At 68.5% G+C, this 87,815-nt stretch carries 65 protein-coding genes; 31 read left to right on the forward strand and 34 right to left on the reverse strand.

Annotation, left to right across the window (positions count from 1 at the left end; genetic code table 11):
- The first annotated feature begins 49 nt into the window (after nucleotides 1-49).
- Nucleotides 50-685 carry a VTT domain-containing protein gene (locus tag L540_RS08945; RefSeq protein WP_043215598.1) on the forward strand — a complete coding sequence of 212 codons (636 nt, stop codon included), beginning with the start codon at nucleotides 50-52 and terminating at the stop codon, nucleotides 683-685.
- Nucleotides 686-697: 12 nt separating this feature from the next.
- Here L540_RS08945 and L540_RS08950 read toward each other — a convergent pair whose 3' ends face one another.
- From L540_RS08950 to tsaE, 3 genes are all read right to left on the reverse strand, one after another.
- On the reverse strand, nucleotides 698-11,998 hold the full coding sequence (locus L540_RS08950; RefSeq protein WP_048026216.1) for a C80 family cysteine peptidase: 11,301 nt from the start codon (nucleotides 11,996-11,998) through the stop codon (nucleotides 698-700).
- Between the two features lie 164 nt (nucleotides 11,999-12,162).
- Nucleotides 12,163-13,539, reverse strand: coding sequence for an N-acetylmuramoyl-L-alanine amidase (locus tag L540_RS08955; protein WP_043215067.1), 1,377 nt, complete (start codon nucleotides 13,537-13,539; stop codon nucleotides 12,163-12,165).
- The gene (gene tsaE / locus L540_RS08960; protein WP_043215066.1) at nucleotides 13,470-14,003 is read right to left on the reverse strand and encodes a tRNA (adenosine(37)-N6)-threonylcarbamoyltransferase complex ATPase subunit type 1 TsaE; all 534 of its coding nucleotides are present in this window, start codon (nucleotides 14,001-14,003) and stop codon (nucleotides 13,470-13,472) included. The genes L540_RS08955 and tsaE overlap by 70 nt, the downstream gene beginning before the upstream one ends.
- Nucleotides 14,004-14,151: 148 nt before the next feature.
- Here tsaE and fumC point away from each other — a divergent pair, with 148 nt between their 5' ends.
- Complete coding sequence (fumC, locus tag L540_RS08965; RefSeq protein ID WP_043215064.1) at nucleotides 14,152-15,543, forward strand: class II fumarate hydratase; 1,392 nt, start codon at nucleotides 14,152-14,154, stop codon at nucleotides 15,541-15,543.
- Between the two features lie 7 nt (nucleotides 15,544-15,550).
- On the opposite strand, the gene L540_RS08970 is transcribed toward fumC, so the two are convergent.
- A complete protein-coding gene (locus L540_RS08970; protein WP_372432986.1) occupies nucleotides 15,551-16,519 on the reverse strand; it encodes an AEC family transporter in 969 nt (322 codons plus the stop codon).
- 147 nt (nucleotides 16,520-16,666) lie between these two features.
- On the opposite strand from L540_RS08970, the gene L540_RS08975 reads away from it, so the two are divergent.
- Complete coding sequence (locus L540_RS08975) at nucleotides 16,667-17,647, forward strand: tripartite tricarboxylate transporter substrate binding protein BugE (RefSeq protein WP_043215062.1); 981 nt, start codon at nucleotides 16,667-16,669, stop codon at nucleotides 17,645-17,647.
- 57 nt (nucleotides 17,648-17,704) lie between these two features.
- Here L540_RS08975 and L540_RS08980 read toward each other — a convergent pair whose 3' ends face one another.
- Nucleotides 17,705-18,607, reverse strand: coding sequence for a LysR family transcriptional regulator (locus L540_RS08980; protein ID WP_043215060.1), 903 nt, complete (start codon nucleotides 18,605-18,607; stop codon nucleotides 17,705-17,707).
- Between the two features lie 93 nt (nucleotides 18,608-18,700).
- Between L540_RS08980 and ggt the strand changes: the two genes are divergently transcribed.
- Nucleotides 18,701-20,449 carry a gamma-glutamyltransferase gene (ggt, locus tag L540_RS08985; RefSeq protein ID WP_043215596.1) on the forward strand — a complete coding sequence of 583 codons (1,749 nt, stop codon included), beginning with the start codon at nucleotides 18,701-18,703 and terminating at the stop codon, nucleotides 20,447-20,449.
- A 5-nt stretch (nucleotides 20,450-20,454) separates the two neighbouring features.
- On the opposite strand, the gene purU is transcribed toward ggt, so the two are convergent.
- From purU to L540_RS09015, 6 genes are all read right to left on the reverse strand, one after another.
- The gene (gene purU / locus L540_RS08990; protein ID WP_043215058.1) at nucleotides 20,455-21,303 is read right to left on the reverse strand and encodes a formyltetrahydrofolate deformylase; all 849 of its coding nucleotides are present in this window, start codon (nucleotides 21,301-21,303) and stop codon (nucleotides 20,455-20,457) included.
- A 28-nt stretch (nucleotides 21,304-21,331) separates the two neighbouring features.
- Nucleotides 21,332-22,441, reverse strand: a complete 1,110-nt coding sequence (locus L540_RS08995) for an NAD(P)/FAD-dependent oxidoreductase (RefSeq protein ID WP_043215056.1) — start codon at nucleotides 22,439-22,441, stop codon at nucleotides 21,332-21,334.
- A 5-nt stretch (nucleotides 22,442-22,446) separates the two neighbouring features.
- The gene (locus L540_RS09000) at nucleotides 22,447-22,950 is read right to left on the reverse strand and encodes a flavin reductase family protein (protein ID WP_043215055.1); all 504 of its coding nucleotides are present in this window, start codon (nucleotides 22,948-22,950) and stop codon (nucleotides 22,447-22,449) included.
- A 12-nt stretch (nucleotides 22,951-22,962) separates the two neighbouring features.
- Nucleotides 22,963-23,595 carry a pyridoxamine 5'-phosphate oxidase gene (gene pdxH / locus L540_RS09005; RefSeq protein ID WP_043215054.1) on the reverse strand — a complete coding sequence of 211 codons (633 nt, stop codon included), beginning with the start codon at nucleotides 23,593-23,595 and terminating at the stop codon, nucleotides 22,963-22,965.
- A gap of 71 nt (nucleotides 23,596-23,666) precedes the next feature.
- Entirely contained in the window at nucleotides 23,667-24,293 is a 627-nt protein-coding gene (locus L540_RS09010) for a gamma-glutamylcyclotransferase (RefSeq protein WP_109842445.1), read from the reverse strand.
- Between the two features lie 35 nt (nucleotides 24,294-24,328).
- Nucleotides 24,329-25,465, reverse strand: coding sequence for an MFS transporter (locus L540_RS09015; protein ID WP_043215594.1), 1,137 nt, complete (start codon nucleotides 25,463-25,465; stop codon nucleotides 24,329-24,331).
- A 394-nt stretch (nucleotides 25,466-25,859) separates the two neighbouring features.
- Here L540_RS09015 and L540_RS09020 point away from each other — a divergent pair, with 394 nt between their 5' ends.
- Nucleotides 25,860-26,708, forward strand: coding sequence for a tRNA threonylcarbamoyladenosine dehydratase (locus L540_RS09020; protein WP_043215053.1), 849 nt, complete (start codon nucleotides 25,860-25,862; stop codon nucleotides 26,706-26,708).
- Here L540_RS09020 and L540_RS09025 read toward each other — a convergent pair.
- The 3 genes from L540_RS09025 to L540_RS09035 form a co-directional block, all read right to left on the reverse strand.
- The gene (locus tag L540_RS09025) at nucleotides 26,697-27,968 is read right to left on the reverse strand and encodes an APC family permease (RefSeq protein WP_043215050.1); all 1,272 of its coding nucleotides are present in this window, start codon (nucleotides 27,966-27,968) and stop codon (nucleotides 26,697-26,699) included. The two genes, L540_RS09020 and L540_RS09025, sit on opposite strands and share 12 nt — an antisense overlap.
- Nucleotides 27,965-28,690, reverse strand: a complete 726-nt coding sequence (locus tag L540_RS09030; protein WP_043215048.1) for an alanyl-tRNA editing protein — start codon at nucleotides 28,688-28,690, stop codon at nucleotides 27,965-27,967. The genes L540_RS09025 and L540_RS09030 overlap by 4 nt, the downstream gene beginning before the upstream one ends.
- A gap of 71 nt (nucleotides 28,691-28,761) precedes the next feature.
- A complete protein-coding gene (locus L540_RS09035) occupies nucleotides 28,762-29,595 on the reverse strand; it encodes a helix-turn-helix domain-containing protein (RefSeq protein ID WP_043215046.1) in 834 nt (277 codons plus the stop codon).
- 129 nt (nucleotides 29,596-29,724) lie between these two features.
- Here L540_RS09035 and L540_RS09040 point away from each other — a divergent pair, with 129 nt between their 5' ends.
- Nucleotides 29,725-30,171, forward strand: coding sequence for an SRPBCC family protein (locus L540_RS09040; protein ID WP_043215044.1), 447 nt, complete (start codon nucleotides 29,725-29,727; stop codon nucleotides 30,169-30,171).
- Between the two features lie 19 nt (nucleotides 30,172-30,190).
- Here L540_RS09040 and L540_RS09045 read toward each other — a convergent pair whose 3' ends face one another.
- From L540_RS09045 to uvrA, 3 genes are read right to left on the reverse strand one after another with little or no spacing between them, the layout of a single operon-like run.
- On the reverse strand, nucleotides 30,191-30,823 hold the full coding sequence (locus tag L540_RS09045) for an aminotransferase class IV family protein (protein ID WP_043215043.1): 633 nt from the start codon (nucleotides 30,821-30,823) through the stop codon (nucleotides 30,191-30,193).
- 7 nt (nucleotides 30,824-30,830) lie between these two features.
- Nucleotides 30,831-31,961 carry an aminodeoxychorismate synthase component I gene (locus tag L540_RS09050; RefSeq protein WP_043215040.1) on the reverse strand — a complete coding sequence of 377 codons (1,131 nt, stop codon included), beginning with the start codon at nucleotides 31,959-31,961 and terminating at the stop codon, nucleotides 30,831-30,833.
- 6 nt (nucleotides 31,962-31,967) lie between these two features.
- Nucleotides 31,968-37,730, reverse strand: coding sequence for an excinuclease ABC subunit UvrA (gene uvrA / locus L540_RS09055; RefSeq protein ID WP_043215038.1), 5,763 nt, complete (start codon nucleotides 37,728-37,730; stop codon nucleotides 31,968-31,970).
- Between the two features lie 205 nt (nucleotides 37,731-37,935).
- Here uvrA and L540_RS09060 point away from each other — a divergent pair, with 205 nt between their 5' ends.
- The 6 genes from L540_RS09060 to L540_RS09080 all read left to right on the forward strand — a co-directional run bounded on the left by L540_RS09060 (nucleotide 37,936) and on the right by L540_RS09080 (nucleotide 43,175).
- The gene (locus L540_RS09060) at nucleotides 37,936-38,682 is read left to right on the forward strand and encodes an IclR family transcriptional regulator (protein ID WP_043215037.1); all 747 of its coding nucleotides are present in this window, start codon (nucleotides 37,936-37,938) and stop codon (nucleotides 38,680-38,682) included.
- Nucleotides 38,679-39,329, forward strand: a complete 651-nt coding sequence (locus L540_RS09065) for a bifunctional 4-hydroxy-2-oxoglutarate aldolase/2-dehydro-3-deoxy-phosphogluconate aldolase (RefSeq protein WP_043215035.1) — start codon at nucleotides 38,679-38,681, stop codon at nucleotides 39,327-39,329. The genes L540_RS09060 and L540_RS09065 overlap by 4 nt, the downstream gene beginning before the upstream one ends.
- Nucleotides 39,322-40,248 carry a sugar kinase gene (locus tag L540_RS09070; RefSeq protein ID WP_043215033.1) on the forward strand — a complete coding sequence of 309 codons (927 nt, stop codon included), beginning with the start codon at nucleotides 39,322-39,324 and terminating at the stop codon, nucleotides 40,246-40,248. Before L540_RS09065 ends, L540_RS09070 begins: the two co-directional genes overlap by 8 nt.
- Nucleotides 40,249-40,386: 138 nt before the next feature.
- Nucleotides 40,387-40,515 (forward strand): hypothetical protein, encoded by a 129-nt coding sequence (locus L540_RS22065; RefSeq protein WP_005016451.1) that lies wholly within the window; start codon nucleotides 40,387-40,389, stop codon nucleotides 40,513-40,515.
- A 332-nt stretch (nucleotides 40,516-40,847) separates the two neighbouring features.
- Nucleotides 40,848-41,549: an META and DUF4377 domain-containing protein gene (locus L540_RS09075; RefSeq protein ID WP_197085644.1), complete on the forward strand. Its 702-nt coding sequence runs from the start codon at nucleotides 40,848-40,850 to the stop codon at nucleotides 41,547-41,549.
- Nucleotides 41,550-41,624: 75 nt separating this feature from the next.
- Nucleotides 41,625-43,175, forward strand: a complete 1,551-nt coding sequence (locus L540_RS09080; protein WP_043215030.1) for a tetratricopeptide repeat protein — start codon at nucleotides 41,625-41,627, stop codon at nucleotides 43,173-43,175.
- A gap of 13 nt (nucleotides 43,176-43,188) precedes the next feature.
- Here L540_RS09080 and L540_RS09085 read toward each other — a convergent pair whose 3' ends face one another.
- Both L540_RS09085 and L540_RS09090 read right to left on the reverse strand, forming a co-directional pair.
- Nucleotides 43,189-44,154, reverse strand: coding sequence for a TRAP transporter substrate-binding protein (locus L540_RS09085; RefSeq protein WP_043215028.1), 966 nt, complete (start codon nucleotides 44,152-44,154; stop codon nucleotides 43,189-43,191).
- An 81-nt stretch (nucleotides 44,155-44,235) separates the two neighbouring features.
- Entirely contained in the window at nucleotides 44,236-45,312 is a 1,077-nt protein-coding gene (locus tag L540_RS09090) for a tartrate dehydrogenase (RefSeq protein ID WP_043215027.1), read from the reverse strand.
- 88 nt (nucleotides 45,313-45,400) lie between these two features.
- Between L540_RS09090 and L540_RS09095 the strand changes: the two genes are divergently transcribed.
- A complete protein-coding gene (locus L540_RS09095) occupies nucleotides 45,401-46,330 on the forward strand; it encodes a LysR substrate-binding domain-containing protein (protein ID WP_043215024.1) in 930 nt (309 codons plus the stop codon).
- A 71-nt stretch (nucleotides 46,331-46,401) separates the two neighbouring features.
- Nucleotides 46,402-48,147, forward strand: a complete 1,746-nt coding sequence (locus L540_RS09100; RefSeq protein WP_048026220.1) for an ATP-binding response regulator — start codon at nucleotides 46,402-46,404, stop codon at nucleotides 48,145-48,147.
- A 74-nt stretch (nucleotides 48,148-48,221) separates the two neighbouring features.
- Here the strand turns inward: L540_RS09100 and L540_RS09105 are convergent, their stop codons facing one another.
- The 6 genes from L540_RS09105 to L540_RS09130 form a co-directional block, all read right to left on the reverse strand.
- The gene (locus tag L540_RS09105) at nucleotides 48,222-48,932 is read right to left on the reverse strand and encodes an ABC transporter ATP-binding protein (protein ID WP_043215022.1); all 711 of its coding nucleotides are present in this window, start codon (nucleotides 48,930-48,932) and stop codon (nucleotides 48,222-48,224) included.
- Nucleotides 48,929-49,717 carry an ABC transporter ATP-binding protein gene (locus L540_RS09110; RefSeq protein ID WP_043215020.1) on the reverse strand — a complete coding sequence of 263 codons (789 nt, stop codon included), beginning with the start codon at nucleotides 49,715-49,717 and terminating at the stop codon, nucleotides 48,929-48,931. The genes L540_RS09105 and L540_RS09110 overlap by 4 nt, the downstream gene beginning before the upstream one ends.
- Complete coding sequence (locus L540_RS09115) at nucleotides 49,710-50,576, reverse strand: branched-chain amino acid ABC transporter permease (protein ID WP_043215019.1); 867 nt, start codon at nucleotides 50,574-50,576, stop codon at nucleotides 49,710-49,712. The genes L540_RS09110 and L540_RS09115 overlap by 8 nt, the downstream gene beginning before the upstream one ends.
- 3 nt (nucleotides 50,577-50,579) lie before the next feature.
- Nucleotides 50,580-51,461 carry a branched-chain amino acid ABC transporter permease gene (locus L540_RS09120; protein ID WP_043215017.1) on the reverse strand — a complete coding sequence of 294 codons (882 nt, stop codon included), beginning with the start codon at nucleotides 51,459-51,461 and terminating at the stop codon, nucleotides 50,580-50,582.
- A gap of 97 nt (nucleotides 51,462-51,558) precedes the next feature.
- Nucleotides 51,559-52,713, reverse strand: a complete 1,155-nt coding sequence (locus L540_RS09125) for an ABC transporter substrate-binding protein (protein WP_043215016.1) — start codon at nucleotides 52,711-52,713, stop codon at nucleotides 51,559-51,561.
- Between the two features lie 294 nt (nucleotides 52,714-53,007).
- Complete coding sequence (locus tag L540_RS09130) at nucleotides 53,008-53,706, reverse strand: response regulator transcription factor (RefSeq protein ID WP_043215014.1); 699 nt, start codon at nucleotides 53,704-53,706, stop codon at nucleotides 53,008-53,010.
- A 351-nt stretch (nucleotides 53,707-54,057) separates the two neighbouring features.
- On the opposite strand from L540_RS09130, the gene L540_RS09135 reads away from it, so the two are divergent.
- Nucleotides 54,058-59,223, forward strand: a complete 5,166-nt coding sequence (locus L540_RS09135) for a YDG domain-containing protein (RefSeq protein ID WP_053073183.1) — start codon at nucleotides 54,058-54,060, stop codon at nucleotides 59,221-59,223.
- Nucleotides 59,224-59,291: 68 nt separating this feature from the next.
- Complete coding sequence (locus L540_RS09140; RefSeq protein ID WP_043215012.1) at nucleotides 59,292-60,956, forward strand: ShlB/FhaC/HecB family hemolysin secretion/activation protein; 1,665 nt, start codon at nucleotides 59,292-59,294, stop codon at nucleotides 60,954-60,956.
- Nucleotides 60,957-61,035: 79 nt separating this feature from the next.
- Here L540_RS09140 and L540_RS09145 read toward each other — a convergent pair whose 3' ends face one another.
- Genes L540_RS09145 through L540_RS09165 form a run of 5 tightly spaced genes read right to left on the reverse strand, consistent with a single transcriptional unit; the run spans nucleotide 61,036 to nucleotide 67,241 of the window.
- Complete coding sequence (locus tag L540_RS09145) at nucleotides 61,036-63,204, reverse strand: heavy metal translocating P-type ATPase (RefSeq protein WP_043215008.1); 2,169 nt, start codon at nucleotides 63,202-63,204, stop codon at nucleotides 61,036-61,038.
- 8 nt (nucleotides 63,205-63,212) lie between these two features.
- A complete protein-coding gene (locus tag L540_RS09150) occupies nucleotides 63,213-64,283 on the reverse strand; it encodes a c-type cytochrome (RefSeq protein WP_043215006.1) in 1,071 nt (356 codons plus the stop codon).
- A 17-nt stretch (nucleotides 64,284-64,300) separates the two neighbouring features.
- On the reverse strand, nucleotides 64,301-65,059 hold the full coding sequence (locus L540_RS09155; protein ID WP_043215004.1) for a c-type cytochrome: 759 nt from the start codon (nucleotides 65,057-65,059) through the stop codon (nucleotides 64,301-64,303).
- Complete coding sequence (locus L540_RS09160; protein ID WP_043215002.1) at nucleotides 65,056-65,697, reverse strand: cbb3-type cytochrome c oxidase subunit II; 642 nt, start codon at nucleotides 65,695-65,697, stop codon at nucleotides 65,056-65,058. The genes L540_RS09155 and L540_RS09160 overlap by 4 nt, the downstream gene beginning before the upstream one ends.
- Nucleotides 65,694-67,241, reverse strand: coding sequence for a cbb3-type cytochrome c oxidase subunit I (locus L540_RS09165; RefSeq protein ID WP_043214999.1), 1,548 nt, complete (start codon nucleotides 67,239-67,241; stop codon nucleotides 65,694-65,696). Before L540_RS09165 ends, L540_RS09160 begins: the two co-directional genes overlap by 4 nt.
- A gap of 254 nt (nucleotides 67,242-67,495) precedes the next feature.
- On the opposite strand from L540_RS09165, the gene L540_RS09170 reads away from it, so the two are divergent.
- The 8 genes from L540_RS09170 (at nucleotide 67,496) to L540_RS09205 (ending at nucleotide 74,899) form a co-directional block, all read left to right on the forward strand.
- The gene (locus L540_RS09170; protein ID WP_043214997.1) at nucleotides 67,496-68,155 is read left to right on the forward strand and encodes a response regulator; all 660 of its coding nucleotides are present in this window, start codon (nucleotides 67,496-67,498) and stop codon (nucleotides 68,153-68,155) included.
- Entirely contained in the window at nucleotides 68,152-69,468 is a 1,317-nt protein-coding gene (locus tag L540_RS09175; protein WP_043214996.1) for a sensor histidine kinase, read from the forward strand. Before L540_RS09170 ends, L540_RS09175 begins: the two co-directional genes overlap by 4 nt.
- Before the next feature lie 77 nt (nucleotides 69,469-69,545).
- Complete coding sequence (locus tag L540_RS09180; protein ID WP_043214994.1) at nucleotides 69,546-70,502, forward strand: LysR substrate-binding domain-containing protein; 957 nt, start codon at nucleotides 69,546-69,548, stop codon at nucleotides 70,500-70,502.
- Nucleotides 70,503-70,631: 129 nt separating this feature from the next.
- On the forward strand, nucleotides 70,632-71,099 hold the full coding sequence (locus L540_RS09185; protein WP_043214992.1) for a 2,4'-dihydroxyacetophenone dioxygenase family protein: 468 nt from the start codon (nucleotides 70,632-70,634) through the stop codon (nucleotides 71,097-71,099).
- 36 nt (nucleotides 71,100-71,135) lie between these two features.
- On the forward strand, nucleotides 71,136-72,089 hold the full coding sequence (locus L540_RS21520) for a Bug family tripartite tricarboxylate transporter substrate binding protein (protein WP_043214989.1): 954 nt from the start codon (nucleotides 71,136-71,138) through the stop codon (nucleotides 72,087-72,089).
- A 59-nt stretch (nucleotides 72,090-72,148) separates the two neighbouring features.
- Nucleotides 72,149-72,880, forward strand: a complete 732-nt coding sequence (locus tag L540_RS09195; RefSeq protein WP_043214986.1) for an SDR family NAD(P)-dependent oxidoreductase — start codon at nucleotides 72,149-72,151, stop codon at nucleotides 72,878-72,880.
- A 116-nt stretch (nucleotides 72,881-72,996) separates the two neighbouring features.
- A complete protein-coding gene (locus L540_RS09200) occupies nucleotides 72,997-74,199 on the forward strand; it encodes an MFS transporter (RefSeq protein WP_043214984.1) in 1,203 nt (400 codons plus the stop codon).
- 151 nt (nucleotides 74,200-74,350) lie between these two features.
- Nucleotides 74,351-74,899 carry a GNAT family N-acetyltransferase gene (locus L540_RS09205; protein ID WP_043214983.1) on the forward strand — a complete coding sequence of 183 codons (549 nt, stop codon included), beginning with the start codon at nucleotides 74,351-74,353 and terminating at the stop codon, nucleotides 74,897-74,899.
- A gap of 12 nt (nucleotides 74,900-74,911) precedes the next feature.
- Here the strand turns inward: L540_RS09205 and L540_RS09210 are convergent, their stop codons facing one another.
- The 4 genes from L540_RS09210 to L540_RS09225 all read right to left on the reverse strand — a co-directional run bounded on the left by L540_RS09210 (nucleotide 74,912) and on the right by L540_RS09225 (nucleotide 79,045).
- A complete protein-coding gene (locus tag L540_RS09210; RefSeq protein ID WP_043214980.1) occupies nucleotides 74,912-75,898 on the reverse strand; it encodes a Bug family tripartite tricarboxylate transporter substrate binding protein in 987 nt (328 codons plus the stop codon).
- A 50-nt stretch (nucleotides 75,899-75,948) separates the two neighbouring features.
- Entirely contained in the window at nucleotides 75,949-77,124 is a 1,176-nt protein-coding gene (locus tag L540_RS09215) for a mandelate racemase/muconate lactonizing enzyme family protein (RefSeq protein WP_082149592.1), read from the reverse strand.
- Nucleotides 77,125-77,213: 89 nt separating this feature from the next.
- On the reverse strand, nucleotides 77,214-78,122 hold the full coding sequence (locus tag L540_RS09220) for a LysR family transcriptional regulator (RefSeq protein ID WP_043214978.1): 909 nt from the start codon (nucleotides 78,120-78,122) through the stop codon (nucleotides 77,214-77,216).
- A gap of 5 nt (nucleotides 78,123-78,127) precedes the next feature.
- Entirely contained in the window at nucleotides 78,128-79,045 is a 918-nt protein-coding gene (locus tag L540_RS09225) for a LysR family transcriptional regulator (protein ID WP_043215588.1), read from the reverse strand.
- Nucleotides 79,046-79,195: 150 nt separating this feature from the next.
- Here L540_RS09225 and L540_RS09230 point away from each other — a divergent pair, with 150 nt between their 5' ends.
- The 7 genes from L540_RS09230 to L540_RS09260 all read left to right on the forward strand — a co-directional run bounded on the left by L540_RS09230 (nucleotide 79,196) and on the right by L540_RS09260 (nucleotide 87,456).
- Entirely contained in the window at nucleotides 79,196-81,334 is a 2,139-nt protein-coding gene (locus L540_RS09230; protein WP_043214977.1) for a thiamine pyrophosphate-dependent enzyme, read from the forward strand.
- Nucleotides 81,331-82,842 (forward strand): indolepyruvate oxidoreductase subunit beta family protein, encoded by a 1,512-nt coding sequence (locus L540_RS09235; protein WP_043214975.1) that lies wholly within the window; start codon nucleotides 81,331-81,333, stop codon nucleotides 82,840-82,842. Before L540_RS09230 ends, L540_RS09235 begins: the two co-directional genes overlap by 4 nt.
- Nucleotides 82,843-82,923: 81 nt before the next feature.
- Nucleotides 82,924-84,078, forward strand: coding sequence for an ABC transporter substrate-binding protein (locus L540_RS09240; RefSeq protein ID WP_043214973.1), 1,155 nt, complete (start codon nucleotides 82,924-82,926; stop codon nucleotides 84,076-84,078).
- Between the two features lie 109 nt (nucleotides 84,079-84,187).
- On the forward strand, nucleotides 84,188-85,060 hold the full coding sequence (locus L540_RS09245; RefSeq protein ID WP_043214971.1) for a branched-chain amino acid ABC transporter permease: 873 nt from the start codon (nucleotides 84,188-84,190) through the stop codon (nucleotides 85,058-85,060).
- Nucleotides 85,057-85,992: a branched-chain amino acid ABC transporter permease gene (locus L540_RS09250; RefSeq protein WP_043214968.1), complete on the forward strand. Its 936-nt coding sequence runs from the start codon at nucleotides 85,057-85,059 to the stop codon at nucleotides 85,990-85,992. Before L540_RS09245 ends, L540_RS09250 begins: the two co-directional genes overlap by 4 nt.
- The gene (locus tag L540_RS09255) at nucleotides 85,992-86,750 is read left to right on the forward strand and encodes an ABC transporter ATP-binding protein (protein ID WP_043214967.1); all 759 of its coding nucleotides are present in this window, start codon (nucleotides 85,992-85,994) and stop codon (nucleotides 86,748-86,750) included. Before L540_RS09250 ends, L540_RS09255 begins: the two co-directional genes overlap by 1 nt.
- On the forward strand, nucleotides 86,740-87,456 hold the full coding sequence (locus L540_RS09260; RefSeq protein WP_043214966.1) for an ABC transporter ATP-binding protein: 717 nt from the start codon (nucleotides 86,740-86,742) through the stop codon (nucleotides 87,454-87,456). The genes L540_RS09255 and L540_RS09260 overlap by 11 nt, the downstream gene beginning before the upstream one ends.
- The last annotated feature ends 359 nt before the right edge of the window (nucleotides 87,457-87,815 follow it).

The following is an 87,815-nucleotide window of genomic DNA, read 5'->3' on the forward strand; positions in this document are numbered from 1 at the left end:
CTTTTTTGTGGCAGGGCCGGGGCGCGCGCGGACGATGGATTTTCTCAACATGATCCTGCACATCGATCAGACCTTTGGCGTCTGGATCGATCAATATGGCGCGTGGGTCTATCTGGTGCTGTTTTTGATCGTCTTCGCGGAGACGGGGCTGGTCATCCTGCCCTTTTTGCCCGGCGATTCGCTGCTCTTCATCGCGGGCGCTTTCGGCGCCAGCGGGGCCATCGATCCGGTGCTGCTGGCCGTGCTGCTGGTGGTGGCGGCCGTGACCGGCAATTCCCTCAATTACGGGATAGGCCGGGCCCTGGGGCCGCGCGTCTTCACCATGAATGTGCGCTTCCTGGACCGGGGCGCGCTGCTCAAGACGCATCTGTTCTATGAGAAGCACGGCGGCAAGACCATCGTCATGTCGCGCTTCATTCCGGTGGTGCGGACGTTCGCGCCCTTTGTGGCCGGCGTGGCGCAGATGCCGCAAGGCCGGTTCCAGTTCTTCAACATCAGCGGCGCGCTGCTCTGGGTCGTGGGCCTGGTGACGGCCGGCTACTTCTTTGGCAACATCCCCATCATCAAGGACCACCTGAACACCATTGTGCTGGTGGGCCTGGCCGCGGCCATCGTGCCGGTCGCGGCGGCGGCGATTGTGCGTTTCCTGCGCGGCCGGCGCCGCTCCGGCGGCGCCGCGCGCTGAACCCGGGCCCGCTCATTGCCGCGCGGCCGGACGGTGCGATGGCGCCTTGGCGGGCGCGTCCTTGGGCTTGACGGGCGCCGCCTTGGGTTTGGCCGGCGCGTCTTTCGGACGGACGCTGATGATGGCTTGCCGGTCTTCGGGCAGCCATTGCAGGCCCGTCGCATACATGCCCAGGCCGTCCAGGATGCGCTGTGTGTGCTTGCCGTTGGGGGTCTTGGTCAGGAATCCCTGCAGGTCCGGCCGGGCTCCGGCCGTGGCGAAAAACTCTAGGCTCGTCTCGTTGACGATATTGTCGCGCACGATGGTGCTGGGCAGCCGTCCATAGTAGCCATGCGCCTTGGCCGCGATGCTGTACTGCGCCAGGACGACATCGTTGGCGAAGTAGGGGCGTTGCGCATTCTGGCGCCAGTTCTGGTGCATCAGCCAGCGGTCGGGCGAGAAGGAGTTGACGAAGACGTTGATGGGCTGGTCCGGAGGCAGGTCTGACAGGACATAGGTTCCGCCCACGGGTTCAGCCGCCCGGCCCTGGTCCTGCCGCTGCGTGATGAAGGCCTGTTGCAGCAGGTCCATGGCCTGGCGCCGTTCCGGTTGCGCCAGGTGGCGCGACAGAATGTCGGTCGTGCTTGCACCGGGGCGGGCGGAGACCTGCAGGACCAGCCGGTCGATCAGCGGGTCGAACCGGGACTGGTCTATCGTCAGGTCCAGCGCTTCCAGCAGGCGTTGCGCCTGCTTGCCCGCGCGAGTGCCTTCCAGGAATCGGTCGGTATCGACGTCGCCCTCGACGGTGCGAAACGGCGTGGCCCGGTCCCGCGTGTCCAGCATGAAAACCAACTTGTCCGGGCGCCGGTCCTCGAAGCTGCTTTCGCGGGCCGCGGTCAGGTATTGCGCAAGAATGACGTCCGAAGTGTTGTAGCGCTTCTCGTGGCGAGGCCGCTGGCTGGGAGGCAGGAGTGTCCAGGTGTCCGGCGTGAAGGTATTGGCGTAGTAGTGCTCGGGGCCTTTGTCCTGGGTTTTGATCGTATGCATGCCTTCCACCTGGTAATACGGATGGTCGGAGAGATCCAGATTGGACATCTCCTCGCTCAGCACGAAGTCGAAGCGCTGTTTGTTGGACGGGTCCGCGAGATAGCCGGCGAGCACATCGGCGGGCGCCTCGGCCTTGGCCGTCTTGGCGGCTGGTTTGGCGGCCGGCTTGGCCGTCTTGGGCCGGGCGCCGGCGGCGGCCGGGCGGGTGCCGGCCGCGGTGGGCCGGGTGCCCGTGGCGGGCGGTCGAGTTCCCGTGGCGGCGGGTCTGGCGCCGGCGGTCCCGGCGGCGGGGGGGCGCGCCGTTTTCGCCGTGGGCCGGGCGGCAGGGCGCTTAGGCCCCAGGCCGCCTTCGGTCACGGGGACTTTGCGGCCGTCCGGCGTGACATCGATGAGGCCGTCATAGCCCACCGTCCGGTGGCGCAGCGTATAAGGCAGCGCGCGGCGGAATGCCTCGTGCAGGCCGCTTCCGGGGCAGGCGCCGGTGTTGCAGCCCACCAGCGTGATCTTGCCGAACTCCAGCCAACTGCCATAGGCATCATCCAGCGCCCTGACTTGTTCGGCCAGCAAACGGCCGTCGGCGCCGCCGAGATTCGGACCCTGGCCGTCCCTGCGGTGGCCGACCAATTGCAGCTTGGCCAGGCCCGCGGGTTTTTCCGGCGAACGCTGCTCGACCATGAAGTCGCCCGCTTCATCGAAGCGCACCAGCATGGCGTTGCCGGGATGCTTGGCGAACAGTCGGCGCGCCGCCTCGGCGCCGCGCGCGTCGTCTTCCTGGTAGCCCACGATGCGGAAGTCATAGCGGCTTGGCGGTTCGGCGGCCGCGGGCGGCTCCGCCGCTGGCGTGCCAGCCTCGCCGCCCGGCCGCCCGGGCGACGTCCAGGGAACAAGCGGCGTTTCGGCGTGCGGGCTTCGGCCGACCTGGACGGTCAGGTCCGCCGTCTTGGGGTTCCAGTGCATGTCCTGGGCCTGCATGCCCAGCGCGTCCAGGATGCGCTGGGTGTGGCGGCCATTCTGGGTGTCGGCCAGGAAGCCACGCAGGTCGCGCCCGCCGCCGGGGCGGTTCAGGAGGTCGAGCGCCCCCAGGTTGGTGATGTGATGCCGGACGATGCGGTCGGGCAGGGCCCCGTAGAAGCCCTGTCGCTGGCTGACGATGGCATATTGCGCCAGCACGGCGTCGGTGGCGTAGTAGCCCGCATCCTTGACTGGTCGTTCGTTGTGCTGCATGACCCAGGTGTCGGGCGAGAAGCTGTTGCGGAAGCGGTTGAATGCCTCGCCGCCGCCGGGCCGGTGGAAAATCTCATGCGTGCCGGGCAGCTGGTCGGGGTCCCCGGTCCAATCGAAATGCCAAAGATCGCCGCCTGGCTGGCGCAGGCGGTCGAAGCGTTCCCGCTGCGCGGGCCGGGCCAGATAGGCGGCCAAGGGATCGGCCGCCGGCGCGGGCGGCAGCGCCCGCGCGCCGGGCGGCATGGGCGGGGTGGAGGGCCGGCCCACGCCCAGCGTTTCATAGCCGCGCTCGGCCTGCAGCAGGCTTTGTTCATTGATATTGAGTTTCTGGAAATCGATGAACCGTTCTTCCGGCAGCAGGCGCCACAGCCGCGGCGAGAAGTTGCGCTGGCGCAGCGCCGCCGGCGGCAGGTAGTGGCCGCTGTCGTTGTTCCAGCTTTGCAGGCGGCCCGCGTCCAGGGTGAAGGTCCCTGCGTACAGCACGGGTTTGCGCTGGCTGATCGAGGTATGTCCATCGATGCCCAGCTGCGGGTCTTGCAGGGCGGCCCGGGAGCCGCGTGATGCGCCGCAGAGCACGCAGTCCGGCGCGTCGGTGGGGACGACGAACAGAAATGCGCCGTCGGGCGCCGGCGCGGGCAGCGCGCTGCCCGCCCGGGGCCGCAGCCGGTATGTCAGGTCTTCGGCCTGTTCCAGCTGGAAGACCTGGTCCGGCTCGGCGGGCGCCTGAAGCGAGGGGTTGCGCACGGGCAGCGGCGCCGGGCGGGGGTCGCCGGCATTGCCCAGGCCGCCGCTGTCGACGCGCGTCTTGCGTCCCGCTTCATCGACGTCCATTCCGCCGGCATAGCCCTTCACTTGGGCCTGGGGAAGCAGGCGCTCCAGCTGGCTGCGGGCATCCTGCCCCGGGCATGCGCCCGAGTCGCAGGAGACGAGGGTGAGCTTGCTGCCGGGCGGCAGCGGGGCGAGCGCCAGGGCGTCGGCCAGTTGCGCGGGCGTATGGCCGCCGATCGTGGGCATGCCGGCGCGCTGCCCGCCGTGACCGACGATCTGGATCTTCTCGGGCCCGCTGGCGGTCTGCGGCGCGGGCCGCAGGACTTTTCTTTCGCCCGAGAGCAGCCATTGCTGCAGCTCGCTGTTGCCGGGGTGTTTGTCGGCCAGGCGTTCGGCGGCCTGGCGCGCCTGGGCGTCGTCGCCCGCCAGTACGATCGTGCGCTTGCCGTAGCGGTCGGCACGGCCTTCCTTGGGCGCCGGCCCTTCGCCGGGATCGGAGGCCTGCCGCTTGACCGCGGCATGAGGCGCCTGCGCGGCTTGCGGGCTGGCCTGGAGGGATTGCAGCGCCAGCAGGGTGGCCAGGTCGGGGGCGTCGGCGCTGTGGCGCCGCAGCGTCTGGGGCGCAGGCAGGCGAGGACCTTCCGGGCTGCGCAGCGGCCAGTCCAGCAGCGCGTCGACCGCGCCGGAATCGGGCCGCGCCTGGGCCTGCGCGTCTTCGAGCACCGCGCGCAGCACGCCCTGATCATCCACTGCCTTCAGGCGCAGGCGCAGAGGCGTCTGCCGCGGGATGAGCACTTCCTGGATGCTGTCAAAAACGGGATTGTCGAGCCCGGCCAGCGCGGTGATGCGCGCGCCCTGGGCGGCGATGTGCAGCAGGGCCGGCCGGCCTTCTTCCGGCTTGAGGTAGTCCCTGGCCGTGCGCACATTCTCGGACGTGGACATCATGGCGGACTCTTGATAGATGCCGCCTTCTTCGATCTGTTCCAAGGGGGCCGCCCATTGCCCCCGGTGCACCATCCCTGGGTTGGTGAAACCGGCATCGATCAGTTTCTGCGTGGCCGCGTCGATGGTGGCGATGAGGTCGCGCGCCGGCTCGCGCGGCGCCTGGCCGCGCAGCGCCGGATTGACGTCACGGCTGGCGTGCGTGTAGTGCATCAGCGCAATGGTCTCCCGGGTCGAGAGCGCCTGGGCCTGCGGCATGTGCGCGATGCCCAGATAGTTGTCGGTATATTGGCCCGCGATCGCCGGGTCCAGGCCGGGCAGCAGCGCGAGCGTCTGCCGCAGCACTTGCGCGCGCTGCCGCTGTTGCCGCTGGGCCGCCAGCATGGCGTCGAAGGCCTCGTCGCTGTCCGAGGCGCTGCTGGCGTCGTCGCTACCGCTGCTGCTGCTGCTGGAGTCGCTCCGGCCCAGTCCGCCGGCTTCGACCGGGATCTTGCGGCCTTGCGGCGTGACGTCGATGCGGCCTTTGTAGCCTTTGATCGTCAGGCCGGGAGCCTGAGTCTGCTCGTCCGTGGCGGCGGGCGCGCTGACATGGCCGAATTTTCCTCCCTTGAAGTCGGTCGCCAGCGGCCCGTCCAGCCGGCCTTGTTCGCGTCTCTGGCGGGCTTTCTTGCCGCCCGCGTCCAGTTTGGAAATCGTGATGCTGATGTCGTTCTGGGCCCATTGCCGGTCTGTCTGCACCTCGCGGATCTTGTCCGCGTCCTGATTGAGCGCGCCGGTGATGTCCGCGGCCCGCAGGCTGCCCAGGCCACGGGCCTGGCCCACGTCCAGGGTGGCGCGCAGGGTCGAGGCGTGCTGCTCGCCGGCGATACGGCCGCCCGACAGCGAGCCATTGGGCATGCTGGTGCTGGCCGAAATACCGACCGAGCCGCCAGCGTAACCGCCGTCGTGGTCGCGGTAGTCCCGGACTTCGCGGGCGCTGAGTTTGCCGCTGATGTCGACCGCCGATCCTGGCCCGCTGGCCGTGATGGCGCCGCCGATCAGGTCGGCATCGCCCTTGACCGTCATGAACAGCGGGCCGGAGGCCTTGATGCCGGCGATCTGGCTGGACAGCGCGGAATGGTCATGTTCGTGCCGCGCGGTCGCGCCGCTATTGGCCGTGATCGTGCCTATGGTCCGGTTGTTCACCGCCGCGCCCTCGGACACCGTCCAGTCGCCGCCGTTGGTGGTGCTGTGATGGATGTCCTGCAGGGTCTGGACGAATAGCTTGCCGTCCACGGCGACCCGCGCCAGCGCTTCGGCTTCGACGCGGGCGCCCAGCAGGCGCAGGTCTTTGGCGGTCTTGAGGTCGAGCTGGCGCGCGCCGATATGGCTATGGGTATGCGTCAGGCTCTCGCTGTCGGTCACGTTGTGCGAGCCGGACAGCGTCGCATTCAGGCCGGCGCCGCAAGCGCCCTGGAAGGCGTTGCAGCTGGCGGTGGCGTTGCCATAGAGGCTGATGCCGTGCTGCTCGCTGTGCAGGGTTTCGCTGGCTTTGGCCGCCGCCAGCGTCAGATCGCCGGCGGATTGCAGCGCGACATGCTTGCCGCCGCTGAAGTTCGCGCCCACCAGGCGCAGGTCGCCCGCGAGGGTGCGCATACGGATGCTGCCGCCGATTTTCTGGGCGTTTTCGGCTGTCCGCCGCTCGGAGGCCCAGTCGTAGCTGAATTCGGCGCCCAGGCCGCTGGCGGATTCGACGGTGTCGTTGAGCGCCAGGTTGGCGAGGTCGCCTGCCACCTGGGCGGCCGTCAGGGCGGGATCGACCTCGCGGCCCTGCGCGGCCTGCTGCGCGGTGACGCCGGCATGCGTGGCGACATCCAGGAGGGAAGAGCGGGCGGTCGATTTGCTGCCCAGAAAGAGGCTCCAGCCGGTTTCGTCCCGCTCGTAGGTATCGATGTATTTGTGGCTCTCGATGCGGCCCGCGGTGATGTCCAGCCCGCCATCGTAGGCCGCCGAGGCCAGGGCGCGATCGGCGTTGATATCGGCGCCGCCCAGGTCGAAGATGCCGCCGACCGCCAGTTTGCCGTCGCCCAGGTTGAGTTGGGTGTTGCGATGCGTCGTGGCGCTTTCCCGCAGCGCGCGCTGCGCGATCTGGAACCCCGCCTTGAGTTCGGCGCCGGACATCTGTCCATCGCCGGCCTGGGTCTGCAGCGGCGACTCGGTGCCCACGCTGAAGCTGGCCTCCTGGCCGCCGGCGCCGGCCCGGCCGCTGGCGACGAACTGCATGCTGTCGTGCGTCTGCCAGGCGACGCGGCGGCTGGCCGAGGCCGCCGCCAGCAGATGGCCGCCGATCTTGCCCGCCGTTTGCCCGGCCTGGATGTCGCCGCCCATGATGGCCATGTCGGTCTCGACGTCGATGAGCAGTTGCGCGGCGCGCAGCGCCGTGCCCTTGCCTTGGTCCTGGGTGCTGGCCTGCGTGTCGAGGGAATAGGTCAGGGAGCCGATCTTTGCGTCCTGGGCGAACTGGCCGCTGAGTTCGCGGATCTCTCCCAGTTGGACACGCTTGGCGGTCAGCGCCACGAGGTCGCCTGACAGGGATGCGCCCAGGGTGCGCAGCTTGTCGCCGGCGCGCAGCACCAGGCTGCGGGCGCCGCGGATGGCGCTGTTCTCGTCCCGCTGATAGCCCGCGTTCGTGGTCTTGGCGCCCGTGATGATGTCCAGATCGCGGCGGGCGTCCAGCACGACGTCCTGCCCGGATAGCAGGCCGCCCTTGATGTAGAGGTCCCGCCCTTGCGCGAACAACTGGCCGTCGGCCTGGACGCCGCCCAGCACGCCGTCGTCGTTGACGACGGTGGCGTCGAGCTCGGCCCGCAGATAGACCTTGCCGCCCTGGATCAGGGCGTTTTTCTGCGCGATCGTGTCGGCATCCAACACGATGTCGCCTGCCGAGACAATGGCCGCGCCGCCGGCAGCCCGTTGCGCGGCGGAGGCCTGCAGCGTCGTTTCGCTGAGGTAGACCTTGGGCATGAGGACATGCTGGCCGTCGATCACCTGCCACACGTACCAGACGATATCGTCCCGCAGCCGGGCCTGTTGCTCGGCGGTCGGGGGCTGGCCGACCACCAGGCCCAGTTCCCGATGCGCCGAGGCGGCCTGGTCCATGAGCTGCCGGACCAGGCCGCCATCCTGGTAGATCCGGCGCAGGCGTTGCGCGCCCATCAGGCGTTCGGCTTCGCGCCGGATCAGCGTGCTGTCGAAATAGTTGTCGCCGCTGACATAGATGCCCTTGTCCGGGGTGTAGCCGATCTGGGCGAAGAAATAGGCCGAGCCGTAGAAGCGCGCCTGATCCACGAACGCCACGCGGGTCTCGTAGTAGGGGGTGGGCAGGGTGCCCCGGGCCGCGCCGCGGTCGAAGACCCGCGGATTGGACAGGGTGGCGCGCAAGGCTTCCAGGACGTCGCGCTCGTGGTTGTCGGCATAGGTCTGGCGGCGCTGGGCGGCCTGGCGCCGCGCGGCTGCTTCGGCCTTTTTCTTGGCGTCGGCCTCGGCCTGTTTGCGGGCCTCATGCGCTTTGAGAAAGGCCTGGTGTTGCGCCTCGTCCTCGAAGTGATGGGTCACCCCGTCGATGGTGACCACGATCTTCGGCGCGGGCGGCGGCGCCGCGGCCGTCTCTGGCGCGGCGGCATCGGCCGGCGCATCTGCCGGCGCATCGGGCGCCGCGGGCGGGGCAGGCGGCGGGCGGTCCCAGTGTTTCCGGGCGTCTTCCAGCGCCTGCTGCAAGGCCGTGTCCACGGCCGGGGGCAGGGTTTTGTCGACGTTCTCGCCGTTGTCGACGCGGCCCTGGAGCTGCGTGCCCAGCCGGCCGCCCATGACGGTCTGCAGGGCGGGGTAGAAGGGCAGGTCCTGGACGCCCTGGCCGGCCTTGAACGCGGCCCAGCGTTGCGAGCGTTGGGCTTCTGTCTGGCCGCGCCAATCTCCTCCCAGCACCAGTCCCAGCGCCCGGGCCAGGTCCGGGACATCGTCCAGGTCGGCCTGGGCCAGCGCATTGCCCAGCCAGCTGTGCTTGTAGTAGTAGAGGCCGAAGATGCGGCTCCAGCCGCTGGCATCGTCGTGATGGCTGAACATATGGTCCAGCAGCGCATAGAGCGTGGGGAAATCCTGCCGCAGCGGGCTCAAGGCGGCCAGACTGTCGACCGCCCACAGCTGGGTGCCGCGCACCTGCCTGAAGTAATCCGCCAAGGGCATCCGGTAGGCTTGCGAGCGATTGCTTACCTTGGCGCGGAGGCGCTGCATGCCGTCGGCGGTCAGGCTGCCCTGGTTGAGCACCGTCCCGTTGGCGTCGGCGGTTTCGCCAAGATTGATGTTCATGTCCTGCCCGGCGTGGATAACGCCTTGCTCGACGCTTAGCGAGGAAACCGCCACGCCCGGACGGAAACCGGGCAGGGTCAGGGTCACGCTGCGGCCGGCGTGCGCCTGCGCATACTGCATATTGGAGGTATGGGAGCCTTGGTTCGGGTCCATGCGCACCGTTCCCGAGAAGCGGGACAAATTCTCCAGCCGCGGGGTGTCGATGAACATCGTCAGGCCGCTTTCAATGCGGCCGCCATCGTTGCGCAGCTGTTGGCTGGCCTGGATGGCCATGGCCGCTTCGGCATGGATCAGGCTGCGGTGGCCGTTGAAGAGGGACCGGCTCTTCAGACCCAGGTGGGCGCCGGCCCACATGAGCGCGCCGTCATGATTGCGGATATCGCCTTGCGCCAGCAGGGTGATGCTGCCTGCCGAGGTGAGCGATGCATGGTTTTCGATGGTGTCGGCCTGCAGGAACAGGCTGGCCGATGAGTTCAGCGCCGAATGCAGATGGATGTCGGGCGCGATCAGGGTGAGTTGCTGGGCGGCCCTGGGCGCATTGCCGTTGATCCGCAGGCCGGCGCCGGACTTGATCCACACCGCCTGGGCGGCAATGCCGCCATCATTGCGGTAGTCGGCCGTTTCGATGGACAGGTTTTCAGTCGCCGTCATGGCGCCGGTGTTGGCGAGTTTTTCCGTGGCGGCCAGGCTGAGGTCCTGGCCTTGGAGCGTGCCCGAATTGACGACGGCCTCGCTCTTGACGAAGAGCCGTGCACCCGCGGCGGCGTTGCCGGTATTGCGCAGGCCTTCCGTGGCCGCCAGGAAGACATCATCCCGGGCTTGCATGGCGCCGGCATTGTGCAACTGGCCGGACGTGATGGTGAGTGTGCCGGCCGACAGGCTGGCCGCGGCCTGGTTGTCGACGGTTTGCGCCTGCAGCTGCAAAACCTCGCCGGCCTGCAGGGCGCCGGCGTTGTCGATCGTCTTGCCTTCGACGACGAGGTGGGTGCCGGCCGTGATCGTGCCGGTATTGGCGAGCATGGCGCTTTGGAGGATGGCCCTGCCGCCGGCGGCGATGTCGCCGCCGTTGACGAGGTCGGCCGTCAGGAACAGGTCCGCGCCAGTGCGCATGCCGCCGGTGTTGCGCAGCTGTTTCGCATCGAGGACCAGTGTGCCGGCGGTCAGCTGGCCCGAGTTGCCCACGGTTTGGGCTTGCAGCTGCAAAACCTCGCCGGCCTGCAGGGCGCCGGCGTTGTCGATCGTCTTGCCTTCGACGACGAGGTGGGTGCCGGCCGTGATCGCGCCGGTATTGGCGAGCATGGCGCTTTGGAGGATGGCCCTGCCGCCGGCGGCGATGTCGCCGCCGTTGACGAGGTCGGCCGACAAGGCCAGGCCGGCGCGAGCTTGTATGCGCCCGGCGTTGTGCAGGTTTTGCAGGTCCACCGTGAGTGTGTGCGCGGACAACAGGCCCTGGGCCGCGTTGCGGGCGGACCGGGCGCGCAGATCCAGCGCGCCTGCGGCCGCGATCTCACCCTCGTTGTCCAGGGACAGGCGCAGATCGATGCCGAGCGATTGCCGGGCGGCCAGCAGCAGACCGCTGTTGCGCAGGCCATCGGCCTTGACGGTCAAGGCATCGCCTTGCAGGGCGCCTCGGTTATGCACCGCACCGTGCGCGGTCACGCTCAACGCGCCCATGGCGTCGATGAGACCCTGGTTGCGCAAGTCCGCCCCTGCGCTGAGCGCCAGCCCTCCGGCGCTTGTCGCGATCAGGCCTTGGTTGTCGATCGTGGCGGCCTGGATCTGGGCATCGCCCTGCCGCAGGCGCAAGCCACCGCTGGCCGTGGCCCGATAGTCGCCGGCCAGGGTGATCGCTGCCGCCGGCTGTCCGGAGGCATGGCCCTGCACATCGACCAGGGCGGACAGGGACAGCGAGGCTGCCCGCAGGTCCAGCGTGTTGGCCAGGGCGTCCCCGGCGATGTCGAGATGGCCCCGCGTCCGCAGCGTCAGCGCCGCGCCGGTGAGCACGGCCCCGGACCCTGCGCCCAGCCGCATCTCCGATCCCGAGGTGATGAGGGTGTTGCCCCGGGCGGCGCTGTCGGCCAGCGCGACGCTGCCGTCGGCGCCGATGCGGATGTCGCCAGGCGTGCGCAGCGCGCCCTGCAAGCGCACGCCCGCGCCGCTGTCGGTGGCCTGCAGCGTGATGCTGGCGCCGTACATCGCGCCCAGCGCGCCGGCGCTGATGGCGACTCCCGGGGAGGCGGCGGCCTCGGGGCGGATGCGGCCGTCGTTCAGCCGATGCTGGCTCCTGCCGGCATGCAGGCCGATGACGGCGGGGACCCCCGTGTTTACCGGCCCGATCGGACCGTTGATCTGCATGGCCTGGGCGACGAGATCGAAGGATTGCAGGCCATCGGTATTGACGCCGCCCGCCTCCACGGTGATGCGCCCTTGCCGCGTGTAGAGAGTAGGGCCGTCCCGCATCGCGCCCGTGGACAGTGTGAGGGCGCTGGTGTTGAGGGTGGACAGGCCATCGACGCTGATGCCATTGGGATTGGCGATGATGAGCGCGGCGCGCTGGCCGGCGACTTCCAGCGTGCCGGCCAGCCGGGAGGCGGGGCCCGCCGAGGTGACTTCGGCCAGGATGCTGGTGGCCTGGGCGTCCAGGCCGGGGTTGCGGAGGATGTGGCCGGCCAGCTGCGAGCGGCCGTCGCTGCTGCGGTTGTTCAGGACGGCGCCGGGCCGGCTGACATCGAAGGACTGGAAGCGGTTGTGGGACAGGCCGCGGCTGTCGGGCGGGGCGATGTTGACGATGGGCACGCCGTTGGCGGCGGCGATGACCGACACCTGGGGATCGGCGGGCCGGATGTCCGCCAGCGCGGGCAGCGCCGTCAGCATGCCAGCCAGGCGCAGCAGGCGCCGCGCGGCGCGGCGCGGCGGCTTGTCCCGGGTCGTGCCGCGATGGATGTCGGCAACAGGAATCAACTGGCCGGTGCGCCGGTGCCGGCGCAGGCGATAGCAATGCTGGTTCATCGCGGCGGGGGTGTTGGACTCGAGGGAGGGCGCCCATGGCGCGCCATCACCCTAGCGCCAGTGCCCGGCGGATGGCCGCGGGCCACGCCCGAAATCGTCCTGGTTCACCGTGCGGCGGCGAAAAAAATCCACCCCGAAGGGTGGATGCCGGGATGATGCGCGCCTCAGCTGACGTCGCCCACGCGGGCCAGCGGCGGGTTGGCCGTGAAGTAGCGGTCGATGCCGGTCAGCATGGCCTGCGCCAGCTTGTCCAGGTGCGCGCTGCTGCGCAGCTTGGCTTCTTCTTCGGGGTTGCTGATAAAGGCCGTCTCGACCAGGATGGAGGGGATATCCGGCGCCTTGAGCACCGCGAAGCCGGCCTGCTCGACGCGGTTTTTATGCAGGCGGTTGATCTTCTTGATCTCGTCCAGGAAGGCCGTGCCGACCTTGAGCGAATCATTGATCTGCGCCGTGGTGGACAGGTCCAGCAGCACCTTGGCGACCTGGCGGTCGTGGCTGCCGAGATTGACGCCGCCGATCAGGTCGGCGGCGTTTTCTTTGTCGGCCAGCCAGCGCGCCTGGGTGCTGGATGCGCCGCGCTCGGAGAGCGCGAACACCGAGGAGCCGTTGGCCGTGGGCTTGACCCAGGCATCGGCATGGATGGAGACGAACAGGTCGGCGCGCACGCGACGGGCTTTCTGCACGCGCACATGCAGCGGCACGAAATAATCGTCGTCGCGCGTCAGGTAGGCGCGCATGGCCGGCTGCGCGTCGATCAGGGTCTTGAGGCGGCGCGCGATGCGCAGCACCACGTCTTTTTCGCGCAGGCCCGAGGCGCCGATGGCGCCCGGATCCTCGCCACCGTGGCCGGGATCGAGCGCGATGGTGAGCATGCGGCGCCGCGCGCGCCCGGGCGCCGGCGTGGGCGCGGCGGGCTTGGGCACGGGCAGCGCGGGGGCGGGCTCCTGGCCGCGCGCCAGCGGCGCGGGGGCCGGCGCGGGCTGGTTGCGCGCGATCTCGTCCAGCACGCGCGCCAGCGGATCATCGACGTCGGGGGCGGACGATTTATTCAGGATGGCGACCAGCGGGTCCTGGGCGATCTTGGGATAGAGATCGAGCACCAGGCGGTACTGGTAGTCGCCCACCGGCTTGAGGGTGAAGACCTGCGGCGCGACGGCCTGCTTGAGGTCGAAGACCAGGCGCACGACATTGGGGCGGTTCTGCGCCACGCGCAGGCCCTGGATATACGGATCGTCGGGCCTGACCTTGGCGATGAGGTCGTTCAAGGCCGCGTTGGTCGTGAGGCCTTCGATATCGACCACCAGGCGATGGGGATTTTCGAGGGTGAACTGTTCGGCCTTGAGCTCGCGGTCGAGTTCGAGCGTGACGCGGGTGTATTCCTCGGCGGGCCAGGTGCGCACCGCGAGAATGGTGGCGGCCCGCGCCAGCCGCGGCACGACGGGCAATACGAGCAGGGTCGCCGCGACGCTGATCAGGCGTCGGCGCGTGGCGGCGCGTGGCGGGAGTGCGCCGCTGTCGGAGGGACAATCGCGTTCAACCATGTTTGTCCTCGGGCGGTGTAGGCGGTCAAGGTGGCGTCGCGTCCTGGCTCGCCGTGGAGCAGGGCGATCTCCAGATCCGGCACCGGTAAAAAGCCCCCGGCACGCTCGGGCCATTCGATCAGGACTACCGCATCGTCACGCAATAAATCGCGGAATCCAGCGTCCAACCATTCGCGCGTATCACTAAGTCTATAAAAATCAAAGTGATAGAAGTATAAGTTAGAAACTTTATAGGATTCAAGCAGGGCATAGGTCGGACTTTTGATCCGGCCCTTGATGCCGCTTGCGCGCAACAGTGCCCGGGTGAAGGCGGTTTTGCCCGCGCCGAGATCGCCGCGCAGGTGTATCCGTCCCCCGGCCGGGCCATGGCTGCCGTTGACCAGCGGCGCCAGTTGTCCGGCCAGCGCGTCGGTGGCGTGTTCGTCGGGCAGGTGCAGTTCGAGGCGGGCGAGAGGAACGGACATGGGAAGGGCCAGGTGGTAAAAACGGAATGGTGAGTCGGATTATAGGAAGGGCGGCCTTTCTGCTACGCTTTCGATTTGATAGTGATTCTCATTGTCCTTTCCGGGGCAAGCCCGGCAGGACACTTTCGTTGTTACGGAGCTGTGATCCATGAAGACCCGCACCGAAAAAGACACTTTCGGCCCCATCGAAGTCCCCGACGACCATCTCTGGGGCGCCCAGACGCAGCGCTCGCTGCATTTTTTCGCGATCTCGACCGAAAGAATGCCGGTGCCGCTGGTGACGGCCATGGCCCAGCTCAAACGCGCCGCCGCCCAGGTCAATGCCGATCTGGGCGAGCTGGATCCCGCCATCGCCAAGGCCATCATCGCCGCCGCCGACGAGGTCATCGCCGGCAAGTGGCCGAATGAGTTTCCGCTGTCGGTTTGGCAGACGGGTTCGGGCACGCAGAGCAATATGAATATGAACGAGGTGCTCGCCAACCGCGCCTCGGAGATCCTGGGCGGCGTGCGCGGCGAGGGCCGCAAGGTGCATCCCAACGACCACGTCAATCGCGGCCAATCGTCCAACGACACCTTCCCGACGGCCATGCACGTGGCCGCGGCGGTGCAGATCGAGCGCCATCTGCTGCCCGCGCTGAAGGCGCTGCGGGCCACGCTGGCCCGCAAAAGCGCGGCCTTCTATGACATCGTCAAGATCGGGCGCACCCACTTGCAGGATGCCACGCCGCTGACGCTGGGCCAGGAGATCTCGGGCTGGGTCGCCCAGCTCGACCTGGCCGAGGCGCAGATCCGCGCGACCCTGCCTGGCCTGCACCAGCTGGCCATCGGCGGCACGGCGGTGGGCACCGGCCTGAACGCCCATCCCGAATTCAGCGCCAAGGTCTCGGCCGCGCTGGCGCATGACACGGGCGTGGCCTTTGTGTCGGCGCCCAATAAATTCCAGGCCCTGGCCTCGCACGAGGCGCTGCTGTTCGCGCACGGCGCGCTCAAGACCCTGGCCGCCGGCGCGATGAAGATCGCCAACGATGTGCGCTGGCTGGCCAGCGGCCCGCGCTCGGGCCTGGGCGAAATCAGCATTCCCGAGAACGAGCCGGGCAGCTCCATCATGCCGGGCAAGGTCAATCCCACGCAGTGCGAGGCCCTGACCATGCTGTCGGCACAGGTGCTGGGCAATGACGTCGCCATCAATATCGGCGGGGCCAGCGGCAACTTCGAGCTCAATGTCTACAAGCCCCTGGTCATCCACAACTTCCTGCAGTCGGTGCGCCTGCTGGCCGACGGCATGGCCAGCTTCGATGCGCATTGCGCGCAGGGCATCGAGCCCAACCGCGAGCGCATCGCCGAACTGGTCGAGCGCTCGCTGATGCTGGTGACCGCCCTGAATCCCCATATCGGCTACGACAAGGCCGCGCAGATCGCCAAGAAGGCGCACAAGGAAGGCCTGTCGCTCAAACAGGCGGCGCTGGCGCTGGGTCATGTGACGGAAGCGCAGTTCGCCGAGTGGGTGGTCCCGGCCAACATGACCAACGCAAAAGGCTAGCGGCCGGCTAGCCCAGCATCAGCCATAGCGGGATGGTGATGGCCGAGAACAGGGTGCCCAGCGAGAGCAGCACGGCCACCATGCGGCCGTCGCCGCCCATGCGCATGGCCAGCACATAGCTGGCCGAAGCCGTGGGCAGGGCGGCGAAAAGCAGCAGCATGCGGGCCTCCAGGGCGGGCAGCGGCAGCAGCCGCGCCACGCCCATGGCGACCAGGGGCATGGCCAGCAGCTTGACGGCCAGCATCCAGCCGATCAGGCGGCCATGGCCCCGGCCTCCCTCCCACGACAGGCTGGCGCCCACGCAGAGGATGCCCAGCGCGATCGCGGCCGCGCCCAGGCGCGCCAGCACGGTATCCACCGGGCCCGGCAGGGACAGCCCCGCCAGATTGCAGGCCAGGGCCAGCAGCGTGGAGACGACCAGGGGATTGCGCGCCAGCTCGCCCAGCAGCCTGTTGCCATTGTGGCGGGCCAGGCCGTAGACCGCGGCGATATTGGCCATGGGAACCGCGAAGCCGATGATGAGAGCCATGACGGTCTGGCCCGCCGCGCCGTTCAGGCTGGCCGCCAGGGCCAGGCCGATATAGGTATTGAAGCGATAGCCGCATTGCGCCGCCGAGGCCAGGGCGATGGGCGCGGGCTTGAGCAGGGGCGCGGCCAGCCAGGACAGCGCCACGCCGGCGGTGATCATGGCAAAGGCGGCCTGCAGCAGCAGCACCGCATTGCCGGCGCTGATGGGGGTGCGCAGGATGGACTGGAAGAGCAGGGCGGGGAAGAGAACGAAATACACCAGCCGCTCGCAGCCGGCGAAGAACTCGCGCGTGAAGGCCAGTCTATGGCGCAGGGCCCAGCCCAGGGCGACGAGCAGAAAATCAGGCAATACAAGCAGGGCGACCGACATGACGCAGCGCAACATATTATGTATTTGAGAAGGCTGAATCCTACCTCGGCCCCGCCATTTGCTGCTATTCTCCGAAATCGAGCGCACGCCGCCCGGCCCCGGGCGGTGACAGACGCAGATCGCGTTCGCCAATAAATCACACAGACACAGGCCGTCTACAGGCGGCCGATCCCGCACATCGGCGCTGCTCACGCGCGGCGCCGCCTATCAGGAGGAAACACACCGATGATCAAAGTACGCACTCTCGTTCAGGCGATGGCCGTGGCCGTGGGCTTTGCCGCTGCCGCCGGCGCTCAGGCGGCCAACTATCCCGACAAGCCCATCCGCGTGATCGTTCCGTTCGCGCCCGGCGGCTCGACCGACATCATCGCCCGCATCGTGACCCAGCGTATGGCCCAGGAACTCGGCCAGCCCATGGTGGTCGAGAACAAGGGTGGCGCCGGCGGCGCCATCGGCGCGGCCGAAGCCGCCCGCGCCGCGCCGGACGGCTACACGCTGTCCATCGCCACGGTGTCGACCATGGCCGTGAACCCGGCCTGCCGTCCCAATGATCTGCCCTACGATCCGATCAAGGACTTCCAGCCCGTCACCAACTTCGCCAACACGGCCAACGTGGTGGCGGTCAACCCGAAGTTCCCGGCCAAGGACTTCAAGGGCTTCATCGAAGAGCTGAAGAAGAACCCCGGCAAGTATTCCTATGGCAGCTCGGGCACCTGCGGCGTGCTGCACCTGATGGGCGAGTCGTTCAAGATGGCGACCGGCACCGACATCGTGCACGTGCCCTACAAGGGTTCGGGCCCGGCCGTGGCCGATGCCGTGGGCGGCCAGATCGAACTGATCTTCGACAACCTGCCGTCCTCCATGGGCCAGATCCAGGCCGGCAAGCTGCGCGCCATGGCGATCGCCTGGCCCAAGCGCATCGACGCCATCAAGGACGTCCCGACCTTCGCCGAAGCCGGTTTCCCCGTGCTGAACCAGCCCGTGTGGTACGGCCTGCTGGCGCCCAAGGGCACGCCGATGGAAGTCGTCAACAAGCTGCGTGACGCGGCCGTGATCGCCCTGAAGGACCCCAAGGTCCTGAAGACGCTGGATGACCAGGGCTCGGCGCCTTCGGGCAACACGCCGGAAGAATTCGCCAAGGAAATCAAGGAACAGTACGACTGGGCCGCCGACGTGGTGAAGAAGCAGAACATCAAGCTGGACTGATCCCGCCTGATTCGCCACGAAAAAGCGCCGTATGCGAATACGGCGCTTTTTTTTCGCTCAGGCCGGGGCGGCGGGCAGGCCGGCGCGGTCCAGGGCCTGGCATTGCCGGCGCAGGCGGTCGACGAAGTCGTGATAGAGCGCGGGCAGGGGGTCGCGGCTGCGCGTCATGACGCAGATGGGCACCCGCAGCGGCGGCTCCAGCGCGCGCACCGTCATGCCGGGCCGCAGCATGGCGCGCGCGGTGATGGCGTCCACGATGGCGTGGCCGCAGCCGGCATCGGCCAGGGCGCAGGCCACATAGTGGGTCTGCACCTGGATGGCGACCGGCGGCGCCAGGCCCTGGGCGTCGAGCGCCATCTGCAGCATCGAGCCGGAGGCGTCGCGCGCATCGAGCACGATGAGCGTGTCCTCGGCCAGGTCGGCCAGGCGCGCGGGCCCCTCTCCGGGCTGGCGGCTCAGGTGCACCAGCGAGGTGTGGCCCAGCTCGCTGCGCGTCAGGCCCGGATGCTCGTTGGTGTCGAAGGTGACGGCCAGGTCCAGTTCGCGGGCCAGCAGGCCCTGCACCAGTTCGGCGCTGTGATGGGTGTGGATGTCGAAGGTCAGGCCGGGATGGGCATCCCGGCTGGCGCGCACCACCGCGGGCAGCAGGCCCAGGCCCAGCGCGGGCGCGCAGCCCAGGCGCAGATGGCCGTAGGGGCTCTCCCGCAGCGAGGCCGCCAGCCGGCGCACGCTGTTGAGGTCTTTGTTGAGCCGGGCGATCTCGGGGGTCAGGATGTCGGCTTCGCGCGTGGCGACCAGCCGGCCCTTGACGCGCTCGAACAGCTTGAAGCCGAGCTGCGCCTCGGCGTGGGCGAGCAGTTTGCTGGCCGCGGGCTGCGAGATGTGCAGCGCGGCGGCCGCCTCGGTGAGCGAGCCGGTGCGTCGGATGGCTTCGAATATCTCGATGTGGCGCAGGCGCATGGCGGTACGGGGAAGGGAAAAGGCCGATTCTATGCCGGAAGCGCGGAGCGCACTTTAAGATGGGCGCCTAGCCATCAAGCCGAGGTCGCCATGATGTCCCGTCTTTTCGCGCCACGCTTTGTCCTTGCCCGCCTGCTGCCGGGCGCCCTCCTGGCCTTGCTGGCCGCGGCGCCGGCCTGGGCGCTGGACGTCAATCCGGAGGCCGCCAGCGGCTACCAGGCCAAGACCCTGGCGACGGCGCGCCAATACATGATCGCCACCGCCAATCCCCTGGCCAGCCAGGCCGGCGAGGCCGTGCTGGCCCGCGGCGGCAGCGCGGTCGACGCGGTGATCGCCGCCCAGCTCGTGCTCAACCTCACCGAGCCGCAGTCCTCGGGCATAGGCGGGGGCGCCTTCATGCTGCATTACGACGCGGCCACGCATGAGCTGGTCGCCTACGACAGCCGCGAAACCGCGCCGGCCGCCGCCCGCCCGGACCGCTTTCTGCGCGACGGCAAGCCCATCCCCTTTGCCGAGGCGGTCAACAATGGGCGCGCCGTGGCCACGCCGGGCCTGCTGCGCGGCCTGGCGCTGGCGCATGCCGATCAGGGCCGGCTGCCCTGGGCGGATCTGTTCGCGCCGGCCATCGCGCTGGCCGAGCAGGGGTTCGCCGTCTCGCCGCGGCTGCATGCCCTCATCAAGGAGAGCCCGGAACTGGCCGCCCAGCCCGCCGCGGCGCGTTATTTCCTGGACGGCGCGGGCCAGCCCTGGCCGGTGGGGCATGTGCTGCGCAATCCCGAGTTCGCGCGTCTGCTGCGGCGTATCGCCCAGGAAGGCCCGGACGCCTTCTACCAGGGCCAGGTCGCGCGCGATATCGTGGCGGCGGTGCGGGCCCATCCCCAGCCCGGCGACCTGAGCGAGGCCGACCTGGCCGGCTATCGGGCCATCCGGCGCGAGCCGATCTGCGGGCGCTATCGCGGCTACCGGCTGTGCGGGCCGCCGCCGCCCAGCAGCGGCCCGCTGGCGGTGCTGCAGATACTGGGCCAGCTGGAGCCCTACCGGCTGCAGGGCGCGCAATCCCTGCGGACCGTGCATTATTTCGCCGAGAGCGGCAGGCTGGCCTTCGCCGACCGCAATTTCTATGTGGCCGATCCGCAGTTCGTGGACGTGCCGGTGGCCGCCATGCTGGAGCCGGCCTATCTGCGCAAGCGCGCCGCGCTCATCCATCCCGAGCGCAGCATGAAGCAGGCGCTGCCCGGCGACCCGGCCGGCCTGCTGCTGGCGCGGGCGCGCGATGATGCGTTCGAGGTGCCCTCGACCTCGCATCTGGTGGCGGTGGACGCGCGGGGCAATGTGGTCTCCATGACGTCCACCATCGAATCCGCCTTCGGCAGCAAGATCTTCGTGCATGGCTTTCTGCTCAATAACGAGATGACGGATTTTTCTTCTTCCTGGCGCGATCCGGAGGGACGCCTGGTCGCCAATCGCATCGAGGGGGGCAAGCGGCCGCGCAGCTCCATGGCGCCGATGATCGTGTTCCGCGCGGGCAAGCCCTGGCTGGCGCTGGGCTCCCCGGGCGGCAGCGCCATCATCAACTACGTGGCCAAGACGCTGGTGGGCGTCATCGATGGCGGCCTCGATATCCAGGCCGCCATCGACCTGCCCAATATGGGCAGCCGCAACCAGGCCACCGAGCTGGAGCGCGGCAGCGCGCTGCAGGCCCTGGCGCCCGGGCTGCGCGCCATGGGCCATGAGGTCAAGCTGGTGGATTTTCCGAGCGGAGTGCAGGGCATCATGCTGCGGGCCGGCCTGCTGGAGGGCGGCGCCGACCCGCGCCGCGAGGGGATGGCGCTGGGCCGCTGAGGCGGTCAGCGGAAGACGACGGTCTTGTTGCGGTTGAGCAGGATGCGGTGCTCCACATGGCTGCGCACGGCGCGCGAGAGCACCAGGGACTCGATGTCGCTGCCCACCTGGGTCAGGGCCTGCGCCGTCATGGTGTGGTCCACGCGCTCGATGTCCTGCTCGATGATGGGGCCTTCGTCCAGGTCGGAGGTCACGTAGTGCGCGGTGGCGCCGATGAGCTTCACGCCCCGGGCGTGGGCCTGGTGATAGGGGCGCGCGCCCTTGAAGCTGGGCAGGAAGCTGTGATGGATATTGATGGCGCGGCCGGCCAGGGCGCGGCAGAGGTCGGCCGACAGGATCTGCATATAGCGGGCCAGCACCACCAGGTCGATGCGTTCGCGCTCGACCAGGGCCAGCACCTGCTGCTCCTGCGCGGCCTTGGTCTCGGGCGTGACCGGCAGGTGATGGAAGGGGATGCCATAAGAGGCCGCCAGGCCGGCGTAGTCATTGTGGTTGGACACGATGGCCGCGATCTCGGCATGCAGCTGGCCGCTGCCCACGCGGAACAGCAGATCGTTCAGGCAGTGGCCTTGCTTGCTCACCATGATGAGCAGGCGCGGCTTCTGGCGCGCGTCGTGGATCTGCCAGTCCATGCCGTAGTCGGCGGCCAGGGAGGCGAATTTCGCGCGCAGCGCTTCGGCGTCGCCCGGGAGGTCGAAGTGCACGCGCAGGAAGAAGCGGCCCGTCTCTTCGTCGCCGAACTGCTGCGAGTCGAGGATGTTGCAACCGAGTTCGAACAGCAGGCCGCTGACGCGATAGACGATGCCCGTGCGGTCAGGGCAAGACAGGGTCAGGATGTAGTCGTTGTGCTGCATGTTCTTGGGGATAGGTAAACGGTAGCAATCAGGAGGCCAGTCGGGCCAGGGTTTCTTCGGCCAGCGCCAGGCTGGAGGTCAGGCCGGGGGATTCGATGCCATATAGGCCCACGAATCCGGCCACCCCGTGCTGGGCCGGCGCGGAAATCATGAAATCGGCGGCCGGTTCTTTGGGGCCGGAAATTTTTGGGCGTATGCCAGTGTAGCCGGGCGCCAGGGCGCGGTCCGGCAGTTGCGGCCAGTAGCGCCGCACGGCGTCGTAGAAGACGTCCGCGCGCTCGGGATGCAGGGTGTAGTCTTCGGCCGGGATCCACTCGGTGTCCGGGCCGAACTTGGCCTGCCCGCCCATGTCCAGCGTCAGGTGCACGCCCAGGCCGGCATGCTGCGGCACCGGGTAGATCAGGCGGCTGAAGGGCGCGCGGCCCGATAGCGTGAAATAGCTGCCCTTGCAGAGGTATTCGGCCGGGATGCTGCCGGCGGGCAGCCCTTCGATGCGGCGCGACAGGGTGGGGGCATGCAGGCCGGCGCTGTTGATCAGCACATTACAGCTCAGGGTCATGGCTTCGGGGCCGCCGAAGTCCACCTCGAAGCCGCCCGCCGGGCGCACGCGGGCGCCCAGCATGGGCGTATGGAAGACGCATTGCGCGCCGGCGTTCTCGGCCTCGCCTTGATAGGAGAGCATCAAGGCGTGGCTGTCGACGATGCCGGTCGAGGGCGAGAGCAGGGCGGCGGTGCAGCTCAGGGCCGGTTCGAGCGCCCGCGCCTGACGGGCCGTCAGGGCTTGCAGATCGTCCACGCCATTGGCGGCCGCGCGGGCCGCGATGCCTTCGAGGCTGGCGGCTTCGTCGTCCGAGGTGGCGACGATGAGCTTGCCCAGGCGTTTGTGGCCGATGCCGCGCGCCGCGCAGTATTCATAGAGCAGGTGCTTGCCGCGCACGCACAGGCGGGCCTTCAGGCTGCCGGCCGGATAGTAGATGCCGGCATGGATGACTTCGGAGTTGCGCGAACTCGTGCCGGTGCCGATGGCTTCGGTGGCTTCGGCCACCAGCACTTCGCGGCCCGACAGGGCCAGCGCGCGGGCGACGGCCAGGCCGACGACGCCGGCACCGATGACGATGCAATCGATATCCGTATTCATAGGGTTCAGGTCTGGCGGGCGGGGGTGAGGTCGAAGCCGCCGGCATGAAAGACCAGCGGGTCTTCCGTGCTCCAGCCGCAGGCCAGCACTTCGCCGACCATGATGACATGGTCGCCTTCTTCGTATTGGCTGCGGTTGCGGCACTCGAACCAGGCGGCATTGCGGTCGTCCAGGCGCGGCGTGCCGAAGGGCGCGCGCACGTCGGGCAGGCCGTTGAAGCGCTCGCGCGTGATGCCGGTGGCGAAATGGCGCGCCAGGGCGATCTGCTCGGCCGACAGGACGTTGACGACATAGCGTTCGCAGCGCAGGAAGGCCTCCAGCGAGGAGGAGGCGCGCGACAGGCTCCAGAGCACCAGCGGCGGGTCCAGCGACACCGAGTTGAAGGAGCTGACGGTCAGCCCGATGCGTTCACCGGCCAGGCCGGCGGTGCTGACGACCGTCACGCCCGTGGCGAAGCGGCCCAGGGCGGTGCGGAAAAACGCGGCATCAAATGCGGGTAAGAGGGACATGCGTTGGCGGCGTCAGGGCGAAAGACGGTCCATCGCCCAGCCCTGCTTGCCGTCGGCGCGATAGCGCAGGCGGTCGTGCAGGCGCGAAGGCCGGCCTTGCCAGAATTCGAAATAGCTCGGAACCAGGCGATAGCCGCCCCAATGCGGCGGGCGCGGCGGATCGTCGCCGTAGCGAGCCTTGAACTCGCGCTCGCGGGCCTCCAGGGCGTCGCGGGTGATGGGCTGGCTCTGGTTGGAGGCCCAGGCGCCGATGCGCGAGCCGACCGGGCGGCTCTTGAAATAGGCCTCGGATTCTTCGGGGCTGACACGCTCGACCACCCCCTCGATACGCACCTGGCGCTCCAGCGGCTGCCAGAAGAACAGCAGGGCGGCGCGCGGGTTGGCCAGCAGGTCGTGGCCTTTGCGCGAGTCGTAGTTGGTGAAGAAGGTGAAGCCGCGGGCGTCGAAGCCCTTGATCAGGACCGTGCGCGCCGAGGGCTGGCCCGAAGCGTCGACCGTGGCCAGCGTCATGGCGTTGGGCTCGGGGACCTGGGCGGCGATGGCCTCGTCGAACCAGAGCGCAAACTGGTCGATGGGCGATATGGCGGCCTGGTTCTCCAGCAGGACGCCTCTTTCATAGCTTTGACGCAGATCGGAAACGGACATGACGGTCGGCAGTGGCAAGGGGAAGCCTTCAGTTTACCGCCATCCGCCCCGGGTTTCCCCGTAGGCGCGGTTCAGCTCCCGGGCAGCTGCCAGGGATCCTGTTCGAGGCGGCGGGCGAGGGCGTCCAGCCGGGCGTCGCGGATGCCGGCGGCACGCAGCGCGCGGGCGGTCTCGACGACGTAATCGGTGCAGGGCCCATAACGGCCCGCGGCGCGGCGCACGATGGCCAGCATCTCGTCCTCGGGCAGGGCGCGGATATAGGCGGGGTTGGCGCGGTTCATGATGAAGACCAGGGCCTGCACGGGGCCGGTCTCGGTCTGGCAGTTCAGCCAGCGCGGGAGATAGGCGCCGGTGGACATTTCGCGGTCCCAGAGGGCCGGGAAATACTCGGGCACCTGGGCGCCCGAGAGGCGGTAGACCACGCCGCGGCAGGAGCCGCCGCGATCCAGGCCGAACACCAGGCCGGGGCATTCCGGGGTGCCGCGGTTGACGCGCGACCAGAGGCAGAGGGCGCGGTGATGGCCGCGCAGCATGGCCAGGCGGCGCTCTTCAAACGCGAAGTCCGGGCGCCAGATCAGCGAGCCATAGCCATAGACCCACAGGTCCTGGCCGTCGCGCCAGTGCGCCAGGGCGTTGTCGAGCGAGGCGCGGCGCTCTTCGGGGGTCCAGAGGCGGAAAGGGGTGGACGCGCCCGACATGGCGGGCGCCTCGGCAGGAGGGAAAAGCGGCGAACTCACGACGAGGTTTCGGTGTCTTGCGGCGGATGGCGATTGAACCAGCCCCCGGCCGTCAGGGCCAGGGCATAGGCCCAGAACAGGGGCGCCACACCAATGATCGCTCCCAGCGCGCCGAAAGTCAGCGGCAGTGTCACCTGCGACGCATTGATCAAGGCCATGCGGACCCCGACCGCCTCGGCTGCCCGCCCGTGAGGCGAATAGTGATGCAGCAGCGACAGCATACTCGGTTGGCAGCAACCCAGGGCCAGGCCGAGGATGAAAGACAACACGATCAGGACGCTAACGTCGGTGAAAAAGGGATAAAGCAGGAAGTCGATGGCCGCCGTCACCATGGCCACGCGCACCAGGGTCCAGGAGCGCACCCGGTTCTGGATGAAGGGCAGCAGCAGGCGGATGACGAAAGTTGCCGCCGCGAAGGCGGCCAATATGAGGCCGATGGTGGTGGCCGACAGCCCGATGGCCACGCCGAAAATAGGGACGACGAAGAGGTGGGTATCCCAGGCGCCCGACAGAATGGTGTTGACCATGAGAATGCGGCGCAGCGGCGGCACGGCCAGCAGCTCGGTCACCCGGCGTTTTTCCTTGGCGCGCTGGCTGCTTGTGCCGGCCAGGGTCTGGTCGGCCCTCTTGAGCCGCCGGCGCAGCAGGTAGAGGCCGCCGATGGACAGCAAGGGCCCCAGGGTCAGCAGGCCGAAGGCCAGGCGGTTGCCGAGGTGATCGATGGCCAACCCGGCGATCAGCGGTCCGGAAAACCCCGAGCCCGCCAGCGCCAGCGACATCCAGGAGAAATTGCGCAGCCGCCGCTGGGGCTCGGCGTGGCCCAGCAGGTCCTGGGTGGCGACCTGGTGCAGCATGAAGCCGATACCGATGCAACAGGAGGCAATGAGCAGGGCGATCTGCGTCTGCGACAGAAAGGGCAGCGCGGTGCCGACGGTGACCAGACCGGTGCCGATGACCAGGGGTTTGCGGATGCCGACCTTGTCCACCCAGCGTCCGGCATGGACGGAAAACAGCATGGGCAGGACGGCGAAGACGGCCACCAGGGTGCCCACCTTGAAGGTGGACAGGCCGATCTGTAGGGCCGTGAGCGAGACGGTAATCCGTCCCCCTGTCAGCGCCACATGGTTCAGCATGGCCAGCAGGCACAGCCAGCCCGCCCCTTGGAATTCGGAGTCGGAAGCGTTGTGCGAGGGGGGATGGGGTGGCTTGGACACGGCGTAACTGTAAGGATTCTGTGCCTATCTTCCGTCAATGTCGAGGCAAGCGCCGGCGGCGCCCCGGGCTGGCGGGCCGGCGCCGCCGCGGCAGGAATCGGTGCCGTATGCCGCCGGTCGGCGGCGGTTGGCGGCGAGTTAGCCGCAATTACGCCCGCGAGGCCGCGGACCGCCGCGCCGGAGCGTGGGCTGGCGAGGGCCAAGTTGTGTCTTGTACGCAACGGTTTGGACGGATAAACCGGGCATGGCCGCAGCGCGCCGACCAGGTCTATCAGGCGCTGGGCGGCGATGCCGCCGTGGGACAATATGGCCCATGAACCTGCCCGTTTCCTGTGATATTGATGCCGAGCGCCGTTTTGGCGGTCTGGCCCGTCTGTATGGCCCCCGGGCGCCGGAGCGGCTGCGCGCCGCGCATGTGGCGGTGGCCGGCCTGGGCGGCGTGGGCTCCTGGACGGCCGAGGCGCTGGCGCGCTGCGGGGTCGGGGCGCTGACCCTGATCGATCTGGACAATATCGCCGAATCCAACGTCAACCGGCAGATCCATGCCCTGAGCGCCACGCTGGGCCAGGCCAAGGTGGACGCCATGGCCGAGCGCATCGCGGCCATCAATCCGGATTGCCGCCTGGTCCGGGTGGAGGACTTTGTCGAGCCAGGCAATGTGGCGCGGGTCCTGGCGGACGACTACGCCATGATTGTCGATTGCACCGACCAGGCCGCCGCCAAGATCGCCATGGTGCTGCATGCGCGGGCGCGCGGTTTGCCCATGCTGCTTTGCGGCGGCGCGGGCGGCAAGACGGATCCGCTCGCGCTGCGCGCCGGCGACCTGTCCCAGGCCGTCAATGATGCGCTGCTATCCAAGCTGCGCAACAAGCTGCGCCGCGAGCATGGCTATCCGCGCGCCAGCGACGCCCAGGGCCGGGCGCTCAAGCGCGTGCCGCGCATGGGCGTGCGCGCCCTGTGGTTCGACCAGCCGGCCATCCTGCCGGCGGCCTGGCGGCGCGAGGATGACGACGATGTGGCCTTGCTGGCCGAGCCCCTGGCGCCGCAGGGCCTGTCCTGCGCCGGCTATGGTTCGGTGGTGATGGTGACGGCGGCCATGGGCATGGCGGCCGCCAACGAGGCCGTCCAGGCCATCCTGGCCGGCGCCGCCTCAGGCGGTTGAGCGCCGCAGCGCCAGTCCCAAGGCCATCCAGCCCAGGCCGCCAGCCAGGCCCAGCCATCCGCTGGAGGCCAGCAGCAGCAGCGACCAGCCCAGCGCCAGCGGCAGCAGCAGCCTGGGCCAGGGCATCTGGAAAGCCGGCGCCGGGCCGCCGGCGCGGCGCAGCTTCATCAGCACGATAAGCGGCGGAATGAAGTGCGCCACATACAGAAAACCGCCGATGGCCGTGGTGAGCGGCAGGCTGTTCAGCCAGGCCACCAGCATCAGGATGGCGGCGCTGGTCAGCACCGCCGTCCGGGGCACGCCGGCGGCCGGGTGGACGCGGGCCAGCGCGGCGGGCAGCAGGCCGTCGCGCGCCATGGCGAAGCTGATGCGCGACGCCACCACCAGCACCGCGTTGGCCGTGGCCGCCGTGGTCAGGACGGCCACCCCGGCCAGGGCCCGGCCGCCGGCCGGCCCGAGGAATTGCCGCGCGGCGGCGGCCAGCGGGGCGTCGGAGGCGCCCAGCGCCTGCCAGCCCAGCGTGCCCAGGGCCACGAACACCACCATGAGATAGACAAAGAGCACCACGGCCAGCGTCAACAGAATGGCCAGGGGGAGATTGCGTTCGGGCCGTTCGATCTCCTCGCCGGCGGCCGCCACCATGTCGAAGCCGCCGAAGGCCAGGAAGGCCAGCAGCGAGGCCGAGAACAGGCCGGCCAGGCCATGCGGCATCAGCGGGGTGAAGCGCGCCAGGTCGACGGCGGGCATGCCCAGCAGCGAGAAGGCAAGCAGACCGGCCACGGCCAGCGACATGACCAGGGCCTGCACCAGGCCCGACAGCCTGACATCGGCCACGTTGACCAGGGCGCACAGGGCCACCAGGCCCATGGCGCCCCATTGCGCCGGCCAGCCGGTCAGCACCTGGAGATAGCCGCCAAAGCCCAGCGTGACATAGCCGCTGACCAGCAGGTAGGCGCCCCAGAAAATCCAACCCATGAGAAAGCCCCAGCCCGGGCCCAGCACCTGGCGCACAAAGGCGTAGCCGCCGCCGGCCTCGGGATAGCGGCAGGCAAGCTCGGCATAGGGCAGGGCGATGAGCAGGGAGGCCAGGAAAGCCAGGGCGAAAGCCAGCAGGGCCGCCGGACCGGCCTGGGCCGCGCTGTGGCCCACCAGCACGAAGATGCCGCCGCCTATGGTGCCGCCCACGCCCAGCGCCACGGCGCTGCGCAGTCCCAGCGCGCGGCGCAGCTGCGGGCGCGCCCGCGAGGAGGAGGCGCTCATAGATCCGCCAGCGCCAGGCGCACGCGCCGGTTGTGGCGCCCCTTGTTGTCGATCTTGAGGATGCGCAGGGGCCGGCTGGCGCCGGTGCGCGCCAGATGCGTGCCGCCGCAAGCCTGGCGGTCGAGGCCGACGATGTCCACGATGCGGATCAGATTGTCCGCCGTGGGCGGCGGGGCGACCGATTTGGAGCGGATCAGGCCATGCGACTGCTGGGCCTCGGTCATGGGCAGGTAGACGTCGCGCACGGGCAGATCCTGGCCGATGGCGTCATTGATGGCCCCTTCCAGGGCGCGGATCCTCTCGTTGTCCGCATCGGGCAGGTCGAAGTCCATGCGGGCCGTGCCGTCCTCGTTCATCTGCACGCCCGTGACCAAGGCGCCGTCGAAGGCCTGGAAGACCAGGGCGTTGAGGATGTGGGTGCCGGTATGCAGCTCGCGCATCATCTGGCGGAAATCCGCGTCCACGCTGGCGCGGACCGTGTCGCGCAGTTCGGCGCCGGGGTCGGCCAGCAGGATCCAGGTCCGCCCCGCGAGGGTCTCGAAGCCGCTGACCGCCAGCGGCCCGTCCCGCCCCTGGAGGCTGCCCCGGTCGGCCGGCTGGCCGCCGCCGCCCGGATAAAAGGGCGATTCGGCCAGCAGGACGCGGCCCGGGCGGGCGTCCACGACCTGGGTGTCCAGGGTCAGGGTTTCCGGATGGGCATGATAGAAAGCCGGCGAGGGCATAGCGACTCCATGAGAAAGTTTCTCCCAGTATGGCCGCCGCGCCGGCCGCCGTATTGGCAGAAATTGCGCGCTCAGGCGAGCCGCGCGGCGCGGGCGAATTGCAGCGGGGTGATGCCGTAGTAGCGCTTGAAGTATTTGTTCAGGGCGCTTTGGTCATAGAAGCCGGTGGCCGCGGCGATCTGCGCCAGCGGCATGCCGCGCCGCAGATAGTGGCAGGCCCGGTGCAGCCGCGTCTGGATCAGGTAGGCGTGCGGCGTCAGGCCCAGGCCGCGCTTGAACAGGCCGATCAGCTGGAAGGGGGTCAGCCCGGCGGCCGCGCTCAGGGTTTCCAGCCGCAGGTCCTGGGCGTGCCGGTCCTGGACGAGGCCGGTCACCAGGCGCAGCAGGACCTGGTCGCGCGGCGGCGGATCGATGCGCCCGCCGCCGCAGCCATGGCGCAGGTAGAGCCGGCCGAAGGTGGAGAACAGCAGTTCGCGTTCGCGGAACAGGTCGCCGCCGTCTTCCAGCGCGCGGTGCAAGGCCAGGAAGCCGTCGATGAGGTCGGCGTCGGCGAATAGATTGCGCGTGAAGTAGGGCACGGTTTCGATGCCCAGACCGCGCGCCACGGCGTCAATGGCCGATTGCGTCAGATAGAAGGAGCGATAGCGCCAGCGCTCGCTGTGGCCCATCCAGCCGGCATGCGCCTCGACCGGATTGAAGACGAACAGCGTGGAGCGGCGCGCCTCCTCGACCACGCCACGGCTCTTGACCACCGAGCCGCCGGCTTCGGTCACGGCGATCACAAAGCCCTCATGGGTATGGGGCGGGTATTCCTGGGTGGTGAAGTCGGCGCACATCAGGCTCAGGCCGGGTGTGTGTCTGTCCCACCAATAGTGCGACACATTGTTAGGATCGTGGCGGGCCATTGCCGGCTCCCGGGACTGGCGTCGTTACGGATTTTATCGGCGGCCGGCCGGCATTGCAGCCTGCCGCCGGGGTGGTCCAGAATAGGCTTACCCATCGCGGATTTCCACCCCCCTCCGAGGTACATCACCATGGCTACTGGTACCGTTCACTTGCATCGCGTGCTGCGCGCGCCCCCCGAGCGCGTCTACCGGGCGTTTCTTGAGCCCGACGCGCTGGCCAAATGGCTGCCGCCCTATGGCTACACCTGCGAAGTCCACGAAATCGACGCGCGGGTGGGCGGCGGCTTCCGGATGTCATTCCGCAATTTCGGCGCCGCCCAGGCCAGTTCCTTCGGCGGCGAGTATCTGGAGCTCGTCCCCTTTGAGAAGATCCGCTATACGGATCGTTTCGATGACCCCAATTTGCCGGGGGAGATCCTGGTCACGGTGAGCCTGGTGTCCGTGTCCTGCGGCACCGAGCTGCGCGTGGTGCAGGAGGGCATTCCCGAGGTGATACCGGTGGAGATGTGCTATCTGGGCTGGCAGGAGTCGCTGCTGCAGCTGGCCCGCCTGGTGGAGCCGGACATCCCGGGCTGAGCGCCGTTTCGGCCGCCCCTCAGTAGTCGTGCAGGGTGACGTCCATCCAGCCGCGCAGCGCGTTGGACAGGCGCAGGCCTTCGGCGCGGCGCAGGTCGTCGACTTCCAGGACGCGCTCGCGGACCTGGCCGGTCTCGAGCAGTTCGGCGCGCTGCACGCCGGGCAGCAGGCCGCATTCGACCGGCGGGGTGTACCACTGGCCGCGCAGCAGCAGGTAAAGATTGCTGCGGCTGCCTTCGCACAGCTGCCCTTTTTCGTTGAAGAACACCATGTCGAAGATCTGCGGATGCGCCGGCAGCCAGTCCGCCGCCTTGGCGTACCAGGGGCGGAAGGTGGTCTTGTAGCGCAGCAGCGGCTCGCGCGAATCCAGCGGCTCGGGCGACAGGAGGATTTCCTGCACCAGGGGCAGCGGCGCCAGCGGGGCGGTATGGATGCTGTATTGGCCGCCGCGTTCGAGCAGCAGGCGCAGGCGCTGCGGCTCCAGGCCGGGCAGGCCGCGCGCGGCCGCCAGGATGTCGCGTTCGATGGCGGCTTCGTCGCAGCGGTAGCTCAGGGCCTGGGCCGACGCGGCCAGCCGGGTCAGGTGGCGGCCCAGCAGGGGCAGGCTGCGGTCGGCGGTGACGAGTAGGGTTTCGATCAGCTCGGGGGCCATGGCGATCCTAGTGAGGCTGGCCCAGGATGCGGGCCTTCCAGTGGCATTCCTGCCACTCTAACGCGGGGTCGGAGTCGTAGACAATCCCGCCGCCGGTGCTGTAGACGCCCTGGTCGGCGTCATCCAGCACCAGTGTGCGGATGGCCACGTTGAGCGAGAAATCGCCGTCCGGCGCCAGCCAGCCCACGCTGCCGCAGTACAGGCCGCGCGGGGCGATCTCCAGCTGCCGGATGCGGCGCATGGCGGCGATCTTGGGCGCGCCGGTGATCGAGCCGCAAGGAAAGAGCGCGCCCAGCACCTCGGCCAGGCTGGCCCGGGGCGCCAGGGCGCTGACCGTCGAGGTCAGGGTCCAGACCGTGGGATAGCGCTCCAGCGAAAACAGGGCATCCACCTTGACCGAGCCCGGCCGGGCCAGGCGTCCCAGGTCGTTGCGCAGCAGGTCGACGATCATCAGGTTCTCGGCCCGGTCTTTTTCGCTGGCCAGCAGCGCCTGGCCCAGGCGCTGGTCTTCGCCGGGATCGGCCGAGCGCGGCGCGGTGCCCTTCATGGGGCGGGTGAGCAGGCGCTCGCCCTGGCGGGCCACGAACAGCTCGGGCGAAAAGGACAGGACCGTGCGCCGGCCATCGCGCACATAGGCGGCATGGGCCACGGGATGGCGCTGGGCGATGCCACGGTAGAGCGCGTCCGGCGCGCCCTCGATGCGCACATCCAGCGGCTGGGTGTAGTTGACCTGGTAGAACTCGCCCGCGCCGATGCCGGCCCGGATGCGCTCGACGCGCCGGAGATAGTCGGCCTCGGCCTGGCGCGGGCGGGCGGAGACGACGCGGGCGTCGGTGCCGCCCGTCCAGGGGCCGGTCAGTTCGGCGTGTTCGAAGACCAGGGCGGTCAGGCGGGGAGGCAGATCGGCGCGCGGCGGCGGATTGGGCCCGTCCGGGGGCGCCCGCAGCACTTCGGGCAGCAGCCATTCGCCCAGCTCGTAGTCCAGCAGCAAGGCCACCCAATGACCGGCGCGGCGCGCCGATTCGATGGCCGCCCAGGCTGCCGGCAGCTCTTGCGGCTGCGCGGCCTGGATGCGCGCCACCTGCCCCGACAGGCGGCGCGACCGCCCGGCCAGGCGGTCTTCAAACCAGCAATCCATATTTCTCTAGTGTTGGAGGAACTCGGCGAGCACCTGGCCGGTATGGGACCGGCCGCGCAGGCTCATGACGTGTTCCGGAGAGCCTTCGGCCACCAATTGGCCGCCGCCCGTGCCGCCTTCCGGACCGAGGTCCAGCAGCCAATCGGCTTCGGCGATGACATCGAGATTATGCTCGATCACGACCACGGTGTTGCCGGCTTCGACCAGGCGATGTAGGACGTGGATGAGTTTCTCGACGTCGGCCATGGACAGGCCCACGGTGGGTTCGTCCAGCACATAGAGGGTGTGCGGAATGCGCGAGGCCCGGCCGGTCTTGATGACGCCGTCGGTCAGGCGGGCCTTGGCCAGTTCGGTCACCAGCTTGATGCGCTGGGCCTCGCCGCCGGACAGCGTGGGCGAGGGCTGGCCCAGCGTCAGATAGCCCAGGCCGACGTCCTGCATCAGCTGCAGGGGGCGGTGGATCTTGGGGTGGGCGGCGAAGTAGGCCAGCGCGTCATCGACCTCCAGGGACAGGACTTCGCCGGCGTTCTTGCCGCGCATCTGCACGCTCAGGGTGTCGGCATTGAAGCGCGCGCCGTTGCAGGCGTCGCAGGGCACTTTGACGTCCGGCAGGAAGTTCATCTCGATGGTCCGCATGCCCTGGCCTTCGCAGATGGGGCAGCGGCCGTCGCCGGTATTGAAGGAGAAGCGCGCCGCGCCCCAGCCGCGCATGCGCGCCTCGCGCGTGTCGGCGAACTGTTTGCGCACATCGTCCCAGAAACCGACATAGGTGGCCGGGCAGGAGCGCGGGGTCTTGCCGATGGGCGTCTGGTCGACCTCGAGCACGCGGTCGATGGCCTCCCAGCCCTCGATGCGGGCGCAGCCTATCCATTGCTCGGCCTTGCCGGCCGAGACGACGCGGCTCAGGTTGTCCAGCAGCACTTCGCGCGCCAGGGTGGACTTGCCCGAACCGGACACGCCGGTCACCACGGTGAGGCGGCCGATGGGGATGCTGGCGTTGACATTGCCCAGGTTGTGCAGGTGGGCGGCCTTGATGCGCAGCATGGGCGTGTCTTTTTCGACGGCGCGGCGGCCTTGCAGCGGATGGGCCAGCGGCTTGGCCAGATAGCGGCCCGTGACGGACTCGGGGGCGTCGATCAGGTCCTGCGCGCTGCCCTGGGCGACCACGCGGCCGCCGCGGATGCCGGCGCCCGGCCCGATATCGATGATGTGCGAGGCGCGGCGGATGGTGTCGTCATCGTGCTCGACGACCACCAGCGTGTTGCCATTGCCCTCCAGGCGCGCGAGCGCGTCGAGCAGGATGCGGTTGTCGCGCGGGTGCAGGCCGATGGTGGGCTCGTCCAGCACGTAGCACACCCCTTGCAGATTGGAGCCGAGCTGGGCGGCCAGGCGGATGCGCTGGGCTTCGCCGCCGGACAGCGTGGGCGCGGCGCGGTCCAGCGCCAGGTAGTTCAGGCCGACCTCCTGCATGAAGTCCAGGCGGCCGCGGATCTCGGCCAGGATGTCGCGCGCGATCTCGGCCTCGCGGCCGCGCATGACCAGGCCGGTGAAGAAGCTGTGCGCCTCGGAGACCGGCATGGAGGCCAGTTCCGCGATGGAGCGGTCGCGCCAGCGCACGGCCAGCGCCGTCCGGTTGAGCCGCTGGCCATGGCAGACGCCGCAGGCCTGGGTTTCGCCCTCGTACCAGGCGTTCCAGGCGGTTTCTTCGCCGGTCTGTTCGGCGTCGAAGCCTTGCAGCTGCAGGCCGGTGCCGAAACAGCCCTCGCACCAGCCATGCTTGGAGTTATAGGAGAACAGGCGCGGATCGGGCTCGGGGAAGCTGAGGCCGCAAGAGGGGCAGGCGCGCTTGACCGAAAAATGCTGCTGCTGCGGGCGGGCGTTCAGGCCGGCCTCGCGGCGCAGCTGCGCATCGCCCTGGGCGCCGGGCGTCAGGTCCCAGAGAATGCTCATCACGCCCTGGCCATGCTCCAGCGCGCGCTTGACGGCCTCGCGCAGCGCGGCCTCGTTGGCCGGGTCGACCACGAGATCGGCCACGGGCAGTTCGATGGTGTGCTCTTTGTAGCGGTCCAGGCGCGGCCAGGGGCTGACCGGGATGAACTCGCCGTCCACGCGCAGATGCGTATAGCCCTTGCCGCCGGCCCATTTGGCCAGGTCGGTGTAATAGCCTTTGCGCGCGGTCACCAGCGGCGCCAGCAGGCCGAGATGGCGGCCTTTGTGCTCGCGCAGCAGGCGGGCGACGATCTGCTCGGTGTTCTGCGGTTCGACCGGCACCTGGCAATCAGGGCAGAACTGCGTGCCCAGCTTGACGTAGAGCAGGCGCAGGAAGTGATGGATCTCGGTCATCGTGGCCACGGTGGACTTGCGGCCGCCGCGGCTGGTGCGCTGTTCGATGGCCACGGTCGGCGGGATGCCGAAGATGGCGTCCACGTCCGGCTTGCCCGCCGGCTGCACGATGGCCCGGGCATAGGCGTTGAGCGATTCCAGATAGCGGCGCTGGCCCTCGTTGAACAGGATGTCGAAGGCCAGGGTGGACTTGCCCGATCCGGAGACGCCGGTGATGACGGTGAAGGTGTCGCGCGGGATTTCCACGCTGACGTTCTTCAGGTTGTGCTCGCGCGCGTTGCGGATCTCGATGGCCTCGGCCTGCTGCCGGCGGCGGCGCATCAGCGATTGCAGCGGCGTGCCGGTTTCGTAGGGCGTGCCCGGCTCTTCGATTACCGCCCTCAGGCCGGCCTGCTCGGCTTCCTGGCGGTCGGCGTCGGTGGACACCACCACATCGGCCGGCAGGATGCTGGTTTCGTAGTCGCGCAGGGCCTGGCCGGTGTAGGAACGCGGATTGTCCATCAGGTCCTGCGGCGTGCCCACGCCCACGACCTCGCCGCCGGCATCGCCGCCGTCGGGGCCGAGGTCGATCAGCCAATCGGCCGCGCGGATGACGTCCAGGTTGTGCTCGATGACCAGCAAGGTGTGGCCGGCCGCCAGCAGCTTGCGGAAGGCGCGCATCAGCCGCGCCACGTCATCGAAGTGCAGGCCGGTGGTCGGCTCGTCGAACAGAAAGAGGCTGCCCTTCTTGGCCACCTTGGCCGTCGAGATGCCAGAACGCGCCGCTTCGGCCAGGTGGCCGGCGAGCTTCAGGCGCTGGGCCTCGCCGCCGGACAGCGTGGGCACGGGCTGGCCCAGGCGCACGTACTCCAGGCCCACATCGCCCAGCGGCGCCAGGCCGGTCTGCACATCGCGCAGGCCGCGGAAGAACTCAAGCGCCTCGCTGACCGTCATTTCGAGCACTTCGTCGATGGACGCGCGCTTGCCCAGGTGTTCGACGCGGACCTCCAGCACCTCGGGACGGAAGCGCTTGCCGTCGCAATCGGGGCAGCGCAGATAGACGTCCGACAGGAACTGCATCTCGACGTGCTCGAAGCCGGTGCCGCCGCAGGTCGGGCAGCGGCCGTCGCCGCCGTTGAAGCTGAAAGTGCCCGCGGTGTAGCCGCGCTCCTTGGCCAGCGGCGCCTGCGCGAACAGCTTGCGGATGGCGTCGAAGGCGCCGACATAGCTGGCGGGATTGGAGCGCGCGGTCTTGCCGATGGGCGTCTGGTCGACCATGACGACATCGGCGATCTGTTCGGCGCCCAGCAGGCGGTCGAAGGGACCGGGGGCCTCGGAGGGCTTGCCCTGATGCTTGAGCAGGGCCGGAAAGAGCACGTCCTGCACCAGCGTGGACTTGCCCGAGCCGGAGACGCCCGTCACGCAGACCAGGCGGCCCAGCGGCAGCTCGACCGAGACGTTCTTGAGGTTGTGGGCGCGCACGCCTTCGAGCAGCAGGCGCGGCGTGTTGGCCGCCACCGGCATGGGCCGCGGGGCTTCGACGTGGCGCCGGCCGCCGAGATAGTCGCCGGTGAGGGTGGGCGCGGCGCGCAGCTGCGTGGGCGTGCCGTCGAAGACGATGCGTCCGCCCCGCTCGCCGGGGCCGGGGCCGATGTCGATGATGCGGTCGGCCGCCACCATGACCTGGGGATCGTGCTCGACCACCACCAGGGTGTTGCCGGCGTCGCGCAGACGGTGCATGACCTCCACCACGCGGTGCATGTCGCGCGGGTGCAGGCCGATGGAAGGCTCGTCCAGCACGAACAAGGTGTTGACCAGCGAGGTGCCCAGCGCCGTGGTGAGGTTGATGCGTTGGACCTCGCCGCCGGACAGGGTGCGGCTTTGGCGGTCCAGCGTGAGATAGCCCAGGCCCACGTCGCAGAGGAATTTCAGCCGCGCGCGCACCTCGGTGAGCAGCAGGTCCGCGGCCGCGTCCATGGCGCCCTGGAACGTGATGTCGTCGAAAAAGCGCCGCACGCGCTCGATGGGCAGCAGCATGACGTCGTGCACAGACAGGCCGTCCAGGCTGTCGAGTTTTTCGCGCGTCCAGCTCACGCCGGCCGGCATGAAGCGCTGGTAGCGGCCATCGCCCGGCGGCAGCACGGCATCGGCCTCGGCCTTGCTGCCCAGGCGCCAGAGCAGGGCGTCGGGCTTGAGCCGGGCGCCATGGCAGGTGGGGCAGGGCGTATAGCTGCGGTACTTGGACAGCAGCACGCGCACATGCATTTTGTAGGCCTTGCTTTCCAGCCAGGCGAAGAAGCGGTGCACGCCGTACCACTGGTGTTTCCAGGCCGAGTCGCCGCCCTTGAAATCCGGGTCGCCGTTGAGCACCCAGTCGCGCTGCGCCTGGCTGAGGGACTTCCAGGGCACCGAAACGGGAATGCCGGCGCGCGGCGCGTACTTCATCATGTCGTCCTGGCACTCCTTGAAGGAGGGCGTCTGCCAGGGTTTGATGGCGCCTTCCTTGAGCGTCTTGCTTTCGTCCGGGATGACCAGGCCCAGGTCGATGCCGATCACGCGGCCAAAGCCGCGGCAGGCTTCGCAGGCGCCCAGCGGCGAATTGAAGGAGAAGCTGCTGGGCAGCACGTCGCTGTATTCGATATCGCAGTCGGCGCAATGCAGCCGGTCGCTGTATTTCCAGACGGCGGCATCGCCGCCTTCAGCGTCCATGACATAGACGGCCAGATGCCCCGCGCCCATGCGCAGCGCCGTGTCCAGCGCTTCCATGACGCGCTCGCGCTCGGCGCCGGCGAAACGCAGGCGGTCCTGCACCACGTGCAGGGTGCGGCGCGCTTCGGCGGCCTCGGCCTTTTTGCCGCGGCCCTTGGCCTTGGCGGGCGCGGCGGGCGCGGCGTCTTCGTGGTGCACGCGGGTATAGCCCTGGCCTTCGAGAAAGCCCTTCACCTCGTCTTCGGTAAAGTTGGCCGGCACGGCGATGGGGAAGGTGATGACCAGGCGCGGGTCGCTGGCGGCGGCGCTGCGCTCGGCCAGCGAATGGAAGATGGACTCGGGCGTGTCGCGCCGCACGCGCTTGCCGCAGCCCCGGCAATAGAGATGCGCCCCGCGCGCGAACAGCAGCTTGAGGTGGTCGTTCAGCTCGGTCATCGTGCCCACCGTGCTGCGCGAGCTGCGCACCGGGTTGGTCTGGTCGATGGCGATGGCCGGCAGGATGCCCTCGATGCGGTCGACCTGGGGCTTGTCCATGCGGTCCAGGAACTGGCGCGCATAAGGCGAGAAGGTCTCGACATAGCGGCGCTGGCCTTCGGCGTACAGCGTGTCGAAGGCCAGGGAGCTCTTGCCCGATCCGGAGACGCCGGTCACGACGACCAGCTCGCCGGTGGCGATGGTGAGATCCAGGTTCTTGAGATTGTTCTGGCGGGCGCCAACGATGCGGATATGGGAGCTCATGAGGCGTAATCGTAGCCGGTGTGTGAGGGCGGGTCCGGGGTGGAGGCAAGGCCGGCAATATGGAATAATTGCCTACATTGTGAAAGGCGTGCCCATATTATGGGCATTTTGCCGGCCTGGCGCCGGCGGCAAGCTGTATAGATAAACAGTACACCAAATTTGGGACGCGGCCGCAAATTGCCTGCCGGCCGCGCGGGAGGAAGACATGCGGGCGTCCCCCGTCGCCGGGACCGCGGCCTTTGGCAAGTTCATGACCGTGCTGCAGGCCGTGGCCGATGCCGAAACGCCGCTCACGGTCGCCGCGCTGGCGCGGGCCTGCGGCTATCCGCGCGCCACCGTGCATCGTATCGTGTGCGCCCTGGCCGGGCATGGCATGCTGGCCGAGACCGAGGGCGGCTACCGCATCGGCATGCGCGTGGTGGGCCTGGCGGCCCGGGCCATGCCCGATGCGCGCGGCCTGCTGGCGGCCGATCTGCGGGCCTTGCGCGACCTCACCGGCGAAACCGTCCACGTGGCCGTGCCGGGCGGCGCCGAGATGATCTATATCGACAAGCTGGAGTCTCCCGGGCCGCTGCGCATGGCTTCCCGCGTGGGCGCGGGCGTGGCCGTGCACCGCAGTGCCGTGGGGCGCGCCTGGCTGGCCAGCCTGGAGCCCGAGGCCGCGCTGCTAGCCATGCGGGCGCTGCCGGCCTGCGCCGATCCGGCGGTCCTGGCCCGGCTGCGTGAACAGGTCGCGCAGGCGCGCGCCGATGGCTACGCCACCGACGACGAAGAAAACGAAGCCGGCATCTGCTGCTTCGGGATCGCCCTGCCCGGCGGCCAGGCCTGCGTCAGCGTCAGCGTCCTGCGTTTCCGCATGCAGGCCCGCGACACCTATATCCAACCCCTGCTGCGGCTGCGCGACAGCGCCGCGCGTCATCTTGCTCAACCCCTGGCGCAAGGACTGCCATGAACCTCCCCTATGCCCATCGTCCGGCCCGGCTCGCCGCCCTGCGCGCCGCCCGCCTGATCCCCGTGCTGCGCTACGACAATGCCGCGACGGCGGCCTATGCCGCCGAAGTGGCCGTGGGCGCGGGCTGCGCGACGCTGGAGCTGACCTGGACCATTCCCGGCGTCACCGACCTGCTGCGCGCATTGCGCGACAAGCACGGCCCGGCGCTGCTGCTGGGCGTGGGCACGGTGCTCGATGAGGACCAGGCGCGGCGGGCCCTGGAGGCCGGCGCGGACTACCTGGTCTCGCCCGGCTTCGTGCCCGGCCTGGCCGATATGGCGCACGCCGTGGACGCGCTTTGCCTGCTGGGGGCGTTCACGCCCTCGGAAGTGATCGCGGCGCGGCGCGAAGGCGCCGATGTGGTCAAGATCTTCCCGGCCGATACCGGCGGGCCGCGCCATCTCGCCGCCCTGGCCTCGGTGTTTCCCGATGTGCTGTTCTGCCCCACCGGCGGCGTGAGCGCCGGCAATATGGGCGAGTATTTCCGCGCTGGCGCGGCCATGGTGGGCATGGGCGGCAATCTGTTCGAGAAAACGGCCTTCGCGGCGCGCGACACGGGCGCGCTGACGCGCCAGGTGGCCGAGACCCTGGAGCAGGCCCGTGGCTGATTACGACATCATCGCCCTGGGCGAAGCGCTGATCGAATTCAACCAGACCGAGCCCGGCCGCGATCAGTACCTGCAGGGCTATGGCGGCGACACCTCCAATGCCGTCATCGCGGCGGCCCGCGCCGGCGCGCGCTGCGCCTATCTCAGCCGGGTGGGCGGCGACGCTTTTGGCGAGCAGCTGCTGGCGCTGTGGCGCCGCGAGGGCGTGGACGTGGCCGGCGTCGAGGTGGCGGCGGACGCGCATACCGGCGTCTATTTCGTGCAGCATGGGCCGCAAGGCCATGTGTTCAATTACCTGCGGCGCGGCTCGGCCGCCAGCCGCATGAGCGCGGCCGGCCTGGCGCGCGGCATGATAGGCCGCGCCCGTTTCCTGCATGTCTCCGGCATCAGCCTGGCGATCAGCGATTCGGCCTGCGACACGGTGTTCGCCGCCCTGGAGCACGCCCGCCAGGCCGGCGTGCAGACCAGCCTGGATTCCAATCTGCGCCTGCGGCTCTGGCCGCTGGCGCGCGCGCGGGCCATCCTGCGCGAGGCCATGGCCGGGGTGGATCTCTTCCTGCCCAGCATGGACGATATGCGCCATCTCACCGGACATGAGGATGCGGACGCCACGCTGGATTGGATACGCGCCGCCGGCGCCGCCGGCGTGGTGGTGCTCAAGCTGGGCAAGGACGGCGCGGTGCTGGATGATGGCAGCCAGCGCCTGCGCCTGCCGGGCTGTCCGGTGCGGGCGGTCGACGCCACGGGGGCGGGGGATTGCTTCGCGGGCAATCTGCTGGCGCGCCGCGTCCGGGGCGACAGCTGGCCAGATGCCGTGGCCTACGCCAACGCGGCCGCGGCCTTGTCCACCCTGGGCTATGGCGCGGTGGATCCCATGCCGCGCCCCGAAGCCGTGTTCGCCCGCCTGGCGAGTGCATAACGGGGACGGAATAGTCGGGCAGGTTTGTCCCGCCCGCCCGTTTCGGGCTAGAATTCCGAGTTACCCGAATTTTCGCCGCGCACAGGTTTGCGGGGCGGCTCGAATCCAACCAAACCGAACCACTAGCGGAGAAACATCATGGCCGAACGCAAGCGCGTGCGTCGCAACACCCTGGAACGCCGTTGCCTGGGCAAGTCCTTCAAGCGTCTGTTCGTCAACGCTCCCAAGGGCGTTTTCAAGATGCTGGAAAAGATCAAGCGCGTGTAATCCCACGCGCCGCTCCTGGCGCGGGCCGCAAGCGGCTTCGCGACGAGCAGACCCCCGAACGCTGGACGCCGATCCAAGCTTCGGGGGTTTTTTCATGGCCAAGCCCAAGCGCGCCGGCCCGGCGCAATGGTGTCAGTGTGTAAGCGCCCGAGGACGGCGGCTGCGGCTTTGTATAGATTCTGAAAGGGGCCACCGGGGACGGGCCGGGGCCGCCACCGAAAATGCGTCCTGTCATCCAGAGAGGAAGAACGATGAAAAAACTGCTCCTGGTCCCCGTGCTGGCCGCCTTGCTGGCGGCCTGCGCGCCCACAACCCGCGAAGGATCTTCGCCCATGCCCGCTGCCACTGCCTCCGCTTCCCAGCCCTTGACGGCCTATACCTGGCGCCTGGTGGGCGCCACCGATCCCCGCGGGCAAGCCGCGCTGCAAACCGGCGTCGAGCGGCCGCTGCGGCTGTCCTTCCGCGGCGATGCCCTGAACATCCAGGGCGGCTGCAACGGCCAGTCCGGCGGCTACCGGCTGGCCGGCGGCGTGCTCAGCGTGGCCAGGCTGGTCTCCACCATGAAAGCCTGCGAGCCCGCGCTGATGCGCCTGGATGCCGAGGTGGCGCGCCTGTTCAAGGGCGATATGCGCCTTGCGCAATCGGGCGATGCGGCCGCGCCGCGCCTGCAGCTGACGGCCGCGGACGGCAGCGTTCTGACCTTCGCCGGCGATCCCACGCCCGAGACGCGCTATGGCGGCCCGGGCACGACCGTCTTCCTGGAGGTGGCCGCGCAGCGCGTGCAGTGCAACCATCCCTTGATCCCCGATCATCGCTGCCTGCAGGTGCGCGAGCGCCGCTACAGCGAATCCGGCGTGGCGCTGCCGCCGCAGGAGGACTGGCATCCGCTGTACCAGTCCATCGAGGGCTATACGCATCATGACGGCGTGCGCACGGTCTTGCGCGTCAAGCGCTATGACCAGAAAAACCCGCCGGCCGATGCGCCGTCCCAGGTCTATGTGCTGGACATGGTGGTCGAGCAGCAGGTTCGCTGAGGCGGGGCGGCGGAGCGGGTGGCGATAAAATCGCCGCCAGCTCCCGGCCCTCAGCGGCCTCAACCGACCCGCAGCATGACCGACTCCACTTCAGATCTGCAGACCCGCGCCGCGCAGGCGTTTTCCTCGGGCGACTACGCCCAGGCCGCGAACCTGCTGTCCGAGGCGCTCGCGGCGGCGCCGCGGGACGGCGGCCTGCACGGCGCGCTGGGCTATGCGTTCAGCCGCCTGGGCCGCCTGGACGAAGCGGCCGACCGCTTCGACGAGGCGGCGCGGCTGCGGCCGGCCGATGCCGCGCTCTTGCGCGACGCGGGCGCGGTCAATCGCAAGGCGGGCCGCCTGGAAACCGCGCTGGCCCACTACCGCGCCGCCTACCGGCTGTCCGCCAATGACGTGGCGCTGCTGGGCCAGGTGGTCGACGTGCTGCAACAGCTGGGCCGCGCCGACCAGGCGCTGACCTTTGTCGACGGGACCCTGGCGCTGGCGCCGCAGTCCGCGGCGCTGCATTATGTGCGCGGCGTGGCGCTGGGCGCGCTGGCGCGCCGCCGCGAGGAGCGCCAGGCCTACGAGACCGCGCTCAAGCTCGATCCCCGGCTGGTCGACGCCCACACCAACCTGGGCGTGCTGGCCCGCGATGAACACCGTTTCCAGGACGCTCTGCGGCATTTCAAGCTGGCCCTGGCCATCGATCCCGACAATGCCGGCGCGCGCAACAACCGCGCGCAGACCAATCTGCTGCTGGGGCAATATGCCCATGGCTGGCGCGACTATGAATGGCGTTGGCGCGATGGCGGCCAGACCATGCCTTTCGACGGCGCGCCCTGGCTGGGCGAGCAGCCGCTGGCCGGCAAGACGCTGCTGGTGCATGCCGAGCAGGGCCTGGGCGATACCCTGCAGTTCAGCCGCTATGTGCCGGCGCTGGCCGCGATGGCGGCGCGCGTGGTGCTGCGCGTGCAGCCGCCCCTGCGCGCCTTGCTGCAGGCCAATCTGCCCGAGGTCAGCGTCATCGCCGAGGGCGAGCCGCTGCCGGCCTACGACCGCCACGTTCCGCTGTTGAGCCTGCCCTTGGCCCTGGCGCGCGCCGAACCTTGGCCGCTGGCGCGCCGCATGCAGCCCCGGCCGGAAGCGAAGGCGGCCTGGGCGGACCGGCTGGACCAGGTCTTCGACGGCCCGGCCCGCCCGCGCATCGGCCTGTGCTGGTCGGGCAGCGCCACGCATCTGGATGACCGCAACCGCTCCATTGCCTTCGCGCTGCTGGCGCCCTTGCTGCGGGCGCCCTGCGATTTCGTCTGTGTGCAGAAAGACGTGCGTCCCGCCGATCTCCAGGCCATCGACGCCTGGCGCGGCGGCGGGGCGGCTGGCCGCCTGTACCTGGCGCCGCTCGCGGATTTCGACGATACCGCCGGCTTGATGGCCAATCTCGACCGCCTCATCAGCGTCGATAGCGCGCCCGCCCACCTGGCCGGTTCCATGGAGATCCCCACCTGGCTGCTGCTGCCCGCCATGCCGGATTGGCGCTGGCAGCTGCAGCGCGCCGACACGCCCTGGTACGCCTCGGTCGAACTCCTGCGCGCGGGCCAGGGATGGCCGGCCGTGCTCGACGGCCTGCGCCAGCGTCTGGCCTAGCGTCCAGGCGTCTTTACTTCAGCAGGCAGGCCGCATCCTGCTGGCCGAGTTTGTTCTGCGCCAGCCAGGCCTGGGTCTGCGCCGCGCCGGCCTGGTTCAGGGCGGCCATGATCCCGGCCGCCGGCGCGGTGTTCAGCGTCATCTTGTTCGCGCGCATATTGGCGTAGTTCTCGCTGATGCGCTGTTCGACGCCGGCCCAGGCCTGGGCCGAGACCTGTTGGGCGGCCTGGGAGAGCGCCGCCTGCTGGGCCGGCGCGAGGCCGGCCCAGGTCTTTTCATTGATGAGGGTGTAGCTCAAGGGGATGGAGTAGCTCACCGCCGTGAAGTTGGGCAACTGGTCCCAGAGCTTGCGGCCCGCGCCGCCATCGCCCGAGGTGAGCACGGCATTGACCTCGCCGGCGGCCAGCTTCTGGGCCAGGGCCGAATAGGGCAGCTCCACGCTTTGCGCGCCCAGGCGCTCGAACACGGCCTTGCTGGTCGCGTCGTAGGTGCGGATCTTCAGGGCCTTGATGTCGGCCTCGCTTTGCAGCGGCTTGACCGACCAGATGCCCGAGGGCGGCCAGGGCGTGACATAGAGCAGGCGCGCGCCCAGCTTCTGCGCATGCGCCTCTAGCGCGCCGCGCATGCAATCGTATTGCGCCCGGGCCTGCTTGAAGTCGCGCGCGGCAAAGGGCAGGGAGGTCAGCAGAAAGAGCGAATCGCGGTTGCCGACGATGCCGCCGAACAGCGTGCCCATCTGCGTTTTGCCGCTGGTCACGGCGTCGATCTGCTCCACGCCCTTGAAGGGGTTGTCTTTCTCCTGCAGCGGGCGGATCGCCAGCTTGCCCTGCGACAGCGTCTTGACCGCGTCGGCGAACTGCAGATCGGTGGCCGCCGTGATGGAGGTGGCCGGATATTCGTTGATGAGGTCCAGCGTGGTCTGCGCCTGGACGGAGGCGCAGGCCAGGCAGAGCAAGGCGACGGCCTGAAGACGGAACATGGGTATACCCCTGGGATGATCGTCCTAGGCTTTTACTGCCGCGCCGTCATGCGCGGCAGTTGGGGAAAACGCGCAGCGCCCTCAGTGTCCGGCTTCGATGTGCGCCGCGATGGCCTGGCCGATGTCCGCCGTGCGCGCCTGGCCGCCCAGGTCGGGCGTGCGCGGGCCGTCCTTCAGACAGTGCTCGATGGCGCGCAGGATGGCGTCATGCGCCTCCTGGCTGCCGAGGAATTGCAGCATCAGCGCGCCCGACCAGATCATGGCGATGGGATTGGCGATGCCTTGTCCATAGATGTCCGGCGCGGAACCATGCACCGGCTCGAACAGCGAGGGAAAGCGGCGCTCCGGGTTGAGGTTGGCCGACGGCGCGATGCCGATGGTGCCGGCGCAGGCCGGGCCCAGGTCGGAGAGGATGTCGCCGAACAGATTGGAGGCCACCACCACATCGAAACGCTGCGGCTGCAGCACGAAGCGCGCGGCCAGGATATCGATGTGCTGCTTGTCGGTGCTGACCTCGGGATAGTGGGCGGCCATGGCGTCGGCGCGCTCGTCCCACCAGGGCATGCTGATGGCGATGCCATTGCTCTTGGTGGCCACCGTCAGGTGCTTGCGTTCGCGGCGCTGGGCCAGATCGAAGGCAAAGCGCATGACGCGGTCGGTGCCGTGGCGCGTGAAGACCGATTCCTGGATCACGATCTCGCGGTCCGTGTCGGCAAACAGGCGGCCGCCCAGATTGGTGTACTCGCCCTCGGTGTTCTCGCGCACGATGAAGAAATCGATGTCGCCGGCGCGGCGGCCCGCCAGCGGGCAGGGCACGCCCTCGAACAGGCGCACATGGCGCAGGTTGATGTATTGGTCGAATTCGCGGCGGAATTTCAGCAGCGAACCCCAGAGCGATACATGGTCGGGCACGGTCGCCGGCCAGCCCACCGCGCCGAAAAAGATCGCGTCATAGTCTTGCAGCTGCGCTTTCCAGTCCGGCGGCATCATCTCGCCGTGGCGCGCGTAGTAATCGCAATTGGCCCAGTCGAAATGGTCGATCTGCAGCGGGAGATGGAAGCGGCGGGCGGCGGCCTGCACGGCGCGCAGGCCTTCGGGCATCACTTCATTGCCGATGCCGTCGCCGGCGATGGCGGCGATCTTGAATACTTGGGTCATGGTTGGGCTGCTGCGAAAAAGCACCCATGCTAGGGCCTGCATGATCCATATACAATGCATCAATCTGTGAAATGACTATGCACGAAACATGAATAATGACGTGCTGCCGGCCGATCTGCGGGTGTTCTGCGCCGTGGCGCGGGCCTCCAGCTTTTCCGCCGCCGCCGAGGCCCTGGGCATGTCGCCCGCCTATGTCACCAAGCGCATACGCCTGCTGGAAACCAGCCTGGGCACGCCGCTGTTTCATCGCAACACGCGCCGCGTGGTGATCAGCGAGGCCGGCGAGCGGGTCTACCACTGGGCCCAGCGCATCCTGGATGATGTCGATCATCTGGTCGAAGAGGCCGGCATCACGCGGCGGGAGCCGCGCGGCCTCTTGCGGGTTTGCAGCAGTTTCGGCTATGGGCGCCGCGTGGTCGCGCCGGCGCTGTCGGCCTTCGTGGCGCGCCATCCCGCCGTGCAGGTGCGCTTGGAGGTCTTCGACCGCCTGGTCGATGTCGCGGCCGAAGGCTATGACCTGGACGTGCGCGTGGGCGATGACATCGCCCCGCACCTGATCGCGCGCAAGCTCGCCGACAATCACCGCCTGCTCTGCGCCGCGCCCGCCTATCTGGCCCGCCGCGGCACGCCGCGCAGCCTGGCCGAACTGGCCGCGCATGACTGCCTCGTCATCAAGGAGCGCGACCATCCCTTCGGCGTCTGGCGCCTGCATCGCGGGCAGCGCGAGCATACGGTCAAAGTGCGCGGGCCCTTGTCGGCCAACAACGGCGAAATGGCCGTGCAATGGGCCGTGGACGGGCGCGGCATCATCCTGCGCTCGACCTGGGACGTGCAGCCGCTGATCGACGCGGGCAAGCTCGTTCCCATCCTGCCGCAATACCGCCAGACCGCCAATGTCTGGGCCGTCTACCCGGCGCGCCTGAACGCCTCGGCCAAAGTCCGCGCCTGCGTGGAGTTTCTGGCCGGACATATCGTTGCCGGGCTGCCGGACAGCGCCCGCGGCGGGCCAGGGGCCTAGCGCAACGGCCGCATGCCGCCCGGGCCGGAAACGGCGACAATGGGCCTTCCGTCCTCGACCCGCCGCCGCCGATGCGTCCTGCCTCGCCCGACTCCGTGTTCGCCGCCTGCCTGCTGGTGCTGCGGCGCAATATGCCTTTTTCCTTGTTGGGCACCCTGCTGACCATGGGGCTGGTGGTGGCCGCCCTGGCCGATGTGGTGCCGGACGCCGAGCTGGCCGCCTGGGCGGCGGGCAATGTGCTGCTGTCGCTGCTGCGCTGGCGCGACACCCGGCGGTTTCCGCGCATGGACGAGCCGCCTTCGCCGGCGCAGCTGGAGGCGGGCCGCCGCTGGCGCCGGCGCATGCTGGCGGGCGTGTTCCTGAGCGGCCTGGCCTGGGGGCTGCCGGTGGCCTACTGGATCGCGCATGTGCCCATGCAGCACCAGATGTTCTTCATCATCGCGCTCCTGACCATGGGCACGGGCGCCATCTATGCCTATTGCATCGACCTGCCCCTGCTCTACAGTTTCATGCTGCCGTATTTCCTGCCGACCATGTTTGTGCTGACGGCGCGCCCCGACACCTTGCTGACGGTGATGGGCGTCGCCGGCATGCTCTACCTGGCCGTGTCGCTGGCGTTCGCGCATCGCATGCACCGCACCCAGCTCGATTCGCTGCGCCTGCGGTTTGACAACCTGGACCTGCTGGCGCGCCTGCAGCGCGAGAAAGAAACCGCCGAACGCAGCGATCTGGCCAAGTCGCGCTTTCTGGCGGCGGCCAGCCACGATCTGCGTCAGCCGGTGCACGCGCTGAGTCTGTTCGTCGGTGTGCTGCGCGAGCAGAACCTGCCCGAGAACAGCCGCCGCACGGTGGACAATATCTCGCAGGCGGTCCAGGCCATGGGCGGCCTGTTCGAAGGGCTTTTGAACCTGTCGCGCCTGGATGCCGGCGTGGTGCGTCCGCGCGTCGAGCCGGTCGCGCTGGGGCCGCTGTTGCAGCGGCTGCAGGGCGAGTTCGCGCCCCAGGCGGCCGCCAAGTCCTTGAGCCTGAGGCTGCGGCCGGTGTCGGCCACGGTGCTGTCCGACCCGGCGCTACTGGACCGCATCCTGCGCAATCTGATCGACAACGCCATCCGCCATACCGATGAAGGCGGGGTGCTGGTGGGATGCCGGCCTGACGGCGCCGGCTTGCGGGTGGAGGTCTGGGATACCGGACCCGGCATTCCCGTTCATGAGCAGGAGAGTGTGTTCTGGGAGTTCCATCAGCTGGGCAATCCCGAGCGTGACCGCAACAAGGGCCTGGGCCTGGGGCTGGCCATCGTGCAGCGCACGGCCCGGTTGCTGGGCCATCGCCTGCGGCTGCGCTCGCGGCCCGGCAAGGGCACGGTATTCGGCCTGGGCCTGCCGCGCACGCGGGCCGTCGTGGCCGAGACGGCGGCCCTGCCGCCGCCCGCCGATGCGCCGGCAGGCGCGCCCCTGGTGCTGGTGGTGGAGGATGATGGCTTCAGCCGCCATGGCCTGCAGCTGCTGCTGGAGGGCTGGGGCTATCGCGTGCTGGCCGCCGGCAGCGCCGATGAACTGCTGTGCCTGACCAGCGCCGAGACCGAACGGCCCGCGCTGGTCATCAGCGACTACCGCCTGCGCGAGCACGCCACGGGCATCGAGGCCATCGAGCGCGTGCACGAGGAGTACAACGACGACAGCATCGCCGCGCTGCTGGTCAGTGGCGACACCGACCCCCGCCGGCTGGCCGAAGTCGCCGCGCGCGGCTGGCCGCTGCTGCACAAGCCGGTCGATCCCGACAAACTGCGCGCGGCCATAGGGCAGTTGACCGCCTAACCCTCGGGTGTCAGGCGCCAGGCGAAAAAAATGCCCGCGGCGCAGGCATTTTTTTGCGGCGGTCTCCTTCCGGATCAAGCGCCCAGATAGGCTTCCAGCACGCGGGGATGGCCCAGCAGCTCGCGTCCGGTGCCTTCCAGGGCCATGGCGCCGTTTTCGAGCACATAGCCTTGCTGGGCGATCTTCAGCGCCTGGCGCACATTCTGCTCCACCAGGAAGAGCGTCAGGCCGTCGGCGTTGATGGCGCGCAGCGAGCGGAAGATGTCCTGCACCACGATGGGAGCCAGGCCCATGGAGGGTTCGTCCAGCAGCAGCAGCCGCGGCTTGGCCATCAGGGCGCGGCCGATGGCCAGCATCTGCTGCTCGCCGCCCGACAGATTGCCCGCCATGCCGTGGATGCGTTCTTTGAGGCGCGGGAACAGGTTGAAGACATACTCCAGGTCGCTGTCGAGGTTTTTCAGGCCCCGGCGATAGGCGCCCAGTTCCAGGTTCTCGAGCACCGTCATGGTGGTCAGGATGGCCCGGCCTTCCGGCACCTGCACGATGCCGCGCATCACCAGCTGGTGGGGCGGCAGGTTGGTGATGTCCTCGCCTTCGAAGACGATGCGGCCGGCGGCCTTGGGCAGCAGGCCCGACAGCGCCAGCAGCGTGGTGGACTTGCCGGCGCCATTGGCCCCGACCAGCGCGGTGATTTCGCCGGCGCGCAGATCCAGGCTGATCCCGCGCACCGCTTCGATATGGCCGTAGTTCACTTCGAGCCCACGGACTTCCAGCATGGCGCTCATTGCACGGCCTCCGCCTGTTGAGTGTCTTCGTCGTCTTCGCGGCCCAGGTAAGCCTCGATGACCTGTTCATTGTTGCGGATCTCGTCCGGGCCGCCGCAGGCAATGATCTTGCCGAAATTGAGCACCGCGATGCGTTCGCACAAGCCCATCACGAAGCGCATGTCGTGCTCGATCATGAGGATGGTGTAGCCGCGTTCGCGGATGGCGAGGATCTCGCGCATCAGCTCGGCGCGCTCGCCGGTGTTCATGCCGGCGACGGGCTCGTCCAGCAGCAGCAGCTTGGGCTCGGTCGCCAGCGCGCGCGCCAGCTCCAGGCGGCGCTGTTCGCCGTAGGAGAGATTGTCCGCCAGGTCATTGGCCTTGTGGTCCAGGCGCATCCAGGTCAGCAGCTCATGGGCGCGCTCGCGGGCGCGCCGTTCATGCTCGCGGAAGGCGGGCAGGCTCAGGAGCAGGCCGGGCAGGCCGTAGTGCATGTGGCGGTAGGCGCCCACCACCACGTTTTCCAGCAGCGTCATCTCCTTGAACAGGCGGATGTTCTGGAAGGTGCGGGCAATGCCCATGCGGGTGATTTTGTGCGGTGCCCGCTTCAACAGGCTTTGGCCGTTGAAGGTGATGTCGCCGCCGCTGGGCGGCAGCAGGCCGGTGATGAGGTTGAACACCGTGGTCTTGCCGGCGCCGTTGGGGCCGATCAGACCGTAGATGCTGCCCTCGGGCACCGACAGATTGACATCATGCAGGACGTGCAGGCCGCCGAAACTCTTGGAAATGGAGGAAAGCTCAAGCATGGCGCTTGCCTCCCTGGCGCATCCAGCGCTTGAAGCGCGCCGGATCCCAGATGCCTTGCGGCAGGAACAACACGATCACCACCAGGATCACTCCGTTGATGACCAGGCGGAAATCCGCGAAGCCGCGCAGCAGCTCGGGCAGGACCGTGATGATGGTGCTGCCCAGCACGGGGCCGGCCAGGCCGCCGATGCCGCCCAGGATGGCCATGGTCAGGATTTCGACGCCACGGTCAAAGCCATATTCGTTGGGGCCGATGAAGAAGGTCAGATGGGCGTTGAGCGCGCCGGCCAGGCCGGCGATCATGGCGCCCGCCACGAAGGCCAGCATCTTGTTGGCGCGCACGTCGATGCCCATCAGGCCGGCGGCGGTTTCGTCGCCGCGGATGGCGTCGAAGGCGCGGCCGATCTTGGAGCGGCGCACGCGCCACAGCACGAACAGCACGATCGCCAGCGCGAGCGCCACATGCCACCACTGGGTGACTTGCGGGATGCCGTTAAGGCCCAGGGCGCCGCCGGTGACCGACTCGGTATTGAGCACCGTCACGCGCACCACTTCGCCAAAGCCCAGGGTCGCCATGGCCAGGTAGACGCCCGACAGGCGCAGGGTGGGCAGGCCGATGATGGCCGCCACCACGGCCGGCGCCAGCATGCCGCCGGCCAGGGCCACGGGGAAGGAGGCGTCGTAGTTCATCGTCAGCAGCGCCGCCGTGTAGGCGCCGATGCCCATGAAGGCCGCGTTGGCCATGGCCAGCATGCCGCAGGCCAGGGTCAGCCAAATAGAGAGCGCCAGCAGGGCGTTGGTGCCAAGCGTGAGCACCAGGTTGCCATAGATGGCCCAGAAATTCTCGAATCCGCTCATCACTTAAGCCTTGCGTTGAACCACTTTGCCGAACAGGCCCTGCGGACGCACCAGCAGGATCAGGAACAGCAGGCCGAATGCCACCGCATCGCGCATGGTCGAGCCGATATAGGCGACCGACAGCACCTCCGCGAATCCCAGGAAGAGACCGCCCAGCATGGCGCCGCGTATGTCGCCCATGCCGCCGAGGATGATGACCGCGATGCCCTTGTGCAGCATGGGCTGGCCCATGAGCGGGAAGAGCGCGTTCGAATACAGGCCGATCAGCACGCCGGCCACGCCGCCGAGGGCGGCCGCGGCGAAGGAGGTGGTGATGAACAGCCTTTCCACATTGATGCCCAGCAGCCAGGCGGCCTTGGGCGATTCGGCGATGGCGCGCAGCGCGCGGCCGAACTGGGTGCGGCGCATGATGAACATCAGCACGGCCATCAGCGCGAAGGACAGGAAGATGATGCCCAGTTCGATGACCGTCAGGTGCAGGCCGGCGATCTCGATGACTTCTTCGGGGACCGTGCCATGCGGGAAACGCAGGTTGCTGGCGCCGAAGATGCCTTGCGCGGCGTTATTCAGGATGATGCCCACGCCGATGGTCGCGATCATCGGGATCAGGTGGGGCGCGTTGCGCTTGCGCAGCGGCTTGAGCACCAGATAGTCGATGAGCATGCCGGTCAGTCCGGCGACGACGAAGGCGACGATGAGCGCCAGCCACAAAGGCATGGCGAAGTGCTGTACCACGGTCAGGGCCGCGTAGGCGCCGACCATGAATACCGCCCCGTGCGCCAGGTTGATGACGCCGAGCACGCCGAAGACCAGTGTGAATCCCAGCGCAAAGAGGGCGTAAACGCTGCCCAATGAGAGCGCGTTGACGAATTGTTGTTCCAACATGAGGGACTTCCCAAATCAAGCGCCTTGCGGAGGATTGTGTCTTCCGCAAGGCGCTGTGCTTCCCGATAGAGAGGCGGCCTGCCGATAGCCCGGCAGTTTACTTCTCGATGACGTACTTGCCGTCCTTGGTGACGCTGATGATCGGCGCCTGGTCGGCGTCGTAGCCGGCCGGCTTGCCGGCGCGGTCATTGGCCTGGCGGAACTTGAAGGCGCCGGTGGCGCCGGTCCATTGCACCGCGGGCAGGGCCTCGCGCAGGGCGGCGCGGTCCTTGGGCAGGTCGCCGGTCAGCTTGGTGGTCTTCAGGGCCTGGGCGACGATGTACATGGCGTCATACGACTGGGCCGAGAACTGGTCCGGAGCATTGCCGAACTTGGCCTTGTAGGCGTCGATGAACTTGCTGTTCTCCGGCGTCTTGTTCTCGATCGACCAGGGGCTGCCGATCCACAGATTGTTGGAGGCGCCGCCCGGGGCCAGATCGAAGATCTTGACCGAGTTCATGCCGTTGCCGCCGATGACCGGCACGTTCAGGCCCAGCTGGCGCGCCTGCACCATGATGGGGCCGCCTTCGGCCAGCAGCGCCGACAGCACGATGGCGTCGGGATTGGTGCCCTTGATCTTGGTCAGCTGGGCCTTGAAGTCCACGTCGCCCTTGGCGAAGGTCTCGGTCGTGGTGACCGGGATCTTCTGGTCTTCCAGGGCCTTCTTGAAGTTGTCGTAGCCGCTCTTGGTGAAGACGTCGTCGTTGCCGTAGAGGACGGCGACGTTCTTCAGGCCGGTCTTGGCCTTGACCATGGAGATGGTGGCCGGCAGCACGTCGGCTTCGGTGACCGAGTTGCGGAACACATAGTTGCCGATGGAGGTGATGCCGTCAGCCGTGTTGGAGGTGCCGAAGACCACGGTCTTGGCGGCCTGGGCGATGGGGTCGGCGGCCTGGGCCGAGTTCGACAGCGTCGGGCCGAAGATCATCAGGACGTTGTCCTTGAAGATCAGTTTCTTGAAGACGTTGATGGCTTCTTCTTTCTTGCCTTGCTCATCTTCGACCACCAGCACCAGCTTGTTGCCGTTGATGCCGCCGGCGCCGTTGATTTCATCGGCGGCCAGCTGGAAGCCATTGCGGATCGACACGCCGTACTGGGCGGCGCCGCCCGACAGGGCCTCGGCCACGCCGAGTTTGATGTCCGCGGCATGGGCGGCAGGGATGAGGCCGGCGGCGACGAGCGCGACCAGCAGTTTCTGGGGCTTGAATTGCATATTGAGTACCACCCTCGTTGTCTCGAATAGCTAATAGGGATCCGGCCGGGTCGCGCCCGACCTGGAGATCGAATGCGCGACGTAGCGCGGATTTTCGATCAAGAGCACGAAGAATACCCGTTTGCTCCGGGGGAATATGGGATAACGCTACTAAAAGTTGCTGCCGGATGTCGGTTTTTCGCAAAAAACACATGAAACCTAGGGTTTACCCGCAATATTCTTGTGCGCCCATTATACGGGCGTCCAGATGGTGGACAGTCTGGCCGGCAGATCAGCTGGCCGTCAGCGTGGTCTTCAGGGCTGGATGGCGGCCGGGAGATAGAAGCAATAGCCGCTGTTGCGCAGGGTCTTGACGGGAAGTTGTTGTCCGCTGGCTTCTTGCACGCGGCGGCGCAGCCGGCGCATCTGGGTATCGAGGCGGCGCTGGTCGTAATCGAGATAGTCGGCGCCCAGCGCTTCGACGATCTGACGCCGACTGATGTTCTGCCCGGCGCTGCTCATCAGGCGACGCAGCACTTGCAGGTCCTGCTGCGACAGCGCCACGGCGGGCGCGCCGGGAACCTTCAGCCGCCGCGGGCCGCATTCCAGTATCCAGCATGCGGCCGCCGCGGCGCGCGGGCCAGGATCCAGGCGCAGCCGGCGGCCGAGCGCGCCCAGGGTGGCGGCCAGTTCGTCCAGGTCGCAGCCTTTGCTGAGGAAATGATCGGCGCCCGTGGTCAGCCCCTGGATCTTATCGGCGCGGGTCTGGCGCGCCGAGAACGCCACGATGCCCAATTGCTGGCCGTCGCGCCGCAGGCGCTCGATGAGACCCAGGCCGTTGCCGTCGGGCAGTCCCAGGTCGATGACGGCCAGATGGTGGCGCCGCGGGTCGAATGCCTGCTCAAAAGCGTCCAGCGTGGGCAGACCCAGCGGGGTGTAGCCCTGTTCTTCCAGAAATTCGCAGAGTTCCTGGCGCAGCACGGGTTCGTCTTCGAGCAGGAGGACTTCAGCCATGGTGGTTCCGTGGTCAAACGGTCGACAGGAGTCTGGCGTAACCATCTCGGTTACATCGGGAAGGGATTTTGAATAATGCGGAATATTACTGCAAGCATTTGGCGTGGTTACCAGCGCTGGCGAGCCTGGAAACCGGCGCGGCCATAAGCCTGATGGAAGGGGGCGCGGGCAGTGCGGCGCCTTGAGGGAGCCGCCAAAGAGCGATTTTGGGCGGGGATGACTATTTTTGCCGAATAATTCACATATTTTCGATTTGCTCAGGTTTGCTCAGATTTGCTCAGATTGGCGGGCGTAAGCATCGTTATATTTCAGCGGCTAAATTTACAAATTGTGACGCTGTCGGAAACCGCCATGAAGATGCCTTCCCTCAATCACCTCTATCGTCTGGTCTGGAACGACAGCCTGGGGGCCTTCATACCCGTGGCCGAGCATGCCAACAGCCGACGCAAGCGCGGCCGTCCGGGGGCCGCCGCGGTATTGGGCGCGATGCTGCTGGCGTCCTCGGCGGCGCTGGCGGCCGATCTGCCCACGGGCGGGCGGGTGGTGGCCGGGTCGGGCGCCATCGGCCAGAACGGCAGCACCATGAGTATCGACCAGTCGAGCGGCAAGCTGGCCATCGACTGGCAAAGCTTCTCGATCGGGCAGGGCAAGACGGTCAATTTCAACCAACCCGGCCGTGACGCGGTGGCGCTGAACCGGGTACTGGGATCGGACGTCTCGGTCATCCAGGGGGCCTTGAACGCCAATGGCCAGGTCTTCCTGGTCAACCCGAACGGGGTCTTGTTCACGCCGACCGCGCAGGTCAATGTGGGCGGGTTGGTCGTCAGCACACTGAACATCAGCACCTCGGACTTTTTGGCGGGCAATTACCGCTTCGAAGGCGCAAGCAGCAACGCCATCGTCAACCAGGGCAATATCACGGCCGCGCCCGGCGGCGCCATCGCGCTGATCGCCGCCAAGGTGAGCAATGCCGGCACACTGGTGGCCGACCGGGGCAATGTGCTGATCGGGGCGGGCAGCCGCGTGAAACTGGACCTCGGCGGCCCGGTCAAGCTGGAGGTCGAGGCGGGCGCGCTCGATGCGCTGATCGAGCAGGGCGGAGCCGTCCGTGCCGATGGCGGGCTGGTGTACCTGACGGCCAAGGCGGCCGGCGAACTGGCCAGCACGGTCATCAACCATACCGGCATTACGCAGGCGCGTACGCTGGCCACGGGCGAGCAGGGGCAGATCGTGCTCTTGGGCGACATGGTCAATGACCGCATCGCGGTGGGAGGCGCGCTGGACGCCAGCGCGCCGGTGGGTGGCCATGGCGGTTTTATCGAAACCTCGGCGGCCAAGGTGGCCGTCACCGGCGGAGCCAATATCAGCACCAAGGCGGCGGCGGGCAAGACCGGCAGCTGGCTGATCGATCCGACTGATTTCACGGTGAGCGCCGGCGCGCAGAGCGGCAGCGGCAGCGGCATCGGGGCCGATACGCTGATGGCCAATCTGCAGAACACCAGCGTGGAACTGCGGACCGTGGCCGCCGGCGCGGACAAGGGCGACATCAACGTCAATGCGGCGGTCAAGTGGAGTGCCGACACGATGCTGGCCTTGAGCGCGCATGGCGATATCAATATCAATGCGCCGATCACGGCCACGGGCCAGGCTGCCATGCTGGTGCTCAACCATGGCGGCTATGGGCAGAATGGGACGGCGGCGGCAGGCAGCGACTATTACGTCAATGCACCGATTACACTCAGCGGCCAGAATGCCGTGTTCGCGGTCAATGGGCTGTCCTATACCCTGCTGCATTCCGTGGCGGACATTGTCACCAAGGTGGCAGCCGGCCACGGCAACTATGCGCTGGCGCAGGACATCGACATGGGCGGTACTTCATATACCCGCTCGGTGATCAATTCGCTGTCCGGTACCTTCGCCGGCATGGGCCATACGATCAGCAACCTGACCATTGGCCAGCCGGGGGCTGGCAATAACGGTCTCTTCAGTTATGTGCTCAGATCGGGCACGGTGCGCGACCTCGCGCTGGACAACGCCCAGGTGGTGGGCGGCTACTACGCCGGCACGTTGGCGGGCGACAATGACGGCAGTCTGCGCAATGTGTCGGCCGCGGGCGGAGTGAGCGGTATCAGCCAGGTGGGCGGCCTGGTGGGCAGGAACACCGGAACCATCGTCAATTCCAACGCGCGGGTGACGGTCACCGGCCAGAACACCAGCAATTTCCTCGGCGGGCTGGTGGGCAACAACGACCGCACCGGCGTGCTGGACAATGTCTACGCCACCGGAAATGTCAGTGTCGCGTTGAGCGAAATCGGCGGCCTGGTCGGCATCAATCTGGGCACGATACGCAATGCCTATGCCCTGGGCAATGTCTCGGGCAATGGCTCCCTCAGTGTCGGCATGGGCGGTCTGGTGGGCGGGACCCGCGAAGGCAGTCTGGTGACAAATTCCTATGCCTCCGGCGTGGTGAATGGCGGCATGCCCGGCACGTTGGTGGGCGGGCTGGTCGGTTACTCCACGGATGGCGTGATCAGCAACTCCCACTGGGACAGCTTCACCACCGGGCAGAGCTCAGCCGTGGGCGGCAGCTATGTGCCGGACCCGAGCGTCACCGGCATCAATAGCAACCTGGGCTACATGCAGGCCAGCTATGCCGCTCTTGGCAACTGGCTGCCGGTCCCGAACACCAATGGTGTATGGGTGGCCAGGGACGCCCAGGGCAAGGCCCAGTGGATCATGATCGAAGGTCAGACGCGACCCATGCTGGCCAGCGAGTACAGCACAGGCATCGGCAATGATCATCAGCTGCAGTTGATGGCCTATAACCTGGGAGGCGACTATTTCCTGACGCGAGACATCGCCATGGCCTCGCAAGGCATGTGGAGTCAGGGGGGGTTCCTGCCTATTGGCAATAATGCCTGGTCGTTCACCGGCAGCCTGGATGGACAGGGTCATGTGATCCGCGACCTGCGCATCACGCGCACTGACATCGAAACGGGCTTGTTCGGCTGGGTCGCCTCCGCCGGGACGATCAAGAATGTTGGCCTGGTCAATGCCCAGGTCCAGGGCGGACTCTACACCGGCACCCTGGTGGGCTATAACTCGGGCATCCTCAGCGGCTCCTTCGCCATGGGCAGCCAGGTCAACGGCTTTGACTTCGTGGGTGGCCTGGTTGGCCAGAATGCGGGTCTGGTCGAGAACGTGTATTTCGATGGGAGCGTGTCCCGCGCGCTCCTTCCCATCGGACACCTGGGCGGGGTCGTGGGCTGGAACAGCGGCACGCTGCGATATGCCTATGGCAACGCGAGCTTTAGTCAGACCACGCCAGGCATCGTGGCCGGAGGCGTCACAGGGCAGAACATGGGGCTGCTTGAACATTCCCTCTGGAACAGCGATCTGACGACGACGACTCCTGTCGTTTCCCTAGCCGGCGCGACCGGCAAGAGCACGATCGAACTCAGGCATCTCATGACCTTCGTGGCCGAGGGCTGGAGTATCGACAATGCAGGCGGCAGCGACACGATCTGGCGCCTGTATGACGGCCAGAGCGGCCCGCTGCTGCGCGCCTTTCTCAAGCCGGTTACGATCAGCCTGGCCGGCAAGACCTATGATGGCCTGGCTGTGAGCGGTTCTTCGTACATCGCGTCGAACCCCAACGCCGTGCTTGGCGGTACGTTGAGCTACCAGACCAGTTCCAGTAATGCCGGCACCTATACGGTCAACAATGGCACGCTGGCGGTCCATGGCGGCTTGTACTCGAACCAGCTGGGCTACGACATCATCTACGGCGATGATCTGACGCTGACCATAGCCAAGAAGGCCGCGAACGTCTACTACACCGCCGGCAATAAAATCTACGACGGAAACGCCAATGCGGCGGTCTCCATGTGGAACCTGTCCGGCATTCTCGCCGGAGACCAGGTCAGCGCCAGTTTCACTGGCGCCATGTTCGTGGACAAGAACGTCGGCATGAGCAAGACGGTCAATATCACCGGCATCTCGCTCAATGGCACCAGTGCGCAGAACTATTATCTGGCGAGCGATAGCGCCACCGCTTACGCCAACATCTCCGCCCGGCCCGTCGACGGCACCATCACGGCCGGCGGCAAGACCTACGACGGCACCACGTCCGCCACGACCAGCGGCACGCTGAACGGGGCGCTCGGCACTGACCAGGTGGTGTTCAACACCTCGGGCTACTTTTCCGACAGACATGCCGGCACGGGCAAGACGGTCTATCTCTCGGGCAGCCTGAGCGGCCTGGACGCGCAGAACTACTTCCTGACCAGCTATAACGTAACCACGCAGGCCGACATTCACAAACTGGCCATCAGCGGCGCCATCACGGCGGCCGGCAAGACCTATGACGGCGGCACCTCGGCGGGCGTCAGCGGCGTGCTCGCTGGCGCCATCGCGGGCGACGATATCGCGCTGTTGGCCTCGGGCAGCTTCGCCGACAAGAACGCGGGCACGGGCAAGCAGGTCAATGTCAGCGGTGTGCTCACCGGCGCCGACGCCGGCAACTACACGCTGGGCACGGTCAATAGCCTGGCCTATGCCGACATCGCGAAACGGGCCATCAGCGGCGCCATCACGGCGGCCAGCAAGACCTATGACGGCGGCACCTCGGCAATCACCAGCGGCGCGCTCACCGGCGCCATCGGGAGCGACAATGTCGCGCTGTCGGCCTCGGGCAGCTTCGCCGACAAGAACGCGGGCACGGGCAAGCAGGTCAATGTCAGCGGTGTGCTCACCGGCGCCGACGCCGGCAACTACGTCCTGGCCAACGTCAATACACAGACCGCGGCCGACATCGCCAGGCTGTCGATCGCCGGCGCGCTCACCGCGGCCGGCAAGACCTATGACGGCAGCACCTCGGCCATGACCAGCGGCGCGCTGGCTGGCGTGCTGGCGGGCGATGACGTCGCTCTTCTGACGCAGGGCCAGTTTGCCGATCGCAATGCCGGCCGCGGCAAGACCGTTAATGTGAGCGGCTGGCTCGCCGGCGCCGACGCTGGCAACTATGCCCTGGCCGCCAATACCGTGGCGCTGGCCGATATCGCGCCGCGCGCCATCACGGTGACGGCAGACAGGTTGGGCAAGCGCTCGGGCGCGGCTGATCCGACGCTGACCTGGAGGGTTACCGAAGGCGGGTTGGTGGAAGGCGATACGCTGCAGGGCGCGCTGTCTCGCGCCGCGGGCGAGGCCCTCGGCCACTATCGCATCAGCGCGGCGGCGCTAGCCAACAGCAACTATCTGATCTCCGCGGTCGATGGCCTGTTGAGCATCAGCGGCGTGCAGGCGGATCCGCGCCGTGACAACGCCATTACGGCCATCCATGGCGCGCGGTCGGCGATACCGGGTCTGGCGCCGGCGCAGGAGGATGCGCCGGCGCCGCCTCAACCGCCTTCGGCCTTGTTCGTCCATGCGGCGCGGCCCGTGCCGGTGCCGGCGGGCCGCATCCTGGTCATCCATGGCGGGGTGCGCCAGCCTGACGATGCCATGGGCGGCATCTGATCCCTATTCCTCCTTCCGGCCGTGCTCATGGACTGTCTTGAGCACGGTCTTCCTGACCGTAAAACACCATGAAGCTTGTTTCGCCGCATTTCCGTCCGCGTCCCTTGCTGCTGGCGCTGGTCGCGCTGGCGCCCCTGACCGCAACGGCCCAGCAACTGCCCAATGCCGGGCGCATCTTGCAAGAACAGCAACAAGCCGAGCCGCCGGTGCCGGCCCCCACATCCGATCTCAAGCTGGGCAGCCCCATCCCGGATATCGCCGCGCCTGGCGGCGCCAAGGCCGTGGTCCAGGGCATCGAGCTTACGGGCAACCAGGTCTTCACGCAGGCGCAGTTGCTGGCGCAACTCGGCGCCTACCAGGGACAGGAATACGATCTGGCGGGGCTGCAGGGGCTGGCCAACACATTGACGCGCTATTACCACGATGCGGGTTATCCGTTCGCCCGGGTCTATCTGCCGACGCAGTCCCTGGACAAGGGCGTGGTAAGCATGCGGGTGCTGGAGGGGCACTACGGACAGGTCAAGGCCGAGGGCGACGAGAGATTGGCCGCGCGGGCCCAAGGCTATCTGTCGGCGCTCAAGACGGGCGAAGCCATCGAGAGCGGCCCTCTTGAGCGGGCGGCGCTGCTGCTGGCCGACCTGCCGGGCGTGACGGCTGCACCCATCATGCGCCCGGGCCAGACGCTGGGCACCGGCGACCTGGCGGTGGATGTGCAGCGCGGCGACCGGGTGGCTGGCTCGGTTGGCCTGGACAATCAGGGCAACCGCTACACGGGCCAGTTCCGCGCCAATGCCAGCCTGGCGATCAACAGTCCCTTCATGCTCGGCGATCAGATTGCGCTGCGCGCGCAGCAGACCAGCGAGAACATGACATTCGGCGACCTCGGCTACAGCCTGCCACTGGGGACGTCGGGCCTGCGCGGGCGGGTGGGCTATGGCTACACGAGCTATGAGCTCGGCAAGGAATTCAGTGATCTGGATGCGCAGGGCACGGCCAAGGTCGCCAGCGCCGGCTTGAGCTACCCGCTGCTGCGCTCGCAGTCGCGCAATCTGACGGTGGGGGCGGACTTTCTGCACAAAAAACTGCGCGACGAGTACCGCGCGGCGCAGCTAACGCTGGACAAGTTCACCAACAGCGTGCCGGTCTCGGCGCAGTTCGATGTGCGCGACAGCCTGGGTGGCGGCGGCCTGACTTATGGATCGCTGACGTGGACGCCGGGTACCCTCAAGCTCAACGGCGCCCAGGCCGAGGCTGATGCGCTGACCGCGAAGTCCGATGGCCGCTACAACAAGCTGAACCTGGATATCGCGCGATTGCAGTCGTTGACGCCCAAGTGGACCTTGTATGGGCGCTTTAGCGGCCAGTGGACCGACGACAATCTCGATTCGTCGGAAGACTTCGGCCTGGGCGGCCCGGCCGGCGTGCGGGCTTATCCGGTGGGCGAGGGCTACGGCGACCGGGGCTGGCTGGCGCAGGTGGAAGTGCGCTTTGCCGCCGGTCCGGTCTCGCCCTTTGTGTTCTATGACGCGGGCCGGGTGCAGATCAACGCGCATCCCTGGATGGCGGGCGAGAACTTCCGCCGGATCGCGGGCACCGGCCTGGGCGCGCGGTTCAACCTGCGCGGCTGGCGCGCCGAAGCGACCGTGGCCTGGCGTACCGAGGGCGGGGCGCCGCAATCGGACAGCAAGGACCGCAAGCCGATGTTCTGGCTGACGGCCCAGTACGCCTTCTGATGGTCGTGTCGGTCATGGCGGTGTCTGCACCGGAGGGCGGTGTGTCGCCGGGCCAGGCGCCGGCATGGGCGCTGGCGGCCTAGGCGTTTTCCGCGCGCCCCGGCAGGCCGATGCGCGCGGTGTTGGCGAAGACCGTCAGGCTGCTCGCCAGCATGGCGAGCGCCGCCGCGAAGGGCGTGGCGCCCGTGCCGAAGAACACCGCCACCACCGCCACGTTGTAGGCCATGGAAAACAGCAGGTTCTGGCGCGCGATGGCCAGCATGCGGCGCGCGATGGCCTGCGCCTGCAGCAGCCGCGAAATCCCGCCGCGCGTGATGACCACGCCGGCGGCGGCGACCGCCACGCTGCTGGCGCCCGGAATCGCCACGCCGCAGGCGGCGCTGGCCAGCACCAGGCCGTCGTTGGCGCCGTCGCCGACGAACACCGCCGAGGCCCCGCGTATGCAGGCGGCTTTGTCCTCGGGCGACAAGGCGCTGCGCACCAGGTCGAAATCCGTCTCCAGCGCCGCCAGCAGCTGGGCGGTGGCCGCGGCGCTGTCGCCGGTCAGCAGCCAGCGCTGGCGGCCTTGCGCGGCCAGCGCGGCCAGCGTGGCCCGCGCCTCGGGCCGCGGCCTGTCCTGGAAGCGCAGGCTGCCTATCCAGACACCGTTGCGAACGACGTGCATGCTGCCGGCCGTGTCCGGCGGCAGCGAGGCGGCGCCGGCCAGCCAGTCATGGGCGCCGGCCTGTATCAGCGCGCCGTCGGCGGCCTGCATGGAAACGCCGCGCGCATGCGCGCGATGCGCGGTGGCGCCGGCCGTGCCCGGCAGCTGCCGTTCTTGCGCGGCGCGCCGCAGCGCGCTGGCGATGGGATGGCTGACCACGGATTCCGCTTCCAGGGCCAGGCCCAGCACCTGGGCCTCGCTCCAGCCGGCGGCGGTCCGGATGCCGGTGAGCGCCAGCTCGCCCAGGGTCAGCGTGCCGGTCTTGTCAAAGGCATAGACCCGGGCCCGCGCCAGCGCCTCCACGCTGGCCGGATCGCGGAACAGGATGTCGCTTGCGGCCGCCTTGCGGCAGGCCAGGGTATAGGCCAGCGGCGTGGCCAGCCCGACCGCGCAAGGGCAGGCCGCCACCAGGATGCCCAGGGCCTTGATCAGCGCCAGGTCCATGGCCTGGCCGGCCCAGAGATAGCGGCCGAAGGCGGCCAGGGCCACCAGCAGCACGGCCGGCAGCAATAGGCGCACAAAGCGTTCGGCGGTTTCGGATAGCGAGCTGCGCGCGCCGAAAAGCTCCAGCATGCGCAGGCCCAGGAAATCGATGCGTCGCTGGCCGGCGGCGGCCGTCACGCGCAGGGTCAGCGCGCCCTGCAGATTGACCGACCCCGCCAGCACGGTCTGGCCCTCGCCCACGGGGGCGGGCAGGGACTCGCCGCTCAGCAGCGAGCGGTCCAGCGCGGATTCGCCCTGCAGGACGATGCCGTCGACCGGCACGCGCTCATTGGCGCGCACCAGGACCGTATCGCCGGCAGCGATATCGTCCAGCCGGCGCGGCGTGGGCTGGCCGGCTTCGAGCCGGGTGGCGGTTTCGGGCGCCAGTTGCTTGAGCGCATCGACGGCGAGCCGGCTTTCCTGCCGGGCATGGACTTCGATCAGCCGGCCGGCCAGCAGGAAGGCGATGAGCATGGTGGCCGCGTCGATATAGATGCGCGTCTGCCCATGGGCCAGCTCCCAGAGCGAGACCAGCAGCGAGCCGGCCACGCCCAGCGTGATGAGGGTATCCATGCCGGCCAGGCCGGCGCGCAGCGTGCGCCAGGCGGCGCGATAGAAGTCCAGGCCGGCATAGCCCACCACTGGCAGCCCGGCCAGGAGTGTCGCCCAGGCGATGGCCAGCGCGGCGCCGGGATCCAGGCGGCCCTCGTCCAGGTACAGCACCCAGGAGCCCAGCATGCTCCACATGCCGAAGACCACGGCCACGACCAGTTGCAGCCGGATGCGGCGCGCCTGGCGCGGCAGCGCCCGCGCATCGGCGGCCTGCAGGGGCGCCAGGCCATAGCCCAGCTTGCGGGCGCGCTCGAAGACCTGTTCGAAATCCACCGTCTCGGGTGTCCAGGTCAGCAGGGCCGAGCCGGAGGTGAAGTTCACCGATGCCGATGTGATGCCCGGCAGCCGGGCCAGGGCGCGCTGCAAGGCCATGGCGCAGCTCGCGCACCACAGCCCCTCGACCGCGAAGACCATGCGTCCGGCGCGGCGCGCCGGCTCCATGTCCATCATGTCCGGCTCTAGCGCGACGCCACGACGCCGGTGCCCAGCAGATGGTCCTTGAGCATCTTGCCGTAATAGCTTTCTTCGCCGGCGTGGAAGTCGCGCGCCGCCGCTTCGACCGTGCCGGTCTGGCGCGGATCCTTGGGCCGCTCATGGCTGTTGATGAAAGCCGCGACGTCCCAGGCCTGCTGGTCGGACAGGGAATAGGGCTTGCCCATGGGCATATTGGCCTTGATGAAGCCGGCGGCGGTGTCGATGCGCGCCATGCCGGCGCCCCAGTTATACGACTCCGGGCCCCACAGCGGAGGGAATTTCATCTGGCCCTGCGCATCGCGCGTGCCCTGGCCTTGCTCGCCATGGCAGAGCGCGCAGTTCTGCTGATAGACCGTCATCCCGCGTCCCAGGTCGTAGCCCTCCTTGGGTTTGGCGACCTTGGGGTAGAGGCCGCCGCGCAGTTTTTCGCCGGCCGGCGCGCCGTCGGCCATCCAGGCCATATAGGTGATGAGGTCGCGATAGACATCGCTGCCGGCCTCGGGCGCATGGCCCGAAGGCGAGTGCTGGGCGTTCATCGAGTACATGAAACAGCCCTGGATGCGGTCTTCCAGCGTGCTGATGCTGCCCGTCTTGGCGCGGTAGGCGGGATAGGTGCCGTAAGCGGCCCACATGGGCGCGGCATTCTCGCGGCGGCCGGCGTCCAGGTGGCAGTTGACGCAGGCCATGGCATTGCCGACGTGGTCTTTCACATAGGCGCCGGTCTGCGTGAAGATATCGCGTCCGCGCTTGACGGCTTCGCCATGCGGGCCTTTGGGCAGCGCGTCCTCGCCCGGCGGCAGGTAGTAGCCGTCGCCGCCGACCGGCATGCGCGGCGGCGTGGCCGACGCGCTCTTGGCATAGGCCTTGCGGTCGGCCTCCATCTGGGTGCGCGAGTAGGGCGGCGGGCTGTCGGCCTGGCCGACCTGGCCGCCCAACAGGCGGTAGCCATCGGTGATGAGGCCGCTTTCATGCACGCCATAGCCGGCGGCGAACAGGAGCAGGCCCAGGAGGGCGGCGCGGGCCAGGCGGCGGCCGGGCCGGGAGGAAGTCTTCATGGCGGTTCTCCGGGGAGTCAGGGGCGCAGCGAGCCGAAGTATTGAGCGGCCGCGCGCATGTCGTCGTCGCTCATGCGCGCGGCGATGTCGTCCATCAAGGATTGCGGCGAGTTGCGCCGCTGTCCGCCCTTCCAGGCGGCCAGCTGGCTGAGGAGGTATTCGGCTTGCTGGCCGGCCAGGCGCGGGAACTCGCTGCCCACGCCTTCGCCGTTCTGCCCGTGGCAGGTGGCGCAGGCGGGGATGTCGCGTTTCCAATCGCCATAGTGGTTGAGCGTCTCGCCGCGCGCCCGCGAAGCGCCCAGATCCATGGCCGCGCCGGGCAGGGGGGGCAGGCTGGCGTAATAGCGCGCCACGGTCTCGATATCCGCATCGCTCAATTGGCGCGCGATATAGCGCATGGATTCGTTGGCGCGGGTGCCGGCGGCGAAGTCGCGCAGCTGCTTGGCCAGGTACTCGGCCGGCAGCCCCGCCAGGCGGGGCGTCTGCGCCGCGCCTTCGCCGCGCGCGCCATGGCAGGAGGCGCAGCTCCACAGCGACGCATTGCCGCGGCTGACCAGCAGCGGGGCATTGGCATCGGCCGGCGCCTGGGCCGGGGCGCTCGCGGCCAGGCCGCCGGTGTCGCCGCGGCGGACCGGCGCCAGATCGTCCAGATAGCTCAGGGCGCCCCAGATGGCCAGGGCGATGAAGATCGCCAGCACGAAGAGCGGAATGGGCCGGGATTGTTCCCAGGGGTCGAAAGCGGGGTCGATGTCCTCGACGCGCCGGGAGGTCTTCATGGCTGTTCCTTTTTCAGGGCGCGAGGGTCATAGCCCTGGTCCCGCATGGCGGCTTCCTTGTCGCTCACGGCATAGCCGCGGTTCAGGCTCAACAAGTACGCCGTCAGGTCCAGCGCTTCCTGGCGCGCGACGATTACGCCGCCGTCGGCCGGGCGCAGGGCCGGCGGCAGCTTGACGACCACGTCGCCGGCGGCGGCCTGGGCCTTCTTCTCGAACAGATAGGGATAGGAGGGCATGATGCTCCAGTCGAAGATGGCCCTGGGCTGGTAGAGATGCGTCAGGTGCCAATCGCGGCTGGGCAGCCGCGCGCCCACGTTCAGCAGGTCGGGGCCGGTGCGCATGGTGCCCAGCAGATGCGGCGCGTCGTGGGCGTAGTCGCCGGGCGTGGAGGCGCGCCCCCAGCCGCGGGCCAGGTCGGATAGCGTCTGGCCGCTGGAGCGCGGTTGCTGGCTATGGCAGTAGACACAGCCGTTGGCGATGTATTGCGAGCGGCCGCGCAGTTGTTCGACGGTGTAGTTCTGCAGGCCTTCGGGCGCCGCGGCCTGGCGCACCTGCCAGGCCGGCAGGATCACCAGGAACACGGTCGCGAAGGCGAGGACGGCAACGGCGCCGACCAGGAGAGAGGTCACTCGATTCATGCGGCACCTTGTCGCTTGGCACAGAACAGGGCGATGACATGGGCGCCGAAGATCAGGTGGCCCAGCGTCATCAGCCCGCCGCCCAGGGAGCGGCCTTCCAGGTAGGGGCGGATATCGCGCGTGATATCGGCGAAGCTCGTCGTGGCGTCGAGCAAGGCAATACCCTGCAGCCAGCCGCCGATGGACAGCGACAGGAAGTAGATGGCAAAGCCCGCGACCGTCAGCCAGTAATGCGCGGCGATCATCCGCGGCCAGGGCCAGCGCTTGCCGGTCAGGTGCGGCAGCATGTAGTAGAAAGCGCCGAACATGACGACCGACACGAAGGCATAGGCGCCCAGGTGGGCGTGGCCCACCGTGTAGTGGGTGAAGTGGGTGATCGAATTCACCGCGCGCACGGCCTCGAGCGAACCCTGGAAGGAGGCGGCCGTATACATCAGCGCCCCGGTCCACACAAAGCGCAGCGCCATGGATTGCTTGAAGGCCCAGAGATTCTGCGCCACGGTGACGTGCTGGTTGACCGCCACGGCGATCACGGGGATGAACATCATCACGCTATGCACCACGGACAGCGTCACCACCCAGGTCGGCACCGGGCCGCCGATCAGGTGGTGGATGCCGACCTGGCTGTAGAACAGCGCCAGGCCCCAGAAGCCCAGCAGCGACACGCTGTAGGAATAGATGGGCTTGCCGATGATTTTCGGGATGAGGTAGTAGGCCGTGCCCACCCCCAGCGGCGTGAGCCACAGGCCCAGCACGTTGTGCGCGAACCACCAGTTCACCGTCGCTTGCTGCACGCCCAGGTGCAGGCCCGGGATGTTGGCGATGAAGAACAGGATGGGAAACCAGGCCATGCCGGCCAGGTAGTACCAGCCAGTCACATAGATGTGATGCACCTCGCGCCGGCGCGCCGTGGCCAGCGCAGGCCAGGCCAGGAACAGGCCGCCCAGGGCCAGCACGATGTCGATCTGCCACGGGATCTCCAGCCATTCCAGGCCGTCGTTCCATCCCGCGCCGATGGCGATGGCGCCAGCGGCCACGCCCAGCGACCAGATGGCGCCGCCCGCCATGGCCATGCCCGGGCGGCGCAGCGGTGTATGGAACATGCGCGGCAGGATCCACAGCGCCACCGCGAAGCCGGCCACCGAAAGCCAGCCATAGGCCACGAGGTTGAGGTGGATGGTGCGCGAGCGGCCGAAGGTGGTGAAGGGCAGGCCGGCCAGCCAGTCCGGCAGATGCAGCTTCAGCGAAGCCAGCATGCCGAATAGCGAGCCCACGATCAGAAAGCCGGTGGCGGCCAGGGTCAGGATCTGCACCACCTTGCGCCCGGGCCGGTCCACGTCGGCGCGCTGGGCGTCGTAGCGGTGCGCCTCGGCGCCGGAGGAGGGGTCGTCGAGATGGCCGGACTCGCCCTCCAGGAAGATGCTGGACGCTTCGGTCTTGCCAGCGCCGATCTGGCGGTTGGCGATGGCCCAGATCAGCACGCCGAGCGCGGCGAGCGACACGATGAAACTGAGCGCCAGGAGCAGGACAAGCGTGGTGTTCATGGCTGCTCCGGGCGCGTGGCGGGTTTCGTCCCGGGCGGGACGAACAAAGTTGACAGGCGCATATTCCCTCCGCCCCGGATGTTGGAGATGGTTGTCGAGGCGAGGCAAAGATAGCCAGGGAGAATTAAGGCGGGATTAACAGCCAGGCCTGGGGCGCCCTATGTTGTACGACAACATAGGGTAAACCCAATGTATTAATATCTATAGGTAATAAATTTATTATCAAAAATAATTTAGCAAGAAAGGCGAAGAAAATGCGCATCCTGTTGGTGGAGGACGACGTCCTCGTCGCACAAGGCATACAGGCGGGACTGGGCCTGCAGGATTTCGTCGTCGACGCCGTGGGGTCGGCCGACCAGGCGGACGCGGCCTTGATGACTTCGTCTTTCGACGCCTGCCTGCTGGACCTGGGCCTGCCCGACCACGACGGCATGACGCTGCTGGCGCGGTTGCGGGCGCGCCAGCAAGACCTGCCGGTGCTGATCCTCAGCGCCCGCGAGGCCACGGTCCATCGCGTGCGCGCCTTGCAGGCCGGCGCCGACGATTATGTGCTCAAGCCCTTCGACCTCGATGAACTGGGCGCGCGCCTGCATGCGGTCATCCGGCGCGCCGCCGGCTATAGCCGCGATTGCATCCGCCATGGGCCGCTGGAGGTCTGTCTGTCCACCGGCCGGGTGCTGCTCGGTGGCCAGGAGGTGATCCTGGCGCGGCGCGAGCTGGGCCTGCTGCGCGTGCTGCTGCAGCGTCCGCAGAGCATCCTCACCGCCGATCAGTTGCGCGATGGGCTCTATGGCTATGCCGACAACGTCGAGAGCAATGCGCTCAACGTCCACATCCACAAACTGCGCCGCAAGCTCGGCGCCGGCATCATCCAGACCGTGCGCGGCCTGGGCTACCGCCTGGGTGAACCATGAGCCTGCGCGGCCGGCTGCTCCTGCTCCTGGGCCTGTCCTGGCTGCTGCTGGGCGGCGGCATGACGCTCTGGATGTATGAGCGCGCCAGTTCGCAGATGGACAGCGCGCTGGATTCGCGCCTGGCCGCTTCGGCCGGCATGGTGGGCCGGCTGCTGTCGCAACTGCCCTTGCCCGAGGCCGCTCCGGCTCAGGGCGGGGCCGCCCCGCTGGACGTGCTGGCCCGCGACGGCGTGGCTTGCGAGGTCAGCGAATGGCGCGCCGAAGTGCTCGCGCGCACGGTGGCGCGCACCCCAGGCAGCCCCAGGCTGCGTTCCGCCGACAACGGTTTCGGCTACCTGGAGCAAAAGGGCGTGGTCTGGCGCACCTATGTGCTGGAGCAGGGCGACCTGCGCATCGCCACGGCCGACCGCATGGATTTGCGCGATGGCCTGCGCCGCGAAGTCGCCCTGGCCGCCATCCTGCCTTTCGGCGTTTGCCTGTTGGCCGGATTGCTGTTGCTTTGGCTGGGCATAGGCCGGGGGCTGGCGCCGCTGGAGCGCCTGCGCCGCGCCTTGACCGCCGAGGTGCCGCTGGAGCGGATCGATCTGCCGGGCACGCCGGTGCCGCGCGAGCTGCGCCCTTTTACGCAGACCATCTCCGGCCTGTTGCGGCGCATGCGCGAGGCCTTGTCGCGCGAGCGGCGCTTCGCCGACAACGCCGCGCACGAGATGCGCACGCCCTTGACGGTGGTGTCCACCCATCTTCAGGTGCTGGACCGCCTGACCCCGCCCGAAGACGCGCGCCGCGCGTCGCTGGGCAGCGCCTTGCAGGGCGCCGACCGGCTGCGCCGCCTCATCGACCAGCTGCTCGGCCTGGCGCGCGTGGCGCATGCGCCCGCGCCGGGCGAATGCGCCGAGCTGGCCGCCGCGACCCGGCAGGCGCTCGAGGGTCTGGCGCCGGAGCGTCTGGAGCTGGACCTGCCCGAGGCGCCTGTCCATGTCGCCATGCCGGCCCCGCTGCTGGCCAGCGCCTTGCGCAACCTGGTGGACAACGCGCTGAAGTACTCGCCCGCCGACCGGCCGGTGCGCATCGCGGCCGCCGTGAGCGGCGGCGCCATCGATGTGCGCGTGCGCGACCATGGGCCGGGCCTGTCGGCCGAGGCCCTGGACATGGCGCAGGAGCCCTTCTGGCGCGGCGACCGGCAGGTCGAGGGCAGCGGCCTGGGCCTGGCCATCGTGGCGGCCATCGCGCAGCGCTTCCATGGCCGGCTGGAACTGATCAATGCGGCGGGCGGCGGGCTGGAGTGCCGGCTGGCCCTGCCGCGGGCGGGCTGAGCGCGGCTTGACCGCGATAAACCGCGCGCGGCGGCGCCTGGGCGATAATCAGGCGGCCCGCCGCCGATCCGTCAGCCATGGAACTCCGCCAGCTCCGCTATTTCATCCGCATTGTCGAATTGGGTTCGATGAGCCGCGCGGCCATTGAGCTCGATATGGTGCAGTCCGCGCTCAGCCAGCAGATCAGCCGGCTGGAAGGGGAGCTGGGTACGCGCCTGCTCAAGCGCAACCCGCGCGGCGTCGAGCCCACCGAGGCGGGCACGGCGTTTTTCCGCGAGGCCAAGCTGACCTTGCGGCATGCGGAGCAGGCCATCCGCAGCGCGCAGCAGCCGCGCCTGACGGGCTCGGTCAGCATCGGGCTGCCGGCCACCACCGAAGCCATGCTCGGCCTGCCGCTGGTCTCGGCGCTGCTCGCCCGCTATCCGGATGTGCGCCTGCACATGGTGGGCGGCATGTCCGGCACGCTGGCCGATATGCTCAATGCGCGCGAGCTCGACATAGCCATCCTGTTCGATCAGCGCGGCCGTCACAATATGTTCGCCGGCCGCGACTGGACAGTGCGGCCGCTGTTTGAAGAAGAGCTGTTTCTGATCCGGGCGCGGCGCCGGCATGCCCGGCCCCTGCCGGAAGCGGCCAGCCTGGCCGAACTGGCCGACGAGCCGCTCATCCTGCCCACGGTGGGCCATGGCTTGCGCTCGGTGCTGGATGCGGCCTTCGCGCGCGCCCAGGTCCAGCCGCGCATCGCGCTGGATGTCGATTCCCTGCCCATGACGATGGCCGCGCTGGCCGCCGGCCTGGGGGCGGTCATCCAGCCCTGGGCCGTCATGGGCAGCGTCAAGGACGCCCGCCAGCGTTTCGAGTGGACACGGGTCAATGACAAGGATGCGCTCAGGATCAATCTGCTGTGCAGCCTCAATGAAGAGCAGCTGTCGCCGGCGGCCCTGGCGGTGCGCTCGGCGATGACCGCGTGCATACGGCAGTTGATCGGCGACGGCATATGGCAGGGCACCCGCCTCATCCATCACGAAAACTGATGGCGCCATTCCCGAACCCGGGTATATAGCGTCCCGGCCGCTCCCTACACTGCCCGCTTGATCATCAACGCCGCAGAGAAGGGAATCGTGGAGCAAATCAAACCGTATGCCGGGCCGCGGGAAAAGCACATGCTGCCGGAGCTTTTCGTGCCCGATGTGCTGTCGGTCGATGACGACAGGCTGTGGGTGCCGAATGGCCCGAACCGCTGGTCCCGGCCGCTGTGCCTGAATCTGTCGCAAGGCTATTGGGTGCACCTGACCCGGTTCAGGGGGCGGGGCTTTCTGTCGCGCCACAGGCATCCGGCGCCGGTGCATGCCTATGTCATCAAGGGGTCGTGGCGTTATCTCGAAAGAGACTGGGTCGCGCGCGCCGGTTCCTACCTCTACGAGACGCCGGGCGACATTCACACCCTGGTCGTGGACGAGGACCAGGACGAAATGATCACCCTGTTCCAGAACCACGGCGCCATCACCTACTACCGCGAGGACGGCGGCATAGAGAAAGTGGTGGACGCCTTTTACTACGCCAATCTGGCCGAAGCGCATTTCGAGCAAGTCGGCCTGGGCCGGGATTTCGTCAAGCACTTCATCCGCTAGCTGGGCGGCGCCACAAGAAAAAAACCGGAGACAACAATGAAAACCCTCATCAAGGGATGGCTGATCAGCGCCTGCATGGTCTTTTCGGCCCACGCAGCCTACCCCGAAAGTCCCGTCAAGCTCATCGTGCCGTTTCCGCCAGGGCAGACGACGGACATCATCGCCCGGGCGTTCGCCGAAGAACTGCAGAAAGCGCTGGGCCAGCCCGTCATCGTCGAGAACAAGGCCGGCGCCGGCGGCATCATCGGCACGGAGGCCGCCAAGCGCTCCTCCAATGATGGCTACACCATTCTGTTTACCTCCGGGGGGCCGGCCTCCATCAACGAGAGCCTGTACAAATCCATTCCCTATCGCACGCTGGACGACTTCGACCAGATCGCCGTGCTGTATGAAATGGCGCAGGTGCTGATCACCCGCGCGGATATGCCGGCCGGCCGGGTTGATGAACTGGTTGCCTACCTGAAGAAAAAGCCGGGCACCAACTACGCCTCGGGCGGCATCGGCCTGACGAATCACCTGACCATGGAGATGTTCAAGCGCGATGCGGGCGTGGATGTGCTGCACATTCCCTACAAGGGCGCGACCGCGGCCCTGAGCGGGCTGATCGGCGGCGATGTGGATCTGATGGTGGAGTCGCTGCCGGCGGCCAAGCCCCATATCGATTCGGGCCGGCTGAAAATCATCGCCACCGGCTCGGCCAAGGGGCTGGCCGGCTATCCGGCCGTGGAAACCATCGCCAGATACTACCCGGGCTTCAATGCCACGACCTGGGTGGCGCTCATGACGCCCAAGGGCGTCTCGCCGGACATCCTGGACAAGCTGCATCAGAGCACGCAGGCCGTCATCAAGACCGACAAGCTGCAAAAGCTGTTCCGCGACAACGCGGCCGAGCCCATGGCGCTGTCGCGCGAGCAATCGCAGGCCTATATCGCCGCCGAAATCTCCAAATGGCGCACCATCATCAAGGATGGCGATATTTCCGCCGACTGAGGCGCGGGGATGCCCGCGGGCATCGATCTTTGGCGACCAATCATAGAGCGAGCAAGGACATGAATGAATTTGCCGGGAAAGTCATCGTCATCTCCGGCGGCGCGCGAGGCCAGGGCCTGCTGGAAGCCCGCATGCTGATCGAGCGCGGCGCCAGCGTCGTGATCGGCGACGTGCTGGAGCAAGAGGGCAGGCAGGCCGAGCGCGCCCTGGGCGAGCGCGCGCGCTTTGTTCCGATGGACGTCACCCGCGAGGCGGATTGGCGTCACGCGCTGGAGGTGGCCCAAAGCCTGGGCGCGGTCCACGGCCTGGTCAACAACGCGGGCATTTATGATCCACGGCCCCTGGCGGACACCACGACGCAGAACTTCGAGCGCCATTTCCAGGTCAACCAGCTGGGCGCTTTTCTGGGGATGAAGGTTTTCTCCGAAGCCATGCGCGCCCGGAAGAACGGCAGCATCGTCAATATCGGCTCGGCCGCCGGCATGCGCGGCTCGCCCAATTCCTTCTCGTACTGCGCCGCCAAATGGGCCTTGCGCGGCATGACCAAGGCGCTGGCCGCCGACGCGGGCTTTGACAATGTGCGTGTCAACTACGTGGCCCCGGGCCCGGTCAACACGCCCATGATTCATTTCCGGGGAGAGGAAGCCAATCGCAAGCGGGCGGCCGAGGTGCCGCTGGGACGGCTGGCCGAGGCCGAGGACGTGGCGCCGACCGTGGTCTTTCTGCTGTCGGACGCCGCCAGATACATCACCGGGGCGGAAATCATGATCGACGGCGGTTTGTACCTCTGAGGCCGCGGCGGCGGCGCCCGGCATAAGTTCCAGCAGTTATTTGCATATAACTGTTTGTCATGTAGGATGATGGGTTTCCCTGATTCCTACGAGGTCGTGTTGTGTCCGCCGCAGCCTTGAGCGCTTCTGCTCCCGCCGAATTGTCGCCGCGCGAGCAGCGCGGCAATATCGCCCGGCTCACCATCGCCCAGGCGCTGGCCGGGGCCAATTCGGTCGTGGTCTACGCGACGGGCGCCATCGTCGGCGCGACGCTGGCGCCCGACAAGGCGCTGGCCACCCTGCCGATTTCGATTTTCGTGGTCGGCATGGCGGCCTGCATCATGCCGGCCGGGGTCCTCGCCCGCCGCCATGGGCGGCGGGCCGCCTTCATGGCGGGCGCGGGTTGCGGCGTGCTGGTCGGCCTGCTGGCCGCTTTCGCCATGGTGTTGGCGTCTTTCTGGCTGTTCTGCCTGGCGACGTTTTTCGGCGGCGCCTATGCGGCGGTGGTCCTGTCCTTCCGCTTTGCCGCGGCCGATGGCGTGGCGCCCGCCCGGCGGGCCCGCGCGCTGTCCTTTGTGATGGGCGGCGGCGTGCTGGCCGGCATCGTCGGGCCGCAGCTCGTCACCCACACCATGTATCTCTGGCCGCCGCATATGTTCGCGGCCACCTATCTCGTGCAAGCCCTGGTGGCGGCGGTGTCGGGCTGGGTGCTCTGGGGCGTGCGCCTGCCGGCGCCGACGCCGGCCGAGGTCGCGCAGGGCCGCCCGCTGGCGGTCATCGCGCGCCAGCCGCTGTTTATCACCGCGGTGATCTGCGGCGCGGTCTCCTATCTGCTGATGAACTTCCTCATGACGGCCGCGCCCCTGGCCATGCATCTTTGCGGCCATCCACAGGAAAGCGCCAACCTGGGCCTGCAGTGGCATGTGATCGCCATGTATGCCCCGAGCTTTTTCACGGGCCGGCTGATCTCGCGTTTCGGCGCCGGCCGCATCGTGGCGCTGGGCCTGCTGCTGACCGGGACCGCCGCGGCGGTGGGCCTGGGCGGCGTGGACGTGGCCCACTTCTGGCTGACCTTGATCCTGCTGGGCCTGGGCTGGAACTTCGGTTTCGTGGGGGCTTCGGCCCTGGTGCTGGAGTGCCATCGTCCGGAGGAGCGGACCCGCGTGCAGTCCCTGAACGATTTCATCGTGTTCGGGACCATGGCCGTGGGGTCTTTTGCTTCCGGCGGCCTGCTGGCGGCCTATGACTGGAACATGGTCTTGTGGGTGTCCTTCCTTCCGCTGGCCCTGGCCGTGTGCGCCCTGGGCTACGCCTTGCTGCGCCAGCGGCGCGCGGCCTGAGCGGCGCCCGCCGCCTTGGGGGATAATGCGCTCATCATGCCGGCCGCCGACGACAGCCTGCCGCGTCAGGCGGGCCAGGCATGGGCCGGCGCCGCGGCCGACCCCGATCCGCGCGCCGCTTGAATGACCCCCCTATCCGCCGGAGTCCGCGATGAGCGCCTCTACGCCGCACGATGAAGTGCGCCTGATCGATTGCAACGAGGCCGGGCACGCGGCCGCCATCCTGGACATCCTGAATGACGCCATCGTCAATTCGACGGCGCTCTACGATTACGCGCCGCGGCCGCCGGCGGCCATGGCGGCCTGGTTCGCCGCCAAGCGCGCCGGCGGTTTTCCGGTGGTCGGCGCGGTCGATGCGAGGGACCGCTTGCTGGGGTTTGCCAGCTGGGGCACGTTTCGCGCCTTTCCAGCCTATAAGTACACGGTCGAACACAGCGTCTATGTGCACCGCGACCAGCGCGGCCGGGGGCTGGGCGGGCTGTTGCTGCGCGAGTTGATACGGCGCGCCCGCCAGGCCCAGCTGCATGTGCTGGTGGGTTGTATCGACGCCAGCAACGCGGGCAGCATCGCCCTGCACGAGAAACTGGGCTTCGTGCACACGGGCACGATGCCCCAGGTCGGCTTCAAGTTCGGCCGCTGGCTGGACGCGGCCTTCTACCAGCTCACACTGCCCACGCCCGAGGAGCCGCGCGACGGCTGAGGCGTCGCGCCGCTAGTCGATCCGGATGGCGTGTTCGCGCGCGATCTTGCCCCAGCGCTGGATGTCGTCCAGCCAGAAGGCCTGGAACTGCGCGCGCGACATCCTGTCCGGCTGCACGCCCGCGCCATCCCAGACCTTTTTCAGCTCCGGCGTGTCCAGCGCCCGCTCGATGGCGTCGTGCATGCGGTCCATGATGGCCGGCGGGGTGCCGGCCGGCGCCATGACGCCATACCAGCTGGAGACGGCAAAGCCGGGGGAGACGGTTTCGCCCAGGGTGGGCAGGTCCGGCAGGGCGGGCGCGCGCGCCTGGCTGGTGACGGCGATGGCGCGCACCGCGCCCGAGCGGGTCTGGGCCAGGGCCAGCGGCATGGTCTCGAACATCAGGTCCACCTGGCCGCCCAGCAGGTCGCTCATGGCCGGCGCGCTGCCGCGGTAATGCACGGCGACGGCCTTCACGCCCGCCACGGACTTGAACCACTCCATGCTCAGATGCTGCAAGGTGCCGGGCCCGCCGGTGGCGTAGTTGGCGCTATCGCCCTTTTGCTTCATCCAGTCCACCAGCTCCCGCGGGGTGTGGACCGGCAGCTTCTTGTTGACGATGACGACGTTGGGCGTGGTGCCTATGCTGGCCACGCCGACCAGGTCGCGCTCGGGCTTGAACATCAGGTTGTGGTTGACGGTGGCCCCGATGGCGTGGTGGACCGCGCCCATCAGAAAGGTATAGCCGTCGGGCGTGGCCTTGGCGGCATAGTCCGCGCCCAGCATGCCGCCGGCGCCGCCGCGGTTCTCGACGATGACGGTCTGGCCCAGGATGGCGCCCAGCTGGGTCGCCAGGGGGCGTGAGAGGATGTCCAGCGAGCCGCCGGGCGCGGCCGGCACGATCAGCCGGACCGGCTGCTGCTCGGGCCAGCTGGCGGCTTGCGCGCTACAGGCGGCGAGGGCGAAGAGGGCGGCCAGCCAGCCGCGTGCCCGGTTCCCCTTGGGGCTGTTGCTTTGCATGCTTGTCTCCCGCCGCGTCAGGGCGCGGCTTGTTATGGGTGGTGGATGGCTCAGTGTTTGCCGTGCCCGCGCGACAGCGGGCGCCGGGCAAGGTCGCGGATACGCTCCCAGTTGGGGGTGAAGCCCAGGCCGGGGCGGTCGGGCAGCGGCAGCCAGCCGGCCTCGGGCTGGGGCAGGCCGTCGAAGATCTGCTCGCAGACCTTGACGGCGACGGTGTGATATTCAATGAAGCCGCCATGCGCCAGGCCGGCGTGCAGATGCATGTTGTGGAAAGGCCAGGCTCCGCCGTTGGCGATGGCGACATTGCAGGCCTGGGCCATGCCGGCGATGCGCAGGCATTGCGTGAAGCCGCCGGTGATGGCGACATTGGGCTGGGCGATGTCCAGCGATCCGGCGCGGAAGAAATCCGCGAAGCGCGCGGCCAGGCCCTCGTTCTGCCCGCCGGCCAGCGGCATGGGCGCGCGTAGGCGCAGGTCGGCCAGGGCCTGGCTGTCGTTCTGCGTCAGGGGCTCCTCGAAGAATGCGATGCCGCAATCGGCCAGGCGCGCGGCCAGCATGCGGGCATGATAGGGATCCAGGCTGCAATTGGCGTCTATGCACAGCTCGATGTCCTGGCCCACGCGGGCGCGCACCGCGCGCACCCGCGCCTCGTCTTCGCGTATCAGCTCGGACAGGGGGCGGGGTTCGTCGCGCCGTTGCAGGCCGTGGTTGCCCACCGTCATCTTCAGGCGCGAAAAGCCGCGCGCGACCCATTGCGCGGCCGCTTCGGCCAGCTGTTCGCGATCCAGGAAATTGAAGCCGAAGGTGGCGTAGACGGGCACGCGCCCGCGCGCGCCGCCCAGCAGACGCCATAGCGGCAGGCCCAGGCGCTGGGCCTTCAGGTCCCACAGCGCGATGTCGATGGCGGCCATGGCATGGGCGGCATAGCCGCTCTGGCCGCGCGGCGTGAGCAGCCAATAGAGTTTTTCCCACAGCTTTTCGCTGTCCATGGCCGATTCGCCCAGCAGCGCATCGGCGGCGATGTGCTCGATGGCGGCGGCCACGACTTCTTCTTCGGTGATGGCCGTGAAGCCGCAGCCGCTCAGGCCGCCGGCGGTGTCGATGCGCGCCAGCACGCAGGACAGGGTGCTGCGTTTCTCGCCGCCCGGCACGGGCATGGCGACCTCGATGTTCAGGGGGATGGCGGATACCCGGGTAATGGCCATGTCCGCGCCGATGTGCTGCATGATTGTCTCCGTGTTGGGCTTTCCGGCGTTATAGGTCGGCCGGCGCGGCGCGGACAATCGCGTTTTTTTCAAACGGCTTTCGATTTCGGTTAAGGCTGGGCGCCGGCCAGCAGATGGGCGATCAAGGCCTGCGCGCCGGGAGACGGCTCGCGCTGCTGCGGCCAGCCCAGCATGAGCTGGCGCCGCGCCCAGGGATCGCTCAGGCGGATCTGCCGCAGCCGTCCCAGGGTCACATAGGATTGCGCCACCCGCGCCGGCACCACGCCCACGCCGATGCCGCTTTCGGCCATGCGGCAGACGGCGTCGAAACTGGTGACCTGGATGCGCAGGCGCAGCGCGCGGCCGGCCTGGGCCGCGGCGCGCTCCATCTGGGTCAGGATGGCGGTGCCGCGGTACAGGCCCACATGGTCATGGTCCAGCGTCTGCTCGAAGCGCAGCGCGCCGCGCCGCCGCGCCAGGCTGTGGCGCGGGTGGGTGACGCAGACCAGGGTGTCGGCGCGATAGGGATGGCAGTGCAGGTTGGCGGCCGCATAGCCGCCGTCGAACAGGCCGAGATCGGCGCGGTCGGTCTGCAGCAGCTCGACCGCCGAGCGGCTGGTGTGTTCTTCGAGTTCGATGCGCACGCGCGGATTGCCCTGCATATAACCGTGCAGATCCTCCGGCAGGAACTGCACGATGGCCGCCGAATTGGCCACGATGCGCACGCGGTCCTCGACGCCGTTGGCGTAGTCGCGCAGATCATCCTCCATGGCGCCGGCCAGCGCCGCCATGCGGCGCGCGTGGGCGATGAAGATCTCGCCGGCCGGCGTGGGTTTGACGCCGCGCCGGTGGCGCAGCAGCAGGGCCATGCCCACGCGCGCCTCCAGGTCGCTGATGCGCTTGCTGGCCGCGGCCACCGAAAGATGGCAGCGGTTGGCGCCGGCGCTGATGCTGCCCTGGTCGGCGATGGCGATCAAAAGCCGCAGCGCGGCGATATCGAGTTGGGACAGGGTGCTCATGGCGCTCAGAGATCCCGCAGGGCCAGCACGATCTGCTCGGCAAACCATTGCACCGCCGGCTGGGCGGCGTGGTAGGTGTGCACATGCACGCGGACCTCGAACTCGGGGATGGCCACCGGCAGGTCCATGCTGCGCAGCTGGCCGTATGACTCGAAGACGCGCGCCACGCGCAAGGGCAGGGTGGCCAGCAGATCGCTTTGGGCGATCAGCCCCGGCAGGACCGTGAAGTGCGGAATGCGCAGCGCGATCTTGCGGTGTATGCCCTGGGCGCGCAGGGTGTCTTCCACATGCTGGTGCGCGAAGAAGGGCGAGGTCACCAGCACATGGCGCGCGGCCAGGAAGGACGGCAGCGTCAGCGCCTTGGCCGCGGCGGCCGGATGATCCTGCGCCATGAGGCAGACATAGTGCTCGCGGAACAGCAGGCGGTTGTGCAGCTTCTCGTGCAGCATGGGCAGGTTGCCGATGGCCGCGTCGACCTTGCTGGCGGCCAGGTGTTCGATCAGGGTGTCCACCGGCACCTGGACCACCTCCAGGTCGGCCAGCGGCGCCACGCGCCGCATATGGGCCACCAAGGGCGGCAGAAAGCACAGCCCGCCGATATCCGACATGGCCACGCGAAAGCGCCGCGTCGTGCTGGCCGGATCGAAGGGGCTGGCGAGTTCCTGGGTGCTGTCGATGCAGGCCAGGGCCTCCTGGAAGGCGAGATAGATCTGCTCGGCGCGCGGCGTGGGCGCCATGCCCCGCCCATCGCGCACGAAAAGCGCGTCGCCGTATGACTGGCGCAGCTTGGCCAGGCCATAGCTCACCGTGGGCTGGGTGAGCGCCAGGCGCTCGGCGGCCAGGCTGACGCTGCGCGTTTCGAACACCGCCACCATCAGGCGCACGAGGTTCAGGTCGAGGCGGGCCTCGGCGGGGTGTTCCATCGTCGTGTCTCCATGGGCGCGCCGCGCCGCTTTATTATTGATGGCATCGATATGAAACATACCGTCCATCGATTGTTTAGATTGTATTTCCGCTCCACTATGCCTCCAAATCGATGACGGCGGCGTCAGCCGCCCGGGAGACAAGGGGTTATGGAGCGTTCATTCGCACGCGAAGTGGGCAGTCTCGCGCTGGGCGCGGGAGAGGTGTTTCACGGCGAGGGCATTCTCGCGGTCCCCAAGGCCTTGCTGCAATCCGGCGTGAGTTATATCGGCGGCTACCAGGGCGCGCCGGTATCGCACCTGATCGATGTGCTCGGCGATGCGCGCGGCTTGCTGGACCAGCTGGGCATTTATTTCGAGAACAGCGCCTCCGAGGCGGGCGCGGCCGCCATGCTGGGCGCCTCCATCCACTATCCGGTGCGCGGCGCGGTGACCTGGAAGTCCACCGTGGGCACCAATGTGGCTTCGGACGCGCTGTCCAATCTGGCCTCGGCCGGCGTGACGGGCGGCGCCCTCATCATCCTGGGCGAAGACTATGGCGACGGCTCCAGCATCATCCAGGAGCGCACCCATGCCTTCGCCATGAAGTCGCAGATCTGGCTGATGGACCCCCGGCCCAACCTGAGCTCCATCGTCAATGCGGTCGAGCAGGCGTTCGAGCTCTCGGAAGCCAGCCAGACGCCGGTGATGATGCAGCTGCGCATCCGCGCCTGCCACGTGCATGGCAGCTTTGTCTGCAAGGACAATGTGGCGCCCCGGGTGTCCACGCGCCAGGTCATCGCCGACGGCAAATTCGATTATTCGCGCATCAACCTGCCTCCCTCGATCTACGAGCATGAGCGCCAGAAGGTGCAGGTGCGCTGGCCGGCGGCGCTGGCGCATATCCGCCGCGCCGGCCTGAATGAAACCTTTCCCGGCAAGCGCGCCAAGCTGGGCCTCATTGTGCCGGGCGGCCTGTACAACGGCCTGATCCGCGCCTTGCAGCAGCTGGGGCTGGCCGATGTGTTCGGCGCCAGCGAACTGCCCATCCATGTGCTCAATGTGGTCTACCCGCTGGTGCCCGACGAGCTGCAGGCCTTCTGCGCCGGCAAGGACGCGGTGCTGGTGATCGAGGAAGGCCAGCCCAATTATCTGGAGGAGGCCTTGACGGCCATGCTGCGCCGCGCGGGCCTGGCCACGCGCGTGCATGGCAAGGACGTGTTCCCGATGGCGGGCGAATACAGCGGCGAGGTCATGCTGCGCGGCGTGGCCGCCTACCTGGAGCGCGCCCAGCCCGAGGCGGGCGCCGGCGCGGCTGCCCAGGACCTGACCCGCCATAAGCAGGCCGCCGTGCAGGCGCTGGGCGAGCCGGTGCCCAACCGTCCGCCGGGCTTTTGCGTGGGCTGCCCGGAGCGGCCCGTGTTCTCGGCCATCAAGATGGTGCAGCAGAAGCTGGGCCCGCTGCATATCAGCGCCGACATCGGCTGCCACACCTTCGGCACGCTGGCGCCCTTCAATATCGGCAGCACGGTGCTGGGCTATGGGCTGGGGCTGGCGAGCTCCTCGGGCATCGCGCCCCTCATGGGCCGGCGCGTGGTGAGCGTGATGGGCGACGGCGGTTTCTGGCACAACGGCTTCACAAGCGGCGTGGTCAACGCCATGTACAACAACCAGGATTCGGTGCTGGTGATCCTGAAGAACGGCTATACCTCGGCCACCGGCACACAGGCCATCCCGTCCTCGCCGTCGCAGCCGGCGGCCAAGCCGTTGACGCTGGACATCGAGACGGCCCTGCGCGGCGTGGGCGTGAAGTGGCTGCGCAAAGTGCCCAGCTACCAGGTCGCCGACATGAAGCGCACCCTGAACGAGGCCATGACCACGGAGGAGGGCGGCCTGAAGGTCATCATCGCCGATGGCGAATGCCAGCTGGAGCGCCAGCGCCGCATCAAGCCGCGGAATGCCCAGCGCCTGAAGCAGGGCCTGCGCGTCGTGCGCACGCGCTTCGGCATCGACGAAGACGTCTGTACCGGAGACCACTCCTGTATCCGTCTGTCGGGCTGCCCCTCGCTGTCGGTCAAGCCCAATCCCAGCCCCTTGCGCAGCGATCCGGTGGCCACGGTCAACCAGGGTTGCGTAGGCTGCGGCCTGTGCGGCGAAGTGGCCCATGCCGCCCAGCTGTGTCCGTCCTTCTTCAAGGCCGAGATCGTGCAGAACCCCCGGCCATGGGAGCGGCGCCTGGCGCGCTGGCGCGAGCGTCTTATCCACGCCATGGCGGGCCGCGCCCGTCTGCCGCGGGGAGCGGCGGCATGACCGCGCCCGTGACCCTGTTGATCGCCGCGCTGGGCGGCGAGGGCGGCGGCGTGCTGGCCGACTGGATCATCGCGGCGGCGACCGCGCGGGACTATCCGGTGCAAAGCACTTCCGTGCCGGGCGTGGCGCAGCGCACCGGCGCCACCAACTATTACGTCGAGATCCTGCCCGTGCCGCGCGCCGAGCTGGGCGGGCGCGAGCCGGTGTTCTCCCTGGTGCCTTATCCGGGTGATGTGGACATCGTCGCGGCCTCCGAGCTGGTGGAGGCCGGCCGCATGCTGCAGGGCGGCTATGTCCATCCGCGGAAGACCGTGCTGGTGGCCTCGACGCACCGCGAGTATGCGGTTGCCGAGAAATCGGCCATGGGCGACGGCCGTTACGAGAGCCAGCGCGTGACGGATGCCGCGGCCGCCCTGGCGCGCGAGGCGATTCTGTTCGATATGTCGGCGCTGGCCGCGCGCCATCGCACCGTCATCAACACCGTGCTCTTCGGCGCCATGGCCGGCAGCGGCGCGCTGCCCTTTGACCGCCAGGCCTGCGAGGAGGCGATACGCCAATCGGGCAAGGCGGTGGAGGCCAGCCTGGCGGGATTTGCCGCCGGTTATGCGCGGGCCAGGGGCGAGACCCTGGACGAGGCGGCCGGGCCGGCGCCAAGCGCCGCGGACATGCCGGCCCGCGTGGCCGCCCTGCCGCGGGCCTTGCGCGAGGTGGCCGCCACGGGCGCCGCGCTGGCGGCGGATTACCAGAGCCGCGCCTATGCCGATCTCTACCTGGACCGCGTGGAACAGGTGCTGCAAAGCGAGCAGGCCTATGGCGATGCCGGCCTGGAGGTCAGTCGCGAGACGGCGCGCTACCTGGCCCTGTGGATGAGCTACGAGGACGTGATCCGCGTGGCCGACCTGAAGACGCGGCGCGAGCGCCTGGCGCGCGTGCGGCGCGAGGTGGGCGCCGGCCAGGGCGAGCCTCTGCACCTGACCGAATTTCTCAAGCCCGGCCTGGACGAAGCCTGTTCCGTGCTGCCGGCGGGCCTGGCCGGCTGGCTGCGGCGCCGGCTGGGCCGGCGCCTGGGCAAGGGCGGCGTGGGCCTGCATGTGCGCACCAGCACCGTGGGCGGCTTCGCCTTGCTCTGTCTGTTGCGCGGCCTGCGCCGCTGGCGGCCCCGCACCGAGCGCTATGCGCGGGAGCAGGCTATGATCGAGCGCTGGCTGCAGGCAGTGCGCGCCTTGTTGCCGGGCTCGCCGCGCGCGGCCCTGGAGCTTGCCTTGTGCGGCAACCTGGTCAAGGGCTATGGCGAAACCAGCGAACGCGGCCACCGCAATCTGGCGGCCATCCTGGACGACGCCGGCCGGGCCGGCGCCAGCGAGGGACTGGCCGAGCGCATCGCCGCGGCGCGGCGCGCGGCGCTGGCCGACCCGCAGGGGCAGGCGCTGGCGCGCGCGCTCGACCTGCCCGCGCCGCCCCTGGTGGAGCAGCCCCTGCGCTTTGTGCGCAAGCCCGCCGCTTCCTGATCCGCCATCCCGCCTTTTCCCGCATCGCCGCGACAGACGGCGGGCAAGCCCAGCAGTCCGAGAACGACGAGGAGACAAACAATGAAGCGCATATTGACCCGGCGGCTGCCAGCCGCCCTGGCCTGTGCCGTGGGGGTGCTGGCCGGCTCCGTGCGGGCCGAGCCGGCCCCCATCAAGATCGGGGCCGTGGTCTCGGCCACGGGACCCGCCTCTTTCCTGGGCGACCCGGAGCAGAAGACGCTGCAGCTCTATGTGGACAAGCTCAACGCCGAGGGCGGCGTGCTGGGGCGCAAGCTGGCGCTTACGCTTTACGACGACGCCAGCGACGCCAACAAGGCCAATGCCTTCGTGCGCCGCCTGATCATGCAGGACGAGGTCGATCTCATCGTGGGCGGCTCGACCACGGGGTCCACCATGGCCATGGTGCCGCAGGCGCAAAGCGCCAAGATCCCCTTTGTGTCGCTGGCGGCGGCCAGCGTCATTGTCGAGCCGGTCAAGCCCTGGGTCTTCAAGATGCCGCACTCCGACCGCATGGCGGCGGCCAAGGTGCTGGAGGACATGAAGAAAAACGGCCTGACCCGCATGGCGCTCTTGTCGGATACGGGCGGCTTTGGCAAGTCCGGGCGGACCGAGACGCTCAAGCTGGCGCAAAGCATGGGCGTGGAGGTGGTCGACGACCAGCAATACGGCGAGCGCGACACCGACATGACGCCGCAGCTCACGCGCATCAAGTCCAGCAGTGCGCAGGCGGTGTTCGTCTTCGGCACCGGCCAGGCGCCGGCCATCATCGCGCGCAATTACCGCCAATTGGCCATGAAGCTGCCGCTCTATACCAGCCATGGCCAGGCCTCGATGGAGTTCGTGCGCCTGTCGGGCGAGGCCGCCGAGGGCATACGCATGCCTTCGCCCGCGCTGCAGGTGGCCCGCAGCCTGCCCGCTGACGATCCGCAGCGCGAGGTCAGCGTCAATTACGCCGAGGCCTTCGAGGGCCGCTACAAGGTCGAGGTCTCGACCTTCGGCGGCTATGCCCATGATGGCCTGCTCATGGTGGCCGACGCCATCAGGCGGGCCGGCGGCGCCGACCGGGCCAAGCTGCGCCAGGCGCTCGAAGACACCAAGGGCTTTGTGGGCGTGAGCGGCATCTACACGATGACGCCCGAGGACCATATGGGCCTGGACATCTCGGCCTTCCGCATGGTGGAGGTGCGCAAGGGCGCCTTCCAGGCGCTGCCCTGAGCCGGGCGGCGCGGCGGATATCGACCGGCGCCGGCCGCGCCATGGCCCGCATGGGCATGGCGCGCCGCGGCGCATCCCTGACAGGCAGGACCCGACCATCGAGACTCGCATGGCTGACTTCGCGCAATTCGTCTTCGCCGGGCTGACCACGGGCGCCATCTACGCCCTGGCGGCCCTGGGCTTTTCCGTCATCTACAACGCCAGCGGCGTGATCAATTTCGCCCAGGGCGATTTCTTGATGATAGGCGGCATGGTGGCGGCCACCCTGGTCGCCCACCACGTGCCGCTGCCGGCCGCCGCGGCCGCCGCCGTGGCCGTGGGCATCGCCGTGGGGCTGCTACTCTATCTGCTGGCCATCCGGCCGGCGCGCGACGCCAATGTGCTGTCGCTCATCATCATCACCATCGGCGCCTCGCTTTTCATCCAGGGCGCGGCGCAGCTGCTGCTGGGCAAGAACCAGCGCACCCTGCCGGCCTTCAGCGGCGAGGAGGCGCTGTCGCTGGCCGGGGCTTATGTGCTGCCGCAAAGCCTGTGGATCTGGGGCGTGTCGCTGGCCATGGTGCTGGCCTGCGCCATCTTCTTCAGGTTGACGCTCGCCGGCAAGGCCATGCTGGCGGTGGCGGCCAACCGCCTTGCCTCGCAGGCCGTGGGGATCAGCACCTCGCGCATGCTCATGCTGTCCTTCGGGATGGCGGCCGGCTTGAGCGCGGTGGCCGGCGTGACCGCCGCGCCCATCACCACCACGGTCTACGACCTGGGGCTCATGCTGGGCATGAAGGGCTTCGTGGCCGCCACCCTGGGCGGCCTGGGCAGCGGCGTGGGCGCCGTGGCCGGCGGCCTGCTGGTGGGCTTGCTGGAGGCCTTCGTGGCCGGCTATGTCTCCTCGGCCTACAAGGACGCCGTGCCCTTTCTGCTCATCATCGTCATCCTGCTGCTCATGCCGCAGGGCATCTTCGGCAAACGCAGCGCGGAGCGGGTATGAAGACGCTGCCGCTGCGCCCCTCGCTCTGCGCGCTGGCCCTGGCGCTGGCCCTGTTGCCGCTGGCCTTGGGCAACAACTTTCTCATGGACCTCGCGGTGCGCATCTGCCTGGCCGGCATCGCCGCCGTCGGGTTGAACCTGCTGATGGGCTTCGCCGGCCAGGTCAGCATCGGACATGCCGCCTTCGTCGCCATCGGCGCCTATGGCGCGGGCATCCTGACGGCCCGTCTGGGCTGGCCGCCGCTGGCGGCGATGGCGGCCGCCGTGCTGGGCGCGGCCGCGGTGGCCTATGTGGTCGCCAAGCCCATCCTGCGGCTGCGCGGGCATTCCCTCACCATGGCCACCCTGGGCCTGGGCATCATCGTCAACATGGTCCTCGTCAACGAGGTCGATTGGACGGGCGGGCCCGATGGCATGCCGGTCGGGCCGCTGGAAGCCATGGGCCATGCGGTCGAGGGCATGGGCATGTGGTATGGCCTGGCCGCCGTGCTGCTCTTTGGCGCCGTGGCGCTATCGCTCAACCTCTATGACTCGCCGGCCGGGCGGGCGCTGCGCGGCCTGCATGGATCGGAAATCGCGGCCCGCGTGGCGGGCGTGGATGTCGCGGGCTACAAGGTCCGGGCCTTCGTGGCTTCGGCCGTCTTCACCTCGCTGGCGGGCAGCCTGACCGCGCACTATCTGGGCTTTATCACGCCATCGCTGGCGGGCTTCACCTATTCGGTGGAGCTGGCGACCATGGTGGTGCTGGGCGGCATGGCCTCGACCTTCGGCGCGGTGCTGGGCGCGGCCCTGCTCACCCTGTTGCCGCAGCTGCTGGGCGGCCTGCACGAATACGAGATGATGTGCTTCGGGCTCATCCTGATGCTGACCATGATCTTCCTGCCCAAGGGCCTGGTGCCCACGCTGCAACACTATCTGCGCCGGAGGGCATGATGCTGGAAGTCAAGGGTTTGACACGTTACTTCGGCGGCGTGGCCGCCGTGCAGGACGTGAGCTTCCAGGTGCGCGAAGGCGACGTCCATGCGGTGATCGGCCCCAATGGCGCGGGCAAGACCACGCTGTTCAACCTGATCAGCGGCGTCTATGCGCCCAGCGCCGGCGACATCCTGCTCGACCGCAAGCCGGTCGGCGGCATGGCGCCCGAACAGCTGGCGCGGCGGGGCCTGAGCCGCACCTTCCAGAACCTGCAGGTATGCATGAACATGACGGCGCGCGAGAACGTCATGCTGGGCGCGCATCTGCGCCAGCATGCCGGCCTGGTGGCCGGCCTCATGGGCTGGACGCGCGCGGCCGATCGGCGCCTGGCCGGCGAAGCCCTGGCCTGGATGGAGATGGCCGGCGTGGCCGAATACCACGCGCATCACGCATCGCAGCTGTCCTTCGGCGCGCTCAAGCGCCTGGAGATCGCGCGCGCCCTGGCCAGCGAGCCGCGCCTGCTGCTGCTGGACGAGCCGGCCGCCGGGCTGAACGACAGCGAGACGGCCGAGCTCACCCGGCTGATCCGGCGCATCGCCGAGACCGGCATCACCATCCTGCTGGTCGAACATGATATGCGGCTGGTGATGGAGATCTCCAATCGCATCCTCGTGCTGGACCACGGCAGGCGCCTGGCCGAAGGCAGCGCGCAGGAAATCCGCGCCGACGAAAAAGTGATCCAAGCCTATCTGGGAGCCTCCAGCGATGCAGAATGAAACCCCGGCGCTCAGCGTGCGCGGCCTGAAAGCCGGCTATGGGCGCATCGAAGTCCTGCACGGCATCGACCTGGACCTGCCGCGGGGCCGGCTCGTGGCCCTGGTGGGCGCCAATGGCGCGGGCAAGACCACGCTGCTGCGCGCCCTGTCGGGCCTGGTGCCCGCCCGGGCCGGCCGCGTCGAACTGCTGGGCAAGGACATCAGCCGCGACCCGCCCGACAGCCGGGTGCGGGCCGGCCTGGCCCAGGTGCTGGAGGGGCGCCAGGTGTTCGGCCCGCTGTCGGTCGAAGACAATCTGCTGCTGGGCGGTTATGTGCGCCCGCGCCAGGCGCGCGAGCGCATGGACGAAATGTTCGCGCTCTTTCCCGTGCTGGCCGAAAAACGGGCCCTGGCCGCCGGCACCCTGTCCGGCGGCCAGCAGCAGATGCTGGCCATCGCCCGGGCGCTCATGAGCCAGCCGAAGGTGCTGCTGCTGGACGAGCCATCCATGGGCCTGGCGCCCCTGTTGGTGCGTGAAGTGCTGGACGTGGTCGCGCGCCTGCGCGACCTGGACATGCCCGTCCTGCTGGTCGAACAGAACGCCCGGGCCGCCCTCGCCCTGGCCGACCACGCCTATGTGCTGGAAGTCGGCCGCATCACCGTCTCCGGCAGCGGACAGGCCCTGCTGCGGGACCCGCGGGTGATGGAGGCGTATCTGGGCTTGTAGGCGTTGTCGTCATCGATGCTGCATGGAGGTGTCAGACACCGGGCGGCAGGGTCTTGCGATGAACCGCGTCGCTTGGGGGTGTCTGACACCTCTGGCGCCGGCCGTTGCGCGGCATCGAGACGTGCTTCATGGAGGTGTCAGACACCGGGTGGCAAGGTCTTGCGATGAACCGTGGCGCTTGGGGGTGTCTGACACCTCTGGCGCCGGCCGTTGCCTGGCATCGAGACGTGCTTCATGGAGGTGTCAGACACCGGGCGGCAAGGTCTTGCGATGAACCGTGGCGCTTGGGGGTGTCTGACACCTCTGGCCCGGCCGTTGCCTGGCATCGAGACGTGCTTCATGGAGGTGTCAGACACCGG

The sequence above is a fragment of the Bordetella pseudohinzii genome (assembly GCF_000657795.2).
GTDB classification, from domain to species: Bacteria; Pseudomonadota; Gammaproteobacteria; order Burkholderiales; family Burkholderiaceae_B; genus Bordetella; species Bordetella pseudohinzii.

What these genes read in the sequence shown, in the direction of transcription:
- L540_RS09250 (WP_043214968.1), top strand. Translation starts at nt 85,057, where the DNA reads ATGAAGACGCTGCCGCTGCGCCCCTCGCTCTGCGCGCTGGCCCTGGCG.
- L540_RS09245 (WP_043214971.1), top strand. Translation starts at nt 84,188, where the DNA reads ATGGCTGACTTCGCGCAATTCGTCTTCGCCGGGCTGACCACGGGCGCC.
- L540_RS09120 (WP_043215017.1), bottom strand. Translation starts at nt 51,461, where the DNA reads ATGTTGGAACAACAATTCGTCAACGCGCTCTCATTGGGCAGCGTTTAC.
- L540_RS09045 (WP_043215043.1), bottom strand. Translation starts at nt 30,823, where the DNA reads ATGGCCCCCGAGCTGATCGAAACCCTACTCGTCACCGCCGACCGCAGC.
- L540_RS09030 (WP_043215048.1), bottom strand. Translation starts at nt 28,690, where the DNA reads ATGCCCTCGCCGGCTTTCTATCATGCCCATCCGGAAACCCTGACCCTG.
- L540_RS09215 (WP_082149592.1), bottom strand. Translation starts at nt 77,124, where the DNA reads ATGCAGCACATCGGCGCGGACATGGCCATTACCCGGGTATCCGCCATC.
- L540_RS09010 (WP_109842445.1), bottom strand. Translation starts at nt 24,293, where the DNA reads ATGTCGGGCGCGTCCACCCCTTTCCGCCTCTGGACCCCCGAAGAGCGC.
- L540_RS08945 (WP_043215598.1), top strand. Translation starts at nt 50, where the DNA reads ATGATCCTGCACATCGATCAGACCTTTGGCGTCTGGATCGATCAATAT.
- uvrA (WP_043215038.1), bottom strand. Translation starts at nt 37,730, where the DNA reads ATGAGCTCCCATATCCGCATCGTTGGCGCCCGCCAGAACAATCTCAAG.
- L540_RS09080 (WP_043215030.1), top strand. Translation starts at nt 41,625, where the DNA reads ATGACCGACTCCACTTCAGATCTGCAGACCCGCGCCGCGCAGGCGTTT.
- L540_RS09160 (WP_043215002.1), bottom strand. Translation starts at nt 65,697, where the DNA reads ATGAATCGAGTGACCTCTCTCCTGGTCGGCGCCGTTGCCGTCCTCGCC.
- L540_RS08955 (WP_043215067.1), bottom strand. Translation starts at nt 13,539, where the DNA reads ATGGTTGAACGCGATTGTCCCTCCGACAGCGGCGCACTCCCGCCACGC.
- L540_RS09050 (WP_043215040.1), bottom strand. Translation starts at nt 31,961, where the DNA reads ATGGATTGCTGGTTTGAAGACCGCCTGGCCGGGCGGTCGCGCCGCCTG.
- L540_RS09130 (WP_043215014.1), bottom strand. Translation starts at nt 53,706, where the DNA reads ATGGCTGAAGTCCTCCTGCTCGAAGACGAACCCGTGCTGCGCCAGGAA.
- L540_RS08980 (WP_043215060.1), bottom strand. Translation starts at nt 18,607, where the DNA reads ATGCGCCTGCGCCACATCGAGATATTCGAAGCCATCCGACGCACCGGC.
- L540_RS09170 (WP_043214997.1), top strand. Translation starts at nt 67,496, where the DNA reads ATGCGCATCCTGTTGGTGGAGGACGACGTCCTCGTCGCACAAGGCATA.
- L540_RS09140 (WP_043215012.1), top strand. Translation starts at nt 59,292, where the DNA reads ATGAAGCTTGTTTCGCCGCATTTCCGTCCGCGTCCCTTGCTGCTGGCG.
- L540_RS09230 (WP_043214977.1), top strand. Translation starts at nt 79,196, where the DNA reads ATGGAGCGTTCATTCGCACGCGAAGTGGGCAGTCTCGCGCTGGGCGCG.
- L540_RS09125 (WP_043215016.1), bottom strand. Translation starts at nt 52,713, where the DNA reads ATGCAATTCAAGCCCCAGAAACTGCTGGTCGCGCTCGTCGCCGCCGGC.
- L540_RS09075 (WP_197085644.1), top strand. Translation starts at nt 40,848, where the DNA reads ATGCCCGCTGCCACTGCCTCCGCTTCCCAGCCCTTGACGGCCTATACC.
- L540_RS22065 (WP_005016451.1), top strand. Translation starts at nt 40,387, where the DNA reads ATGGCCGAACGCAAGCGCGTGCGTCGCAACACCCTGGAACGCCGTTGC.
- L540_RS09065 (WP_043215035.1), top strand. Translation starts at nt 38,679, where the DNA reads ATGAACCTCCCCTATGCCCATCGTCCGGCCCGGCTCGCCGCCCTGCGC.
- L540_RS09115 (WP_043215019.1), bottom strand. Translation starts at nt 50,576, where the DNA reads ATGAGCGGATTCGAGAATTTCTGGGCCATCTATGGCAACCTGGTGCTC.
- L540_RS09165 (WP_043214999.1), bottom strand. Translation starts at nt 67,241, where the DNA reads ATGAACACCACGCTTGTCCTGCTCCTGGCGCTCAGTTTCATCGTGTCG.
- L540_RS09240 (WP_043214973.1), top strand. Translation starts at nt 82,924, where the DNA reads ATGAAGCGCATATTGACCCGGCGGCTGCCAGCCGCCCTGGCCTGTGCC.
- L540_RS09060 (WP_043215037.1), top strand. Translation starts at nt 37,936, where the DNA reads ATGCGGGCGTCCCCCGTCGCCGGGACCGCGGCCTTTGGCAAGTTCATG.
- L540_RS09095 (WP_043215024.1), top strand. Translation starts at nt 45,401, where the DNA reads ATGAATAATGACGTGCTGCCGGCCGATCTGCGGGTGTTCTGCGCCGTG.
- L540_RS09255 (WP_043214967.1), top strand. Translation starts at nt 85,992, where the DNA reads ATGCTGGAAGTCAAGGGTTTGACACGTTACTTCGGCGGCGTGGCCGCC.
- L540_RS09025 (WP_043215050.1), bottom strand. Translation starts at nt 27,968, where the DNA reads ATGAGCGCCTCCTCCTCGCGGGCGCGCCCGCAGCTGCGCCGCGCGCTG.
- pdxH (WP_043215054.1), bottom strand. Translation starts at nt 23,595, where the DNA reads ATGTCCGTTTCCGATCTGCGTCAAAGCTATGAAAGAGGCGTCCTGCTG.
- L540_RS09085 (WP_043215028.1), bottom strand. Translation starts at nt 44,154, where the DNA reads ATGTTCCGTCTTCAGGCCGTCGCCTTGCTCTGCCTGGCCTGCGCCTCC.
- fumC (WP_043215064.1), top strand. Translation starts at nt 14,152, where the DNA reads ATGAAGACCCGCACCGAAAAAGACACTTTCGGCCCCATCGAAGTCCCC.
- L540_RS09040 (WP_043215044.1), top strand. Translation starts at nt 29,725, where the DNA reads ATGGCTACTGGTACCGTTCACTTGCATCGCGTGCTGCGCGCGCCCCCC.
- L540_RS09135 (WP_053073183.1), top strand. Translation starts at nt 54,058, where the DNA reads ATGAAGATGCCTTCCCTCAATCACCTCTATCGTCTGGTCTGGAACGAC.
- L540_RS09205 (WP_043214983.1), top strand. Translation starts at nt 74,351, where the DNA reads ATGAGCGCCTCTACGCCGCACGATGAAGTGCGCCTGATCGATTGCAAC.
- L540_RS09015 (WP_043215594.1), bottom strand. Translation starts at nt 25,465, where the DNA reads ATGCTGAACCATGTGGCGCTGACAGGGGGACGGATTACCGTCTCGCTC.
- L540_RS21520 (WP_043214989.1), top strand. Translation starts at nt 71,136, where the DNA reads ATGAAAACCCTCATCAAGGGATGGCTGATCAGCGCCTGCATGGTCTTT.
- L540_RS09150 (WP_043215006.1), bottom strand. Translation starts at nt 64,283, where the DNA reads ATGAAGACTTCCTCCCGGCCCGGCCGCCGCCTGGCCCGCGCCGCCCTC.
- L540_RS08975 (WP_043215062.1), top strand. Translation starts at nt 16,667, where the DNA reads ATGATCAAAGTACGCACTCTCGTTCAGGCGATGGCCGTGGCCGTGGGC.
- L540_RS09260 (WP_043214966.1), top strand. Translation starts at nt 86,740, where the DNA reads ATGCAGAATGAAACCCCGGCGCTCAGCGTGCGCGGCCTGAAAGCCGGC.
- L540_RS09100 (WP_048026220.1), top strand. Translation starts at nt 46,402, where the DNA reads ATGCGTCCTGCCTCGCCCGACTCCGTGTTCGCCGCCTGCCTGCTGGTG.
- ggt (WP_043215596.1), top strand. Translation starts at nt 18,701, where the DNA reads ATGTCCCGTCTTTTCGCGCCACGCTTTGTCCTTGCCCGCCTGCTGCCG.
- L540_RS09035 (WP_043215046.1), bottom strand. Translation starts at nt 29,595, where the DNA reads ATGGCCCGCCACGATCCTAACAATGTGTCGCACTATTGGTGGGACAGA.
- L540_RS09110 (WP_043215020.1), bottom strand. Translation starts at nt 49,717, where the DNA reads ATGCTTGAGCTTTCCTCCATTTCCAAGAGTTTCGGCGGCCTGCACGTC.
- tsaE (WP_043215066.1), bottom strand. Translation starts at nt 14,003, where the DNA reads ATGTCCGTTCCTCTCGCCCGCCTCGAACTGCACCTGCCCGACGAACAC.
- L540_RS09180 (WP_043214994.1), top strand. Translation starts at nt 69,546, where the DNA reads ATGGAACTCCGCCAGCTCCGCTATTTCATCCGCATTGTCGAATTGGGT.
- L540_RS09210 (WP_043214980.1), bottom strand. Translation starts at nt 75,898, where the DNA reads ATGCAAAGCAACAGCCCCAAGGGGAACCGGGCACGCGGCTGGCTGGCC.
- L540_RS09185 (WP_043214992.1), top strand. Translation starts at nt 70,632, where the DNA reads ATGCTGCCGGAGCTTTTCGTGCCCGATGTGCTGTCGGTCGATGACGAC.
- L540_RS09020 (WP_043215053.1), top strand. Translation starts at nt 25,860, where the DNA reads ATGAACCTGCCCGTTTCCTGTGATATTGATGCCGAGCGCCGTTTTGGC.
- L540_RS08950 (WP_048026216.1), bottom strand. Translation starts at nt 11,998, where the DNA reads ATGAACCAGCATTGCTATCGCCTGCGCCGGCACCGGCGCACCGGCCAG.
- L540_RS09105 (WP_043215022.1), bottom strand. Translation starts at nt 48,932, where the DNA reads ATGAGCGCCATGCTGGAAGTCCGTGGGCTCGAAGTGAACTACGGCCAT.
- L540_RS09175 (WP_043214996.1), top strand. Translation starts at nt 68,152, where the DNA reads ATGAGCCTGCGCGGCCGGCTGCTCCTGCTCCTGGGCCTGTCCTGGCTG.
- L540_RS09220 (WP_043214978.1), bottom strand. Translation starts at nt 78,122, where the DNA reads ATGAGCACCCTGTCCCAACTCGATATCGCCGCGCTGCGGCTTTTGATC.
- purU (WP_043215058.1), bottom strand. Translation starts at nt 21,303, where the DNA reads ATGCAGCACAACGACTACATCCTGACCCTGTCTTGCCCTGACCGCACG.
- L540_RS09090 (WP_043215027.1), bottom strand. Translation starts at nt 45,312, where the DNA reads ATGACCCAAGTATTCAAGATCGCCGCCATCGCCGGCGACGGCATCGGC.
- L540_RS09235 (WP_043214975.1), top strand. Translation starts at nt 81,331, where the DNA reads ATGACCGCGCCCGTGACCCTGTTGATCGCCGCGCTGGGCGGCGAGGGC.
- L540_RS09155 (WP_043215004.1), bottom strand. Translation starts at nt 65,059, where the DNA reads ATGAAGACCTCCCGGCGCGTCGAGGACATCGACCCCGCTTTCGACCCC.
- L540_RS08995 (WP_043215056.1), bottom strand. Translation starts at nt 22,441, where the DNA reads ATGAATACGGATATCGATTGCATCGTCATCGGTGCCGGCGTCGTCGGC.
- L540_RS09195 (WP_043214986.1), top strand. Translation starts at nt 72,149, where the DNA reads ATGAATGAATTTGCCGGGAAAGTCATCGTCATCTCCGGCGGCGCGCGA.
- L540_RS09225 (WP_043215588.1), bottom strand. Translation starts at nt 79,045, where the DNA reads ATGGAACACCCCGCCGAGGCCCGCCTCGACCTGAACCTCGTGCGCCTG.
- L540_RS09145 (WP_043215008.1), bottom strand. Translation starts at nt 63,204, where the DNA reads ATGATGGACATGGAGCCGGCGCGCCGCGCCGGACGCATGGTCTTCGCG.
- L540_RS09000 (WP_043215055.1), bottom strand. Translation starts at nt 22,950, where the DNA reads ATGTCCCTCTTACCCGCATTTGATGCCGCGTTTTTCCGCACCGCCCTG.